Origin of the sequence: Sphingobacterium sp. UBA1498 (assembly GCF_002325125.1) — a bacterium.
GTDB lineage: Bacteria > Bacteroidota > Bacteroidia > Sphingobacteriales > Sphingobacteriaceae > Sphingobacterium.
The window spans coordinates 48,128-163,470 of the sequence record NZ_DCRG01000001.1; the positions used below are offsets into that span (position 1 = coordinate 48,128).

Sequence of the window (115,343 nt, forward strand, 5' to 3'; positions counted from 1 at the left end):
TTTTATTTTGGACGGTAGTGTCTATGAATCAAAAGTTGAAAGCTTTCTTAGTGGCTACCGAAAGGTAAGAGCGATTACGGAAAAAGAAATTAAACTAATTTCAGAGGCTGGGGCAGCTATTTTTGCTTTTTATCTCGGCGTTCAAGCACAAAGATTTGATTGGTCGAATATCTTTTTGACAGAAAACTACCTGAAAATGTTTGTTGGAAGAATAAAAACCTGGAAAGAATATTATGCATCAAAAAAAAAGGTAATTGTGGCTAACAATGGCAATACACTTTAATTCGATAATGATAGCCCTCTCCTATCAAAAGGCTCTTCCATGGTCATTCATACTTGATCTGTCAATGTAAAACATTTTTACTACTCAGATCATGCATAGTCAAATATTCGGTGACAGAAAACTTCTCGACCGCTAGTAATGCATTTTCGACATCTAGAAATAATTTTCATCCGTCGAGTAATCAGCAGCAAATTTAAGCAGATATGAAGTGAACTTCTCTTCCATAAGCATCGCGAAGTTTAAATAAATAGGCCTCACCTATCAAAGGATCAAAATGAATAGTATTATCGCCAAACGACGTTACACTTGTTACATTGCCACGAGTGCGATGGGTGTATATCCATAGGTTTTACTAATCCTGACTCTACACTTTTGGGTAGTAATTCTCCATCAATGACACTTTCTATCGCAGATTTATTTATCTTAATGGCTAAATTATATTATCAAGTGAAAAGATATTTAGTATTTGTTGCTCAACAAATGTTTGTGAGTGTGATTTTATAGAGTAATTAAGCCTAAAATTAATTAATAACATAAACAATAATCAGCATGAAGAGTAAATTATTACTATTCCCCTCTTTATTAGCAATCTTAATAAGTTGTTCGAAAAGGGTAAACGATCCTTTTATTCCTGAGGAGAAAAACCAGTTGGACAGTATTTATCAAGCTCCTAAAGATCCATTTTTGGGAATTCCGGAAAAGACGTCTGTGGTACATGTGCAAACCAGTATTGTTAACTACAACCAATGGCAAAACTTCTTCGTATCACCAGAAAAAATGACTATTGTGATGTGGCCAAGCCATGACAAAACATTAGTCATAAAAGATGTCGACAAGGCTATTCAAGGCATTGCCATTGATAAAGAGTCGAATACTGAAGTCAAAACAGATAATATCACAATCGCTTCCGGCATTACATTTCAAGATTATTACCCGGGCAAATATCTTATAGCGGTGATTATGAGCGACGAGAAAGGGCAGGGTAAAAAAGCCTACAGCAGTAAAGAAATTACAATAAAAGAATATGGAAAATATTATATGCACAAAATATTTTCATTTGATGCGAAAGAAAGAGAATTTGAAGAATGGTCACCAAAAATAATAGAGAAATGAGAATAAAACTGACGTTAATACTCTTCCTTAGCCTCTTATTAAATCGGGTAATAGGACAAGTGATTAGTGGTGAGGCAACCCCATGTCCAGAGACAAATTATACCTACTCTTTTAGTTGACCTTCCTTCGGCAATTATTTTTTATGGTCGATTACCGATGGCCAAATTATTAGCCAAAATTCAAATACCGTTGTTGTTAGATGGTATAACAAGGTGACCGAAAATGGAAAATGGAAACTTCGTGTTCAATACGAAACGATAAAATCTGATGGAACATCGGGAGGTTCCACTTATTTGGATAAAGATGTGAAGGTGAACATACCTTCGCGCTATGTTATATGGGGATAGAGAAATTCCAGGTAATTTTAGAGGGATTAAAACTTATACAGCGCAAATAGTTAATTCAAATTTTCCTGCCGCAACATTTGTATGGACTACAAATACGGGTATTCAGACGACAACGACTACTCCATCGTTTAATGTAAATATCACCGATGATCAATTGAAGTGGATTAGCGTTGCTGGGAAAAGTTCTACGTGTCCGCAATGGGGTGAAACCTTTAAATTTGATATAGTATATACCCCTGTATTTACAGGACCATCGTCTATTTGCTCTGAAGGAATCTACACAATTACTAGTCCTGGTACTATAACCCTTGAAAACGCATCAGGGATTGCGACGTTGACTGCTTTAGGAAATAATCAGTGGAAAGTGACAAGGATGGGTAATGCGGTAGGAACCGTGTATCTTAGATCGACTTCTTCTGGCAAAGTTTTTAATTATCCCATTCAGGTAAACTCAGAAATGAAAGGGACAATTAGTGGACCAGCTTTAATAAAACAGGGTTGGGCAGACAGAACATTTACATTTTCTCCTGAGCCTGGAACAAATTATACTAACATTAGTTGGGATGTGTATGCTGGAGCCATTGATATCACACAAGTTGATGAATTTACACTTAAAATTTCAGTGCCATCAAACTACCCGTTGCAAGACACTTATAATGGTGATGAAATTCCGATTGTTATCAAAGGATATGGTGAATGCGGTCTAATGCAAAAGAATTATAGTTTCAAAATTATTCCTCGACAACCATCTCCCATTCCACAATAAGAACAAAAGCCTAGACTAATAATCTAGGCTTTTACTATTAAATCAACCCGATAAACAACATGGTCGGTTAAATTTAGTACCTCACCTGGCGAAACATTAAATTCGATAATACCCTCCAATCCATCATCAAGTGTGATCGATAAGTCTCCAACATGAACTACCGAGCCCCTCAATATAGTTCCCTCATCAAGAACGTATAGATCTGAAGTGATCATATTAACGCGGTTCTTTTTCACTCACTAGCTAAACTCTTCCTTAGTCATCTGCTTGACACGGCTAGCCAAATCACGCGCTCCCTGCAGTTCGTCGAAAGCAATATCTGGAAATTCTTCCTTTAATGTCGATTCGTACAAATTCCAATTGCCTGTGCCGATATGTTTCCACGTGTCAAATCAAGGACTAACTGATCTAACTGTACTGGCTTCACCCGCCCCTACCTACCTCTGACACTAAATGGAAAAGGAGATGGCCGAACAACTCACGGTTTCTTTCCCCAGACTTTTAACAGAGTAACCAGCATCAATAGCGACGATACTACACCTGAAATAATGATCCATTTTATATTCACGTGGCCGTCAAAAAAGTAGAAGACAACATAGCATACTAAGAAGTAGACTATAAAAAATATTATTATATATGTAAGATTTTTCATTTACTGCTAATTCAATGGTGTAGTAGGTAGTAAGTCCCAAACCTTCGGAGCAATTACTCCATTGATTAATATTTGCTCTTCGAGAAGAAGAAGTTTAGAAACCACTTCATTAGGAATAATTCGAAAAGCGCTTTACCAACACTGTGTCGCTATAATCAATTAGAGATTTTGGTCATCTTTTTTTTATTATTATTTTTCAGGATTAATAATAAGCTCCACTTTCAGCCATTTTACTTTTCTAAATATACCTATAAAAAGATAATAAAACACTTGAAATATAATATTTTACAATTTATTTTTAACGCGATTCCTCTAAGTTATTAATCTCATTCCTATAAAAAACATGACTCGTTTTTTTGCTTTTCTCAATATGTAGCATAGCTCTTACAATGATCATTTGGAATTCGGTAAAAAAAACGTGTACGTCAGTTTCGAGAATATTGTTTTTATTCAATAATTCGAGAATAAGTACATGATGATAAAACAACTGCTATTTATTTTTCTATCCTCATTATTGTCTTAACCATAATTGGTCGCGTCCTTTCAGGAGTGCATTGGTTTACTGATGTTATGGGAGGTCTGTTACTTGGCTCTTCGCTGACGATGCTTTACTACAGTATTGTCCAACGTTTAAAGCTTTCAGAACAAATTCTTTAATTACACGCCGTACAAATTATCGTACAAACTATGCTAAAAAATTTGCTATCATCTATTCTGCTAATTTATTTACATCAGGGAGCAAATGCGCAACCGCGCGAAAGTGTTAAAACATCTACGGATGTACAGATGTTCACAGCACCAGCTGCCGGTTTCATTACTACCCTCGCACTAAAAGATTACAAGGTGAACAGAGGACTGATTTCACCGGGTCCAACCAGTATTGCAGTTACATATATTTTGAAATATACGATAAAAAAACAGCGACCTGATCATAGTGACACACACTCCTTTCCATCCAACCACACAGCAATATCATTCCAGGGAGCATCATTTATAGCTCAACGGTATGGGGGTAAATATAGTCTCCCCGCGTATTTGATTTCAGGGTATGTCGGATGGGGACGTATTTATAGCAAAAGAAATGATACCGCGGACGTAATCGCAGGGGCTGCAATCGGGATAGGCAGCGCACTCATCTGCACACGCCGCTTGTTAAAGTAGGCTAAACTGAATATTGCTCCCACATTAATGACAAATGGAAATATAGGGTTCTATTCCTCCATAAATTTTTAAAAATGTAAAACTTTTAGATATTCCGATGAAAGTACGCCAGTCAGACGTGCCGTCACGCTACTGTTCTAGAACGTTTACATTCAATCTTAATGATTTTTTCTAGATCTCAAAAACCTTACCTCTTAAAGCTACTCTATGCGTAGAAGGGCTATACCTCTTTGCGACACACTCATTCATCTTCTTTATAAACGTCTATTTTCTGGCAATTGTTGGCCTTCTATTTCTTTTAATGTTCTAATACAATTTTACTTCCATACTTTATGGAATAAATAATTCATTATATTGGCAGTATATATAACGAGTATTATATCAAACATATACTGGATAAAATTAATAGAATGTTAAGACAAAAACTAAGATTTCACAACCCTAAACAAATTTTTACACTAAATTAGATACAAAAGTTGCCTTGTCGAGGTGAACATGCGATATAATTAATATCGCTACAGCTTTACCAAATTGTCAATATTAGCTAGGAGAATTTATAGATATACATCCCACATTATGTTACGTAATCCATTAATAAAAGCGTTTAAAAAGCAAATTGAGAAAACCAAAAGAGATGGTATAGACCAGCAAATGCTAGAGCAGTATTTTGAGCTCATTAAACAAAGCATACAAGATGACATAAAAGATGGGTATCAAGAAACCATTGCAAGAAATCTGACGCTGGGCATCGGTTTTCACGCGGGAGATTACCCTAAACATTTGATACTGAATGGTAAAAAAGATGGTTGGAAATACATTACCCGCCATCTTTTATGGCAAGGGCATATTTTGCAAAAACTATTTCACTACAAAGAAGTTACTCCACGAACGGTCGGCTGTATAATGGGGTTGTCGCTTCTTTGGAATATGACAGATCTGACACAACTATCAAGAGAATACTTCCAGTTTTTATTTGAAGCAGAACAGGATAAATATAAACAAAAAGAAGTTCATCATCTGTTTATGGCGATACTATTCGATTTATATTCCCATAATGAAATTAATATGAGCTTGTATGCAGGTTTACCCAACGATATTGTTTACCGACGGTTTTTAGATAATTGGAATTCTCCAGATGAGAAAGTAGTAAGTGAATTGCTTTTGGAAATATGTGATCATCATGTATATAGTTCATTGGATCTCAAAGACAAATTCAGTGAGATACTTTCACTCAATTTTATACCGTATGAGATCAGGCTGATTGAAAAGATAAGAAAGAGAAGTGGATTAAGCGATATAAAAATTGACCATCCCCTTCTTCAAACTCCATTGGCGGAAATCCCAGAAAAAGCATATGAATGGGATCTTTCCAAAGATGAGGTTTTTCAATATCTACTACAGAGAGAGTAATCCATCATTACGCGATCGAGAAGACCGCCGTTTATCGAAAAGGTTTTCCATGATCGTCCACAACTGCCGCGTCTTCCGCTATCATTACTTCAACCTGGGTGATTACTACTTTTGGAAAAAGACTTCATAATATTTATTCATTTATCCGGAGTAATGGTAATTCGGCATTTTTTTATTTTTTTTTTAAAACCAAAGAGGATTCGATATTGTATTAATAGTACTTTTCAAAAATAGGTAGTAATTAGGAAGCCTTGAGATCCTCCCAGACTCAAGGTTTTTTTATTCATCATAGCCCAACTCATCAAGAATAATAGCAAGTTCAGCGGTTGTCAACCAGCTCTCTTTGTTACATCACATTACCCATTCGCCATTGCGAAAATCTACATCCATTATAAATATATTTAACTCTATTCTTGGCATAGTTTAAATCAATATTTACTGATTGCCGATAGGTAAGTCCAGACAATGAAGAATAGCTGTAACGGTATTCTGAACCAAAGATAAGTGACTCCATTCCCATTAAATGTAGCCTTTTGATAATCTATTTGTTTTATGGAAGCATAAATATTTGCAGGAAGTACCAATATCAGGAATACTATAAGTAACCAAGCAGTTAAAGTCCGATAATTTGGAAATAGAAGTCCAAAGGCAAAAATAATTTCTGCAGTTCCTGTTAGATAAACACTTTCTGTTTTGAACGGGATAAATCCAGGTATCATTAAAGCCATTCCCTTTGTAAACGCAAAATGCCCAATAGCAGAAAATATCAACATTGCAAACATAGCTATTCTGCCCGATAAAGCACATTGACAAGTACCATAAAGTAATTTCGTAACCAATAGGGAAACAGCAAACACACCAAGTAAAACAATTAACGGTTTCATTTTTTATAGGCAAAGTTCGTTTATTGCTTTAGAGAAATCAATGAACCCAAGTTAAGAAATTCGTCTGCGTATTCTACTTAATGCTTGTGGTGTAATACCAATGTAAGAAGCAATATATTTCAGTGGTATTTCTTTTATAAGCTCCGGTCGCTCGGTAAAGAGATTTAAGTATCTCCTTTCAGCGGTTTCATTCAACAGAGAAAGCTCTCTTTGCGACTTTTTCAAAAACAATTCTTCGCTGGCTTGTCGCCCAATTGCATTACCGATTTTTGTTTTCTTGTAAATTTCTTGCAGATCATCAAAGGTAAGTTGCCAAAGTGTTGTTTCTGTTAAGGTTTCTATATAGTAAGTTGAGGGATTTCGAGTTAAAAAGGAATTGTACCCGCTTACAAAATTGTTATTAAATGCAAACGAAAAAGTAAGGTCATTTTCTTCTTTTGGGATGTAGAAACGCACAATTCCTGTTTCAATGAACGACAGATTATTTTCTATTTGACCCGACTTTAAGAGGATATGTTTTTTAGGAAAATTCTGCCTTGTAAGTTTAGAATAAAAAACCTGCCAATCATGGTCTGTTAGCTCAAATCTCCTTTCAAAATATTTTCGGATTAGTTCCATTGAAGCTGTTAATCAATTACATTTTACAAATGTACATCACTACCGTCGAAAACGATTAGGAAAAACGCATAAAAAAGCGAGGAATTATGAATTCAAAAAATATTATATTAAATAAACTTAATTCGTTATAAGTTCATGCTCTTTCTTGATCGATCCATTCAGGTAGTTTCTTCAAAAATAGTTCTCGTTCATTTGTCGAATAGAGAAAATACAGCTCATCTTGAATTGGAAATTTGTAACATTTGAAATAGGGCTTTTTATGTTCTTTCCAATCGTCAATGTCTTCTTGCGAATAAATACAGCTTTCTTCCGTTTCTCCAATATACTTTAACAGTTCAGTTTTCTTTGGGTTGTCAGCTGTTTTTAAATATTGGTAGCATTCTTTAATTTCTGCCGAAACCAAATATTCGTCATCAAATCCAATTCCGCTGTCAAATCGATATTTTTAGCTTCAAAAGACAACCAGACGGTTTCAGGTGAATTTACCTTCTTTCCCATATTTTCGCCATTCCTTTTCCTCTGCAAAAAGATATTGCACGATTTCATAGTCCGTTTGTTTAAGATCATTGTAAATCGCAATATTGAGTCTTAATCGGTCAAAGTGTTTTGAACCTATGGCGTCTCTATCAAAGCGATAATTGTCCAAGAGCTTTGGGTTCTATCGAACTAACTCGAGTTCAGTTTTATAATTTTCTACTACTGTCAAGGTGTGTTGGTATTATTGTACATAACTCTCAAATATACGCATTCAACAAATTATAAAATAGATGCTTTGTAAATCTTTCGGGCATTGAAACTTTCTGCTTAATATTCAATGGGCAGAATTGCCGGACTTGAATGGTCGTCAGTTTTCGAAACTGAACAATTAACGGTACCCAAATCTCCAATTAGGAGAAGATCATTCACCCCGAGCGGCAGTTATGACACATTCTTTGTTCCAAAGGTCCAGGCGGCTTTCTTGAATTTTCAGCTCTCCATCAAATTACATATATTAGATTTGAAATAAAGGCTATTCATATTTAACCAAGATTTTATGGGCAACATATTTGACGAAGAAAAGTTATATCCTTATGAAGGGCCGATAAAAAAGCATTTCGAAGAACATTTTGACAGGGTTTTCATTGCATTCCTCCCCTTCTTCCAACTTGATAGAGCGGAAACTGATAAAAGTAATCTAAAAAAGGCTAAGTTACTATCGAACGAAGAAGCGTTGAAAAAAATTGATTTTTTAAAAAGCCTTCCCGAGGCTAATAGGGATATCTATAATTACGACAATGAACGATATCCTGATAACAAAGTTATTTTTACGGAGGGTAAAGCAATACCGTGGAAAAATATCGTGAATGGTTCAACCCTGACGTGCTATGCTGAACTTAATACGGCCCTAAGGACTTCTATAGGCGGCCTAAATCGAAATTTTACGAGGCCGGATCTTATGGAAAAGCTGAACAATTATACAGATCGCGAAACTATCTACCACCCAACCGAAGGTACGTTTGGTATACTTTCAAAGATGGCTATCCACAGCGCCTTCAAACTCCTAGAAAAAAACCAGATCATGATAACTGACGAATTTTATGAAAACACCTCAATTGTGGATCTTGATCGCTTAACTGAATATGAATTCTGTGATGAGATTGGCGGCAAAGATTATTATCTATACTCGGCTGATAAAGAAATTCTGTTTACCATTGAGTGGGATAGCTTCTTCTTTCTCATCGCAACGGATCATAAAAAAATGGATCAGCTTATCGCCAGCCATTTGTTTGAGGGTTTTCTCTGTAATGAAAATACAGATCATTATTGGGAATATAATGTTGAGATATAAAATAACCATTAAAAGAGTGCAATCAAAGTGTAGAAAATCATGATGGAATGCAGTGTATACAGATATTTGGAAAAAGTTGCTGACAGATCGGTCTTTCCATCTTCCGCCATCTGCATAATGCTGCTATCGCAAAAGACAAAATTTTCATACCCGCCATAATTTTTTCAAATTAGTTGATTACGTCAATTTTTCGACGGAGTGTAGAGTCAAAACTTAACCCTCGTCAATCTTTTTCAAGGTGTTTATTCTTAGCTTTGAAATTTAAAGTTTTAAAATATTAAACAATTGATAGAATGTTATACCGAAGATGCCTTTTGCGATCCCTAAATGAATAGAAATATTATGAAGATAAAAGTTTTTATTTTGCTGATAGGTTCTTTGATTTCGTCTAATAAATCTCCGGCGCAGGTTAGAACTGATAACCCTCTTCGATCCGAACTTGACCATGCTGTCGATCGGGCGGCACTGCAATATATGTCAGACACTACCGCAATCGGTCTTAACATTGGAATTATATTCAGAGGAAAAACACGCAGTTACCATTACGGAGAAAATGTTAAGGGTAGCGGTAAATTACCATCTGATGATTTGTATTATAATATCGGGTCAATCGCAAAGACGTTTACAGGCACTCTGCTTGCCCAAGCGGTTATAGACAAACGAATAGGTCTACATGATGACATCCGGAAATACCTTCCCAGTATCTATCCAAATCTTCAATATCAGGGACATCCCGTTACGGTGGTCCATTTGGCTAACCACACATCGGGTCTGCCGGGTATTATCCGAGATCTTTATCCTGAGGAAAAAAATAAACTGCGCGAATTAAGCTTTGCAGGACAGGCTGATTATTTATCACATTACAATGCAGATAGCTTGCTGAAAGATCTCCATAATGTCGTTCCAGATACCATACCTGGCACCAGGTATCGCTACAACACAAATGGAGTTATGCTTTTGCAATACATTTTAGAACGGGTGTACCATCGCAATTACGCAAAACTGACAACAGAATATTTGAAGACGCGGTTGAACCTTCAAGAAATTACTCCTATATTGAACAGAAAGCAGATGAAGCTAACTGCTCAAGGTTATACCAAAGACCGTAAGCCACAATCATATGTCAACTTAGAAGGTTATTACATAGGGCCAAGTATGAACGGTACAATGCGTGATTTGCTCGGCTATGTTAAAGCGCAGCTGGACGAGCGTGAGCCGGCAATTCGTTTTTCTCACCAACTGACCTGGACTGGTGCAAACGGTTTCGCTATTGGGCTAAACTGGATGTATAATACCGAAAACGGTATCCACTATTTTTACCATGACGGAAATACAAAATTGGGCTTCAACAGTTTATGTACTATTTATCCGGCGCAACAATTGGGAATATTTATTATCGCTAATGATGTGCATAGTCCGGAAAAAATCAGGCATATGGAAAATATTATTTTTGATGCTGTTAAACAATAGTGTTCTCTATATTTACAACATACTTCAAAATGAGCAGACCATACATAAATTTATTACTTTAGTATTGTATACTGTTGCTTTTTCTAAATGGTGGAAAAATGAAGCCATCTTTATTCATTGTAAAGTATTTATAAGAATGCTTTAAAATAATTATTACTTGTTTAAACTATGCGAAAGACGATATTATTGATTTCTATACTTTCTGGCTTTTGCATCATTGTGCTTGGGCAGAATAGGGCCTCGGGCATTATTTTTTTTAAGGGTAACTTTAAAGAAGCGCTCGCTGTAGCACAGCAAAAAAAACTGCCGGTATTTGTAGATGTGTATACAGACTGGTGTGCACCCTGCAGAAGAATGGAGCAGGAAGTCTTTTTACCGCCCGGAGGTGGCTGCATTCTACAACGAGCACTTTATTTGCTTTCGGCTGGATGCTGAAAAAGGTGAAGGACCTGCGCTGGCAAAAAAATATGGTGTTAGCGCATACCCGACCTGGCTGTACCTAGAAGCAGACGGTATGTTGCGCAGTAGGAAAACAGACTTTCTTACGGGGGCAGAGTTCATCAAATTAGGGAGTACTGTACTCGGCAATAATGCAACATATGCACAGCTTTCAGCATTGGAAACGCAATTCAGTAAAGGCGACCGTAGCGCAGACTTTCTGCGCTCTTACCTCGAATTGCGGACAGCCGCACAATTGGATAATGCAGCGGTTATGGATGCCTATCTTTATGCTCTTGGCCCTAATAAGGCAGGACCTGAGCTCATCAGGTTCCTCATCAAAAATGCCGGACGGACTTGGTCCGCAGCCATACCATATATTGCTCAGCATTTGGTCTCCTTAGATAATGCAGCTCAAAAGCAGCTGCCGGGCGAGTTTTTTGACGAACATTTGTATTTCGCCTGGGGGGATGCTGTAAAGGAGAAGGACACCGTTACGGCAGTGAGAGCGATGGCGGCAGCAGAAAAGGTATATCCTTTATTGGACGAGGCTAAACAACTGACCTGGAACCGTTCGGCTTTATACCATTGCAAAAATCTCCAGTTAAAAGCCGGTTTAAAAACAGCAGGCTACCGGCTTGCCAAGGTTCAAATGGCCATTGATACCGCTTATGCCCGGCAGCAGGATAAAATTCTTTTGGATCAGGTCATGGCGCCTTTCCGCTCACGCAAGCAAGACAGTACGAAAATCCCTGGGTTTGCTGAGGAAAAAAAGTTAGCCGCTACGCAGTACTCCGGTAAAACAGCCAGCATATTATATGAAACAGCTCTAGCATTTGCAGATGTGCTGCCTACAGATGATCCAGCATTGACGGATGCAAGGAAATGGGCGGAAAGAGCTGTATTATTGGTGCCTAATGAGCATACTAGAGCGCTTTTTCATCGATTAAGAGATAGGCGTTGATGAAATATTTTAACTAAACCTGTCACCATCAAACGACTGTATTGTTCTAGAACGGGGCGATGTAGGCTAGATGTTCAAGTTCTAACATAATTTAAACCATATTTGTTCCATGGCAAAGTTCGTTAACGTAATTTTTATAGCCTTTTTAAAAGAATCTTGTTCATATTCTTAAGATTGCGCTTTCTGCGCGGAGAATGAATATTTTTACAGAAACTAACATCCCTAAACTCTTCTCGAATTCATGGCTTTACTCCATTGCTTTCTATGACACCTAGTACAGGATTCAGAATCGCTATCAAAACTAAACACAACATGGCCACAATACATACATGCAAATGGTCCTTCAGAATTGGATACATCGACCATTTTATAGGAGGAAGGGAACAATGGTAGCCCATATCTGACGTCATCATCAGCATAGAATAAAACGCTTAATGTCCCATCAATCTCTAGAACCCCTTCCTTAACCTGACCCAAATGTTCAACATTTAAATTTCGGAGTTCTGAAAAGAACTCCATTCTCGAAAAATTGTCATCATTTTCATGTTTTATGTGAAATACTCCGTCCTTCACAATGGGTAAAACTTTACCCTCTAATAAATGAGTGATCACCTCAGACTTGTACGTGAGCCAAGTTATCAACTTGTAGACTGAAATTACACAGATAAAAACAACAACCGAATAGGAAATGGGCAAATCTTCCTGAAACATCGGATCTCCCGCGGCGGAGCCAAGACTGATAATAATCGCAACCTCAAAAACAGTTAGCTGTCGAACACCTCTCCTACCTGAAAGTCTCAGTATGATCAAAATCAGAAGAAACATTATTATCGTTCTCGCTGCAATTTCCACAAGGAATGAGCCTTCCACTCCGTCCGAGAATATTTTGTCTATATCAATCATTGCCTCTCAAATAACTAAATCTTAAAAACATTATCACATTTATTCCTTAAACATTCCTCGGATTGCAATAGTTCATCACTCGAGAAAAACAACATAAACAAGGATCTTTTATATGAGCGCAATGCTTACAAGATGTAAAAAAACATCGCCTTTAAACCTTCAGTTCCCATCTTTGAAGTAGATGAACACTTTTGATAGCTGAATACTCGTGCCGATAGACAACCTGACGAATATAATTTATTCCTTGGCTAACCATTAACGACTTCTCCTCCATTAGGGTGTAAAACTTGACCGCTCATAAAATGTGAATCTTCGCTCGCTAGAAATAGAAAGCTTGGTGCAATTTCATTTGGCATCGCTGCCCTTCTCATTGGCGAGTCGCTTCCAAATTCTGAGTTCTTTTTAGAGTCAAATGAGGATGCTATCAATGGAGTCCATACCGGACCTGGCGCAACAGCATTGACCCTAATTCCTTTATCAATAAGATTTGCTGACAAGCTTCGTGTAAAAGAAATTATTGCACCTTTTGTTGCAGAATAATCTATCAACTTTGGACTGCCTCGATACGCAGTCACAGAGGATGTGTTAATTATGCTTGCCCCCTTTTTAAGATAAGGTATGGCATATTTTGTGACCCAGAAATAGGAAAAGAAATTATTCTGAAAAGTCTTTTGCAACTGTTCAGTGGTAATGTTTTCAATTGATTCTGTTTCCCAATGAAGCCCCGCATTATTAACGATAATATCAACTTTCTTATGCATTTTTATCGTAAATTCAATTACTTTTTTACAGTGATTTTCTTTCCCCAAATCACCTTTAATTAGCGTACATTTTCTAGAGAAGGACTCAATCTCTTTCTTGGTTTCTTTTGCATCTTTTGTCTCATTAAGGTAGGCAATAACAATATCTGCTCCCTCCTTCGCAAATAACAAAGCTACAGCTTTGCCTATGCCGCTATCTCCCCCCGTAATTAACGCTACCTTATTTTTCAATTTTCCTTCTGCAGGATATGCTATCGGAGAAGTGTCAGGAACTGGAGTCATATTTCTTTCCAATCCGGGTCGCGTTTGCTTTTGTAACGGTCTAATCTTTTTACTTGCTGCTTTTTTCATACCATTTTTTTAATAATTACAAAGAATATCTGATTTCCAAAATTTGTAAGGGTCAGTGCAGATGTCAAGACCTTACAGTGTCAGTAACCTTAGGTAAAGAGTTTTTACCGACTCATCCAACAAATGAACAACCCCAAAGTCTGAAAGGTTTGGTAGGTATTTATCCTTCCATCCTGCTGCAGGAAAGGTTTCTTTTCTATATACAGGGCGGCATCCCTCCAGTGCAAACACATCGCACATTGGATGTGAGGATAAGACGCCTCCGATCGAAAGTGAAGAAATGTATATTTCCTCAGAGCTATTTTTCCTTCCACTAATCTTTTAAAAAAAATATTTTTTTGCCAAATGCATTTGTATAAGTCTTTCGGCCAATATTTTCTAGCTTATATTTTTAAATTTGCAAACATATGATATTGAATATCAAATAAAGACCTGCGTCAAAAAGTGACCTAGAGGTCCTGTTGGATCTTAGGATATATACAATGAATGCGCATTTAACTGCTCGCTCTTTACCAGTCTCAAACGAATGGCATTCACAAAAAAATAAACGAAATAAATTAGATCTAAAATCATACAAATTTTCATCAAAAAAATATAACCTATTTAATTATTTCATCTTGATCTTTGCTTTTCACATATTAGCATAATACCTGATGGACGAAAATATTTTGATAATTGGTGGTTACGGTACCGTTGGCGGAATGATAAGTATGCATTTGTCCAAATTATTTCCGAACAAAGTCATCGTTGCGGGAAGGAATTTTAGTAAGGCTGAAAGATTAGCCAAAGAATTAAAAGGTCGTGTTTCACCGCTAAAATTTGATGTTTTAAACGAAGAAAATAATACTGTTCCAGCGCATGTAAAGCTTGTCATAATGTGTGTAGACCAAAAGAATACGCTGTTCATAGAAAATTGTATAGCGAGAGGGATACATTACATGGATATCACCGCTGAAAATATTTTTTTTGAAAAAGTGCAAAATCTACATCAAAAGGCTCTTCTAAATAATGTGAAGGTTTTACTTAGTGTTGGACTAGCACCGGGTATCAGTAATTTGTTGGCACAAAATGCCATGAACAGCCTATCAAATTGTACAGCAGTTGATTTGTACATCTTATTAGGACTTGGCGAAAAGCATGGTGACGCTGCATACAAATGGACTTTTGAGAATATCCACAGCAACTATACATTATTAACTGGTTTAGTCAAAGCACGAATAAAAAGTTTTAGTAAACCCAAGAAAACAGATCTCTTAGGCAAACGTACATTTTATTCGTTCAATTTTTCGGATCAGCATATTTTATCCAAAACAACCAAAGTAAACCAAGTAATGACAAGACTTGCTTTTGATTCGCGATTCCTAACAAATATCATTGCTGGGCTAAGAATAGCTGGGATAACCAAAATTTTCAAAAATACCATTGTCCAAAATATCATGCTCACTGCTTTTAAAAACATATCGTTAGGTAGCAATATTTTTGCGGTGAAATCCATCGCGACAAACAATGATAGAAAAAACCATGAAAGTATTTTAATAGGTCACAACGAAAGCTCAATGACAGCTTATATGACGGTTATAAGTGTTAGTGAATTGTTAGATAATCCAATTAGAGGTGGTGTTTTTCATATACATGAATTAGTGTCTGACATACCACTTTTTTTAGATAAACTGAAAAAATATGATCCGTCAGTTACAATTAAACTTTAATGAATTTTAAGCTCTTCGATCCGACCGCCCCAAACGAGAATGTCCAGACTTTGACGTGGCGGCTATGGCGCCAACCTTGCACTCAACAGCTCTAATGCCTACAATATAGCAGTAGGTATTTCTCCTTTCAATCCACAAAGCGTAGCTGTACCAACTTGACGATTTCTGTTGGAAAGTATCACAGAATTAATGAAGGCCGGCGCTGATTTGGCAGTTGAAACAACGCTTTCGACTGGAAGCTATAAAAAGAAGAACTGATCATTCCGAACGACTTAGAAATCGCATTCGAAAAACACCATGGCTCGAAAGATTATTTTCTGAGCTTGAGCAAATCAACAAGAAAAATAATATTGGGCTGGATTATCCTTGTCGGAAAACCGGAAACCAGACAAAAGCGCATAGCGGAAGTTGTTAAAAGTGCTGCACTAAATCTCAAACCTAAACACTTACGATAGACATTCACATAATTCTTCTAAAATTTTAAAAGGCTACATTCCCGGAGGAGTGCGATAAGTCAAGATTTCGGTACCATTAGACTTTTTCACAATCTCCTTTGTATTTCTAAGTATTAGTGTATGACTCCCAAGTTTGCTATAGGATACAAAGTCTCCATCCGGAGTTTGCCTGCATATAACAAACATATGCCAGCCACCTTCTGCCGGAAGTGAAATAATCACTTTTTTTTCGGACTTCAGCTCATTTTCTATGGTTTGAAAAAGGCTGTCAATCGGAAAAGTTGCATTCCGGGGCAAAACAAAGTTTTGAGAAAAGGTAATACCGTATAATTCTCTATTGTTAAAATCACGAAAAGAACCATCGGCTTTGTTCTGCCATTCATTTTGTAAATTGTAAAAATCAAAATCAACCACTTTATGATATTTTAGTATCATTTCGACAGCAGATGGAATGCACGACATTTGAAAGAGTTGATTATGGTTATTTACGACCGTGTCAAAAAACTCAAAATCATCATCTTTTTGTGTTTGAGCCTTCGAATGAAAAACAATAGATGTGTTTATGCACACAGCTAAAATAGATAAGTTTCCCAACAGTTGCCGCCAAAAAAATCTAAATAAAATACCTATAAATTCATCGTTCTCTCAATCTTAGGGGTATAAATAGAACGATAGAACATCAATTATTTGTACCTTGAAAAGAAAGCGCTGTCGATAAAAGGTCCATTTTCATCATTCATCTTCTTTGTACGATACAAAAGAAACTTTCCGGAAGGCAGAATCTCTGCATAGGGGGATCTCAGATCTGTAGTACTTTGAAGCATAATCAATTTATTCCCTCTCGGCCATGCTTTATAGGCATCAATCATTGGTTCCCTACCCTGGTCGATGTCATACCAGTCGTTAATGGTAAAATACTCCTGTCCGCGTTCATGATGGATCGATAGATGCCTTTTATTTTTTTTGTCGAACCAATTGCCTTTGATACGTTGAATTCTTGTCTCATAATTGCTCTTGGTACGCTGAGCACTACAATTGCTGTGAGCGACAAAATACGCATAACAGAAAATTAAAACACATAACTTGATCTTTATCATAATCTTATTCATTTAATCACTATTAACCAATATATCCTGAAATACTGAAGCGATATCAGCCTTGCGTTCATAAAAATACAAAACAAAAAGGTCTGCTGAAAGTTCAATCCAAAGAGAATACTTAACTCGCGAGGGCTCCAAAGAATCCAATAATTGTGGTAAATCGGAATCTTAAAAAAAAGCGCGAGTAGCAGACATTAAACACGTATTGACAATACAACAATTACACATTAAATTTGGGGAAAGGATTATGAACCCGGTAATTTAAATCTAATTGTAGTAAAAAGTGTTTCCGAGTGAATGAGTTGTATATTACCACGGTGAGTATGCTTAGAATTTTTAATCACAACATTTCTTTACGAAAAAGCACTTATGATGCAATATAAAGACATTGCAAAAAAAATAATTGATCTGAAAAATGCAGACTTAGCATTAAGGGATAAGCTTATTAATGAGGGTAAACTAGGCGATGGATATAATGAAGAAATGAAGATCTTACACAATAAAAATGCTCAGATTTTAGACAAAATCATGAATACCATCGGTTATCCTACAGCAGAAAAAGTAGGAAAAGAAGCTAGCGACGCCACCTGGTTAATTATACAGCACTCAATTGAACAACCAGAATTCATGAAGAGAAGTGCCGAACTGTTGAAGACAGCTGTAAAAAATAATAAAGCCGATCCTATAAATTTAGCTTATCTAACAGACCGAATAGCTGTATTTCAAGATCAGCCACAACGTTACGGGACTCAGTTTGATTGGGACGAAAACGGAAATCTAAGTCCTCATACAGTAGATGATGCGATCAAAGTAAATAAACGACGAAAGTCAATCGGCCTAAACACGGTTGAAGAGCAAACTGAAGTGATAAGGATACAGGCACTGCGTGAAAAGCAGTCTCCACCTAAAGACTTAGAAAAGAGAAAACGAGAAATGGAAGAGTGGAAGAAAAGTGTGGGATGGACAAAATAAATAAAGGGATGCTATTAAAAACTTATTCAGATCTTAAAATTACACCACAAGATGAAAAAACTACATATATGGCTCGGAAAGTTTAAAACAGAGAAAGAATTTAAGAAATATCTGGATCAAAAAGATTACCTAGAAGCATGGTCTGCTTATGACAACGAACCTCCAACAGGTGACAAAGAGCACGATGCAGAACCTAATCCGCAGTTACGCTGTGATTTCTGCAAGGAAATTTATTTGGATACGTATGATGAAGATCTCATCATGATTAAATATTACGATAACCCTGTTAATGCCAAAATCGTTGCAGATGATATTTGCATAGACCAAAACGAACTAGAAGTACGATTAAGACAGCACGGTCTTATTGATTGGAATGCTATTATAACGCTAGAAGATAATAACCTAGATGTGAAAGATGCCTCTCGCTCTAAAAAGATACATTATATCGGGAACTTAACTCAGCTTTCCTATCAGACTGCATCAGACCAACAGGTACATTATTTATGGATTGGACATAATAAAATCAATAAAAAAAATATTATTCAACAAACGGGGCTGGATAAAAAAGATAGTATAAAACTGAATTATCACCATTCTTCAAAAAGCGGAAATCTTGACGAGATACTGATGCTAAAGATCGAGGATTATAATATTGCCGAAAAGATGATTCTCAAAGTTGATGAGCTGAAAATGATCACCACCAATTCCATACTTGAAATTGTAGTAAATGGCACAATCGACATAGACGGTAAAGAAGTTGCAGAAACGCTAGGTATGGCTTATATCGGAAAATTTGACAATGGGTAAATTAAAATAGATAACTAAGACAACTATAGAACTCGCTATATAAATATTTATACATCTGAAATTCGGCTAATTAAAAAACCTAATATACATCGCCGATTAAGCGAAAAGTCAAGTTGATACGGGCTTTCATTTTTTGCGTGGATTTTGCGACGCGATGTTCCCAAGTTTCCTGCAAATCGCCTTTCATCAGCAAAAGGGAACCATGATTTAACAACAAGGAATACTTTTTACTATGATCGTCAACCTTCCTAAAATCGAAAAAGCGTGCCTGTCCCAGACTTATCGATCCAATTATAGGCCTATCTCCCAGTTCGCTATCTCTATCACGGTGCCAGGCCACCGAATCACTGTTGTCGCGATATAAATTAAGCAATACAGAATTGAATCGATAATTGAATCGCTGTTCGATCTTTTCCTTCAACGCTTTCAAAGGTTCAAGCCATTGATTTACAGCGATCGTTTTTCCAGCGAGCTGGTAACTTGTATTTTTATCGCCATACCAAGCCGTTAACCTAGGGGTCAATAGCGTTCGATGGTACATTGTCTTCGATGTCTGCTGCCAACTGACCTCCTTGAGCAGTAGATCAAACAAATCGTCAGCTTCTTTTTGTGTAAGAAAATCCGCCTCAAAGTCTAAGAGCTCTTCCGGAAAATGATATCCTTCGTTTTCAAATAAGCTAAGCTGATCCATGTTCCAATTATTTAAAGGTATATCAATGGGTCCATTCTCTCCAACGGCCTTTCAGGGAAGAACAATTTATCCTGAATAAGGTGTGTCGATTATAATAGTGGCGGGCCAGGTGTATGTTTAATAAGTGTATATTTAAAAGGAGTTGCAATCAGCTTCTCACCGATTGCAACACATAGAAAACACTTAGATAGATATTTGATAAAACAGATGATCCCGTAGTAGCGCTGATCAGCTTGCGGATCAGCTTAAGGTTGCCCGCCCCCTCCAGCAGCTCCATAAATCTGTCCATTAGCGTAACTGGCATCTGATGCGGCAAGCTGAACATAGATCGATGCTAGTTCCGCAGGTTGTCCGGGTCTTCCCATGGGCGTGTCACCTCCAAAATTCACAAGCTTTTCTTGTGTCGCACCGCCACTTACTTGTAGCGGTGTCCAAATAGGTCCCGGAGCTACACCATTCACGCGAATACCCTTAGGTCCTAGCTGTTTCGCCAGAGATCGTATATAGTTTGTTGTAGCAGCTTTTGTCTGCGCGTAATCGTAAAGATCTTCCGATGGATCTGTCGCCTGTACTGAGGTTGTTCCTATAATAACTGAACCCGGCTTCAAATGCGGTAGAGCAGCTTTAATAAGCCAAAACGGGGCATAGATATTAGTCTTCATGGTCGCATCAAATTCTTCGGTCGTAATATCCAATATGGAAGGTTTTGTCTGCTGTCGCGCAGCGTTATTGACCAAAATATCTAAACCACCCAACTGCTGGGCCGCCTCCTCTATCAGACGCGTACAGAACTTTTCTTCCCGAAGGTCACCCGGAATTGCTACCGCCTTTCGCCCTGCAGCTTTGATCAATGCGACAACTTCTTTGGCATCAACCTCCTCATCCGGTAGATAATTAATAGCAACATCGGCTCCCTCGCGTGCATAGGCGATTGCGGCAGCTCGCCCGATTCCAGAATCGCCGCCGGTAATTAAGGCTTTTCGCCCATTCAACCTTCCACTTCCTTTATATGATTCTTCGCCATGGTCGGGTCTTGGATTCATTTTACTGCTCAATCCGGGCCAGGACTGGAGTTGCTTTTGAAAAGGCGGTTTAGGATATTTGTCGTTTGGATTCTGTAAATTAGCATTTCCACCTTGCTGAGCTTCAGCTGGCCGCCATCCTCCCACCAGTCCTAAAGCTAATACACTAGTTCCTATTGTTCCCAGAGCCTTACGTCTATCCATTTTTGTTGAATTTTCCATTTTCTCTATAAATTTTTAATGATCGACTCAGTGTCGTGTGAGCAAATTTTTTAAAAATTAACAGCGATCACAGTACTTTCGTTCGATCATAGCTGATGGATGCGTTAATTCACGCATAAATCGGTCACAAAAAGTAAAAACACGTTGGTCTATTGAAAAATGTAATCTACGTAGAGATGAAATTTCACGTATAAAGCAGCATTTATAGCGTAGTTAATCAATCAACAATTGTCGAATATCCGGTGTCCTACAAATAAAATATGTGTAACATGAACAGAAAAAAAATAACGCAAGATCAGCATCAAGGTATGCCTATCATTGCATTTGCGATCATCCCACAACAGGATCCTGATCAAGATCTTTTTAAAAATGAATCCGATGAAGATCCAGAAATCCCAGCAGAGGATGATCTCGGTATTCAAGAAGAAATTGATTTTGAGGATGAAAGTGAATTTGACGATGAAACCATTGCCGAAGAAGATGATCTAGATATCCAAGAAGAAATTGATTTTGAGGATGAAACCATCGCCGAAGAAGATGATCTGGATGTCCAAGAAGAAAGTGGTTTTGAGGATGAAAGTGAACTCGACGATGAAACTATCGCTGAAGATGAAGAGGCAAATGATGCAGAAGGTCTCCCCCTTCAACCGCCAACAGAGCCTTCAGATGTTTAGCAAGAAATCATTTAATAATCAACAATGTAAAATATTTAAGCAGACACGTATCCTCACTCCTCTTCCGACAGATTGATTTTCTCAAAACGTACTTGATATTCGCAAACACCAAAATGGATCATTCTAACCGTGAAACCGTTCCCAAAATTTGGGAACGGTTTCATTAAAAAAAAACCAGTCTAGCAAACCTTTCCGAATGCAACTATAATATCTTTGAGTATTGACTAACCGAATATAGTAGACCTACAAGCCTTATTTTATAATACACTAAGCATAAGATAACGGTAAATATTTTTCTATGTAGGCTGAAAAGTTCGTGATGCTCAAAAATGTTAAGAGACCAATTTTAAACCAATTAAGGTATGTTAGAATTACAAAGTTTGCTTAAATCTAAGACAGCTTATGCTATGCTCTTTTGTCTCCCCTTGTGGAGCTATGCACAGCAGGATGTCTCTTTAGAGAAAACTCTAGAGCAAGATTCTATCAGTAACATCAATCAATTAATCTATTTCAATACACCTAAGCAGTACTCCACAGCTTCGGTGTCCAAATTACCTGGCTATGCAATTGCCTCAACTCCAGTATTTGGTTACCTTACTGCAGCGGCGGGACAATTGGCCGGTCTAAAGGTTAGCCAAAACAATGGACAGCCATTAAATGAAGACATGAGCTATCAACTCAGGGGTCGCCCGCCGATCATCCTAATCGATGGTATTCCGCGTTCTGTCACCGAAATTGGCATGCAGGAGATCGAATCAATTTCGGTGTTGAAAGATGCTGTCTCCTTAGCAATGCTGGGCATCCGTGGCGCTGATGGTGCAATAGCAATCGTTACAAAAAAAGGGTACACCGATAGGACACAGATTAATTTCTCGGCTCAATATGGTATCCAAAAACCATTGCAGAATTTAATCGGAAAGCCATTGGATGCCTACCAGTATGCCCTATTGTACAATGAAGCATTAAAAAATGATGGGCTTTCGGTCACAAACAATGGTTTTAGTGAAACTGCCCTAACGAGCTTTAAAGATGGTAATAATCCATTGACCTATCCAAATGTGAATTGGGCTGAACAGGTCATTAAAAACAACGCTACTGTTGCTCGATACAATCTGAATACCCGCGGAGGAAACAAATATGTCAAGTATTTCGTCAATCTCGAACATCTCAGTCAAAACGGCCTACTGAAAACCAATGCCAACAACAATTATAGTACGAATACCAACGCGAAGGGATATTTTGTCCGTTCGAATGTGGATGTCAAGCTTTCCGATTTACTGGAGGCCGGAGTGTATATCCAAGGCCGTATATTGAATGCCAACAGCCCCGGTAATGATGGGACAGACAATATCTTTCAGTCAATTTTAAACACCCCTAATAGTGCATACCCGATATATAACTTGGATGGGACCTTTGGCGGCTCTTCCATATTTCAAAATAATATATTAGCGCAGACTAACGCTTCAGGATATGCGGTAGCTAATACGCGAACTATATTAACGGACTTCTACTTAAAACGCTCTTTGGATGATGTACTGAAAGGCTTGTGGTTAAAAGCCAGAGCTTCATTTTTTTCCAACCTCCGTGAAAATTACGTACGAAACAAATCATTCGCCGTATTTCAGTTAATGAACGACGATCTCGAAGCACCAATATATAAACAGTATGGTAATAATACGGAACAAAATAACAGCAATAACATAGCATTTCAAAATAGATCAAATTTTCAGGAGCTTTCAATAGGTTACTCCAATGAAACCGAAAAGCATGGGATCGACCTTATACTGTTAGCTAATCGGGACAATCTGGTCAATGGTTCAGACCTACCCTATACTGTACAGGGCATATCGGGGCATGCTGCTTACCACTATGACAATCGCTACCTAGCAGAGCTGTCTTTTGCTGTTAATGGTGCTAATCGTTACCCAAACGACGGAGGGTTCAAATACGGTACATTCCCCGCTATCGGCTTAGGTTGGAATATACACCGAGAAGAACTACTTAAAGACGTAAAATGGATAAACAAAATAAAGCTATTCGTATCATATGGTTTATTAGGTCGTGACAATGCGAGTTATTACACCTATATACAAAGTTATAATGGTACGCCAGAAACTTTTTTCGGATCAACAGCGGGCTCAGCAGGAACAATAGGCGAGTCTTATTTGGCCAACGCAAACCCGACCTGGGCCAAAGTGAATATGCTAAATCTCGGTATCGATGGTGCGCTCTTTAACGACCAATTCACTTTTCAACTCACTTACTACAAAAATAAATACCGCGATCTCAATATTACACGCAAAAGCAACAATTCGCTGTTGGGCATCAGTTATCCCAATGAAAATATCGGCAAACAGGATTACACCGGATACGAAACCGAAGTGGGATGGCGCAACCATACCTCTAAATTCTCCTATTATGCCTTACTGAACGCAAGCATCCAAAAATCGAAAATGGTCTACGAAGCCGAACCTGCGTTGGCCTATTCTTACATGTCTTCTTCAGGGCATCCTGTTGGACAGACCATAGGATATATCGCCGAAGGATTATACAGGAGTGCTGATGAATTACAATCATCACCAACAGTGGAGGGCTACACACCACAATTAGGAGATATTCGTTACCGAGACCGCAATGGTGACGGTCTGATCAATCAATATGATCAGGGTCCAATAGGTTCAGAAAAACCACAAATCTTGCTCGGAACCAATTTAGGCTTTAGCTTCGCCAACATCGATTTTTCCATCTTCTTTCAGGGTATGATAAATCGTGAAGTCTATCTTTCTGGCAATAGTTACCGGGAATTTAACAGCGGTACGGGTCAGGCTTACAGCACACAGCTCGATCGTTTTACCATAGACAACCCGAATGCCGGCTATCCAAGATTAAGCACCAGTTCAGGCCCACAAAGTGGTGCAATTAACAACAATGTATATTCAACCTTTTGGTTACGTAGTGGCAACTATCTACGCATTCGCACTGTCGAATTAGGCTATACATTACCCACAATCTTAACGCGACGAGTTAAGATCAAGTCGGCGCGGGTTTTTGCTAATGGTTTTAACCTATATACATTTAGCTCAAAAACATTCAACGGTGCCGATCCAGAAAATTTCCATGGTCTGTACCCTATACAAAAAATCATCAGTTTCGGTCTAAACATCCAACTATAATACAGGGAGATATGAAAAAAACAGTAATTTGTGTACTAGCCTGTGCCATGCTCGGGATAGCTTCTTGCAACAAATTTGAACACCAACCAGAAGAAAGGATTCTGCTCGGTGATGTGTTTGATCCCACTGATAAAGAGGGTGCACAGGCAAAAGCCTATCTATTCGGAATCTACTCCTTTCTTCCTAACGGATTCAACCGCATAACAGGCGATATGCTTGATGCCGCAACGGATGATGCTGTACCATCTTCCGAAACATCGGATATTCGGCTATTTACAAACGGTCAGTTAACCGCTGTAAATTATCCGGACAATAACTGGCAGAATAGCTATACGATTATTCGCCGAGCAAATGTATTCTTACAAAATATATCGGTAGTACCCATTCCCGAAAACATGATCCGACGCTATAAAGCCGAAGCGCGGTTTCTTAGGGCATTCGCATATTTTGAGTTGTTAAAGCGCTACGGTGGTATCCCAATAGTGGGCGATAACATATTCGAACTGTCCGATGACCTGAATATCCCTCGGAGCTCCTATGCTGAATGTGTAGATTTGATTGCCAGTGAGTGTGAGGCGATCAAAGGTGATCTGCCCGCAGCTTCTTCGGCCCTGCTCACTACAACGGAATATGGACGTGTGACAAATGAAGCTGCTTTAGCGCTAAAACTGAGGTTATATCTCTACGCAGCTAGCCCTCTTTTTAACGGCGGCGGCGTTAGTGTTAACCCACAAATCAAACTACTTAATGGTTATCCAGACAAAGACAACGGACGTTGGACGCGTGTGCTTTCGACCGCTGAAGAATTGATAGCCAAGGGCTACCATAAATTACCAGCTGGCACAGGTTCAATCGCTTATGCAAATATCTTTACAACCAAAGTAAATACGGATATTATCTTTGCCAAGCAATCGGCCAATTCAACTTCCTTAGAGGCAAATAATGCACCAGTGGGCTATGTTGCTCCTGCGGCCAGCAATGGTCGAACAAGCCCTACACAAAACTTTGTCAATGCCTTTCCTATGGATACCGGGTTACCCTATGTTGGTTTAAGTACTAATCTCAGCCAATACGAAAATCGCGATCCCCGATTAAAAGCGATCCTTTTTTACAATGGAGTCCGGTGGTTGAGCAGGCCGATTGAAACATTCGAAGGTGGCTTGGATAAACCCAATAAGCCTTTCTTAAGTCAAACCAAGACCGCTTACTACTTACGTAAATTCTTGGGTGATTTCACAAACGCTACGACCTATGCAAATCAAAGCCATAATTTCCCCTATTTCCGTTATGCTGAAGTCTTACTAAGCTACGCCGAAGCCCTTAACGAAGTCGGTCGTACCGAAGATGCAGTCAAACAGATCACCTTGATACGGGCACGCGCTGGTATTAAACCTGGTAACAATAGTCGCTATGGTATTTCGGAAGGGATCGCACAAACTGCAATGCGCGATCTTATAAAAAATGAAAGACGTATCGAACTGGCCTTCGAAGAACATCGCTTCTGGGATATCAGACGTTGGAAGGATGCTGGAGACATCAAAAATTCGCTCAAAGGTCTTGTACTCCATAAATCAGGGGCGTCTGTGACGGCAATCGAACAAATGCTTACCCCCTTTCATTTTGAAACCAAGTATTACCATATGCCTATACCTTATAGCGAAACGTCTAAAAATCGTGCATTGATTCAGAATGAAGGCTATTATTAATCAAAAAAGACAGATACTCTAAAATGAAAAACTTAATATATTATCTCATTGGCCTAACCACGATTACCTGCTCAACTGCTCTCAGCCAGGAAAGACAGTTGACAGGCACCGTTCGCGGAAGCAGTGGTCCCCTCAAAGATGTGACAATTACAGATAAAAATGCAACAAATCGCCAAACACGCACGGATGAAAACGGCCGCTTTAAATTAAATATCAGCAGTGAGACGATTGTAGTCAACCACCTTGGTTATTTACGCCAGGAGGTAGACGTGCAGGAAAAAAACACAATTAACATTCAATTAGTGCCGCGTGAGCAGGAAATCGATGAAGTCGTCGTGGTGGGGTATGGTAAAACTACAAAAAAAACGCTTACAGGCGCTGTAAGCTCCATTAGTGGTGATGAAATTCGGCAAAGCCCATCACCTAGCTTACAAAATACGTTGGCGGGCCGTTTAACAGGATTTACCAGTCAGCAGCGCTCAGGACAACCAGGAAACGATGGTGCCACGTTCTATGTTCGTGGAACAAGTTCTTATACCGGTAACAACCAACCGCTTATTATTGTTGATGACATCGAGTTCACTTATGCACAATTCCAAACCCTAAATGCAAATGAAGTCGAATCCATCAGTATCCTCAAAGATGCTGCAACAACCTCCATTTACGGTATCAAAGGTGCTAACGGAGTTGTCTTAGTAACAACAACACGAGGAAAGTCGGGCAAGCCTCAAATCAACTTTCAGACTGAATATGCACTGAGTCAATTAACCCGGACACCCAAATTTTTAGACGCCTACGAATCAGCCAAACTCCTGGTCGAGTCCCAGGTCAACACAAATAACTTGAATCCGAACGCAAATTTTAAACCGCAATTCTCAGATGAAGATCTAAAATTGTTCAAAGACGGAACTTCTCCCTATACACACCCCAATAACGACTGGACGGAAATCCTATTACGCAAATTTGCACCGCAATCGACAAATACACTGAATGTAACAGGTGGTACAGACCGCGCAAGATATTACGTATCTGTAGGGTATTTGAACCAAGGTGGACAACTAAAGGATTTCAGCGAAGACCTGAACAGTAAATTCTATTATAAACGATATAACTATCGCTCAAACATAGATTTAAAAGTGAATAATGACCTCGATGTGCGTTTTGATTTCTTCGGTAGCCTAGGTGAAACCAATCGCAACAATGCCAGTGCTAACGACAATATTTTTAGCGATCTCAGCCGTACGGCCGAGACCGCGCCTTATAACTATCCCCTATTCAATTCAGATGGTAGTCTAGGCTATAGCGTGTGGCAGAGAAATTCTGCCGGCAGAAATAACAACAATCTCATTGGTCGTTTGATGTACAACGGTTACTATCGTACCCACAATAATAATATGAATCTGGCAGCCTCCGCAAATCAGAAATTGAACTTCATTACACAGGGGCTGTCTTTCAAAGGAACAATAGCCTACCGCAACGACTACGCTTACAACCGTTCTTTACAACGTCCTACCGCCGGCGGTGGTTTCCCATCGTATATCTATGATCCGACAACAGATTCCTATTCGTTCGGGCGTCAGGATAATGTCTATCGTATCGCAACGCCAACCTTAAACTATGGCGCCGGAAGTACCAATTACGCAATCACCTTGCAGGCCATGCTGAATTACAGCCGTAGTTTTGCACACGCACACCATCTATCCGCACTGGTATTATACAACCAAAATAGTAAAAGCGCAACAGGTGCCAAAGATTATAATTTTATTCCGGAGAATTTCCGCGGCTATACAGCACGTATAGGATACGACTTCCAGAATAGATACCTATTTGAGATAAGCGGCGCTTACAATGGATCCGATCGATTTGCGCAAGAACGTCGATTTGGCTTCTTTCCTGCAGCCTCTATCGGATGGAACATCGCGGAAGAAAAATTTGTTAAACAAAAACTTCCCTTTATTGATATTTTCAAGCTGCGTGGCTCCTATGGTCTAACCGGCGTAGACAATACCGGTGGAGTATATGCCTATCTTCAAAACTACAGTATCGGCAGCGGTTCAGGATTATTTGGCGAAGCTAACAACAACAGCTATGTCACCGCGGCAGAGGGTGCCCTAGGAAATAACCAGGTAACCTGGGAGAAAGAAAAGAAAATGGATATCGGTCTTGATTTAGCTTTTTTAAATCGCAAGGTAACAGCAACCATTGACTATTTTGACAACAATCGCTTTGATATCCTCACCAGCAGAGGCGCTGTTTCAGCGGTATTCGGCCAAACGCTGCCTAACGTCAACTTAGGGAAAACCAATAATAAAGGTTGGGAAGTCGAATTAGGCTATACAGGCCAAATTCAGGACAATTGGCGATACACTGTAAAAGGCACCTATTCGTTGGCGAAAAACAAGGTGTTGTTTAGAGACGAACCAGTACCCTTATACCCTTATCAAAAACAAACCGGCCAAGCAATTGGAGCCAAGCTGAAATATAGTTGGACAGGCGAGTTTTACACAACCGAAGAAATTGCGGATCCTACTGTAGCCAAACCCGCAGGCGGCCGCCCAGGGGATTTAAAATACAAAGATTTGAATGGGGACGGGATTATAAACGCGAGTGACCAATCTTTTTTTGGCTATACAAACCTGCCTAATACAACCTATGGAATTACATTGGGTGCCGGTTACAAAAATTTTAATGTTACCGTGCTCTTTCAGGGAGCTGCCAATTTCGTCGCTAGCGCCGAAGGTGCTGTTATCCATCACAACGCCAGCAAAGCACTCCCGATACACCTGCAACATTGGACACCAGAATTAGGAAACGCGGCCAAATATCCGCAAGTATATACAAGTGGGCTGAGCCAAAGCCCAAGGGATTGGTATTCGGACTTCTGGGCTATACCAGGCGATTATATCCGACTTAAAACCGCTGAGATTAGTTATACACTAACTGCAAATGTACTTCAAAAACTTAAAATAAAACAATTACGCATCTATAGCAGCGGCTACAATCTATTCACATGGACAAAGCTAGACAAACTATACAATTTAGACCCCGAAGTGCTGGAATCATCTGCAGACCTACCATACCCCCCTACGCGTATTTTCAACTTCGGTTTAAATGTAACTTTTTAAAGCACAATCATGAAGATATTTATATTTCTAATTGCATTGACAAGCATCATATACTCTTGTCAAAACTCCAAATTCTTGGATGATAAAACTGTAGGCATTTCTGCTGAAGATGTCTTTACCGACAGCGTTCGGACACTCGGTTTTCTAAATCGAATTTATCAGGACATGGGCTATAGCTTTGATTCCTATCGTTTCTCGGCCGCTGGTGGCTCCGGCAACATGGAATTGGCTACGGATAATGCCGAGGGTAATAATAATGTCTCGGTCTGGGGAAATGCTTATGCGCAAGGTGTAATAGCCCCCAGCAATGTACTCACGGGCTTTGCTGCGAACAAAGATCTGTGGAATACCCCCTATACCAATATTCGTCGCGTAAATTTACTGTTGACAAAGCTTCCGAATGCGCCATTTACGCCCGCTACCCGAACAAGGATGGTTGCAGAAGCACGCTTCCTACGCGCCTTCTATTATTACAATATGGTTGCCGCCTTTGGCGGTATACCCCTTGTAGGTGATCGCGTATTCGAAATCAATGATCTTATTGACCTTCCACGTAACACGTTTGAAGAATCCATCAATTATATTGTACAAGAATTGGATGCCGCAGCAGCGACTCTCGCGTCCGTGGTCTACAGAGATATCGACTTTGGCCGGATTACCAATGGAGCCTGCCTGGCTTTAAAATCACGCGTACTGCTCTACGCAGCAAGCCCACTCTTCAACGGTGGACTAAGTAGCGAGGCAACGGCCGAACTTAGTGCCCTAGTAGGATACCCAAACTATGACAAAAACCGCTGGCAAAATGCCGCAACTGCTGCTGAAGCGGTAATTAGTAGTCACAAATATGCGCTCAATGTAGATAACGAGACTCGCCCCGGCAACGGTTTTTATCAAGTATTCCTCAAACGAATAAACAGTGAATATATCCTCGCCTACAATCGCACAACACAGAAAGAGCTGGAGGCCTATTACTTACCCCCCACCCGTTCAGGCAGCTCAGTGATGAAACCAACGCACAATCTAGTCGCTGCATTTCCCATGAGAGATGGTAAACCAACGAACGAAAGTACGCTCTACGATCCCAACAACCCTTATGCAAATCGGGATCCGCGATTCGACTATTCCATTATTTATAATGGATTATCCTATGTATCCAACACCGGTCCAAAGACTACAATCTATACGTATATGAGCAACGGCTCGAATCCTGCCAACCCCACAAATGATGCCTATACACCCAACAATTACTCCACGGGCTATTACAGCAGAAAAATGCTGGACGAAAATCTAGCCACCAATACGGCAGGTTCTACCGAACGCGGATGGCCCCTGATTCGCTATGCAGAAATTTTACTCAATTATGCTGAAGCGATCAACGAAGCTGGATTCCCGGAAAGAGCTTATGACAAGCTGAAAGAATTACGTGAAAGAGCAGGAATTTTTCCGGGTTCTGACCGCATGTATGGTTTGAAGGTAGGGATGAATGTCGAGCAGATGCGCATAGTCATTCAAAATGAAAGACGAATCGAACTGGCTTTTGAAGATCATCGCTTTAATGATATCCGGCGCTGGATGATCGCAGAAAATGTGCTCAAGGGCTTTAACAAAACAATAATTATCACACGCAATGGTAATACCTTTACCTACTTAGTGGGTTCAGCTTTACGACCGTTAAACTTTAGGAAAGCAATGTACCTCCTACCAATTCCATTGAGTGAAATTCAAAAAATGCCATTGATGAGACAAAATCCCGGTTATTAACAACTAGTTAGCCAATCTACAGCAGCAAAGGTGCAAATGTCATTACATGCACCTTTACTTCAATAAATCCCCGAAAGATGGATAGGGTCCCAACGCTAAAAATTAAAATTGTTCACTTTATCATAAACATATCTTATTTTTAAAGCTCATTATAAATCGAGACCAACGCTTATTGCTATGAAAAGTGATCAGATAACCATTGTTGATATTGCCAACGAACTAAATATTTCAAAATCCACCGTATCCCGCGCCCTTACCGGCCATGCCAATGTAAAGGCAGAAACGCGCCAAAAAATCTTGGAACTGGCTCAGAAATTAGATTATCAGCGCAATATGCAATCACTAAGCCTCATCACGAACAAGACCAACACGATCGGTATTGTCTTACCTGAATTCTCTACCTCTTTTTTTCCACAAGTTGTCGTTGGTGCGCAAGAAGAGGCTAGCAAACATGGCTATTCGGTACTGATATCGCAATGTAATGAAAGCTATGCGACCGAAGTTGCCAATGCTAAGGTCATGTTGGCCAATCGTGTAGATGGAGTAATGGTTTCATTGACAAAGGAAACACTGAATTATGATCACTGGAAAGTATTTATTCGCAAAAAAATTCCGATTGTGTTCTTCAATAGGGTTTGCAATGAAATTATGGTCCCCAAGGTCGTGGTCAATGATTACGATGCCGCATTCCATGCGGTGGAGCACCTCATCAGCCTGGGAAGGCGCAGAATAGCACATTTAGCAGGCCCCAGACAACTCAGTATTAGTCAAAAAAGGCTCAATGGATATTGTGATGCTTTGACCAAACATGGTATTCCGATCGATCAGGATTTAATTATTGACTCAGACCTCAGCTTAAATAAAATCAAGATGTTTGTTAAATTTCTTGTGGAACTAGAAAATCCCATAGATGGTATTTTCGCTGTGAATGATCCCACCGCAATAGAAGCTATGCAGATAATCAAAAAAATGAATAAACGTATTCCTGAAGATATTGCTGTGGTCGGATTCAGTGACAACTATGGTTCAAGCTTCGCCGAACCTAGCCTCACTACAGTTGCACAGCCTGTACGGGAAATAGGCAAGACAGCGATGGAACTCCTATTGGGATTGATCGGAAAAGATATTGAAGAATGGAAGCCAATCATCCGTACAATGGAAGCTAAGCTCATGGTACGTGATTCTACTGTACGATCCGGAGAGTGATTCCCAAAAACAGCAACGAACACGGGAGCGTTCCCAAATATAGGGAGCGTTCCCATGGAAATTTTACAGCAAAGTGTACCAGCTCCTACTCTCAGAATGGATAAATTTGGTCTTAACGAATGATAGCACTTAATTCCAGTTATATCCATGATTACTAGTAATACGCAAGAAAAAAGAAAGCTAAAACATATCCAATACGATAGCGATCTCGTCGTGACAGGTGGAGGGATGTCGGGTATCTGCACCGCCATTACTGCCGCGCGTCAAGGTTTAAACGTAATCTTGATACAAGATAGACCCGTCCTAGGCGGCAATGCCTCCAGCGAAGTTCGCCTTTGGATGTTAGGGGCCACCTCACATATGGGTAACAATAATCGCTGGTCCAGAGAAGGTGGCGTAATCGACGAAATTCTGGTTGAAAACACCTATCGAAATCCACAAGGAAACCCAATCATCTTAGATATGATCCTGATGGATAAAGTAAATCAGGAAAAAAACATTCGTCTCTTCCTAAATACAGCTGTATACCATGTCGAAAAATCTGCTGCAGACCAAATAGAGAGTGTAAGCGCTTTCTGTAGCCAGAATTCGACCCTGTACACCTTCCATTCGCCGTTATTTTGCGATGCTTCTGGAGATGGTATAGTCGGTTTTCTCGCAGGAGCTGCATTCCGTATGGGCGCTGAAAGTAGAGAGGAATTTGGTGAAGGTATGGCGCCGAGTAAGGAATATGGCGAGTTACTGGGCCATTCTTTATATTTCTATACCAAGGATACGGGGATGCCTGTTTCATTTATCCCTCCTACCTTCGCTCTTAAAGAGATCAGTCAAATCCCGCGATTTAAACAGTTTAAAGCGAACGAACATGGCTGTAAACTATGGTGGGTGGAGTATGGAGGACGTTTGGATACTGTACATGATACTGAAACCATCAAATGGGAACTATGGAAAATCATCTATGGAGTATGGAATTATATCAAAAACTCCGGAAATTTTCCCGAATCCGAAACACTTACCTTGGAATGGGTAGGAATGATACCTGGAAAACGTGAGAGTAGGCGCTTTGAAGGAGACTATATGATGATACAACAGGATCTCGTTGAACAGCGTCAGCATCCAGATGCGGTTGCATATGGCGGCTGGTCAATCGACTTGCATCCCGCCGACGGCGTCTATAGTGAACTGCCAGGCTGTAACCAATGGCATAGCAAGGGAATATTCGATATCCCCTATAGAAGCCTATATAGCAAAAATATTCGTAATCTATTTCTGACCGGACGTATAATCAGCGTAAGTCATGTGGCGTTTGGCGCTACGCGAGTTATGGCAACCTGTGCTTATGTCGGTCAAGCTGTAGGTATGGCAGCAGCGCTGTGCAAGGAACTCCAGCTGTCACCCCAGCAACTGACCTTAGACAATAATATGCATCAACTGCAACAACGTTTAATGGCAGAAGGTCAGCATATTCCGTCTTTGGCCTTACGCGAAAAGCATGATCTTGCACTCCAGGCGCAAATCAGTACTTCCAGTGAATTACCGTTTACTGGTTTTGGTGACGTCAGTCTATGGAAGCCGCTGACTATACCATCAGCGCAGCTGCTCCCCATGAAAAAAGGGAAACTTCCAGTTTTCCAACTAGCCCTGCAAGTACTTCAAGATACCGTCTTGGAGACATCGATACGGATATCGGAGAAAGCTGGAAATTTCACTCCAGACATTACGCTTGCGACACGCACGATTCCACTTACCAAGGGAACCACTTCAATCGACATTGATTTTGATACACCATTAGCTTCTGATGGATATGTCTTTCTGACTTTCCAATCTAACCCTTACATACAATTGGGCTATACAGATCAACGTGTAACAGGCGTAATGTCCGTATTTAACTCTTTTAACAAAGCAGTATCCAACAATGGAAAGCAAATACCAATTACTGGTGTTGGTGTAGACGAATTTGAATTCTGGTGCCCACAGCGCAGACCCGATGGACAAAACATAGCTGTAACTTTCAAACAGCAAATAGATACTTTTGCAAGTAATCAACTGAAAAATGGCGTGAATAGACCGGTAACGACTACAAATGCTTGGGTTGCACACCCTGAAGATAAGACACCTACCGTTGTGCTCGATTGGGATAATCCGCAGGAAATCGCTCGCATAGATCTGTGGTTTGACACGGACTTTGACCATGCCATGGAATCGGTATTAATGAGTCACCCAGAAAACATAATGCCTTTCTGTGTGCGCGCATATAACATCAAAGATTCCTCAGGTAAGATTATATATTCAACAGCTGATAACTTTAGGACATTAAACCGGATTACATTCCCCGAACCGATACGCACTGAACGCCTTAGTATACAAATGCTACACCCGTCAGATCATGTGCCGGCATCGCTATTTGATATTCGTTGCTTCGAAAAAAATAAATGATCTTTTAAAAGAACTATAGAATGATACAGTTAGACTATATCGTGATGGGCATTTTTAGCCTATTGATTTTTGCTATTGGACTCACTTTTACACGGGTAGGAAGTAAGACTGGACAAGCTTTTTTTGAAGCAGGTGGTGAAACACCCTGGTGGATCAATGGACTGTCTCTTTTCATAAGTTATTTTTCCGCAGGCACATTTGTAGTCTGGGGATCGATTGCTTACACACACGGACTAATCGCAAATGCCATCCAATTGACGATGGCTATTAGCGGTCTGCTTGTCACCCTTTTTATCGCTTCAAGATGGAAAAAAACAGGTGTGGCAACTGCCGCAGAATATATAGGAAAACGCTTTGGTCAGAAGGAAAAGCAGTTTTATACCTATATGACTTTGCTTTTAAGCTTATTCACTACCGCCGCAGTTCTTTATCCCGTAGGAAAAATGGTTCACGTAGCGGCTGATTTGCCGGTAAATCTGTGTATTGTGATCATTGGACTCATTATCATCTTGTATACCGCTGCGGGTGGGTTATGGGCCGTTTTGGTGACGGATGTGGTACAATTCGTTATATTATCAGCTGCAGTAGTCATCGTGATTCCAATTGCATTCAGTGAAATTGGTGGCTTTCAAACCTTGGTCCGCGAGGCGCCCAAAGATTTTTTCAAACCTTTTAATGAAGAATATACCGTTGGTTTTATGCTGGCTTTTATTGTATACCAGACATTCTATCTTGGCGGGAATTGGTCCTATGTACAACGCTATACCAGTGTAGGGTCGGCAAAAGAATCAAAAAAAGTATCGGGTATTTTTAGCATCCTATACTTTATCTGTCCACTGATTTGGATGCTTCCGCCGATGATCTATCGCATTATTAATCCTAATCTGGGCGGACTCGAGGTGGAAGATGCCTATATGATGCTTATCCAAAAGGTCATGCCTGCAGGACTTATCGGCTTGGTTTTGGCAGGGATGGTATCGGCCACGTCAAGTAAAGCGAACACCACAATAAATATGGCCGCGACAGTATTTGCCCAAGATATATATAAGAACCTAATCAAGCCCGAAGCTTCTGAAAAATCGGTTATTACCGTAGCAAGATTATTTACGTTGATCTTTGGCATAGGTACCATCCTAATTGCCATGTGGATACCATCTGCGGGAGGGATCGTCAATGTAGTACTGAGCACTGCATCCATCGCCGGCGGGGCCCTCTTCGCGCCCATTATATGGAGCTTATTCTCAAAAAGACAAACCGGATTTTCGGTCATATGTGCCACGATCATTTCCTTGTTTGTCAATCTATTTTTAAAAACAATTGCACCAGGCGTATTAGGATTGAAGCTAAATTTAACGATGGAAACTACATTCGGCATGGGAATTCCAATCCTTATATTAACTACTTTTGAGTTGTACTATCTTTCAACAGGTCAAGTGGCGCAACATGTCCTAGTCCCTATGACGGTCAAAACGAACAATTGCATTACCCAAAACTTCGATATAAGAAATGCTGACACCGAGCAGCAGAATCGATTTGGAATTAGGGTTATTGCCGCTTCTATGGCAGTAGTCGGGATCGGAATTATGATTCTTGGTGCATTAACTTCGCAGTTCTCGTACATGGTCATGACTGTAGGATTGGCTGTGTTGATCATTGCTGGATTTATAGCAAATCTTACACGGAATAAAAAGTTCAATACATGAAATATATCATCGCCCTTATATGCAGCTTATTCATTTGTCAACTAAGCTTTGCAGCGTTAACCATACCACATTTTTTTGCTGATAATATGGTATTGCAGCAATCAAGTCAAGTCAAGATCTGGGGGAAGAGCACCTCAAAAAAGAAAATACAGGTGACAACTTCCTGGGATGGCAAGAGTTATAAAACAGCTAAAGATCAAGATGGAAATTGGTCGCTATGGATAGAAACTCCAAAAGCAGGTGGGCCTTATAACATACAAATACAACAAGAAGAGAAAATTACATTGCACGATGTTTTGATCGGCGAGGTTTGGATATGCTCCGGTCAGTCCAATATGGACATGCCCATGAAGGGCTACTATGGCCAACCTATTCTACATGCGGCAGAATTGCTGTTAGCGTCACCCAATGACCAGATTCGTCTCTTTCGAGTAGAAAGAGCGCATGCCGAAACTGCAGCGTTTGATTTAAACGGAAATTGGTCTGTAGCAGATGCGGCGTCGGTAGCTAATTTTAGTGCGGTGGGCTACCAATTTGCAAAGTATCTACAGCAGCACCTTAATGTGCCCATAGGCATTATTCAAACCACTTGGGGTGGCTCACCAATTGAAGCATGGATGCGGCCATCGCTTGTAGAAAGATCTCTAAGACAACAAAAATTACCCAATAGAGCGATTGGAAAACAAGTCCACCAACAGCCGGGCAATCTTTATCATGCGATGATCTGTCCACTAATCGGATTTCGAATTGCAGGTGTAATTTGGTACCAAGGCGAACAAAACCGATATAATTATTATGATTATAACATTTTACAGACCAATATGATCCGTGATTGGAGAAAGAGTTGGGATATAGGAGAATGGCCTTTTTACTATGTAGAGATCGCTCCAATGCAATATGCCGGTGGACAGGGAGTTTTATTACCACGCCTTCGCGAAATACAACTCAAAACGCAAGACAGCTTGTCCAATGCGGGAATGGCTTCTACCATAGATGGAGGTGAAATGCATAATATCCATCCAGCCAATAAAACCATTGTTGCACAACGATTGGCAAGCTGGGCATTGGGTAGCCATTATCAAAAAAATGGAATCGTTTATCAAACGCCAACGTTGGATAAAATCGTCATCCTCCATGATACAGTACTTGTTTCATTTAAGCATTGTCCCTTAGGTATCACAAGCTATGGAAAATCATTAACCCAATTTGAACTCGCTGGCGCCGATCAAATCTTTCATCCGGCAATAGCCATACTGCAAAATAACCGTATTGCCGTAACTTCAACTGCCGTGAAAGCACCCGTCGCCGTGCGCTACGCTTTTCATGACTGGTGTTTCGGAGAACTTTATCGTACGGAAGGTATTCCTGTAGCGTCTTTTCGCTCGGATGATTGGCCGTAGACAACGCTACGACCAATTTTTCCTACCTACCTATTACCTACAATTATTTATTTTCCTGTAGCGCTACTTTTTTCTGCGAGTTTCAATAACTCATGACCAGCCAAAAGAAATGCGCCCACGCCGTAAATTTCCGTATCATCGTAGTTTACTTCGCCTGGAGCCTCACCTACTTGCTGTACATAGCCCAGTTTTCCATCGGGATGAACCGCATTAACAAGTGCATTCCAACCTTTCCATACGACAGTTTCATAATCTTTTGAAGGAATGACTTTATTGTTTATCCCCCACGCTATTGCATACGTAAATAGTGCTGTACCGCTGGTTTCTTTAGCTGGATAGCGTTCAGGATCCAAAAGGCTCGTCCGCCAATAACCGTCATGCTGTTGCAAAGAAGCAATGCGCTTTACCATGCTACGATAGAGATCTTCCCATCTCGCGCGGCTTTTGTAATCTTTTGGCATATCATTCAAGACACGAACCAGCCCAGCCAAAACCCAGCCATTTCCCCTAGACCAGAAGACGTCCTGACCATTGCTTTCCTTTTTATCAAAATAACTTTGATCTCTATAGAACAAACGCTCTTTGGGATTGTAAAGATAATTTGTCGTCTTCCACCATAAAGTGTCTACCAAATCAAGGTACTGTAGATTGCCCGTCACTTTATAAATTGACGAAAGTGCCGGTGGTCCCATAAATAAGGCATCGCACCAAGCCCATTCTCGCAGTGCAATATTATTTTTCCAAGCCAATGATTCGCTATGTGGACGACTTACCAATGTATCAGCCAACCTGACGAAATCTGCTATGTAATCGATATTTTTATCGCGAGTATACTTCCAGGTATACAACTGCCCAACACAATAATTGTCCGCATAATACCGATAGTTGTCCGCATACATTTTCCAAGCAAACTGCTCGCCTACCGACTCGAGATACTTGGCATAACGCGCACCGCCTGACTGCTTTGTCATCTCTATCAGGCCCGTAAATAAAGTTGCTGAAGTCCATTCACGGCCAGCATGACGGAGCCCATTATGTTCGATACTGTCCAACTGCCATGAGGCGACCCGATCCAAATACCGCCTAACAACAAACACTTTTTCTTCTTTTCGCACATCCATAGCGCGTGTGGGAACCTGAGATGCTGATAGCCCCGGATAAAGCCCTAAGATACCCAACGCAATAAAACGCCTTATTTTCATTAAATTATATTTTTTTAAAGATTGACCAACAGCAACATTCTATATAATCACCGACAGTAAAACGGATACTTTAGTTTCATACTTTATGGTGATTTCAGATCATGTGCAGGAATGTTTGAAATGTCCAAGCAAAATGACATAGATACGTTAGTTATCCTAAATTAGATAAAGGCTTTCAGGATTTTAGGCATAGGTTATGATTAAATTTTATGAAACCGTTCCCANNTGGGAACGGTTTCATAAAATTGTTTTTATACTTAGGCCTCATCTTTGGTATTCTTTACAAGGCCTATACCAGCGAAAAAGAAGATTAATCCCAATACACCAATTACGCCTAAAGTAGTATAGGCAGCACTTTTATTGATAAGTTCATATCCGGTATAAATTAAACCGACAATACCAAGAACAGTTAATACTGTCCCAAAAAAACGTTTTACGTTCATAATGATTAATTTAAAATTATAGATTACTGAAAATGAAACCGTTATTTGGAAAGTTTATCTACTATACTTTTTAGATTGATACCTTTTCCCAATACCGGTTTAAAAATATCTCCTTCACTTCGCATCCTCTCAATGGCGTTTAAAATATGAAAATCACTTATTTTTAAACCTTTTTTCACTTCCTCCCAGTGTAATGGCATCGACACAGTGGCTCCGGGTTTAGGACGAACGGAATAGGCTGCCGCAATTGTTGCGTGAGGCCTATTCTGCAGAAAATCAAGATACATTTTGCCCTTGCGATCTTTTATGGATCGCTCCAAGCTCGTGAATTTAGGAAGCTCATGATGAACCAGGGTAACGATAACCCGGGCGAACTCTTTGGATTGATCGTAAGTATATTTCCCGCCAAGCGGGATATAGATGTGAAGCCCCGTAGAACCGCTGGTTTTACAATAGCTCGATACCCCCATATCATCCAATATGTGCTTTGTGACCTGTGCAGCCTCAATAACCTGATCAAAAGAATTTTTATCCGGATCAAGGTCTATAATACAGAACGATGGATTGTCAGGCTTCTTCACAGTACTACTCCAGGGATTCATTTCTATACAGCCAAGATTCGCCATATAAAGTAGTGTAGCGTCATCCTTCCCAACAAGATAATGACGGTCTTTTTCATCAGCTTCACTGTGGTAAAGATAAGTTTCCGCCCAGTCTGGCGCCATATCGGTCACGTTCTTAAAGTAGAAACCATCTTCTTCAATTCCGTTGGGAAATCGATTCATACTTTGCGGCCGATCCTTTAAATAAGGTAATATAAATGGAGCTGCCTGATAGTAGTAATTGATGAGGTCTCTTTTTGTTATTCCCTCTTTCGGCCAAAAAACCTTATCCAGATTGGTAAACTTCAATTCATGTTTGTTTACCTTTCTGACCTGGGTTTTATCCGAGGGATTTAAGAGGCTCTTCCGCTGCCCCTTCACTCTTGACGAAACTATTTTATCTTCCATATGATCGACCATTTTTTCAGTAGGAGCCTCATCTTCAAGAATAACATTTTTAGCACGTTTGTCTTCTCGCATTCCGTTAAACGAGGGATGACGCATAATACCATCGCTGGTTAACTCCGTAAAACTCACCTCGCATACAAGTTCCGGTTTAAGCCATGTCACAGTAGCATGTGGCGGATTTGGTCTAAACCTCGAAGGCTTATTAACGTCGGGTTCTTCAGAGAAAGCCGCTTTAGAAACAATCAGCGGCTTAAATAGTTCCATCATCTCCTTTTGAAGTTTTACATTGAAACCAGTACCCACTTTTCCGGTATAAATCAATTTTTTACCTTCATAAATACCGACTAATAAACTACTGAACAATTTACTGGAATCATCATTCAAAGTGAAACCACCGATGACGACTTCCTGCCTTTTGTTCGCTTTAATTTTCAACCAGTCTTTGGAACGGTTGTGAACATGATATAAACTATCCTTCCGCTTTGCCATAATCCCTTCAAGCCCCAATTTCTTGGCCTCTTCCAGAAAATGAATTCCGGAAGTTTCAAAGTGTTCGCTGACTAGAATGCTGTTGCTCTCAGGAAGAACTTCTTTCAAAATTGATTTACGCTCAAGCAATGGCATGTCCTTCAAATCGTGGCCCTGATACCATAAGATATCAAAAACGTAATAAACGAGGTCACCATCCGCTTCGCTGCGCCAGTTTTGTAGCGCTCCAAAACTAGCTGTGCCATTTTTATCTAAAACGACCACTTCTCCATCCAAGATGGCGTCTAATTTAAGAGTCTTCAATTGCTCATAGATCGGATAGAATTTTTCATTAAAGCTTTTGTCATTACGGGATTTTAGTTCAACTTCACCCTTATTCATAAAAGCAACTGCCCTGTAGCCATCCCATTTAACTTCATATACCCATCCTTCATCATCGAACGGCTTATCCACAAGTGTAGCGAGCATAGGCTCTATATGAGAATAGAACTTCTTTGCGGGCGCATTTTTTACTAAGGTCTGAAGATTCCTCTTGCTTTTAGCGCTATGCTTTGGAACAGCTTCCAACTGATCGTTGATTAGTTTGGATGCCTTGTCTTTAGTCGAACGATTGTCTTTTACTGTGCTGTTTTTCTTAATGATATTTTCACCATATACTTTATCAGGTGACCTTTCCATTTGCTGAATAGTTTTACCCGATATCACCGATTTATCGTTTTCAGTAATATCCTTATTGCTAGCATATTGATCCTCCAGCTTCATTAAAAGCCAACCATTATCTCCCCTCCCATGAGCCTTAACAAGAGCAAACTCGCCGTTAAGCTTTTTACCGTTAAGCTTAAATTTAAGCTTGCCAGAATGAAGTTGATGTAAGAAATCTTTTTCTTGTTTGGAGATATCCTTGACGCTCCCATCAGCCGGTTCATAGTATCCCTCATCCCAAACGATAACCGTGCCTCCGCCATATTGTCCTTTAGGGATTGTACCTTCAAAACTTCGATAATCATAGGGATGATCCTCCACCATCACAGCGAGGCGTTTGACACTTGGATCCATTGATGGGCCCTTAGGAACTGCCCAACTTTTCAGAACACCGCCCATTTCAAGACGAAAGTCGTAATGTAGATGTGAAGCATCATGTTTTTGGATTACAAACCGAAGTTCCTTTCCGTTTGGCTTTCCTCCAAATGGTTCTGGGGTGTTCTCCTCGGAACGCTTTTCGCGATATTTAGACAGTCCCATAACTACTGTATTTAAGTATATTGAAAATAACGTTTATTTTCCGTGCCGTTTCTTCAAATAATCTTCAAGAACTTTTCTTTCATTCGATCCGGTCGCCCGTATCGCGCCAACAACAGCTTGACTGCTCACCCCCATCTTATTCTTAAAATATTGAATTTCGTATTGTTCTGATCCGCTTACTTTGCTTCTGTCGGATTTCCCTTTTTTAGATTTATTATCTGCCATGGTATTTTGTTTTAGTGTCTTTTCTTTTGGCGATTGAAAAATCCTAGATTTCAATTCGCGATACGTTCAATTTTGATATAACACAAACGTCGAAGTGAAAAGGTTTTTAAAGAATTGCGCTTAAGGAAAGCATACATGAAAGTATTGCTCGCTATTGCTGGCCTAATTGTATTTTCCGTACGACTAAAGCTAACTTGGAATGTTATATTAAATTTTAACAGAAGCAGCATTTAATTTGTAACTTGCTGTTGAAAAGATACTACGTTCTTTTATACACTACGTTTGCTAATAAAAAACGTGTATGTTGGATATTGCTTTTGCAACATGTTGTTTTGTATGGATTATCAGTATGAATTTACCTAAATATGCACTGGAATATACATCTTTAGCCCCGCCTCCAGCACTTGCTGCGGTAATCGAAAGTATTTGGATGTTGAAAAATCATTCGGATAAGATAGATGAAGGCATTATCATACCTGACGGAAAAATAGATTTATTTCTCTTGATGGAAGAAAACAATAATTTCCAGATCTTCATTTCCGGAGTCTGTGATAAACCCATTTTAAAACCGCCCTATCCGAAATCGACGATGTTTGCCATAAGTTTTTATCCGTTGGCCGCTGAGTATATTTTTAAGCAGTCTTTCGAAAAATTAAGAAACCAAAGGCTAGTACTGGCAAATGATTATTTGGGATTTGGCAAAAATGATCTTGCAGATTTTGGAAACTTTTACACCAAAGCCTGTAACATATTCGAAAAGCAACTCGAAAACAAGATAGATGTGAGGAAAAAAAAACTATTCGAACATATCTACCTATCAAAAGGCCAAATGACGGTGGAAGAACTGTCTAATAAGATTATTTGGAGCAACAGGCAGATGAACCGCTATTTCAACCACTGGTTTGGGATTCCATTAAAATCTTACATCAATATTATTCGTTTTTCAAACTCCCTAAAACAATTAAAAGTCGGCATATTTTATCCGGAACTCAATTATGTAGATCAATCCCATTTCATTAGACAGATAAAGAAATTCTCAGGGGTAAGACCAACTATACTACATAAAAATGAAAACGACCGATTTATCCAATTGAGTGTATTAAACGATCGCTAATTTTGTCTGTAAATCAACAAAAAAATGAGTATTAATCATATCAATCTTGTCGTAAAGAATGTCGATAAAGCCGTTAATTTATTGACAGATATTTTCAAATTCAATTTAATGGTCAACCGCAATAGTAAAATGGCGGTACTGAAGGATAACAATAATTTTGTACTTGTAATTTGGGGACAAGAATTGAACAAAGAGAAAGATGTACCACAATATCCTAAGAATTTCCATATTGGGTTTTATCAAGACAACGAAATTGCAGTCCAAAACATTTTCGAACTTTTAAAAAACAACGACGAATTAAAAATTGATGCAGCGCCAAAAAAAATCAGAAATACATTCGGATTTTATTGCTACTTTGAGAATCTAATGATTGAAATTAGCGTAAATCCTTTCAATTATGAACAGGCTGGCCATGAAGATGTATAATGACCGCTAAATTCTGATCCGTTGAACATATTTATTAATAAGATTTCGGCCGGGTTTATTAAAAATAAACTTCCTCATTGGAAGTAATTCACATCGGGATATATTTATATGCTGCATATAAAAAGTTTTGGCCGCAAAGAATCTCATTCTCTGCGGCCAAACTAGCAGCTAGCATAAAGCTAAATTAAGGAAGAAGAACTTGATCAATTACATGGACGACACCATTTGTTGCCAGCATGTTTACGCCAGTTATTGTGGCCTCACTGGTATTACTTTTACCTTTCAGCATTGCCTTTCCAGACAATTTCACCGTGATTTTTTCACCGTTTAGGGTACTTAGCATCTGTCCATCTGAAAGATCAGAAGAGAACGCCCTAGCTGAAAGAACATGATAGGTTAGAATCTTTGTCAGTACTGCGGGATCAGCTTGATTAATTGAAGCTATTGTGTTGAAACCCGCGTTGATAAAAGCTTGATTTGTAGGTGCGAAAACTGTATATGGTCCTGATCCGCTCAACAATTGAGCAACATTTGTCGTTCCTTGACTTGCTCTCAACACTGCAGCAACTAAGAAGGATAAATCACTATTAGCTGTCGCAAGTTCCACTATATTTTTTGTTGCGGGCATAAGTACATGAGAAATACCATGAATTACACCATTCGTAGCCATCATATCTGGCGCTGTTACTGCCCAGCCATTTACAAATACACCCTTACTATTTTTAGTAACGTAAACATTGCTTCCGTTTGCTGTCTTCACTTCTGCATTTGGACCAGCGGGTACGCTAGAAGCAACTACTTTAGCGGATAATGTATGATACAACAAAACGGATTTCAAGCTTTCCGCAGACATACTACTAATATCTGCCGAAGTCATCCCTGAGCTTTCGAAAGCAGCATTATTTGGAGCAAATACTGTAAATGGTCCCGTCGAAGAAAGCGTTTCACCCAGACCAGCCTTTGTCACGGCAGAGGCTAATATGGAATAATCCTTGTTCATGGATACCATCGCAGAGATTGTTCCTGTTGTTTCCATCTGCTTGTCATCATCTTTACTACATGATAGTGTAATCATCGAGAATACCATTAAGGCTGATGCCATACTCGATAGTCGTTTGATGTTCTTGTTGAATTTCATAATTATAATTTTTAATCTTTTGATTTACAAACAACCAAGAGAACAAAATAGTTTAATAATAAACCAAATTAATTGACATTTATCATAAAAAATCATTTTTAAGGCTTTAATATGATATTATTAGTATCAAAATAAACTAAAAAAAGCTTTTGTATGCGATATAGATTTTTAAACAAAACAGCATTGCCCTCAGCATTGTTATGCTTTAAGATCATGCAAATGTGTTATTTTTTCCACAGCGTGTTTCGGCTGTTTTGGAGAATAAACGAACGATAAGCTGGCAAAAACATTTGATATCATAAGAGTGCGATAAATTATACACCATAAACAATACATATATTATGTCATTATTTTCAAAAGATTTGAGCAAAGAGCCAGTATTTGACGGCGTGGGCTATGAGCCTTCTTTTTTTTCGAGAAAAGCAATGGTTACTACAAAAACCGACTATAGTAAGAAGAAATATGACGAGGGCAACAAAGATACGAGAAAAAAAATTCTTGTACTTTGTACGGAGGAACGCTATATGACCATGAAAAATGGCAAGAAATTTTCTACTGGCAATCATCCCGTTGAAACACTCGTTCCTATTCTTCATTTTGACCAAGCCGGATTTGACGTGGATTTCTATACGCCAACTGGTGGCACCGTGAAGTTTGAGATGTGGGCAATGCCTTATGAAGACGAGCATATTGGCAAAATTCTCGAAAAATACAATACACAGTTTTCAAACCCACACAGTCTCCAGGATTTTGTAGCGGACACCGCTAAATCGTATGTCGACTATGTGGCTGTCTTCATCCCGGGAGGACATGGCGCAATGCTCGGCCTTCCCGAAAATAACGATGTAAAAGAGCTGATTAAATGGGTAATAGCCGAAGATAAATTTATGCTGACAATATGCCATGGGCCCGCAGCCCTCTTATCTGCTGCACAAGGTGTTGATGAGGGTGATTTTCCATATAAAGGATATAAAATCAATTCATTTCCTGACGAAATGGATCTCATTCTGCCACAAAGTGGATACCAGCCCGGCGAAATGCCTTGGCTATATGGCGAGAAACTGAAAAAGCTGGGGATTGAAATTTTAAATAAAAAAATTAGCGGCGATTGCCACATTGACCGGAAGCTGATTACCGCCGACAGTCCGCTAGCAGCGGATAAATTCGGTAAAATATGTGTGGAAGAATTGCTTGCTGATGAAAAGTCTAAGGTAGAAAATTAATCAAACAATTTCATGCCTCGACCGACGACAGATCGGCCGAGGCTCACGCTAATGCGTCTTAGTTATCATTTAACTGCTATAATAATAGTTGTTTACGATATCGAATACAATAGGAAAACAGGTTTAGCAGCACAATAATTGCTACTACCATCGCCGCTGTATATAAGACGCTATTCATCCCCTTATTAGCCACTGCAATTGCAATTAAAGCCCAGGCAGCTACGAGTCCAAATGCGGGCATACGACATTGCCAAATCATCAGCAAATGAATTACTAGCGCAACTACAAACATGATAAGTGTCCATGCTGTTGCAGATATTCCGAATCCATCCCAACCTATCTTGGTAAGATATGCCGCAACGTCGGCAATCAAAGCGACAGAAATCCACCCAGCATAAAGATGAAAAGGCAACTTTAAAAAGGCAAGCTTTTTAAGGTTTGATTCAAAAGCAATAGTCCGAGTATTCTGAATGATCTGTAACAACGATACAAAGAGCAGGAGCATCAAAAAAATGGTCACAAAAGTGTAGTCGTACAACCAGGTAATAACCCATAGACAATTTGCCAAACAAGAGACCGAAAACCACCACCCCACTTTTGAGATCACTTCTTCCTTTTCTCTGGTCTGTTTTAAAAGTGGGCCAAAATAGACCACAAATCCAAACAAGCCCAGATATATCAAGCCCCAAATGGAGAAAGCATACCCGGCCGGTGTAAAAAGATTTTGATACTTGGCCGATATCGTTGCCATCGTTTCCCCGTTGAAAATACCAGTATTGGATAAATAATTGATAACTACAGTAACGACTAAAACAATTCCATTGACTATTTGGTAGATTTTTTTCATTGTATACGTTATAAAATATTTTAATAAAGGCCGATTTATTAGTTTATGCCCGATCGATAAGCGATTAAAGAGTAGCTATCATACCTTTTTATTACGATTAAATAACTCTTCTAAAATCTCATAGCGATAATCAAAAATTTGATCTAATTTCTTTTTAACAAATATACTGTGCGCAATCGTGCCTAATATTCCGAAGGGCAATTCATAAACAACAGTATCTTTCATCAACACGCCTTTTCCATTTGGAATAAATTCATGAAAATGATTCCAAAATCGATAAGGTCCTTTTAACTGAAAATCGGTAAAACTCTTATTCTTTTCCACCTGTGTTATTTTGGTCTTCCACTTCAACGGAATTCGAAAAATTGGAGATACTAAATAATCGATGACCATCCCCTTTACGATTTCTTCTCCATTAAATTCTGAAACAACCACAAAGCCCATGTCCTTTGGCGTTATTTGAGCAAGATTTTGTGGAGACGAAAAAAAACTCCAAGCGCGCGCTATATCGCAAGCTAATTGTTGTTCCCTATATAATATATACTTCATTTGAATATGAATTGCAAAAACCAATTTGATGCCCATCGCTAGCATGCTATTAAAATAACAATGCGAGGATTATTTAGTTTAAAAACATACTAAAGATACAAAAAAATAAAAAAAACAGTATTAAAATAGCAAACAAAGAATAAAATTAAACTATATGTAACTATAATAACACTATGGGATGTAGAGTTTCGATCGACTAAAAAGACTCGACGTCCTGAAAAAGTGCTTCAAGCGTATCGATCAGCTTGGCAACATGCAGACCATCACATACCGCATGATGTACCTGTATAGCCAATGGCATAAGGGTCTTATCTCCTTCAACCTTATATTTTCCAATCGTAAATGTCGGTGAAAAATAATTGCTAAAATCTGCAACATTAAGATTGAAACTATCAAAATGAATCCAGGGAAGAGCTGAAATATTAAAATGGTTTTTTGGCGGTTTTTCTGGGAAAAAGAGCTTGTTATCACTGTATTTTTCAGCAACATGCTCGTATTCCTGCAGAAAAGAGGTAAAATTTTCCTGATATCCTATTGACAATGCAGAAAAAGTTTCGGCTTCTTTATGCAGTATTGTGTAAATAGGGTCAACCCTGTCCCAACAAATTAATTCGCTACCTCTCATTGCCATTTTGAATTCAGCATGTTGGTTCACAGCCCTCGAAAGGAGGTAAATCATGACAGGATAGAACTTATAACCGCGCATTTTTACAAATTGGACCACCGCCGATATATCGAGCTTAACTGTAAGGCTAAAACCACATTTTACATCCCCACGGTAAATCTCGAAGTGCTCCCTTCGCTTCCAATTTGCTGTATCAATTGTTTGATATTTTGTATCCATTTTTATCAATTATCTAGCTAGTATTTATTTCCTCGTCGCTATAATGACTTAGACAGTCAATTTATCCGACAAAGAACGCCTTTAAAAATATTCTATTTTTTTGGTTGCAACTAATTACGACAAGTTTCCAAAAGATGAAAATTTCATTTTGATACGATTGACTCCAATTTCCTATATTGGAAGATGAATTCAAAAAGGTAAAATCGTTCCACGTATTTCTTCCAAATATAAAATATTTTTGCTGGTATCAATCAAAAACAATAGGATTGATACCAGTAAAATGTTACTTGAGTTCCAATTCCAACCGGTGTTTACCAGCCTTCAATGCAATAATATTACCATTGCTTACATTATTTGGAGGATAAAATGTCGCCTTCGCATTTGGAGGTATCTGAACATCATATACAATCTTATTACCACTTAATTTCCAATGAGATAAAATTTTACCATAGGGTGATTCGTAAGAAATGGATGATTCTTTCAATTCCTGAGGAAAAATAGGCTTCAACAGTATGTTTTTGAATCCAGGTTGTTCGGGATCAGGAAGAATCCCGCCGATAGATTTAAAAAACCAGCCACCAATTTCACCAAACATCATGTGGTTGTCCGAAATATCCCGAGTTGCTTTTAAATCCCAGTTCTCTAACAGTGTTGTCGCCCCATTGACAATCCACCATCCCCAAGACGGATAGGTATCTTGTACCGCAACTTTATACGCGGTAATCCCATACCCGTTATCTTTCAATGCATTCAAGAGGGCTTTTGCTCCCAATACCCCTACGTCCAAGTGAAAGTGAGCCTCTTCAACTTTCCTATTTAGATTGGCCGCAACCCTCGCTTTCATTTCGTCAGGGACAACTCCCCAATAGAGCGGTACACTCAATTCCGTCTGTGTTCCATTGTTATAAATTCCACTAGAAACATTCAAAAATCTCGCATTAATTGCCGCCTTGATTCTTTTGCTAAGTTGATCATATTTTTGATGGTCTGCCGTTTTTCCGAACAACTTTGCAGCTGCAGCCAAAATGGTCGCATCAGCATAGAAATAAACAGATGACGTCAGTTCCAAATTGGACTGAGCCTTAACTGGAACCCAATCTCCGCGTCCAAAAGTAGTAAGGCCTGAGGGGCTGATGCCGTCGACATAATCGACATAGCGTTTAATATTATCGTAGCATTCTTCCAATGCACGCGGATCACCATAAAACTGATAGATCTGCCAAGGGATAATGGCGATGGTGCTTGTCCAGTCAAGACCATTCGCAGTACCATACCCCCATCCACCCGTTGGAATAATATCTGGTAATACGCCATTCTCATGTTGCTCATCACGATGATCGGCCAGCCATTTTTCATAAACTGTAATACCGTCAAAATTATACAGGGCAGTTTCAATCGCCAGGTGACCATCCCCTGTCCAACCATTTTTTTCGCGTTGCGGGCAGTCCGTAGGATACCCCATCAAATTCGACAAATAGGCATTGTTGGTCGCTTTCCATAGTTTGTTAATCAATTCCGAGGATGTTTTAAGCTGTCCGATAGGTTCAACATCGCTGTGCATAAAATAGGCAGTCACAGCAGAATTATCCAAAGCTATCGCCGCGCTGCTGCTAACCTCGACATAACGAAAGCCTTTATAACCAAATTTAGCCATAAACTCATCATCGCGACCACTTAAGGTTAGTATATCCGTCTGAAATGGCTCGCTTTCCTTATCGCCAAGATAGTAAACATCGATATTGGACTGATCGAGTCGGCCATCAGACTGTAACCGTTCACCATGCTTAATACGCAGAACAGTACCCCTCGGCCCCTTTACCTGAATCCTTGTAATCCCCGCCATATTCTGCCCCATATCGAAAACATACGTACGGTGGTCAATCTTTGTGACTGATTTTGGTCTGAATACTTTTCCCAGTCGAATCGGAACCATTTGTTGAGAAACGATATAGGTAGATGGAGCAGTTCTATATTGAACGGCCTGCCAGGCTGAATCTTCAAATTTTGGCATATCCCACCCGGGCATGTCAATTCGAGCATCGTAATGCTCACCCGTGTAAATATTGTTATAGATAATTGGACCGGAAGCTGTTTTCCACTGCTTATCTGAAACGACCGTTTCCTGTGTGCCGTCTGTATACTCGATTTTAAGCTCCAAACAGAATGTTGGCCGATTTCGCCATGGGGCTTGATGAAAGTTCCATACCGCCAGCGGTTGATGATTATACCATCCATTTCCCAAAACGACGCCAATCGCGTTCGCACCTTGTTGAAGTTGTCCGGTAACATCCTCTACCACATACAGTGTTCGACGATCAAATCGCGTATACATGGGATCAAGACGGTGGTCTCCAATGCGCACGCCATTAATAGAAAGTTCATATAATCCGGCAGCAGCAACATAAGCACGAGCCGATTTTATTCGCTTCTTGGCAGTGAATTCAGTCCTAAAATACGGAGCGTTGCGCGCATTGATATCTTTATTGTCACTGATCCATTTTCCTGTCCAAAGATCCTTCCCCATCATTCCAGTCTCGAAAGATGCTATTGCTGAAACGCTGGAAATGCCGTCTCGGTCCCATACTTTAACTCGCCAAAAGTATTTTGTCCGCGGTTTTAACTCGGTACCATTATATTGCACCAACATCGCCGAACTTAGCTGCTTTCCACTGTCCCAATGCGCTTTTGCCCCGTGTAACAATGCAAGAGAATCTTGCCCTAAAAGAATCTGATAAGCTTGTTGTAAAGCGTCCCTTCGCTGGTCTTCAAGGCGCCAGCTTAGTCTCGGACGGGATGGGTCAATGCCTAGCGGATTGACCAGATGTTCGCATGTCAACTGTACAGCAGTGCAGTTATTCTTAGATTGTGCATATGCAGTACATGCCATACACAATAGTATTGTCAATAAAATCCTACGCATTAAAGGGTATAATTGTCGGTAACTGTTAAATTGTTTTAGCTGATTAAAAAACGAATATATTAAATATTTCCCAAATCGCGACCTGCACTTTCCTGATCTATCTGTGAGGCATTTAAATTAAAATTCTTGCAACTTTCACAAAAATAATACTATCTTCGTTTTAACTTTAGGGGTGTCTGCTTGTGCAGGCTGAGATTTTACCCTTAGAACCTGATCCGGATCATACTGGCGTAGGGAAAAGTGAGCTGTCTAACAGGTGCATTGCTGTACCTTCGTGTAGCCATTCCTAAAGTTTAACCAAAAAAATTAAGGAATGGAACTTACAATAAACCATCAAATTCGATTTTTCGACCCCGCCCCTCTTTCACTTGAGGAACTATTGGTCTTGGAATTATCTGGCAAAACCCAAGGTGTTGCCGCTGCCATCAACAACCATGTTATACCCAAGGAAGATTGGGCTACAACAACACTCAATCCTCACGATCAAATCATCTTAATAACCGCATCGCAAGGCGGATAATGATTTCAAAAAAATCACCCTAATCATTCACTTCAATTCAGAAAAATGACAGCTGAAACAATTACGCAATCCCCTTTTCCCAATTCAAAGAAAATTTTTGTACCTGGAACGCTATTTCCTATTCAAGTTGCTATGCGACAAATTTCTTTAAGTCCAACCAAATTGAGCAATGCGCAAGTAGAAATTAATCCCCCTATCACAATCTACGATACCTCTGGTCCATATACCGATGAGGATTTTCAGATCGATATCCGAAAAGGTCTCCCGCGGCTTCGCGAACAATGGATATTGAATCGCCAGGACGTGACCCAGCTAGCCAACATCACATCCCAATACGGACAAAAAAGGCTCTGTGACCCAACGCTTGATGCGCTCCGATTTGCCTATAGTCATAAACCGAAGGTGGCCACTTCTGGCGGAAATGTCACCCAATTACATTATGCAAAGAAAGGCATCATTACCCCCGAAATGGAGTACGTAGCTATCCGGGAAAATCAACGTATCGAGCAGCTAGTAGCCACCACACCTGGAATGGATCATCAGCATACAGGTGAAAACTTTGGTGCCAGAACACCTAAAAAAAAGATTACTCCCGAGTTTGTCCGCGAAGAAATCGCTGCCGGAAGAGCGATCATTCCCAATAATATCAATCACCCTGAAAGTGAACCGATGATCATTGGCCGTAATTTCCTGGTTAAGATCAATGCCAACATTGGCAATAGTGCTGTTAGCTCGAGTATCGAAGAGGAAGTTGAGAAAGCGGTTTGGGCCTGCCGTTGGGGGGCCGACACCATCATGGATCTCTCCACAGGTAAAAATATTCATGAAACCCGCGAGTGGATCATCCGCAATTCACCCGTTCCAATCGGCACCGTACCAATCTATCAAGCATTAGAAAAAGTAAAAGGGGTAGCCGAAGACCTTACTTGGGAGATATTTAAAGACACCTTGATCGAACAGGCAGAACAAGGTGTTTCATACTTTACTATACATGCAGGTGTACTGCTTCGCTATATTCATCTTACAGCTTCAAGGGTAACTGGTATCGTCTCAAGAGGTGGTTCCATCATGGCTAAATGGTGTCTTTTTCACCACAAAGAAAACTTTCTTTATACCCATTTTGAGGAAATCTGCTCGATTATGAAACAATATGACGTCGCTTTTTCGCTTGGCGATGGTCTTCGCCCTGGAGCTATTGCGGACGCCAACGATGCGGCTCAATTTGCTGAACTCGAAACATTGGGTGAACTTGCGAAGATCGCCTGGAAACACGATGTTCAGGTAATGATAGAGGGCCCCGGTCACGTCCCAATGCAACTGATCAAAGAAAATATGGACAAACAACTGGAATGTTGTAATGAAGCTCCATTTTATACCTTAGGCCCGCTTACCACTGATATTGCTCCGGGGTATGACCATATTACTTCGGCCATTGGAGCCGCGATGATCGGTTGGTACGGTTGTGCCATGCTTTGTTATGTCACCCCAAAAGAACACCTCGGACTACCAAATAAAAAAGATGTTAAAGATGGTGTCATCACGTACAAACTAGCCGCGCATGCTGCCGATTTGGCCAAAGGACACCCTGGAGCACAGTATCGTGACAATGCTTTAAGTAAAGCAAGATTTGAATTCAGATGGGAAGATCAATTCAATCTGTCCCTAGATCCGGATACCGCACGGGAATATCATGACGAAACCTTGCCTGCAGATGCAGCTAAAGTCGCTCATTTCTGTTCCATGTGCGGCCCCAAATTTTGCTCCATGAAAATTACGCAAGAAATACGGGATAGTGCAGCGCAGGGTATGCTTGAAAAATCCCAAGAATTTATCGCACAGGGTAAAGAAATCTATTCATGATCATTGCACTAACGCCAGAAGAGACCATAGATACCGAAAAAGCGGTTCTCCATACACTTTTTGAAAAGGGACTCGATTTCCTGCACTTACGCAAATATCATTTTACAGACTTACAAATGGCAAGATATGTAGAATCAATAGATCCTGCATATCTTGAAAAGTTGGTCCTCCATTCCCACCCTCACCTGTCGGCTGAACTTGGGATCGCACGCATTCATATAAATGAATGGAGTAGACAGCATAGCCCCTCCAGTCAGATGAACGCTCCAATTATTTGCTCAACATCTGTACATGATATCCTGGCATTCAACAAACTGGATGAATGCTGGGCTTATGCTCTTCTCAGTCCAATATTTCCAAGTATTTCAAAAAAAGGATACGGACGAGATAATGCCCAACTGAATCAACTTCCAAAACGCGTTAATTTTACGGTTCGTCTGATAGCACTTGGCGGTATAAACCAAGCTAACTGCCTCCTGCCATTGCAGGAAGGGGCAGATGGAATTGCTTTGTATGGCGCTTTATGGCAGCATCCAGACCCAATTCAAAATTTCATTGCATGTCAACAAAAACTATGGAAAAACTCCAATACATATCACAAGGACAAACATTAGATGCACAAAAAGATAATATTTTAAAAGCTCTTGATGCTGGTGTCAAATGGATACAAGTTAGGTGGAAAGGAGCTCGCCAAGAGCATCTTTACACATTGGCAGAAAAGATCAAAAACGTGTGTTCGCTATACGGCGCCACCTGTATCATCAATGATCATCCTGCGCTTGCAGCGGCTGTAGACGCAGACGGCGTACATCTCGGACTGGAGGACGGCAGTATCGCTGCGGCAAGGAAGCTATTGGGGCCAGGAAAAATAATTGGCGGTACTGCCAATAGCTTTACAGATGTAAATCAAAGAATAACGGAAAATTGTGACTATATCGGGCTTGGACCATTCCGATTTACGACAACAAAACAAAAACTAAGTCCCGTATTGGGGCTTGACGGATATGAAAATATCATTAGGCAGGTCAGACGAGAAGGGTTATCCCCTATCCCGATATTCGCCATAGGCGGTATAGCCCACCTCGACGACATTCAACAGCTATTACAAACTGGAGTTTATGGAGTTGCAATTTCCGCTCGTATAACCTATAATCCAGCAATCGTTTCATCAATCAACAAAATTTTAATATGAGCAATTTAACCATAGCCGATCGCGTATTTGAATCAAGGTTATTTTTGGGTACGGGCAAGTTCGGCAGTCTCACAGAAATGAGCCATGCCATTGAATCTTCGGCTTCCCAGTTGGTTACCGTGGCCCTCAAACGCATCGATCAGAACACCGTAGACGACAATATCCTGAATGCCCTCCATCTGAAAAATATTCATTTGCTTCCCAATACCTCGGGAGCACGTACTGCTAAAGAAGCGGTACTCGCAGCCCAACTTGCACGAGAGGCTTTGGAAACAAACTGGGTAAAGTTGGAAATTCATCCCGATCCTCGCTATCTATTACCTGATCCCATTGAAACCTTACGTGCAACTGAATCGTTGGCCAAATTGGGGTTCGTCGTCATGCCTTATATCCATGCAGATCCAGTACTTTGTAAAAGGCTGGAAAATGCAGGCACAGCAGCAGTTATGCCTCTAGGTGCTCCTATTGGCAGTAATAAAGGACTTCGTACTATGGACTTTCTTGAAATTATCATTGAACAAAGTAATGTACCCGTCGTTATAGATGCTGGCATCGGAGCGCCTTCCGATGCCGCCAAAGCTATGGAAATCGGAGCAGACGCTGTTTTAGTGAATACGGCAATTGCCATTTCCAATAACCCCGTACGCATGGCCGCAGCATTCAAAGAAGCGGTTACAGCTGGCCGAAGAGCCTATGAGGCCGGCTTAGGAAAGGTCGGAGCACATGCCGTCGCTTCGAGCCCGTTAACTTCATTTTTGTTAGACTAATCATTGCCTTATGACCGATTTTAAAATGCTTTTCAATCAATACTCCTGGGATGAAATCCAAATGCAAATTTACAGCACTACAGATCGGGATGTACAGCATGTGCTAAATAAGGATCATTTGACCCTATATGATTTTGGCACACTTACCGCTCCGGCAGCGGCTCCATATCTGGAACAAATGGCTCAAAAGACACAACAACTCACACAGCGCCGATTCGGCAAAACTATTCAGCTGTATGCTCCCCTTTACCTCAGCAATGAGTGCCAAAATATTTGTACCTATTGTGGTTTCAGCATGGACAACAAAATCAGACGAAAGACGCTTAGCGATACCGAGTTGTTACTGGAAGCGATGGCACTTAAAGCTATGGGAGTCAACCATATCCTCCTCGTTAGCGGAGAAGCTAACAAAACTGTTGAAATCAATTATTTCCTACATGCTATTCAACTTCTAAAGTCCCATTTTTCCCAGATATCCATTGAGGTACAACCGTTGGAACAATCCGAGTACGAGTTATTGCAGGCCGCTGGCGTATATGCCATCTTGGTTTATCAGGAGACATACCAACGGGAAGTTTATAGGCAATATCATCCCAAAGGAAAAAAGTCAAATTTTGATTATCGTTTGGATACACCTGATCGTATAGGCCGGGCAGGCATCCATAAAATCGGATTGGGTGTATTACTGGGGCTCGAAGACTGGCGGGTGGACAGTTTCTTTACCGCCGCACACATTGCTTATTTACAAAAACATTATTGGCAGACTCGTTATTCAATTTCCTTTCCACGCCTGCGTCCAGCTGCTGGCTCTTTGGAACCAAATTTTCATTTGGCCGACCGCGATCTACTGCAGCTGATCTGTGCATATCGCCTGTGGAATGAAAATTTGGAAATCTCTATTTCCACAAGGGAAAACGAAACTTTTAGAGATCATATTATACCCATTGGAGTAACGACGATGAGCGCTGCATCAAAAACAAATCCCGGGGGCTATGTTGTCGATCCACAAGCTTTAGAACAATTTGAAGTAAGCGATGAAAGGGATATGGAAACCATAAAAAGTCAAATCCGAAAAATGGGATACTCGCCGGTGATGAAGGACTGGGAAACCAATTTCGCTGGCATAGTACGTTAAATAAATGAAAAAAGACAATATTTTTGAGCGCTATAGCCGGCAGATTTTTATCGATGAAATTGGCGTCTCAGGACAAAGAAAAATCATGGATGCCAAGGTATTGATTGTTGGCGCAGGGGGACTCGGAAGTCCCGTCCTTCAATATTTAGCCGCTGCAGGTATAGGTAAACTTGGCCTGGCTGATTTTGACCATGTTGAAATCCACAATCTAAATAGACAGATCATACACTCCGAAAACAACATTCACAAAACTAAAACCGAAAGTGCCCAAGACTATATTCGACAGCATAATAGTACAATTGATTTTCATACGGTTCAGGTGAAGATAGAACCGAACAACGCGGCTGCAATTCTTGCTCCCTATCAAATAGTAGTAGATTGCTCGGATAACTTCTCGACACGTTACTTACTGAATCAAATTTGCTTGAAACTCGATAAACCCTTGGTATATGGGAGCATCCACGGCTTTGAAGGACAGCTGGCAGTTTTTAACTTTGAAGGCAGTAAACACCTTCTGGACATCTTTCCCACTCCCCCAAACCCCGATCAGGTTCCAAATTGCGATAAAAATGGAGTACTAGGCCCCCTGCCAGGGATCATAGGTAGCATGATGGCTATGCAGGTACTTAAGATCATAACCGGTTTACCTGTAGACAGCAACCAGTTAACCATTATCGATACCTTAAATTGGCGGTTTTCTAAACTCTCATTCTAAATGTCGTCTCAAATGGTATCCCATAAATGGTTTAGAAGGATTCACGAGCGCGCAAAATTTATTTAAAACCACAGTGCACAAACAAATTTTGCTAATTTTAGTTTATATATTAGCAAGCTTAAATGTCAACTATACAATCCGGAATGAAAAAAGTAATTTATCCATTACTATCACTAATACCTTTATTCTCCATGGCGCAAGAGACAAAACTCACTGCCGATGATCTCTTTGCTAAAGCGCGAAAGGTTGCTTTTGAATCAAAAGATTATCCACAAGCGATTCAATTATCCAAGCAGGCGCTACTTCAAGCACCGGACTACACGGATATCAACATTTTTTTAGCGCGCATTTATACCTGGTCAGATAAGATAGATTCGGCAAGGGCCATCTTTACGGAACTGGATAGAAAAAATACCACTGATGAAGATTTCTTTTTGGCGTACGCTTCGCTTGAGTATTGGAACGACCAGGCTGAAAGAGCAATTGCAATTACCGATAAAGGGCTACGCATACATCCGCAGTCTCAGGATTTACTATTGCTAAAAGGCAAAATAAGCTATGGCAACGATCAATACGAAACTGCCGAAAAGGCAATTCATAGTTTGTTGGAAATTAATCCAAAAAATACGGAGGCCAGAGCATTGACAAAAAATATTGAAGAGTATACCGCTAAAAATGCAATCGGTCTGACGTACAATTTTGTCTATTTTGACAAACAGTTTGATCACAATTGGCACATTGTTGGATTAAGTTATAAACGGGCAACAGCAATAGGATCTGTAATTTTCAGAACTAACTATGCGAATAAATTTGCAGAAAATGGCGTCCAATTTGAGATGGAGGCTTACCCACGGCTTTCAAAGATATTTTACCTTTATGTCGGAGCAGGCTATTCCAATAATGTGGGGATTTTTGCGAAATATAGAACTGGTGTGTCTCTCTATGCCAATCTTCCGAACAGCTTTGAGGGGGAAATCGGATATCGTCAGCTCTATTTTAGTGACAACATCTGGATGTACACAGCTTCAGTCGGAAAATATTACCAAAACTTGTGGTTCAATCTAAGGACTTACCTTACTCCAGGCGAAAAGAATATTTCCCAATCGTATACCGGAACAGTCCGCTATTATACAAAAGGAGCAAACGATTACTTCGGATTTAGCGCCGGAACGGGTTTGAGCCCTGAGGAAAACCGAAATAATCTATTGGACAACGCTTCCTATAAATTAAAAACATTTAAAGTAGGTGCTGAATATAATTTCTCTGTTAAGCAAAGTAATCTGTTTTCAATTTCGGGCACCTATTATAACCAAGAATTCCGTCCCAAAGAAAAAGGAAATCAACTAGACATCATCCTAGGCTATATTCGAAAATTCTAGCGGTTTCCTGTCCGTTTGAAATAGTTGGTATAGACGCTATCCGGAATGAGCCGCTTCTCTGTATAGAATAGCTTATTTTTGCGCTTAAATAATTCAAAGCGCCTTGTAACCTCCTCTTTCGCATTATCCGAGGCCACGTCTTCATTGAACACACCATCCAACTGATACAGTTGTCCATCAGAAAGATGATAATTACCCCTTACAAAATCAATCAACTGATTTTTGCTCTGCATCATACCGATGCCATCACCTTGTGCAGATGCCCCTTTGTCAAGGCCCGCACCTATCCAAGTAACTTGACCGGGAGTTTTAACTCCAAAGTTTTCTCGATAGTAGGCCAATATAGATGGCGCGACATCAAAATGGCTAACAAAATGATGAAAAGTCTTTGGCCCTTTTAAAAGTGGTGAATAAATCAACAAAGGAACATGATAACGATCGATTTTGCTTTGTAACGGTATCTCAGGCATTGCGTGGTCTCCAGTTATGACAAAAATCGTATTTGCAAAATCTGCTCTCTTTTTGTAAGATTCAAAAAATTGTTCCATCGCATCATCCAAATTCAACACTGAGACCAGCTGCGTACGGTTTTCTAAAGCCCACTTTTTCTGCTCGGCCGTAAGGTTCAATGTCACCATACGTTGATCAAATAATTGCTCATAATGGGCCGCATTATTAATCAAAAATGGATTATGTGTAGAGAGCGTCAAAAGCACATGGAAATAAGGTTGTTGCTGCACTTTCTGTACTTCAAGAAGCTTACTAAATACAGCTTGGTCTTCATATCCCCAACTTTCTCCCCCCTTTTCAGGCAATTTCTTATATGGAGGACCAAATGCTTCCTGATCGATGAGCATATCAATTTTATTATAATCCATGAACTTCTTCATGAAGTCAAAATTTGAATGACCGCCATAGAAAAAACCAGTATTAAATCCGTTGCTCTTTAGAATATTAAATAGATTGAAATTGTCTGGTAAGGTATCTTGCTCTAAAAAACCGTGCATAGCAAAAGGTAGTGAGCCTGTTATCGTAGGCAGAACAGAAAATGTCCGTCCTGAAGAACTCATGTTATTGTCCCAATACAGCGATTGCTGCTTCAGTTTACCGATAAATGGCGTAAAGTTACCGATATAGCCATTCTCAGCGCTATAGGCATGCCCTAGCCCCTCAATGACGAGAATAACTAAATTGGGCACTTTCGTCGTTTTCTGAAGGTGTGTTCCTAGAAAATCTTTGGTATCTTCTTTTTTCAAAAAAGGAAATTTAGTATCCAACACCTTTGTATCCTCCTCTTTATGGAACATTGCGAGCATACCCGGGTGTTCATCCACATAATTTGATAAATTGGAATTGAAGAAATAACGCCATTTACTCCGGCTTGCATTGGCTACGAATTCATCGTTATCGGAGCGACCCCCTAAAAGCGAAGCCGAACTAATGAAAAACGATATGATCCCCAAAGATAAGAGTGCAATACTAACATAGTTTTTTTTGAATGTCTTTTTATTGGCAATCCAAAGCGGAACCCAAGAAATTGCGATCAATAATAAAAGTAAAGCAATATTGGTAAAACTCAACATACCGCTAGCCTCCAAAATTTGCTTCATCTCTTCCGAACTGTAATAGAACATATCAGCCCCAAGCAAATTTCTCGATTCGCCAAAATACAGAAATAAGATGAACTGCATAACAACAATAAGCGAGAACGAAATGATCAAAAGAAGCCTCGCCCAAAATCTGCTTAAGAATTGTAGCAATAAATAGCCTATTCCCAAACACGCTAAGGCTTGAAAGATAAACAGGATGTTATCCAAAAATAGGTATTTGCCTGCGTGGACCTCCGAAAGCTGAGAAAATCGACGACCGTACCACCACCATTCTACACCAACGGATAACATATACAAGGCAAAGGCAACCAACATCACAGGTCCTAAGCTTTTTAACGACAGATTTAATCGGTGACCGAGGTATTTCCAAACCGACTCATTGGCATCTTTTTGTTGAAAGCCTTGTCGTGTCATTTCTCCCCAGCCATGCTGCTTGCGAAAGTAATCAACAACCCCCTGGACTCCAGCTTTAACGACAATAGGGTGAAAGTAAAATGGTTCTAGAATAGCGGTAGTTATTAACGTCGAAAGGTCCCGCTTCTTTGAATAGACCTGGTGGCTAACAAGATCAATCAGGATGGCATAGATGGAATACAAAATTCCCGAAGCAATTACCAGTGCAAAAAGTGCGAAGAAAAATGGCCAGTTGATGATTCCGAGTATAAAAAAGATTAGAAAAACAATGTAACCCGTAAATTCGACAATAGGCCCCAAAAATTCAAAGAAAAACCAATAAGGCATGCTAACCATACCGAACCGACCATACTTCGGATTGAACATGAGTTTACGATGCTTCCATAAGGTTTCCATCGTGCCGCGCATCCAACGATTGCGCTGCTTACGTAGTACCTCTTTAGATTCTGGCACCTCCGTCCAGCATAAGGGATCAGGAATATTAACGACCTCGTAAGCCTGCTTTTGCTCTTCCATATAGCGACGCATACGAACAACAAGCTCCATATCCTCCCCAACCGTATTTCGGTCATAGCCTCCGCAAGCCAACACAATCTCCCGGTTAAAAGCGCCAAATGCACCTGAAATCAGAATTAATCCCGAAGCTCTAGACCAAGCCATTCGCCCTAAAATGAAAGCACGGATATATTCTAAAGCTTGCGTGCGCCCCAACCAAGACTTTGGCAAATTAACATCCACAACAGACCCATCCACGACGTTACAGTTGTTGGCCAAACGGATAACGCCACCGCAAGCGATAACGCGTTTGTCAGTTTGTTCTAGAAATGGCTTCGCTAATTTTAAAATCGCATCCTGTTCTAAAATACAATCCACATCAATACAAACGATATAATCTCCAGAAGAGATATTCACCCCAACGTTAAGCGCGTCCGCCTTGCCGCCATTCGCTTTGTCTACAACAATCAGCTTCTTAAAAGCCGGGTTTTTACTTTTATAGATTCCCCGTATCTCCTTCGTCTCAATGTTTCCTTGAACAAAGAAAGACGTCGGTTCAAGTTCATAAGACGTGATCAATTTTGATATAGAATCATCCTTACTCCCATCATTTACGATAATAATTTCTAGATTATGGTAATACAACGACAATAAGGACCGCACATTCTCAACGATGGTCATGCCCTCGTTATAGGCTGGTGCAATCAGACTGAATGTAGGAGCATTGGGATTGGTGGCAATAATACTATAGTCCGTAAACGTATTATCATGTTTGTAACGAAACACAGCTCCATAAGCATATAATCCTATCCAAGTATAAATAAGAAATACCGCCCCGGAATAAAGCAAAAATAACCAAACTATAATTTCATATACGATATGGGAAAACTCTAACATTTTTTCTCTTGCAAAGCGTGTTTAATAATTCGTCTAAGTTCGTCGTAGGTATCTCCAGCTTGTGATACCTCCTGCAAATAGTGTTCTTCTCCAAGAACGACAAGTACTTCGGCGGCAGAAATTTTAATTGATACTTGGGGATGATTCCACAGTAGTTCTTTAAGAAAATGCTCGCTTTCTTTACTCTTGGCTATCTTCATCGCTTTCAGAATCTCATTCTGCACTGCGAGTGGCTGCAGATCGAAACTTTGTATAAATTGCTGAATTGTCCCACGATGCTCGATGGCTTGTAAAGTTCTTACAGCCTGTACACGAACCATCGTCGATGGGTGAGCCAACAGGTTATGAACCGCCGTATAGAGGGTCATCAATCTGAATTTTCGGATTAGACGTAAAGTGAATATGACAACCGAATCATTTGTGCTATTAATCCAATGATCAACTTGCAAATCAGATTGTTCCGGTATATCATGAATGGAATACAATAAGCGCAACTGTTGCCAATCTGATAACGGCTTATCGAAATGCTCCAAAAAGCCAAGGCCTTCGTATCCCTTAAAACTGACAATTGCATATTGGGCCTCCTGATAAACGGCAGTTCGGGGATCGTTTAACTTCGCCATGATTTCAGGTATTGCAGCTTCAACATTCATCGCTGCAAGCTCCTGAACACCGCCGGCTACCAAATAGCCGCTGCGATGCCTGAGTTTCCGCCAGGCTTCATCCTCGAGTTCAAAATCACGAAACAGCCTATTAATCGATTGTTTAGCACCACCAGAAAATTTTCTATCCGAATCAACCAGTACATCTAAAAAAAGTGCCCGAAATGAAGGCTCCTTTAAATGTTTCGCAAATTCCTTATCGCTATCACTACGGTCATCATTCCCTACGATTGTCTCCATAATCTTATACTCGATGATTTCTCTCCAAGATTGCTTATTATGAAGTATTCGATAACTATAGAAGCTGTAACCCAATACTGTAATAATCAACAACAGTACTAAGATCAACACGATAACTATCGCAAGAATAAGTTCATGTAGTGCGATATGGTGATACATATTGTTTATTTATTTTTTAGGCGTTTTATTCTGAGAATGAGCTCGTTTGGACTAAATGGCTTAACCATAAAATCTGATGCTCCTAAATCGAACGCATCGACCACAACCTCCTCCTGGCCCATACTCGACAATACAATGACTGGAATCTCCTTTCCAACACGCTTAATCGCCGAAAGGATTTCAATACCAGAAGCAAAAGGCATCATAATGTCCGTCACAATTAAATCCAAATCCAGTTCATTAATTTTCTCTATCGCTTCACGACCATTTCTGGTCAACACTACTTCGTGCCCTTCTTTTACCAACTTGTGTTCAACAGTACGTAATATCAATTCGTCGTCTTCAGCTATTAAAATCAACATAGCGTTATTTATTTAAAATTTTTGTAATGAGTTCCAAACCTATATCCATTTCTTGTTCAATTGCTCTGAAAGCGTTCGCAAGATCATTTTCAATGGTCGAACTTGTTTCCAATTCTTTTGTCATCTCGGCCAATTTGACAAGCCCTGCTGTTGAAGCAGTGCCCCGCAATTTGTGTAGCAGCTCCTTGACATGGACAAAATCATCTGCATGGATTGCCACCTGTAGCTGCTTTCTAGCCCCTGTTATCTCCCGTACGACCAAATCCAGAAAAAAAGCTAAAAATGCAGGATCATCACCGGCCTGTTCATCCAAGCGATGCATGTCTAAATGTTGATCGCCGTGTGCTAATTCGGAGGCGTCGTCAGCAATAGGAGTACCGGATATTGCTTTATCCAACGCTATGTACAAATCTTGTTGTCGAATAGGCTTAGCTAAAAAATCGGACATCCCCGCCGCTAGACAGCGTTCCCTTTCTCCCGAAATATTACCGGCTGTAACCCCAATTATAGGTGTTTCGGCGTAACCTTTAATCTGGCGAATCTGTTTGGTAGCTTCAATACCATCGACCTCAGGCATCTGAACATCCATTAAAATAAAATCAAATGTCTTCTTCCTACAGGCCTCAATGGCCTGAGCGCCATCAGACACTTCTGTCAGGCGTGCACCCGGCATTATACTGGCCATAATGCGCAAATTGAGCGCCATATTGACCGCATTATCATCTGCCAATAAGACCTGAATTTCCTTATGATAAAAATCTGAAGACACAGACAAATTTTCATTAGCTTTTGATTGGACGGCTTCTTGCCTATTTTGCTGGATCGCTCGGCGAAGTGTTGAATATAACTCTTCTGACTTAATGGGTTTAAGCAAACAGAAAGAATGCTCTTCCTGTCGGAATGCCGAAATCACCTCATGCTCTTCCGATGAGGTATGCAACACAATCAATGGAATGCCTTCCTCTTGCTTCAGAAAGAGTTCTTTGATTTTACCGATCGTTTCTAGGCCCGATAATATCGGCATATGATAGTCCATTAAAATAACATCGAACCTTTCACCTTTCATCAATAACTGTAAAGCTTCCATACCATTAGCCGCGAGTACAGAGTCGACGTTCTTATACGATAGCATATGTTGAAGAATGATCCGATTATTAGCGTTATCATCAACAACAAGGACACGATTTAAAGGCAGTTCTGTATCTATATCCTCCTGTTCTTCAAATCGGACCTCAATATCAAAGAAGAATGTGGACCCGACGCCCATTTTGCTCACCAAATTCAGTTTGCTTCCCATATATTTCAACAGGTTGTTAGAGATTGTCAAACCAAGTCCGGTGCCACCATAACGTTTACTTACGGAACTATCTTCTTGGGTGAAAGCATCAAATATACGTTGTTGCTTGTCGGGCGGAATTCCAATACCAGTATCTCTGACTTCAAAACGTAGCGCTAATTTATCCTCGCTATTATAGCGCTTACTGATCTTAAATTCGATCTCGCCTTTTTCTGTGAACTTCACAGCATTGCCCAACAGATTCACCAATACTTGCTTGATACGTGATTCATCAATCCAAACAAAAGCGGGTAGCCCCTGCTCAATATTCAGAAGCAGTTCGACATCCTTTCGCTGGGCTTGATAGAGAACAACATTAATAACCTGATTAGCTACATCATATATATTATATTTATCAACAAATAATTCAAGTTTTCCGGATTCAATTTTTGAAAAATCCAAAATGTCATTAATAATATTGAGCAAGCTATTCCCCGATTCATTGATATAGCCAAGATACTGCAACTGCGTATCATTTAATGGCGTTTTCAGCAATAAGTCCGAAAATCCGATCACCCCGTTTAAAGGTGTTCGAATTTCGTGGCTCATATTGGCCAGGAATTCGGACTTTGCTTTACTGGCTAGCACGGCTAGTTCTTTTGCTAATTTCAATTCATCATTTATTTTTACTGACTCCGTTATGTTCTGCGTAAAAATAATGATCCCGCCGATACTTCCATCAGCAAGATGCCATGGTCTAACTTCCCAATTGAAATGCTGCGCTTCGGCCAATCCACCAGCCTGAATAATCTCATCCCTATTCTTATAAGGTATGCCACCCAAAGCATCGCGGTATATTGTTTTTCTATTTTCCGGAATATGAGGAAAAAGATCGAAAAAGTTACTATTAGTCGGTAAACTGGCCCCATCATGAAAGTCTTCCAACCATTGATTACTAACCGAAATATAGTTAAAATCACGGTCAAACATAGCAACAGAAGCCGGAACGTAATCTACAAAGGCGCGTAACATCGATTCTTTGCGTTCTAATTCCAGAAATAGCGATTTACTATGATCGATATCCTGTATAATTCCATACACACGTTTGCATAAATCATTTTCAAATTCGGGAATACCCTTTACGCGTACCCAAATCGACTCGCCGCTTTGCTTTAGTAGACGTAATTCCGTATCATAAGGTGTCCTGGAAGCAATTGCCTCTTCAAATACTCGTCGCAATGTGCCCTGACTCTCCTGTTCATAAAATCCGATAGCATGCTCAAAATCCGGTGTAAAATCAAGAGGTACACCATGGATAAGCTTTGTAGAATCCGACCAATAGACCTTATTGTTAACCAGGTCTACCTCCCATCCACCAACTTGAGCGACAGCATTTGTCTGTTCTAAGATCTGCTTGGTATGCAAAAGATCATTTTCAAGCCGCAGCCGATCCGTCATATTTAACGCAGTGCTGACAACGTAAGACTTTCCATTTTCATCAGTTTCTAGCATGTTATGATAAAGCCAAGAGATATCTTCACCATCTTTTGTTTGCAAAACCATCATTCCTGAATCCTCTCGGTTGCTCGCAATACGTTGAAGATAATCTGCGACTAAAGCAACATGATGAGCCGGGACCAAGTTTTTTAGATTAAGTCCTTTGACCTCCTCTTTGGAATAACCTAATAACTCTCTTCCTTTTTCATTAACTGATAAAATATTGCCTTCCATATCATGCATGCTCATCAGGCCAATGGCATTTTCAAAAAAGCTACGGAATCTACGCTCAGAATTTTCCAGTTTCAGTTTTTCTTTCCGTTCCGCTGTCACATTTCTGCCAAAAGCCAAAATATCACGGTTGACTGCATCAAATTTAAAATTCCATTCAATCTCCACCATTTGGCCGTTCTCCATTCGAGTCGTACTACTGCTTTGGATACCGTATTTTGTTTCCGCTACCCGGTTCAAGTTGAATGCTAATTTTTCTTCAGTATCACCCAATAAAGTGAAAATAGATTTGCCTAAGCTGTCCGAGCGGGACAATCCTAAAACTTTACTAAATGCAGGATTAACATCTTTAACATTGTGCATATCATCCAAAACACAAATGATATTGTTGGTCAAATGAAAAATTTCAGCGAAATAACCCGCCTGTTTTTTTCGATGCTTTCCCAGTAATATCTTGGTCGCTGCCTTGCCTAATTCTGCCAGGGAGCTGACCTGTTTCTCTGAAAGCTGTTTGGGATGGAAATCAATCACGCAAATTGTCCCAAGCGCATCACCATCATCGTCCAAAAGCGGAACCCCCGCGTAAAAACGGATATTTCCCTCGCGAATCAAGGGATTGGAAGAAGAGCGAACATCGTTAAAAGTGTCTTCAATGATGAGCACTTCTTTACTCATGATCGTATACTGACAGACGGTATTCTTCCTGTCCACAGTGTCCAACGCTATCCCAACGCAACTCTGAATACGTTGCGTTTCTTGTTCCATCATGGCAATTAGAGCAGCAGGACAATCTGTAATCAAACAGGCTGCCTGCGCAAAAACATCTAATTCCGGGTCTTTCCCGAGCCCCATTAACTCATAGGATTTCAGTTTTTCTATCCTTCTTAACTCATTTTCAGGAAAAACATTATTTACCATTTATCTCCAGTATTTAGATCAGATTTATTATCACTGTGAAGTTAACAAAAACATTACTGAACGCCGCGTAAATAATAAGGAAATTGATCAAATAATGTTTTATTAAGAACAAACACTGCGAAGAATAGTTGTTGTATGGCAAAAATTCATCGCCTATATTCCTAATAAATAAGTTATTTTCCAACTTTAATTTACAGAGATACCGTTATTGATACACAATTGAGTTTATTAATCTAGTTCAATAAAACTTCCTTTGGGTTGGCGTAACTTTACATTAGTCAAGAAAACATAATACGTTAATATGGAAAATAAAATATTAGGATTGCATCACATTACTGCGATAGCCGATAATGCAAAACGAAATCTCGATTTTTATACGCAAGTACTGGGTGTCCGTCTTATAAAAAAGACCGTAAACTTTGATGATCCCGGCACCTACCACTTTTACTACGGCAATGAAATGGGAGAACCTGGGACTATCCTTACTTTTTTCCCTTGGGAAGGTATCGGAAAAGGAGCCCCAGGTGCAGGAATGGCTACCCACATAGGGTACTCGGTACCGAAAGGTAGTCTAGATTTTTGGAAAAATCGCTTAACACAATATCGCATCCAGTGGATAGAAGATGAGATTTTTGGAGAGAAATTAATATCATTTCGTGATCCTGACGGGTTGCAGCTTCAGTTTATTGAAACAACTGATCCAAGACTTCCTTGGACAACCACCGATATCCAAGCAGAAAATGCCTTAAAAGGCTTCCATAATGTAACACTCTCTTTAAGAAAGGCAGAACCAACCGTAAAAATACTGACCGATATTTTAGGCTATACGCTTAGCCAACAGATTGACAATCGTTATCGATTGACGACGTACAGTATAGCCACAGCCAACATGGTCGACATCATTGCAGATGAAAATCTGAACTACGGCAAAAATGCAGCCGGTACAAACCATCATATTGCATTTCGCGTGAAAAACGATAACGTCTTGATGGAGTACCGCGAAAAAATACTTTCGGCAGGATTAGATATCACGCCTAAAATAAATAGAGACTATTTTTTCTCGTTATACTTTCGTGAACCAGGAGGCGTACTTTTTGAAATCGCGACCGATAACCCCGGTTTTACAGTGGATGAACAGCTATCGAGTTTAGGTTCTGCCCTCAAATTACCAAAACAGTATGAAAGCCACCGATTACAAATTGAAAAAGCATTACCGAAAATAGACTAGATCAATAAATCACATTAATTTCACCTGCAAAAAAAAAGAGCTATGGAAAGAACTGAAATTATCCTGGACAAAAGTCAACGCGGCGAACTCCAGTTATTCTCTGATAATCATAAAGCCGGCTTAATGAGCATTGCGATCATCGACGGCAACCTTGTTGTTTACCACACCGAGGTAGATGATGTATATGAAGGCAGAGGATTTGCAAAAATACTTCTCGAAGAGCTCGTATCTTATGCCCGCGAAAATAACATGAAAATTGTTCCATTATGTCCTTATGTAAATGCACAATTTCATCGCCATCCCGAGCGCTATCAAGATATTTGGTTTAGAAGAACAACATAATTATCAAAAAAGAAAAAGCAACATGAGTCATCCAATAAACATCAAGAGAGCCGGTCACAATTTGGAACAGGCAAAAAAAGCCATCATCATGATCCATGGCCGGGGCGGAAGTGCCGAAGATATACTTAGCCTGTCATCGTACCTTCAGGTCGATAATTTTGCACTGCTGGCACCTCAAGCCGAAAACCACAGTTGGTATCCCTTTTCCTTTATAGCTCCTGTTCAACAGAACGAACCGTGGTTGAGTTCAGCAGTGGACTTAATCGACCATACCGTTCAACTCGCTTTAGCGCAGGGAATCCCTGCCAAAGACATTTATTTTTTCGGGTTCTCTCAAGGAGCCTGCTTAACGCTCGAATACCTTGCACGGCATGCGCAGCATTACGGAGGGGCAGTCGCAATTATCGGCGGCGTAATAGGTGAAGAAATTAACCACCAAAATTACAGCGGAGATTTTGCACAGACTCCAATTCTCCTCGGCACTAGCGATCCCGATTTCCACGTTCCATTAGAACGGGTCAAAACAACAGCATCCATTTTACAAAAAATGAATGCAAACGTACAGCTCGCTATATATTCAAACGGAGGTCATACCATCAATCGCGAGGAGATCGATCTTGCAAATGAATTTGTGCTCAAAGATGTACAGCAATAACCCATTGGTTGTTGATTATTTATTTTAATCAACAACCCGTCGCAATGCATTATACCTTTGGATATTTATATCCGTTATGATAAACCGATGCTAAGTACGCATTCGCCTTTTGATCCGTAAAATTCTGTTGTTCTTTATTCCAATAGAGCTTTTGACCTGTCCTGAATGCTATATTTCCTAGATGAGAAAAGATGGCGATATGGGCGCCAACTTCGATTGGTGCATGAAGTAATAGCGGATTACGTTGACGAATGGCGGCCACAAAATTTTCCATGTGCTTATCTAGTCCATCGTCTAAAGAAGGTTGCATAGCGACCGCTTCCATCCGCCCCTTTTCTGGAATCACCTCCCATCCAGACCGGTTTAAAACCAGCGTACCATTGTTACCAATAAATGCGACACCGTGGTTACGGTTATATGGACCAAGATCAATTCCTTTGGCATGCTCCCATTGAATATTAAAACCCTCAAACTCGTACACGGCCGTCATTGTATCCGGCGTTTGTCCAGCGTCATCCGGAAAAGCAAATTTGCCTCCTGAGGCCATAATAGACTTTGGATCGGAAACGTTCATGCCGAGTAAAGCATAGTCCAGCATATGGACCCCCCAATCGGTCATCAAGCCACCCGCATAGTCCCAAAACCATCGAAAATTAAAATGAAATCGATTCAGATTAAATGGCCTTTTTTGCGCGGGTCCAAGCCATTCCGTATAATGAACACCTGCCGGAACGGGTTCGTCAGGTACAACGGGAATGGCACTTTTCCACCCTTGGTAGGACCAAGCCTTTACTAATCTTATTTTGCCCAATTTTCCAGAATGAACAAAATCAATAGCGTCTTGAAAATGTTGCTGACTTCTTTGCCATTGGCCAACCTGAACAATAGCCTTATTTTTTTTCGCAGCCTGAACCATTAATTGACATTCAAGAATAGAGTTGCCAATGGGCTTCTCTACATACACATGCTTTCCTGCATTGACAGCATCTACCATTTGCAGGCAATGCCAATGGTCCGGCGTTGCAATGATCACTGCATCCACACGTGAGCTCTGGAGCATCTTTTTATAATCCACAAAAGTTTCGACGTGTATGTTTCTTTTCCGCAGCTCTTCCGCTCTCTTTTTAAGAATATTATCATCTACGTCACAAAGAGCCGTACACACAATCCCGTCATTCTTTAATAATGAATTCAAATCTGACCAGCCCATGCCATTTACACCAATCAGTCCAACTCGAATAGACTGATCTAATAAACTGGAACCTTGGACATTTAAGAAAAACGATGATGCAGCCAAAACAGTAGACGATTTAATAAAATCTTTTCTATTCATTAGATAATGGTTTAAAAATTGTTATTTGCGCATTGCCGAGGTGATCGATATGAATACATACGCCCCGATGAATACCTTATTGAGAAATGCTCCCTTTTTTATAAAAAGCAAATTGCTTCGATGAAATTACAAAAATGAATTTAGGTGCCTGCAATACGCATTGTAAAATATATATATACAAACCTAACGAAAGTTTACATAGACGATGAAAATTAGTCAACTGAACAACACATTTTGTAATTCATCAAAAAAAATGAGCGATTAATGGTTTTTTATACCTAACTTGCCGCACTTAATTAAAAATAATGAATACAGGTAAAATTAAATTTTTCAATGAAACTAAAGGTTTTGGTTTTATTACACCAGAGGATGGTAGTGCAGATGTTTTCGTACACGTTTCTGCGCTTAAAAACCAAGTATCTGAAGGCGACGTTGTTACTTATGATGTAGAAAGAACTCCAAAGGGGATCAGCGCTACAAATGTAAAATTGGCGTAATCCAAAAAATACACTTTCTTGTTAAATGGGGTAATTCACAATGACTTATCCCATTTCTTTTTCCTATTCTTCCTTTAAACTTTCATTAATCCTATCCTTTTTATTTGTAGACTTTTGGCATTCAAATAAAAAGCATAAAATGATTTGAAAAGGTTTTATTTAAGACAAATTCGAACATACTACGCATGGAATTTAAACAACTCAGTTTAATCGATCCGCTTTTAAAAGCAATAACAGAAACAGGCTATACACATCCCACAGCAATTCAACAAAAGGCGATTCCAATTGTACTGAAAGGAAACGATCTGATTGGGTGTGCACAAACGGGCACAGGGAAAACTGCCGCTTTTGCACTCCCCCTTTTACAACGCCTTGAAGAAACCAAGACATCAGGTAAATTCGTTCCAATTAGGGCACTGATTCTTACGCCAACACGTGAACTGGCTATTCAAATCGGAGATAATATCAATTTATACCGAAAATATCTAAAATTAAACTATTGCACTATTTTCGGCGGAGTAAGCCAAGAAAAACAGGTCAAAGAAATAAAAAAGGGCGTTGATATCCTGGTGGCTACCCCGGGGCGCTTACTGGATCTAATAAACCAAAAGATCGTTTTTCTAGATAAGATCGAAATGCTCATATTGGACGAAGCCGACAACATGCTGGACATGGGCTTTATACATGATATAAAAAAGATCCTAGCTAAGATTCCGTCAAAGAGACAAACACTATTTTTCTCGGCAACAATGCCTCCCAACATCCGTAAGTTTGCCCATGGAATATTGAATAAACCTTTGGAAGTTGACGTTACTCCGGTAAGCTCAACAGCCGAAAAAGTAAATCAATCGGTATTTTTCGTTGAAAAGAAGGAGAAAATCAAATTGCTAACAGTCCTATTAAAAAAACTTAAACAGGAACGTACGATCGTATTCTCCAGAACAAAACACGGAGCCGACAAAATTGTTAAGCTACTTGCGAAAAATGGTTTGAGAGCAGCAGCCATTCACGGAAATAAATCTCAAAATGCCAGACAAAAGGCACTGGGTGAATTTAAAGACAATCATCTAAAAATATTAATTGCCACCGATATTGCTGCAAGAGGAATCGATATCGAACAACTTCCCCTCGTTATCAATTATGATCTCCCGAACGTACCTGAAACCTATGTTCATCGCATCGGAAGAACAGGAAGGGCCGGACTCGAAGGAAAAGCAATCTCTTTCTGTGATGTGGAAGAAAGACCTTATCTGGCTGATATTGAAAAACTGATCGGATTAAAGATCAAAATAGAAAAAACAAGTAAATAAGCATTCATAGCCTTAAACAAAAAGCCCTTAGATCAAATGGATTAAGGGCTTTTTGTTTAACACTACTTTTTTTAGGGTCTACGATCAGCCATCAACAACGTTAATGATGGAGCATATTCTCATATTTATTACAAAAATTAATAGTTTCATTACAATTTAATCATTTTAGACCATTAATTTAACATTATTATGCGTATATTAATACTATCGTAATTAGCCGATCAAATGATTGTCTATACTATTTTGGTTAAACACGCCTGATTTTTTATCGGGCCTAATATGGAACACTATGGAAAAGCTCATTTTCGAAACTAATGCTCAACATCCCAGTCTTGTAGACAAAATCAAAGACGCTATTGAAAAATTGAATGGCATCCACGAATGGAAAATAGACTTGGATTCTATTTATAATCTATTAACCATAGAAGGTATCCGACTCAACCCTACGGAAATCGAATCAGAACTAGCCCTTCACGGAGTCGAGGCAAACCGCTTATATGAAGAGTAGAATCAATCTATGTTGTAACGAATAGAACAATCCTCTTGGAAGCTATGAATGATCAACAATAAAATAAATGAATGGAGCTTCTTCCAGATAAGTACAATAATCTGATCTGGAAGAAGAATTAAGTTCTTCTGATTATCATGGCAGATGCGCCACCGCCACCATTACAGATTGCCGCAAGCCCCAATGAGCCTCCCTCTTGTCTTAAAATACTATTTAATGTAACCACGATTCTTGCTCCCGAACAACCTAATGGATGGCCTAAAGAGACAGCTCCTCCATACACGTTGACTTTGTCCATTGGCAAACCCAAAATTTGTGCATTTACCAACGCCACAACAGAAAAAGCTTCATTAAATTCAAAGTAATCAATATCTTGGAGTGTCAATCCAGCTTTTTTCAGCACTTTCTCGGTAGCAACGCTTGGAGTCGTTGTAAACCATTCTGGAGCCTGTTCCGCATCAGCACAAGCGACAATTTCTGCAATTGGATGAAGTCCAAGTTCTTCCATTTTTTCGCCAGACACCAAAAGGACAGCCGCCGCTCCGTCACTGATGGTCGATGCATTTGCTGCAGTTACCGTCCCCTCCTTTTTGAAGGCTGGTTTAAGTTCGGGTATTTTGTCAAAATTGACCTGGGAAAATTCTTCGTCCTCCGAAACTACGGTGTCCCCTTTACGACCTTGTATTGTTACAGATTGAACCTCCTTTAAAAACTTATCTTTCTGCCAGGCATCGAGACTGCGTTTATAAGAGCGGATGGCATAGCTATCCTGCTCTTCACGACTTATGTGATATTTTTCGGCACATAGCTCGGCGAAGCACCCCATAGCTTCATTTGAATAGGCGTCACTCAAGCCGTCACGCTGTAAACCATCACTCAGACGCTGCGTACCAAACTTAGCACCCCAACGCATGGAATTAGCATAATAAGGCACTCTACTCATACTCTCCATCCCACCCGCAATTATAATATCGGCGTCGCCTAAAAAAATAGCCTGCGCAGCGACGGCTATTGCTTTCATACCGCTCGCACAGACCTTATTAATGGTTGTTGCAACCGTATGATCCGAAAGACCAGCAAACTTGGCCACCTGCCTCGCCGGCGCTTGCCCCAAGTCTGCTTGCAAAACTGAACCCATAATGATTTCCTCAACCAAATCGCTAGCAACACCTGCTTCTTTAACAACAGAACGAACAGCGTGAGCTGCAAGCTCTGGTGCCGATAGGGTCGATAATGCACCACCAAAACTTCCAATTGGCGTACGTTTCGCAGCAACGATAAATACTCTTTTTGACATCTTATAAAAGTTTATAATTGTTTTGCTAAAATCAGATGGCTTTCCTGATGATAACCCGGCCACCTTCCTGATGTTTAAAGATAAAAAATTTAACAGATACAGCACAACAACGCCGTTTTATTTTTACACATTAAAACAGAATAAATAGCAAAAAAACATTTGAAAAACTTCCCTACTTAAACAATTGAACGAAAAATAAAGAATAAATATTTGTAAAAAGCCAAAGCTTTTAATTAAATTAGTATAGGTAATATCCCGAAAGAGCAGATACGTAAACGCGCTCGTATTTCAAAAATAACCAATAAGGAAAATAAACGATTATGCAGACAGTCAGGTTCACAGCCGAACATCATATTTTTCGCGATACACTTCGCGCATTTATTCAAAAAGAAATTACACCTTACATCGACGACTGGGAAAATAGAGGTGAAATAGATCGGAATATTTGGAAAAAAATGGGTGATATGGGACTTATGGGACTAAATATGCCAGAAGCTTACGGCGGAGTAGACCTGGATTTCTATTATTCCTTGATCCTTTGTGAAGAATTATCATCTTGCTTTTCTGGAGGATTTACTATTTCCGCACTTGTTATTCAGTTTATGTCCGCTCCTTACTTACTCAAATATGGTTCAGAGGATCTAAAAGCACGTTATCTTCAGCCCGTTATTGCAGGTGATATGGTCAGTGCTGTGGCTATAACGGAACCCGGAGCCGGTTCTGATGTAAAGCAAATCAAGACAACAGCCGTACGCGATGGAGATTTTTATATTGTCAACGGGTCTAAAACTTTTATCACTAATGGGTATTATGGTGATTTCTTTATTACAGCTGTCAAGACATCTCCTGAACAGGGTACAAAGGGTATCAGCTTGCTACTTATGGATCGAAATGCAACTGGCGTTTCGTCAAGCAAAATCAAAAAACTAGGCTGGCATGCCTCTGATACAGCTGAATTAGGATTTAACAACGTTCGGGTCCCTATTTCGCACCTCATTGGTAAAGAAGGAGAAGGATTCCGCTACTTAATGGATGGGCTCCAATTGGAACGACTAACTGCAGCTATCCATAGTCTTGCTACCGCGGAATCTGCATTTCAGTATACACTTGACTATGTAGCACAACGTGAAGCCTTCGGCAAGAAAATTCAGGAATTTCAAACCATCCGGCATCGCCTCGCGCAGATGAAAGCGAATATAGCTACGACGAAGGCTTTTATTTACTATTGTTGCGACCTACAAAATCAGCAGGAATATGCCGTGAAGGAATGCTCCATCGCTAAACTACAAGCGAGTGAGCTTGCGCTGAACGTTGTAAATCAATGTCTCCAATTATTTGGTGGCTATGGATTTACAGAAGATTATAAAATCGCCCGGTTATATCGCGATGTGCGTGTAGGAACTATTATTGGCGGCACATCAGAAATCATGCTCGAAATCATCTCCAAAATGACGATAGATCATGTAACCTATCCATCCAAAAGTTCCAATCAATAATCGAAGTAACGCAACACCTATTGCCAAGTATTATGCAGGAAAACGAATCTTATAGGACACATCCCCTCTTTTGGGTAGAACAGGACGATCATCATATCATTACAATAAGCCCCATCTCAACGGCAATAGCCGAGCCGCTGGATATTGTGGGTTATCTCACGCAATTTGTTGACCTGGTCACGCTTGTTCTCGAAACGAAAGAAATCAAAGGCGTTGTGTATACTTGCCCTATTCAAGATGAAAAAATCGAATATATTCAGTTATTTGAGCAATTTTCACTGAGCCGTGCAACTTCTTCAAACTTATACACGCTTCTATCAAAGGTATTGCGTTGGAAAACGTTTAATATACCTATTGTTTCCATTTTTACTGGTAATTGTTCAGGCATAGCACTAGCAAGTATGTTGTGGTCTAGCTATCGAATTGCACCAACACAAATAGAATTAGGCTTCCCCGAAGCTCAATACGGGCTGTTTACAGCTTTTGGTACAACCGTCTACTTACCACCATTGATCGGTGCCAACGATGCGCTCCGCTTGCTGACACAAGGCAAACTTTGGAATAGTGAGGAAGCCCACAACCTGGGATTGGTAGACGAATTAGCGTATCACTCCGATGACTGCCTATATTTAGCCAAAACCTCGATCCGCCATACACCTCAATGTTTTGATAAACAAGAGAGTCGGCATACCGACAAAATAACAGCCGATGCAGTCTTCAATATTCAAAAAAAGGCACGCGGTTTATATCCCGGCATAAATGCTGTTATTGAGTTATTAACAGCAAACTCTTCATCCAGCCCTCTTGAAATCGCCGAGAAGGAAGCACAGTTATACCTGGAAACCTTCAGCCTTCCCGAGACATTGAGTATGGTCCGCACACTGCATTACGGCGTAAAATCAGCAAAATCATCCACGAAGATCACACATGGTAACGACTACAACCTAAAAAAAATCGGCATATTGGGCGCCGGTATGATGGGATCTGGTATAGCTTATGAAGCTGCGCGAGCGGGAATTGAGGTCGTTTTAAAAGATGTTACACTCAACCAAGCTGAACAGGGCAAAGCCTATTCCAATCGGATATGCAAAAAACTATTCTCTTTCGGTGGCATCACCTCCTCACAACAACACCAATTACTTGCTCGTATCAAACCCACCGATCAAATGGCAGATCTTGACGGATCTGATTGCGTTATTGAAGCGGTATTTGAAGATTTCCACCTTAAAGCACAAGTAACACGACAAAGCTTACCTTATTTACACCAAGATGGGTTCTTCGCCACAAATACCACATCATTGCCCATTACCGAGCTTGCAAAAGCATCCAACAATCCCGAAAATTTTATAGGTATGCATTTTTTTTCTCCGGTAGATCGCATGCCCCTTGTCGAAATCATTTGCGGTAAACAAACCGCACAAAAAACTTTAGAGAAAGCACTTATTACAGCTTCACGCCTAAATAAAGTTCCGATAGTCGTACATGATGGTCCTGGCTTCTTCACTTCGCGCGTATTCTTCAACTATTTACTCGAAGGTATTACCATGGTCCTGGAGGGTATCTCACCGGAGCTGATCGAACAAGAAGCGGCGGCAGCAGGATTTGCAGTGGGGCCCTTGGCAGTATTGGACGAAATTTCCCTGGAACTGATGTTACATGTTTACGATCAATTACCTCGGCTGCATGCCAGCCAGAAGCGCGCATATAACTACCTGAAATCGCTAGTCGACCAGGGAAGAAAAGGAAAAAAATGGGGAGCAGGATTCTACGATTACGCAAGTGAAAACAAAACGATTTGGAAGAATCCCAAAATTTCATCTTTAAAGGAAAATGTAAAGCCTACGACAATTCATAAACGTTTGTTGCATGTCATGGCATTAGATAGTTATCGATGCCTCGAAGAAGGCATACTCGATCAGCCCATCGACGGTGACATCGGCGCTATTTTAGGCGTAGGTTATGCCTCTTATACCGGTGGAGTATTTAGCCACATCGACCGCACAACGCTTCCGGTTTTCGTGGCCGAATGTCAGGTATTTCAGTCCCTTGGCGATCAATGGGACATCCCCGAATCTTTAAAAAAACTGGCGAACAAGAATTTCAGATTTTATCATGGCTTCGAGTCAAACTGGCCCTGTATCAGCTAACTTGAATTTGAGACTGCTGCTGCATGCTCCGATGCGAATCTAATAGCTGATTATAAAAATACGAAGAGGTACAGTATACCTATTACAATCTTAAAACAGCGTAGTGATTTAGTGATGTAGCGAGGTAATAAAAAAAGTAGGGCGACATTGAATGCCGCCCTACTTCGCTACCATTGGCGGACAAACAAATCCATGAGATGCGAAACATCCTGCTCAAGGAATGTATCGTAGTCCAAAGTTGCAGCAAGAATGGTTTGCTGTTGCTTTTCCGAAAATACACGAGCAAGATTTGTTTTGTATTTTTCAATTAACTTAGGAATACCTTCTGCCCTACGCCTGGGATGACCTATCGGATATTCAACCACTAATTCAGGCAATATTGTACCGTCAATCAATTCAATTGTCAAACCGTTTGATATTGCACGTTTTTGAGGATCGTGATAGTCAGCAGTGAACTGCGCATCTTCAACACAGGAAATTTTATCGCGAAGCGTATCGATTCTCGGATCAGAAGCAATATGATTTTCATAGTCGTCAGCTGTCAACCGGCCAAATATCAACGGAATCGCCACCATGTATTGAATACAGTGATCCCGATCTGCAGGATTGTGTAAAGGCCCCTTTTTATCAATAATACGAATAGCGGCTTCATGTGTGCGGATGGTTACACGAGCGATATCCGCACTGCTCTTTCCAAATTCTTTCAGTTGCTGATAAAGTTGCATAGCAGCTTCAGCTGCAGTCTGCGCATGGAATTCGGCCGGAAAAGAGATTTTAAAAAGAATATTTTCCATTACATAAGATCCATATTCCCGTTGAAATTTAAATGGATTCCCTCGAAAAGATACATCATAAAATCCCCATGTTGGCGCAGTCAAAACAGAGGGGTAGCCCATTTCTCCAGTTTTTGCGATCAACGCGAGCCGAACAGCACGCGAAGTAGCATCTCCGGCAGCCCAGGATTTTCGGCTACCTGTATTTGGTGCGTGTCGATACGTGCGTAATGCTTGCCCGTCAACAAAAGCCAACGAAACCGCATTGAGAAGTTCTTCTCTTGTTAGACCGAGAAGCTTACCTACAACAGCTGTTGAAGCCACCTTCACCAAAATAACATGGTCTATCCCCACCTTATTAAAAGAGTTTTCAAGTGCTAAAACACCTTGTATCTCATGGGCCATGATCATTGCTTCCAGCACCGCTTTAGTCTTTAACGGCTTTTGACCGTTAGCTATATTGATTCGACTCAACCAATCTGCCACTGCTAAAATACCACCCAAATTATCTGATGGATGTCCCCACTCCGCAGCGAGCCAGGTATCATTAAAATCTAGCCATCGAATAATCGTGCCGATATTGAACGCCGCCTGTATCGGATCCAATTGAAAATTTGTACCTGGTACCCGTGCGCCGTTTGGCACAATGGTACCGGCAACAACAGGCCCTAAGAGTTTGGTACAGGCGGGATATGTTAGTGCTTCCAAGCCGCAACCAACTGTGTCGAGAAAACAATAGAAAGCCGTATTCCAAGCGACTTTCCCTCCAATTTGATCGTGTAGAACATAGTCCACAATGTCCACTAAAACCTGATCTGGCTGTGGTCTTTCATTTGATATTGCTGAGCCCATTCGTGTATGTTGTATAAGACTGTCGTTTTATTTATTGATTAAAATCCGCTCTTACGCCTAATTTTCCTAATAGCTATATGCTAACAAAGAGGTTTGGCTTCTTGCCCCCAGTCCTATTTACCGTTCAGAAATAGGCACAAAAGCTCTATTGTCGGGACCAGTGTAATGTGCACTTGGCCGGATAATTTTTCCATCCTGACGCTGTTCGAAAACATGCGCAGACCATCCGGTAATACGTGAGAGGACAAATAAAGGAGTAAACATTTCTGTCGGAATGCCCATGATATGATAGGACACTGCCGAGTACCAATCTAGATTAGGGAACATTTTCTTTTCTTCCCACATGACTTTTTCCAATCGCTCTGCGATCAGATAGAGTGTCATGTTTCCAGCTTCCTCCGAAAGCTCCCTTGCCACTTGTTTTATCACTTCATTTCTTGGGTCAGAGATGGTATATACAGGATGACCAAACCCAATAATAACTTCCTTATTAGCCAATCGTCTCCGGATATCCACTTCCGCCTCATCAGCATTTGCATAACGGCTCTGTATTTCAAAAGCGACCTCATTGGCCCCGCCATGCTTAGGTCCGCGTAACGCACCTATCGCACCAGCTATACAGGAATACATATCAGAACCTGTCCCAGCAATGACCCGCGCTGTAAATGTAGATGCATTAAACTCATGTTCTGCATATAAATTGAGTGAAATTTGCATAGCTCTTACCCAAGAAGCGGCGGGTACCTTTCCATGTAGCAGATGCAGAAAATGGCCACCTAAAGTTGCATCAGCTGTCTCAACCTCAATTTCACGGCCATGCTGACTGAAATGGTACCAGTACAACAGCGCTGAAGCCATTGACGCCATCAGGCGAGTTGCAATATCCCGAGCCCCAGCAATGGGATGGCTTTCTTTTTCGGGTGAAACACTTCCAAAAAAAGATACATAAGTTCGCAAGACGTCCATGGCATGAGCAGTGGATGGCAATTGCTTCAGTACGTGCTGAACAGTAATCGGCAACCCACGCTGACTTAAGATCTGACTTTGATAACTGCTTAATTGCGCCTGAGTTGGTAAGCTCCCATAAACAAGCAGGTAGGCCACCTCCTCAAAACTGGCTTGATGCGCCAACTCCAAGATATCATATCCCCTATAATGCAAATCATTACCACTTTTTCCGACAGTACTCAAAGCGGTATTACCTGCCGGTACACCAGAGAGTGCTACACTTTTTTTAGGCTTAAAACCCGTACCGTTTGTCTCTTCCATCTGATAAAATTATTTATTAAACAATTGATCCAATCGATTTTCATAGGCATAATAATCGATACTTTTGTATAACTCTTCTCTCGTCTGCATGTGCTCGATCATATTAGCCTGTCCGCCATCTCGCCGAATGTGGCGATAAACCTCCGTAGCCGCTTTGTTAGCCGCACGGAAAGCAGAAAGTGGATAAAGAACAATAGAAACGTCCGCCTGACGCAGTTCATCCAGATTAAACAACGGTGTCTGTCCAAATTCGGTGATATTCGCCAAAATAGGGAGGCCAGTCGCGGCACTAAATTGGACGTATTGGTCCAAATGGTGTACTGCTTCAGCAAAGATAAAGTCTGCTCCAGCCTCTTTATATGCGACAGCTCGTTCCAGAGCCAATTCAATACCTTCCGAAGCGAGTGCATCTGTACGTGCACCAATGACAAAATGTTCATCCGTTCGCGCGTCCACTGCCGCTTTTAGGCGGTCGACCATTTCAGAGGAAGAGACCAGTTCTTTACCCGGCCGGTGTCCACAACGTTTAGCACCCACCTGATCCTCCATATGTATTGCTGCTGCACCCACCTTAATTAACGACTTTATCGTTCGGGCAACATTAAAGGCCGACGGACCAAAGCCGGTATCAATATCCACCATCAAAGGGAGATGACATACATTTGTAATGCGATCTACATCAATCAAAACATCGTGAAGTGTGGTAATGCCAAGGTCTGGAACTCCTAATGAACCGGCAGCAACACCACCGCCAGAAAGATAAATTGCCTTAAAACCGGCCTGATCAGCCAAAAGAGCATGATTAGCATTAATGGCTCCAACAATTTGCAATGGTTTTTCGTTCTTAATCGCTTCCCTAAAGAGGAAACCTGGGGATTTTATCATAATATAGAATTTGAAATTCCAAGCCCTGCAATTACCTTTAGATACAGGCAACAGCGACTAATTTAGTTTGCGTAGTCTAAACACTCTTCTTTAAAGCGTTCTTCCTAAAGATACCAATTAACACACCAATAAAACAAATTAATTTCTAAACGCAAGGTTATTTACAGAAGAAAATACGGCTATAAACAAAAAACACTTCACCTAATTCAAGAAGCCCTGAACATCAGGTTCAAGGCTTCTATTTAAATCCGAATGAACACATGGATCATTGCTTTGTTTATAAATGCACAAAAAAAACTATTTTTCGATAAAATTAGGACCATGAAAAACCCGCTTTGCCTGCCCCCTCTTCACTTCGATTTGATTTTTCCATTTTTGCTCATTGGCCACATTTAACTCCTCACGGCCCAATTCCCTCAAACGCTCCGCTAATCGCAGCAGTGCAATCTCTTTATTCTGCAACTGCGACCTCGTATCCATCACCTGTACACTGATACCGCTAGGAACATGCGTTGCTCTGACTGCTGAACTGAACTTATTAACATGTTGGCCTCCTGCTCCGCTGCTACGCATTGCCTGAAAATAGACATCTTTCAAATGCAGTACATCTTCCTTTGCTACCGGAGAATAGGGTTTTACTTCCACAAACCAATTTTTGCGTTTATGCAAAGGACGAAAGGGACTTTTACAGACCCAACAGACTGTACCAATCCATTTATCCAACAATTGATCCAGATCATTTCCCCTCAGCCGGAAGGTCGAAGAACAGGGAAGTCCATCAATTTCTTCTGTTTCTAATTCTTCGGCTATTGCCCCAACTTTGCTCGCTTCAAGAGTGATGCGGCTAGCGACTAGCCTAACCGCCAAATTACATTCCTTAGGACTTCGTCCTGAGGTAACTTGCAAGTACTTTTCCTCCATCATATTATTTATCCATACGAACGATCTTCGGACTGAATGTACCGAGAACACTAACCAGTTCTTGCTGTAAGTTCATGACCCGATCAATATCTTTGTAAGCTCGCGGTGATTCATCCAATGCCCCACCAATTAAATGCACCCCATGGGTTTCCAGATCTTTCATCATGGCGCTTTTTGTCAGACTGTTTTTACAGGCTGACCTCGACATAACACGCCCAGCTCCATGTGAAGCAGACTGTAAACTTAGTGGGTTTCCCTTCCCCTCCACAATAAATCCTGGCGCTGTCATAGAACCAGGGATTATCCCCAGCACACGATCACCAGCAGGCGTTGCGCCCTTCCGGTGAACGATACATTCTTCACCATTCACAAGTTCCTTCCAGGCGAAATTGTGATGGTTTTCGATCGTTACGATGGGATTACTCCCAAGTGCTTTCGCCAGACGTCGATGAATATCTGCATGACAGGCCTGTGCATATTCTCCCGCCAAATTCATTGCCATCCAATATTCCTGTCCCTCTTGGCTTGCTAAATCCAGCCAGGCCAAATGCTGCACGTGGCGCGGTAAGGGACATTGCTGTGCCGCAAGAGCTGTATAATGTTTAGCGATATGCGCGCCCAGTCCCCGAGAGCCACTATGGGATAAGATTCCCAGATATTGCCCTGGACTTATTCCCCATTCATCCCTCACGGTATGAAGTTCAACTACACCGAATTCGACAAAATGATTACCGCTGCCGGAAGTCCCAAACTGTCTGTACGCTTTACCTAACAGCTCTTTGAGCATCGGAATGTCCTGAAATTCAGCTCTGCTGAAAATAGCGTGATCATGTTTATCACGATGTGTTTCATTTAAACCAAATTTGGTATTTTCCTTCAATATATTTCTAAGTTGAAATTCTCTCCCTTTGAAATAACTACCCGGCAAATCGAATAGCGACAGACTCATCCGACAACCGATATCGACACCTACGCCATATGGTATTACGCATTTTCTACAGCCAGCACACCTCCAATAGGAAGCCCGTAACCCGTATGTGCATCCGGTAGCAATGCACCTTGTCTTGAAATTGGTAATCTCAAAGCATCATACAATTGCCTTTTGGCCTGCTGATCAATTTCATTCTCTCCAAATATGCTAAATGGAGCAGGATGTGAATGCAGTTCCTGCATGCGCAGCTCAACGGGCTTAACCAACCCTTCAGATACTTTGCCCCATATTTTATGCCCCATAAACCGCTCTGGAGCTTCTAACAGCTCCGTAAGTTCAAGAAGAATCGTTGTTTTTTCTTCTTTCTTACGATACCTTGTGATCAGCCCTAAAGCTGTATTAATTACATTATTTTTAGGAAATCCTATTTTAACTAGATCTTTCCCTGATAATTTACTTCCCATTTTTATTAAAAAAATAAACAGTTAACGGTCAATCTGTTCTTGCGAATCAAATTGACAGCATGTTGAAAAAATTCGGGAACATATTTTGGATATAAAACGTTTAATTCTGCGAATCATCCTCCAGCGGCGCGCGCAACATCGCTTCTATCCCTGTGATGTGTACGCACAAAGACACAAAGCGATCATCGCCTATTGCGGTTAGCTCGTTTAATTGAACATCAAATCCGGAAAATAAAAAAAGCCCGAATGAACTTCGGCTTCTTGATTTGTATAAATTGGTTTTCCAAAAGAATTAAGCTACTTGACAATTCATCCTAGCGGATTGAATCTATCAGGATACGCTTATATTTCGAACAATATCTTACATCTTACAAAAAGCACGAAGAATGCTTTCGGCAAATCCATTTGCCTTAAAAGCTTGCTGTGTTATCTTTCTAGCGACCAACATATCTCTTCGTATTTAAAGTGTTAAAATTATAATAATATTGAGCGCAAATATAAGTATATTTAGATAATAAAAAACCAGAAGCTATTTTAATCTACGTTGAATGGAAGAGGATCTTTTAATACAAATTTAAAATCCACTGTATTCCCGCCCCTCATCACACGAAAACGCATCTCCTTACCCTCTTCCGATTTAAAAAGATTATGAATCGACTCCAAAGAAAATGAAGATGCGGACCGACCATTGATCCTTATGACTTTATCATCAGGCAGTAGTCCTGCGATTGCCGCAGGTGACCCCTCACGCACCGTTGCAATCTTATACATATTTCGGAGCACAAAGCGATATTGCACACTATTTCCCATTCTCACCTCTGTACCACCATCTTTTTGAAGGACCACTGGTATTTCTTCTCTTTCGTATTGAATACCATCATGTATAATTTCTAGACCACTCATATTCAAATAATAAAAACGATCAAAATCCTTATTCTTACGGAGATAGATTACTTTATTTGGATAGTCTAAGATGACTTTAAATCGACGCAACAATTCGTTGCCAAGAGAGCCTATCCTTTCACTTACAAATGTCGCATGTTGTAACGAGCTCAACTCAGGATAGGCGACAAGCGGATAATTCATTGTGAACGGACCGAGCTCGAGCGACCGTATTCGATTTCTTTTCCCGTAAATCTCGCCATTAAAGCCTTGCCCAATATAGTCATCGATAAAAGGAGGTTTAATATCGAAATTATTTAACTTCGAAGGTATAAGCATCAAAGCATCGCTATTTCCCATATCAATCAATACTCGGCCATCGATCACGGCATCATCCTGTCTGAAAGCAACTGCAATATAGGGGCGGCTATTTACAATATCCAACGGTAAACATTGCATTTTCTCCAGCCCCTTGGGCCGATTTGTCTTAGGAAATAACGTGATGCGATGTTTTTGGAAATCAATTTCTATCATGTGGTTTTCAAAAAAACGACTTCCCATAATGCCATTTACCTCTACTCCTATGCGAGTAGAGATATCAATATGAGCATTTTGTAGAATGTATATTGGCTGGTCCAAATCTTCATATACACCAGCTATATTTATATGGTTATTAATCGACAAATAACCATCCAGTCCCTCTTCACGACCTAAACCCTGAAATTTGTTGACAAAAACGGCGGTATCGATTGATTTTAATGTCTCGCCAAATATCATAGTTTCCTTTACGCCTGTATCCAAGAGGAAGTTCATCGTATAACCATTCACCAAAACTGGAATGATGACCAAGTTATGTACAAAGAGGAAAGAAAATTTAGCCTGCTTTTTTCCATTCAATACAAAGCCTACTTGCCCCTGAGTGAGGAGAAAGCAGAACAATCCCAGCGATAGAAAAAATACCTTCATTCAAGTTTACATTTGGTATTTCCAATTTAAACAACAAAATTCATATAAAAAAAGGTTTTTAAAAGGCGAAAACTGCCTGAGCAATTTTCAATCTTTTATCGCCAGTTTTTTACCCGAGAAAACGACATGTTGTTGTACCGTATTGCATCTGCCTTTAAATCCTTCCGGACCGGATCCTATCGTATACCTATGTTAATATAAATGCTGGAAACGGAGACAAACCGAGTCTGAAAAAAGTAAAACCAAACCGTTATTGACCATGCTAGAATTGGCATAGTTGCAATTAACTAAGATAACTAATAAAACTAGGATATCCTAATACCAACTTGTACCAAAAAACAATATTTACTTTATATATGGACAGTAATTAGTCACTGCTTATTCAATTCTCACTGAGTCATCACTGAACGAGCACTGAACAAACACTGAACAAGTAGTGACGTAACGGTTAAATTGGTTGCTATTTGATCGCCATCAGGTGTAGCTAAAAAATTAAGAGAAAAAAAGGCAGGGAACTTCGCTTATGTAACAAAAAAGGATCATCTCGGCGTGATCATCGGATGTGATGATTCATTGAAAAAATCCCATAAAACAAAAAAGCCTCTTTACTAAAGTAAAGAGGCTCTGCGTACCCGGAGCCGGAGTCGAACCGGCACGGTTTCCCACTGGTGTTTGAGACCAGCGCGTCTACCAATTCCGCCATCCGGGCATATCCGTTTGGGATGATGCAAAAGTAGGTTTTTTCGTGAAAAAGAGAAAACTTTTTGAATAAATTTACCGTATAAATGAATATAAAGCTGAAATTCAGCCAAATAATTTTCTATCAGTTACTCAGATAACTTGCTCTGACGGTAATATTCGCCGTTTTTTTCCGTGAGGTTGTATTAAACACCCCCCCAGAGGAATATTCTTCGTTATCATTTTGACCAGTTATCTGAAAAATTCCAAGATCGGCCTTTACAAGGTTGCCCAATTCGGCATTCGACTCGGTTGCAATATTATTGGCACGCTGATGTGCATTTTTTGAGGCTTGCGAAATAAGTTCCAATTTCAGATCTTCCAGCTTAGAATAATAATAATTAGGGGTACTTGAACTGAGCTCAATTCCTTTGGAAATTAACGTGGATATCTCTCTTGAGGCATTATCCACCTTGTTCAAATCTTTCGATTCCACACTCACCGTCTGAGACAAAGTATATCCAGAAAAAGTATTGTAACCATTGCCCTTCCCATCGGTATGGTATTCAAAGTCCTTCGCAATGTTGACAGCTTCAAAACGGATCTCGCCGGCTTTCACCCCTTGTTGAACTAAAAATTCCCGAACCAAATCACGATCTGTTGCCAATTGAGCAGAGGCTGCACTCAACTCGAAGTTTTTTCTGCTGAAAGTAGCGCTCCATTTGACCAAATCGGACTCAAAATCCTTTTTGGCATTCCCATTTACGGTGATCGTCTGCATGGATTTGAACTTATATCGGTATGCGGCTCCCACGATCCAGGCAGTGACTACGATTACAAGCCCCAAGATAACTGAAGCAATAATAGAGGATGAAGATTTCATAACCAGTTTTTTATGTTTACGTAACAATGAATATACCAAAAAATCAACGGTTTTTTATTTTTTATAGATAAATTGCGACAAAAAGTATTAAAATATGAATAAGAAAAATATCTGTATTCCATTTTGTTTTCTAGCAGCGTTTGCTGCCCATGCTCAAAAGAAACCGTTGGATCATACAGTATATGATGGTTGGCAAAATATCTCCTCGCCATACATCAGTAAATCAGGTAAATTTATCCTATTTCAAGTCATCCCCCAAGAAGGAGACGGTCAACTTTTTTTAAAAACAAAAGATAGCAAAGAAATCGCTCAAATTCCTAGAGGCTATAATGCGAAGTTAACGGATAATGAAAATAATTTAGTAAGCTTGATCAAAGCCCCGTTTGCAGCCACCCGGGAGGCTAAGATCAAAAAGAAAAAAGCTGAAGATCTTCCCAAAGACTCACTCGGCATTTACAATTTAACAACCTTTGCCCTCGTTAAATTTCCGCAGGTAAAGTCCTATAAAATTTCCGAGCAGAACAATAATTTCGTTTCTTTCCTTTTTGATAAAGAAGTAAGTGAGCAAGCCGCACCAAATGCTGGTTCAAAAAATAAGAACAGTGATAAAAAGAAAAAGACGATTGCAACTCTTGCTTTATACGATTTAAATACTGGAGATTCCGTCCAATTTTCGGCTGTAGATCAGTATGAATGGAACAAAACAGGGTCGAAAATCGTTTTCTCCAAAAAAACAGATACAAAAGACAGCTTATCAAAAGAGTCTGGTGTATACCTTTACGAATTAGCAACCAAAAAGCTCAAAAAGATATCAAATGGAAAAGGCAATTACAAAAATTTCAAGTTTGATGATGCAGGCGATCAGCTCGCTTACTTAGGGGACCTCTCAAATGAAAAAGCATTACTAAAAAATTATAAGCTATATTATTATACAAATGCGATAGATACAGCCCAATATCTTGCAACACAAACCAGCAACGGCATACCTAAAAACTGGGCCGTTAGCGGAGATGGTGAAATCCGTTTTAGTAAAAATGGAGAGAAGTTGTTTTTTGGAATAGCACCAATACCTCGTGTCAAAGATACCACCCTAGTGGATTTCGAGCATGCAAAAGTGGATGTTTGGCATTGGCAAGACGACTACTTACAACCTATGCAGCTGGTAAATCTGAAGAAAGAACTCGCAAGAAACTTCTTGGCGGTCACTTACCCCAAATATAATCGCACGATTATTCCGCTGACAGACAATACGTTTAATTCAACTTCACTTACCCCAGATGCAAACGGGGAATATATCTTGGCGCGAACTGATTTCGGCAAACGAATTGAAAGCCAATGGGAAGGTAGTACACGGGATGACATTTACCTGGTCTCGACGAAAACAGGGAATAAAGAATTAATTCTTTCAAACTTTTCAGGAAATGCGATTTTAAGTCCCGATGCAAAATATATTGTGTTTTTTGATCAGGACAAGCGGACTTGGAACTCCTACCACATCAGTTCAAAGAAAAAGATCGTGCTGAATGACGGCATACCCGCATCGTTCTCCGATGAAGAAAATGATATGCCTACCACTCCACAGGGCTATGGTATGGCTGCCTGGACGCCAGACTATAAGGGGATATACGTCAATTCAAGATATGACATCTGGTATTTTAACTTAGACGGCTCAAGTAAATCTATTTTAACCAATGGTTATGGTGCGGCGTCACAGACAACATTCCGTTACTTGCCTTTTAGACGAGAAGAAGACCGCAACCAAGCCACAACACTTGACTATAAAAAGGGCGGCTATCTGACATCCTTCAACAACAAGACTAAAGAATCGGGTTTTTACCAGTTCAAAGGACAACGCAATGACCCAAAAAGCCTCCTGATTGCGCCTAAATCTTTCAAGAACATTAGTGCCTCCGCAGATCAAAAAACCATCCTTTACAGTAAGGAGGATTATATAATGTCTCCCAACCTCTATACAAATACCGCAAAATTCAACGATGAATTACAGTTATCCAATATAAACCAGCAACAGGCTAATTATAATTGGGGTACAGCAGAATTGGTTCACTGGACCACGCCTGAAGGCAATCAAGCGGAAGGTATTCTGTATAAACCGGAAAATTTTGATCCGGCAAAAAAATATCCGATCATCGCTTATTTTTACGAAAAGCTCTCCAATGGTCTATACACCTATCAGGCTCCTGCACCTACCCCTTCGCGTTTAAACATCCCTTATTTCGTTAGTAACGAATATTTGGTCTTCGCACCAAACATCAGTTACAAAGCCGGGCACCCTGGCAAATCGGCGGAAGAATACATTAATTCGGGCATGAAATACCTGGCTCAAAACAGCTGGGTCGATAGTACGAAAATGGGAATCCAAGGACAAAGCTGGGGCGGCTATCAAGTGGCACATCTGATTACACGGACGAATATGTATGCGGCAGCCTGGACTGGGGCTCCTGTCGTCAATATGACCTCGGCCTATGGCGGAATACGCTGGCAAAGCGGCATGTCACGTCAATTTCAATACGAACATACACAAAGTCGTATCGGTAAAACGCTATGGGAAGCACCAGAACTCTATATTGAAAATTCACCATTATTCCATTTAGATCAAGTAAATACTCCCGTTGTTATCATGGCAAATGACAATGATGGTGCTGTGCCATGGTATCAAGGGATTGAAATGTTTACCGCATTGCGCCGATTGAAAAAACCTGTATGGATGTTGAATTACAATGGTGACGAGCACAATCTGATGCTGCCACAAAACAGAAAAGATATACAAATTCGAGAGCAGCAGTTCTTCGACCATTTTCTAAAAGGAGCCCCTGCACCCAATTGGATGAAGAAAGGGATTCCAGCCACGGAAAAAGGAATAGACTGGGGACTTGAATTCTAGCACAAAACAATAAAAAGGTGTGATTTTTAAAAATCACACCTTTTTTAATAGCTAAAAACTCTATTTCCCAAATTATTTTTAAAAAAAACATCAAAAAAATTTCAATTTTTAACAAAAACACGATATTTTTGAAAAACAAAATCAACAAAACTGTAATTTAACTACAAAATACAAATGTCGAACCTAAGATTCAAAGCAGTAGAAGCAGCTGGCTCACGCCAAATCGCTTCATTTGAAAAAGTTGAAACTAAAAAAGCAACTGACATCTACGGAAAGAATGTTTTTTCCGTAAACAAAATGAAAGACTACCTTCCTAAAAATTCATATAAGGAGTTAGTTGCATCCATTGAGGAGGGCCAAATTATTTCAAGAGATTTAGCTGAGCATATCTCACAAGCGATGAAAACTTGGGCACTTAATCACGGTGTTTCACATTACACACACTGGTTTCAACCCCTAACTGGTTCGACTGCTGAAAAACACGATGCATTCTTTGAACCTGATGAAAACGGTGAAGCAATTGAAAAATTTACAGCTGACGCATTAGTTCAACAAGAACCAGATGCATCGTCATTTCCGAATGGTGGTATCCGCAACACGTTTGAAGCTAGAGGTTATACTGCTTGGGATCCATCTTCTCCAGCTTTCATCTATGAAACAGGAGCTGGTAAAACACTCTGTATTCCTACGGTTTTTGTTTCTTATACAGGAGAATCATTAGACTATAAAGCACCTTTGTTAAAAGCTATCAATGCCGTTGATAAAGCAGCAACTGATGTCGCTCAATATTTTGATAAATCTGTTACCAAAGTCAATGCCTCTTTAGGTATTGAACAAGAATATTTTTTGGTCGACCTTTCTTTATATAATGCTCGTCCAGACCTTCAATTAACTGGCCGTACGTTATTTGGACACATGTCTGCTAAAGGGCAGCAATTGGAAGATCATTATTTCGGTGCCATTCCAGAACGCGTATTGGCTTACATGGTGGATTTGGAAAATGAAGCTTTAAAATTAGGTATTCCATTAAAAACTCGTCACAACGAGGTTGCTCCGTCGCAATTTGAGTGTGCGCCAATGTATGAAGAGATCAACTTGGCAATCGACCACAACCAATTGTTAATGAACCTCATGGAGCAAGTAGCTTTACGACATAACTTTAAAGTATTGTTACATGAAAAACCATACTCTGGTGTTAATGGATCGGGTAAACACAACAACTGGTCTCTCATCACAAATACAGGTATAAACTTATTGTCTCCGGGTAAAACTCCAAAGAATAATTTGATGTTTTTGACTTTCTTTGTCAACACCATCAAAGCCGTTTATGAATATGCTGATTTAATGCGCGCTTCTATTGCGAGCGCAAGCAACGACCACCGTTTGGGTGCAAACGAAGCTCCTCCAGCAATTATTTCAATTTTCTTAGGTTCTCAATTGGATGAACTTCTTGAAGAAGTTGAATCGGCCCGCGTCGCTAAAAAAGTGAAAGCAGAGGCGAATTTATGGCATGGAATTCCTAAAGTTCCTGAATTAAAATTAGACAATACAGACCGTAATCGTACATCGCCATTTGCTTTCACCGGTAACAAATTTGAATTTCGCGCGGTCGGTTCTTCGGCAAACTCCGCTTTACCAATGACGGTATTGAATGCAATCGTTGCTGCACAGTTGATCGAGTTCAAAACAGAAGTTGATAAACAAATCAAAAAAGGCACTAAAAAAGATCTCGCGATCTTAAACGTAGTCCGCAAATACATCAAAGATTCAAAAGCGATCCGTTTTGAAGGTAATGGATATAGTGAGGACTGGGAAAAAGAAGCCGAAGCTCGCGGTCTTTCGAACATCAAATCTACACCTAGAGCGCTTGACGTATATGTTAAAGAGGAATCTTTGGCATTGTTTGAGTCGCTCGGTATCTACACAAAACGTGAATCAGAAGCTCGTCATGAGATTTTACTGGAAAACTTCTACAAAAAATTACAGATTGAAGCTCGTGTGATCGAAGAAATGGTTAACAACCAAATCGCTCCTGCGTGTTTCATTTATCAAAATGAATTGATTGAAAACGTCAAAGGATTAAAAGACCTTGGTCTTGCTGCTGCGTCGTTCAGTTCTCAATTGAATTTTGTAGAACGTATATCATCACATGTTAATACCATCTTGGAACAAGCTGAAGCGATGCGCCAAGAACGTAAAAAAGCAAATCAAATCGAAGACGTTCGTGAAAGATCAATCGCGTATGATGAATTGGTTAAACCTTACTTTGATGTCATTCGTTATCATGTCAACAAATTGGAGAAAATTGTTGATGATAAAAAATGGCCTCTACCGAAATTAAGAGAAATCTTATTTTTAAGCTAAGATAACTTCCCTAAAACAAAAAGAGCCNNGGCTCTTTTTGTTTTAGGGAAACGTTCGCTATATCTTGCTCCTTATCTCCCCTTACAACAGTAGCTCCTATTTTTTTAATCGATTATCTTCATCATTGTTACCAGCCTTCTTATTGACTGACTTAATATTCATATTACCAAAACGATAAGAGACTGACAATCGGATAACCCGACTATCATATCCATTTCGTATACGATAGTATCCATTTTCCTGATAACTCGACAATCTGCGCTGACCTCTTGTATTCAACACATCATTTACAGCCAACTTCACATTCAATTTTTTGTCAAGAAATGTTTTTCCAGCACCTAGATCGATACCATAGTAAGACTGAAAACTAAATACCCCATAAACTGCTGGCGAAAAATAATTGGCTGTCAGCTCCAGATTTGTTGTTTTCCCAATTCGAATATCATGATTGGAACTTACCTGGAAAGATAACTTTTCCAATTGGCGTTGCGCTCCGGAGTGTTCATCCAAACTAAACTTATTGTAAAAAGCGCTGGAATTGTTAGAAATACTCCACCATTTGAAAAGCTTAATGGGTATATTGACATTCATATTGTAATAATCAAAATAAGCCAGGTTTCGGTCTGTCTGTGCAATAGCTTTGGTCTCCGAATTGCTTTCTATGACCTGAGTGATGGCATCGTTAGTCCTTTTGTAGCCCAAACTCAATAAATAGCGTTCTTTAAAGGTATAATTTACTTCATACGAATTGGTATATTGTGGATTTAAATAAGGGTTGCCATACTGATACGTGTATTGATCCAAATAATACACAAATGGATTCAATGCCCCATAATCAGGGCGGTCAATACGTCTGCTATAACTCGCACCAAGCTTATGATCATCATTTATCTGTTGCTGTACAAATATTGACGGGAAAAAATCAGTATAGGAACGTTCTGTTTGTTGCTCAAGCGTCACCGAGTTTCCCAGGGAGCTCGTATTTTCAACACGCAGTCCAGTTTGTACCGAAAATTTTCCGAACGATTTATTTAGGCTGAAATAAGCTGCAGCTATATTTTCATTATACAAAAACTGATTACTTTGACCATTATTTTGCACGAACTCGCCTTGCTGATCCTGATCTTCGTACAACAAATTATTATCTGTTTTTACACGGCTATATTTTAAGCCCGCCTCAAGTTTCGTCGTTTTATTAAAGGGATGCACAAAATCGGTTTTAAAAACTAATATGTTTGTCTTAGAAAGCATATCATTGCGGAAAATATTCGGTGATTTAAATTCCTCCCAATTTGCGTCCAGAAAACGGTTTCCAACGGTGCTATTGTCATTATTTTTCGAATATGAATAATCTCCATTAATGGTCAATTCAGTCCCTAAAGTATCAAATGTCTTTTTGTAGTTAAGATTATAAGTGAAGTAATGGTATTTAAAATCTGACAAATTGCTTCCTAATACAATCGAATCAAGCTTACCTTTTTGAGAGGCGATCAGATTACTTCCCGCGCGTGTTGAATGGCCATTACTTACGTTACCGTTAACCACAAATCCAATGACCTCCTCTTTTCCTAGGTTAAAATCTCCCGCAAATTTGAAATTGTGGCCTCGATAACGGAATTTCGAATAAGAATCCGAATTAAAAAAAGTCGTCCCGGTTTTGGTATCTACAGCTCTATCGATATCTAAATCATTAAATCCTAAGGCAGTTGCGTAGTTATAAGAAGAAAATAAGTTCACCCAATTGTTACGATGGTTTATTAGAAAGCCACCATCCGCCTTTGTATATTTACCTTGCCCTAAATTGAGGTTTAAACTAACATTACTTCCAAATTGCGTATTCTTCTTTGTCTTAATATTAATAATTCCTGCATTCCCTGCGGCATCGTATTTTGCGGGTGGATTGGTGAGTACCTCGATCGACGCTATTGCATTGGAAGCCGTATTTTCCAATAATCGCGATACTTCATCCGCAGAAAGATAAGTAGGCTTACCATCAATCATGATAATCACATTACTTTTTCCACGCAGATTGATCTTTTTGTTATCTAAAGTTACTCCTGGAACCTTTTGCAGGAGCTCCAATGCGTTATTCCCTGTTGCCAAAATACTGTTTTCGACATTGAGTACAACTTTATCGAGATGACTTTCAATCAATGGCTTCTTACCGATCACCTGCGCCTCACTCAACACTTTACTTTCCACCTGTAAACGAATCGTATCCAGCATCTTGAGATCTCCCGTAATTACGACCATTTCAGCAGAATGATAAACAGCATACCCTACCGTGGACACACGTAGGCTATACTTGCCCTCGGGGATCGCAGACAACACAATTTCTCCATTTTCGTTGGATAAAGTTCCCTTTAATAAGATATCATTGGGCTTCCGAAATAGTGAAATATTTGCAGCCACAATAGGCTGGTTGTCTTGTCCAACAACGACTGTATGTAATCTTACCCCGTCAGACTGTGCTGAAACGGGTCCGGCAATAGAAAACAGGACTAAAAAAAGTGAAAATAAGAGCAATTTAATTTTTTGTGGTTTCATAATGTAGTTTCTTTAGGCTATCGATTAGATAGTCAACTTCATAATAATGACAACAAACCTCGTATATTCATTACACATTGACTAGTAGAAATAGATAGATCGTCCGATTCACTCGGTAGACAGCCAAATAACATCGGTAAACCATATCCTTCACTGATCGATGCTAAAGCCGGGAAAATCATCCCAGCTAATCTTGAATCTCCAAGAAGCACAGCGCAAGAAAAGCACATCGAATCAAAATAAAAATTCAAAAAATAAACAAAATTCAAAACAAATAAAATGTATAATACAAATATTAAGCATAATATTTGTATTTTTACGGCGAAAATTAGTAAACTGATTGATGAGCATTGAATCATTAAAGAAAAGATTCTACCTTTTTTATATCCATATTATCCGATTCATCCAGGGAGAACATACTGGCGATGCTTTGCGCAATGTATCTATCAGCATTTTGCCGAGTTTGGCGATCTATCTGTTGGGTGCACCAGCAAACGCAGCCATCGGTATTGGGGTGGGATCATTATTGACTACATTAACCGATCCTCCAGGTAATCGGAAAGATAAATTTTCTTCCGCTCTTGTTTGTATTCCCACTTTCTTTATTGCTTCGCTTCTTACAGCCTTTCTTTTTCCTTATCATTGGCCGCTGGTTATTTTATTGAGTTTCGCAGGCTTTATCTGCACTTTTTACGGGGTTTTAGGCCCCCGTTATGCCGCAATTGGGAACATGACATTGATTCTGATGAGCTTTGTCATCGGCATGGCCCCTCAACATCCGCTTTCAGTGAGCTTACAAATTACTGCAGGCGCCAGCATCTATTATTTCTTTAGTCTATTGCAGGCTTACATACAACCCTATCGCTCTTTAAAACACGCCATGGCCAATGGGTTTCGCGGTTTATCTCAATTTCTATTGATACGTTCTGAATCTTACGATCCGGATATTCCGCTGGACTTGACTTACAGCCGCGTCGGAAAAATTTATGGTCAGATCAGTGAACAACAGGAGCAAATCAGATCCCTCTTATTCAGGGAAGAAAAAATCATAAGCCAACGCTGGCACAAAAGCAACTATTGGCTTAGTCAGGTCTATGGATTAATTGATTTACACGAATTAATTATTGCATTGGATCATGACTATGATGCCATTCGAAAAAATTTGCTGGATACCGGTAGCCTTCCCATAATTCGTCGTAGCATAACATTACTGGCCTTGGAAATCGATAGTTTTTCGCAGCCTAATAAAAGGTTTCGCTATGCAGAGCAGCGCTACGATAACCACAGTAAAATCAATGCGCTGTTGTTGGATCTAAAGGAGATTCAAGAACAACAGACTGCCCCAGCAGATGGTATTCTCGCTTCCATCATCCGTAATATTGAAGCTATTATTGAAGTTCTCAAACGGATTCAAGTTGCTTTTTATCAAAATCAAGAAATCAAAAACAAAATTGACACCAATGAGTATCAGCAATTTATCAATCGTCCTTTGCGTAATTTAAGTGATATCAAGAGCAGACTCAATCTCCATAATCCAATTTTCCGTTTTGCACTCCGGATGGCCGTTCTCTTCGGAACAGGCGCATTGATCGGCATTTCTTTCTTGGATTTTAAATATACTTATTGGATCTTACTCACTATTGCCATCGTTGCGAGACCTGCATTTTCAATGACCAAAACACGCAATATAGAACGCATACTAGGTACACTTTCGGGAATTGCCGTCGGAATACTCTGTTTGGTCTCCATTGACTTTCTGCCCGTTCTTCTTCAAATTGCCGCTATTGGATTATTTGGATTCTTCCTATTCAACCGATCAAATTATATGGTCAGTGTGATCTTTATTACGCTAGGCATAGTCATCGCATTAAACTTATTTGAAGGAAATATTAATATCATTTTAGGCAGTAGAATAATTTTTACTTTAGTTGGTGCGCTGCTGGCAATAGCGGGCTATTTTTTGATACCCGTACGCCAAAGCACGAGCATGGTCCACTTGGCAAAAGAGGTCGCATTATATAACCACCATTATTTTCAAATTATCAACAAACGCCTATCTGATGATCTGCAAAGTTCGTTCGACATTCGACTGGCTCGGAAAAAAGCACAGACTGCCATGGCTCTCTTTTCCGATGCGATCAATCAAATGAAGAAGGAACCTGAACACAAGTGGGTAGACTGGTCCCATATCCATCATTTTCAAGCACTCTCCTATCGCATCAATTCGCATTTGGTTGGTCTCTCCATATCGTTAGGTAGAAAAGCGAATCACGACATACAACAGGGTATCCACTGCAGAATTGATGCTTTAAAACCCCTTTTAACCGACTTAGATCAGCTGGCAGAAAATATCAACTTAAGAAAACCATAAAGGCAAGCTATGTATTTATGTATCAATATTGAATAACAAATATGCGATTACAGCTCCCGAAGTAACGCTCTTTTAAGTAAAAAAAACGTATTTCTTTTGCTTTAATAAAAAAGAAGTTTATATTTGTGTCGTCTTCGAAAGAAGATTTCTAATCAACACCTTCCTTAATCAGTAGGTCTTGATTTATAAAGAAGTGGCGAGAGACTGGCTCAATGACCCACTGGCAACCTTCAATTTGCTTGAAAAGGTGCCAATTCCTGTCCAAAATAATATCGTTTTGGAGCATATAAATGATATAAGACAATGCTTATTAAATTACTGAAATCCATTAAAAATTCAGGTTCAATACAACTGAACCTTGCGAACAGCAAAAGTGTACTACATCGTAAAAAAGTATCGATGCGAATGCGTATGCATACACACTTCCCTGCTTGTTAAAAATCATTTCCTTTTTCTTGGATAACGATTTGACAGACCTTCCAAGTAGGTGTGTATGCTTCTCTTTTACCTTTACAAATTCTTTTTTGAAACCTTAAAATCTGATCTATTATGTCTTCTAACAAAAATTTGAAATTCGAAACACTACAGGTTCATGCTGGCCAAGTCGCTGATCCTACCACAGGATCCAGAGCAGTTCCTATATATCAAACAACATCTTTTGTCTTTGAAAATGCAGAACATGGGGCCAATCTATTCGCATTAAAACAGTTTGGAAACATTTATACCCGGATCATGAATCCAACTACGGATGTATTTGAACAACGGATTGCAGCTTTAGAAGGTGGTGTTTCCGCAGTCGCAGTTGCATCTGGTCAGGCAGCGCAGTTTATTGCATTAAATAATATTCTTGAAAGCGGTGACAATTTCGTTGCAGGGTCCAACTTATATGGAGGTACATTCAATCAATTCAAAGTTGCATTTAAACGGCTAGGTATTGAAGCTCGTTTTGCCACCGATGCTGAAGCTGATAAAATAGAAGCGCTCATTGACGATAAAACTAAGGCAATCTATGTCGAGACAATAGGGAACCCAAGCTTCAATATTCCTGATTTTGAAAAAATTGCCGCTGTAGCCAAAAAATACGATTTGCCATTAATTGTTGACAACACATTTGGAGCTGGGGGTTATTTATTTAAACCTTTAGAGTATGGCGCAAATGTGGTCGTTGAATCGGCAACGAAATGGATTGGTGGGCATGGAACAAGCATTGGCGGCGTCATCGTTGATGGAGGTAACTATAACTGGGGAAATGGGAAGTACCCACAATTTTCTGAACCATCTGAGGGCTATCACGGATTGGTCTTTTCAGATATTTTTGGTGAAAATGGCCCATTTGGCAATATACAATTTGCAATTCGCGCGCGTGTAGAGGGATTGAGAGATTTTGGACCAGCACTCTCTCCTTTCAATTCATTCTTGTTGTTACAAGGCCTTGAAACATTGTCTTTACGTGTACAACGGCATGTCGACAACACGTTGGAAATCGCTAGATGGCTTGAGGCCCACCCTCAGGTAGAAAAGGTAAATTATCCAGGATTAAAAAGCTCTCCAAGTTTCGCTAATGCGCAAAAATATCTTAAAAATGGGTACGGCGCAGTGCTTTCTTTCCAGCTAAAGGGCGATGCAGCACAGAAAGCCAATGACTTTATCGACAGTTTAGAATTAATCAGTCATTTAGCTAATGTAGGCGATACTAAATCGCTGATTATTCATCCAGCCGCAACGACCCACCAACAATTGAGTGACGAAGATCAAGCGCATGCGGGTGTGTTCAAAGGACTATTGCGCCTGTCAGTGGGAATAGAACATATTGATGACATCAAAGCAGATTTACAGCAAGCTTTTGATAAAATCAACTAATTAGACTTTAGTCGGCTATAAAATTTAAATGTAAAATGAGTAAGCATATTTATCTGCACCCGAAGCCTTTTGTATTTGAAAATGGACGAGAGCTTACTGATTTACAAATCAGTTATGAGACGTTTGGCAAACTTAATCCAGATCGCAGCAATGTGATCTGGGTATGTCATGCCCTAACGGCCAATGCGAACGTCTTGGATTGGTGGCCGGGCCTTTTTGGAACCGATGACTTATTTGACCCGAGCGACTATTATATCATCTGCGCCAACGTCATTGGGTCGGCCTATAGCAGTAGCAACCCATTGTCTATTAACCCATCCACTGGGCACCCCTATTATCTATCATTTCCGGAGTTTACGGTAAAAGATTTGGCCTGTGCACACCAATTTCTTACTGACCATCTGGAAATCAAGCGTATTAACGTTCTGATCGGGGGCTCATTAGGGGGGCAGCAGGCATTGGAATGGGCGGCGTCCAACACAATCGCAATCGATCATTTAATCGTCGTTGGCACAAATGCTGTTCATTCACCATGGGGTATTGCATTCAATGAGAGCCAACGCCTTGCCATTACAACCGACCGCACCTTTTATGCCAACCATCCTGATGGCGGTGCTAAGGGACTAAAGGTGGCACGTTCAATGGCATTGCTGTCGTACCGTAATTATACAACCTATAGTAATACGCAGAGCGAAAATGATAATAATAAGCTAGGCGACTACAAAGCGTCATCTTATCAAAACTATCAGGGGGAAAAATTAGTAAACCGCTACAATGCTTACAGCTATTATTTCCTGACTAAAGCAATGGATAGCCACAATTTGGGGCGCGGTAGATTGTCTATTGAATCTGCATTAGCAAGCATTAGCTGTCCAACATTGGTATTAAGTGTCAATACAGATTTATTGTTTCCTCCACAAGAGCAACAATTCATAGCACAGCATATTCCCAATGCTCGTTATGAAGAGATTGAATCAACCTATGGTCATGACGGCTTTTTAATCGAAACAACAAAACTAACGGAAACTATTAGCCACTTTCTGAGAGCGGAGAAAGCATGTGTTCCTGAATTAGTATAAGAGATTGAACAATATAATAAGAGAATATAAGAAGAGATATGAGCAATAAATTAACAATAGGGATGTTTGGATTTGGTGTTGTAGGCCAAGGTCTTTATGATATTATCAAAACCAAAAATCTTAATCTGGAAATCAAGAAGTTCGTCATTAAAAACGGTAATAAAAAACGCTCGCTACCAGCGGAGCTGTTTTCTACTGACGCGGAGGCAATTTTAGGTGATCCAGAAATTAATACTGTTGTCGAACTGATTGATGATGCCGAAGCAGCTTACCAACTAACTGTTCGCGCACTGAAATCGGGAAAAAATGTGGTTTCAGCCAATAAAAAAATGATTGCGAGCCATTTGGAGGAACTGGTCGATATCCAGCATGAATATGGCACAAGCTTATTGTATGAAGGTGCTGTTTGCGGAAGTATTCCCATTATCCGGAATTTAGAAGAGTATTATGATAATGAACTACTCCACTCTGTTAGTGGCATTTTTAATGGATCTTCCAACTATATTCTATCTAAAGTTTTCAATGAAAACCAGCACTATGCAGATGCTTTGAAGAAAGCACAGGAACTCGGATTTGCAGAAACAGATCCAACCTTGGATGTAGGTGGATTTGACCCCAAATTTAAAGTATGTATTGTTGCTTCACACGCGTATGGGATCTATGTCAAACCAGACGATGTCTTTAATATTGGTATAGACAAACTCGGGCAACAAGATATTCGTTTTGCAAAAGAGAAAAATTTCAAGATCAAATTGATACCGACTGCAAAAGAGATTGACGGCGACAAGGTTGTACTTTATGTATTACCACGTCTGATAGGTAAAGACAGCATGCTCTATAATGTGGAAAATGAAAACAACGGTGTATTGGTTAAAGCGGCATTTGCAGACGAACAGTTTTTCTACGGTAAAGGGGCGGGTGGTCATCCAACTGGTTCTGCAGTATTGTCAGATATTGCAGCCCTTCGTTATGGATACCGTTATGAATATAAAAAACACTTAGAATCCAGCACATTAAGTTATAGCCAAGATTATTTAATCAAAGTCTATTTGAGATATGCTGACGATGCACTGATTGAAAAGTTAAACTTCAGTGAAATCACAGAACGATATTACGCATCAGATTTCAAATATGTAATCGGTCATATTAATCTTCAACAAATTGCAGCTCATAAGGCAGATTTGGATCAAGATGGGAATTTTATTGCCGAAATCGCGTAGGCAATCAACAAACCAACCTACCTGAAAATAGCCCCGAATGGGGCTATTTTTTTATTGTTTAAATTTAGTTACCTTTCAACTTGAGCTCTAAAATCCCACCTTCCATCAGACGTTCAAAAGGAAGTTGCCAACCTTTCCACGGGCGATTATTCCACCGAACCTGATCCACAATATAATTATTGGGCTGCTCTTTAGTCACCTGAATTATAAATTTATTTTTTCGCAATTTCTCCGGTAATTGTATCGTTACCCGATCGAACAGAGGTGCGCCAATCTGAAACGCTGGCTGTTCGGTGGTTAAGCTCCGTACATCAAATAGCCCTATACTGGATAAGACATACCAAGCTCCGAGCTGGCCTTGGTCTTCATCCTGTCCATAGCCATAGCCGTGTAGGGCATCCGTACCATAAAATTCATTGCAAATTTCCCGAACCCATTTCTGACTTAGGTCAGGTCTACCAGAAAAATAGAACAGCCAAGAGATATGCAGGTTCGGTTGATTACCATGATTATAGAGACTTTCAATTCCAGCAAAAGCATCAATATGGGTGCCACCTCCAAAAACGTTCTTCTGTGACACCGTAAAGATACTATCTAATCGTCGGTTGAATAAATCCTTTCCTACCAACTTAACCAATTCTTGTGGAACATGGGGAACGTAAAACGTATATTGCCAAGCATTTCCTTCCTGAAATCCACGCCATGATGCATAAGGATTAAAGTTTGATATAAATTTCCCTACACTATCCTTTGGGCGCATAAACTTCGTTGTGGCATCGTAAAGCGTACGCCACCCGTCAGATAATTCCTGAAATTTAACATAATCTTTTTGGTGCCCCAATGATTTTGCAAATTGTGAAGCGGCTCCGGCTGAAAAAGCATATTCCAATGTGTGGGAGGCGCCAAACGGAGAGCCGCTAGTCATTAATTCCGGACTCACACTATTGTCTTCAATATAGGGCGAATAGCCTTTACGGACAAAGACTCCGACATCTAACTTACCTGCTCCTGGCAGACGGTCCTTCGCTTCCAATTCATTTTTGCGCACCGCAGTATAAGCAAGATTCACATCATAGTCACGAATACCCACATTATAGGCCGCTGCAATTGCCAAACCCGTAAAATTAGTTCCTACACCCGAAACGTATTTACTGTTGGCAATACCGTCTCCTAACCAACCTGCATCGCGATAGACCAACAATTGACTCTGAATCCAGTCGTTGTAATAGTCTGGATACGCAATAGACCACAACTGTGTCAAATTCCAAAATGCGCCCCAGATAGCATCGGTATTATAATGATGATGAATCGGTTGCCCTTGCTTATTTAGGGCAATCTGCCCCACCGAGCCGTCATTTTTGGGATATGCACCATTTACATCGCTTGCAAGCCCACGGCCAAGTAAAGCATGATACAATCCGGTATAAAATTTAATGCGGTCGTCTGCTTTTCCCCCTTCCACCAAAATTCTTCCCAGTTCACTATTCCAGGTTTGCAAGGCATTATTCTTTGCAGCATCAAACGACATATCCTTCGCCTCTTTAAGCAAATTCAGTTGTGCGTTTTCTACAGAAGTATAAGATAAACCCGTCTTGATGTATATTGATTCGCCTGCTTCAGTGCCAAACTTCAGATATACTCCAGCTCCTTTTCCTTTTATGCGCGTATGTTGGTCAAAAGTTATAGAATCTCTAAATGTCCCAAAAGACTTCGGTTGTTTATTGATCTCCGCAAAGAAAAACATTTTGACCGTAGCCCCCTGCTGATATTTTTGTACGTATACAGGATTGGTGACTACATAGCCCCACACGAGTTGTTTGTCGCAATTGACCTCAGCATCCACGACTGGCCCACTTTCCCCCATCACATGGCCAATATCGAAAATAAGGTTGGCTTCTTCCGTTTTTGGAAAAGTATAGCGGTGAAAACCGACACGCTTCGTTGCCGTAAGCTCAGCAATTATATTATAATCTTTTAGCTTGACACGGTAATAGCCAGAAGTGGCAAATTCATCCTTCTTGTCAAAATCGGAACGATAACCGCTTTGTGGACGATCAAGTTGACCGGGCATTGTCTTCAATTTTCCAACGGATGGTGCAAATACCACTCCGCCTACCTGAAATTCGTGAAAATTAGCAAAGCCTTCTATTGAAGTATGCCTATCGTCATAACCCACGGCCTCCCAGCCCGACTTGTTCCCATAGCTTCCATTTGTGCTCGGAGCGAGCTTAGCCATTCCAAAAGGTACGGCTGCTGGTGTATAAAAGAAATATCGACTATGGACGGATCCAATATTAGGTTTTACAAAAACGGTCAAATCTGTTTTCTGCTGTGCGAAAACAGCCGCCGTACTCACAAATAAACTACAAAAATAATAAATGATACGCTTTACCATTGTTCTCAATTAGGTTCTACAGCAAACTTACAAAAAAATACAGTATGTATAAACATGAGTTAGATTTTCTTACCTAATTTAACGACTTAACAGATTACATCGCAACGCCTAAATTTGTAAAATTTTAAATACTAATCAAATAAAACACTGTTAAAGTCTATATACTGACATTTTTCCATAACTTTGATTGTACATACATATTAAAATATAACCAGTAAATAAATTCAAAAAAAATACACATCGAACGGCTGATCTTCGATCACAAGCCTGAAATAAATACAAATTAACGTTGAAATAAATACCAATGATTGACAGGTACACTTGTCAATCCTAATTAATTACAATACAACCACAATGAAAAAAAACACCACATTTTTTAGTCTAATACTTCTGTTACTCGGAACCCAACTATCAGCACAACAAACAAAACCCGACCGTATCGCGCAACTTAAGTTAGCAAAAAGCATTCTAGCGGATCAAAACCTAAAATATGTGGACGGCCTTGCCCGAGAGGTCATCAAAGAAGGTTTCAATGCGGGAAGTGGCTACTCACAAATTTGGGCCAGAGATCTCAATACATTCATCGAAACCGCATTGGAAGAGCGGTCCCAAACGGACATTAAAGGGGCTATTTTAGTATTTTTTAAGATGCAACAGCCTAATGGCGAAATGGTAGACGGCTATGTACTAAAGAAAGACTTTACCTGGTATGATGATACACCCTATTATTCAAAAAACGCTCCTGATCATGTGGGTTTTAAAAACACGGTAGAAACCGACCAGGAAACGTCACTCATCCAATTGTTGGGTAAATACATAATAAAATCAAAGGATTACAGTATCTTGGAGGAGTCTATCGGTGGAATTTCTGTAAAAGACCGTATCCAACTTATGTTGGATTATCTGAAAAAGGAACGGTTCAACCAAAAGTATCAGCTACTTTGGGGTGCGATGACAGCAGATTGGGGAGATGTACAGCCCAACGACAGCTTTGGTTGTGATTGGAATGACCAACTTTCCAATGAGGCAATCGATATTTATGACAACGCGATGTTTATTATTGCATTGCAGACCTTAATTGAAATCCAGCCCAACTCTCCCAAGGTGGCGGAATGGAAAGGATTAAAAAAGAGTCTCGAAACGAACAGTAGACGTTATTTATGGGATAAGAAAAAACAAAAATTCATTCCGCACATATACCCTAAGACATCACCTATTCCTAAAGCATTTGATGAAAATACGATCCATTATCATGGCGGCACCGCCATCGCTATAGAAGCGGAGCTACTGACACCTTCAGAAATAAAAACAGTCAACAAACAAATGCTTGAAAACGTGCGGTTATCTGGCATGCCGAGTATTGGATTGACCTTATACCCAACCTATCCAGTTGGATTTTTCATCGGCGGAATGGCTCAGCCTTACCAATACCAAAATGGTGGTGATTGGACCTGGTTTGGCGGACGGATGATCCAGCAACTCGTTTTAAATGGCTTTTATCAGGAAGCCTATACCGAACTCCAACCGATGATCGATCGGGTTGTGAAAAACAAAGGATTTTACGAATGGTATGGTCAAAATAACGTACCCAGTGGATCAGGAAAATTCAAAGGTTCAGCAGGCGTGCTGAGTAAAGCAATAACTCTCCTAGAAAGCTGGGCTGAAACTACCCTGGAAAAGAATCATTAAAAGAATAAATAAATTAGCTATTCACTCATCCAATTGATCCATTCAAAAAGGATGAGTGAATTTCCTAATAATCTCTTCTGCTTTCGACAGTATAGGTAAAACTTTCCGCGCGGTAGAACCCCAAATTATATTCAATAGGCTTCCCAGATTGGTCAAATACAAAGCGCTTGCGGGACAGAATAGGATCACCGATATTAATCTCCAATTTATCAGCTATAAATTTATTCGCGGCCATCGCATCCAGCTCTTCCTGAGAAAGATCTGCAATGACATGATAATCTGCTTCTAAGATCTCATATAAAGGTCTCTTAAAATCTTCATCGCCGTTTAAACCTATACGCGGATGGAAGTAAGATATAAAATAAACAAATGGGTCATCTTTCTTTCCTCTCAGACGTTCTAGTTTTAATAGCTTTTGGCCCTCATCTACATTAAAAAACTTCGAGACTGCTTTGTCCGGAACAACCCAGCTGACGTGAAGCTCAAAATTCTTTACCTCAATTCCTCGGTTTTTCATCTCTTGTGAGAAACTCAGCCAATTCTTGGATTTGGAACTAAATTTGGAACTAGCCACCTTCGTGCCTATTCCCTTCTTTCTAATGAGCAACTCCTCGTAGACTAGTTTATTGATCGCCAAACGCAAAGTAGAACGGGAAATTGCCAATCTTTTTGCTAATTCAATTTCGTTGGGCAATAACTTACCCTCTATATATTCAGGCTGCTTGATTAATTCGCGTAACAGATTCTCTGCTTGTATATGCAGCGGAACAGGGCTTTTATGATCTATTTTTAAATTCATCAGTTGGATTGCTTGTACTAAAATAAGATTTTTTGAATAATTAAAAAAATAGATATATGTTTGTATGTATATACATATTAATATAAACAGCAGATGTCAAAGAGATTTATCATCATTTTATGTATCGTTTCACTTGGAGGACTCCTTTTCGGTTTCGATATGGCTGTAATTGCAGGTGCATTGCCATTAGTAAAGCAATTTTTCGGACTATCTCCCGCTCAAGAGGGCGTTTTTGTCAGTTCAGCCTTGCTAGGCTGTATTTTTGGTGTATTTTTCACAGGACCATTAACAGATAAATACGGCCGAAAACCAGCGTTTGTTACTGCTGCCCTGCTCTTTTTATGCTCAGCAATTGGCTGTGGATTCAGTCCTTCTTATAGCATATTAATTGCAAGTAGAATCATTGGGGGCTTGGGTGTTGGAATAGCATCAATTGTTGTCCCCTTGTATCTCGCGGAAATATCGCCAAGTAAATTTAGAGGAAGATCAGTCACCTGTTACCAACTCGCTATTACATTCGGTATCCTTTTTGCGTATATCAGCAATTATTTGATTCTCGAATATAGCTCTGCACAGCAAAATGAACTCTGGCGAACTATGTTTTTAGTTGGTGCAGTACCGGCTTTATTGTTATGCATCGGAGTTTACTTTATTCCTGAAAGTCCACGTTGGCTATCTAAAAATGGGCGGAACACGGAAGTTGCAGCAATCAGTGACGCATTAGGACTATCGGATATACAAGAGTTCGGCAACGTTTCCTCGAAGGGAAATCTACGTGATCTGTTCTCTCCTATTTATCGCAAGGCCTTCCTATTGGGCTTATTCCTTCCTTTATTTTCACAGCTGAGTGGCATAAACGCAATTGTCTACTATGGTCCGAGCATATTGCTTGAATCTGGTATTTCATTAAATAATTCCTATCATGCTCAATTATTCTTTGGAGCCGCCAATATGTTATTTACTTTCTTTGCCATCTGGAAGGTTGACAATTGGGGTAGACGTCCCTTATATCTTTTGGGAACGGTAGGGGCTACCCTGAGTTTGCTGGTTACTGGATATCTTTTTAATCAAGGTCAAGTCAATAATATCGCATTGATTATCGCTATACTTTCGTTCTTATTTTTCTTTGCTTTTTCCATTGGCCCACTAAAATTTGTCGTCGCAGCCGAAATCTTCCCTAATGCCATCCGGGCTCGTGCCATGGGTATCAGTATTATGGTGATGTGGATTTCCGATGCGACCGTGGGGCAACTAACGCCTATTCTTCTCGCTTCCTGGGGCGCCTGCTATACGTTCTGGTTGTTTGCACTTTTCTGTGCCATCGCATTCCTTGTCGTACTTGTATTCCTTCCGGAAACAAAGGGCAAACCTTTGGAGGAGATTGAAAAATTCTGGATTGATAAACACTACAAAAAATCGACAAACAAGTAAGCAAAAGCTATTTGCTCTAGCATTATTCATTGGCAATAAAAATTTACATCAAAATGTATTCCAATACGCAAACCAAAACTTTTCAGTACGAAATCACACCGACGTTTCCGGTTCAAGGAACATTATCAAATTCCTACCCGAATCTTGTTGCACATCTCATTACACATAATATACATAGCATTGATGGTTTTGTAGGTGTTGACTGGGATACAATTATCCCCAACCTGAAGCAAGAACTTGAAAAACAGGGCCTAGCCCCACGATTTATTGCCATGGATTCAGCTTTAAAAGCCGAATCAGCGATCCAGGAGCTTGTCGGACCATACCTCGGTGGCGACGATCCATTATTTGGAAAAAAAGCCAGGATTCAACTCATTGAATGCTTTGACACCCAAAAGCTTGCGGACCTTCAAAACATACGAGCAAACTCCGAATCAAGACAAGCTGAGTATACCATCTTTTATGGCCCTGGAGCATCGTTAGTCGATACGTCTAGTCAGCTGATGTTTATTGATCTGCCCAAAAACGTGCTAATTCAACGTATGCGTGCGGGAGAAGCTTTAAATTTAGGTTGTTCAACACAGACCAATCAAAAGGAAACCTACAAGCGTTACTATTTTGTCGACTGGGAAATATTGAATAGACATAAAAGGTCCATCCTTTCCCGTGTCGAAATTCTTGCCGATCAACAATCGTCCCATAGCTTACCATGGATCACACGGAAAGATCTACGCGATACGTTGCGAGCCATGTCCCAAAATTACTTCCGCGTACGACCAACTTTTGAACCCGGCGTATGGGGTGGACAGTGGATGAAAGAGCACCTTTCAGGCATAGATCAGCATGTCAAAAACTATGCGTGGTCCTTCGAAATGATTGTCCCTGAGAATGGCATTTTGCTCGAAGCAGATGGACATACACTCGAAATTTCATTTGATCAATTGATGTTTCAAGAAAGTGCCAACGTACTGGGGCATGCACAGCAACGTTTCGATGTTGAATTCCCAATACGCTTCAATTTTCTGGATACCTTTAATGGCGGCAACCTATCCATTCAATGTCACCCTAGTCCAGCCTATGCAAAAACAGAATTTGGAGAAAACTTTACACAGGACGAATCATACTATATCGTTGATAGAAAAGAGGACGCACAAGTGTATCTGGGCTTTCAGCAATCCATTGATGCAGACAAATTTCGCTCAGCTTTAGAAGAGAGCTTCCATACTGGAACAGCCATAGATATCGAGCAATACGTTCAAAAATTCGAATCCAAGAAACACCAATTGTATTTGATACCACACGGTACCGTACATTCTTCCGGCGTGAATAATCTCGTACTCGAAATCAGTGCAACACCTTACAATTATACCTTTAAAATGTACGACTGGTTGCGTCCGGATTTAGATGGGAAACCACGCCCATTAAATATTGATAGAGCATTCGCCAACCTCAATTTTAGCCGAAAAGGTGATGTCGTAAAAAACACACTACTCGCTCAGCCCACTGAAGTAGCCCTTGATGCGCAAGCAACAAGAATACATTTGCCAACGCATGAAGATCATTTCTACGATGTTTTTAGATACGAATTCGATGAGGATGTTGCAATTGAAACACAAGGACAGTGTCACATCATGATGCTTGTGGAGGGGGAGGCAATTGAGCTGAAGACAGCAAATGGCATGAAGAAAGTCTTTCATTATGCAGAGACTTTTGCTGTTCCTGCTGCTGCTGGATCCTATACATTGCGTAATTTAGGAAACGATAAGGCAAAGGTTATCCAATCTTTTGTCAAAGAATCCAAATGTTAATCAAACCATTTACTATAAACTAACAGCACAATGGGAACTATATTTTTTGCATTATCTTCGTCTCTCCTATTACTGTCCTGCCAAAATGCTGGCGGTAAAGTTTCGACAAACAATTTACAGGACAGCATCCAAAAAGACAGCAGTTTCAATCTTGTAAAAGATATGGCTACGAACGTCATTAAAAGTGGATTCAATGCGGGGGATGGATACAGTGAGGTGTGGATTAGAGATTACAATACATTTATCACCTTAGCAACAAAAGTACATCCCCATGAACAGATCAAAGATCAATTAGCTTTGTTTTTTAAGCTACAAGGTCCTGATGGTAATATTGCCGATGGTTTTGTCAAAAAATCCAGCTTAAAAAATGGCGTATCGGACTATTATACCATCACTAGTCCCTTAGCTCCTGATTATGCAGCACACAAAAATACAGTTGAAACGGACCAGGAGTCTTCTTTAATCCAAGCGGTACATAAATATATCGCTGCAACGAAAGATAAGGCTTTTCTCGATGGAAAAATTGGAAATTCGACTGTAAAGGATTGCATGGAGCATGCTTTACAATTTTTATTGGGCAAACGTTATAATGCTACTTATGGTTTACTTTGGGGAGCAACTACGGTCGATTGGGGTGACGTTCAACCTGAACACGATTGGGGTGTCCACCTCGATGAAAATTCGCATATTGCTTTGGACATCTACGACAATGCAATGTTTTTGATCGCGCTTGACAATTACATGGATCTTTTCCCTGAGAAAAAAGAAAAGTGGGGAAAAATCAGAGCGTCTATAGCAAGTAATACCATGAAACACCTTTGGGATGAAAAGAACCAAAAGTTTATTCCCCATATTTATATCAAAGGCTCTCCTTTTGCGGCTGATTTTGATGAAAATCAAATCTATTATCATGGTGGAACAGCAATTGCTATTGAGGCTAATTTGCTCAGCAAAGAGCAAATAAAAGTTTCATTGGATAAAATGATTAAAAATGTAAAGGACGCTGGTGCAGCAACAATTGGACTTACTGTGTACCCGACTTATCCGGCAGGCTCGTTTAAGAACAAAGGCATGTATCCTTACGGTTATCAAAATGGTGGGGACTCGACCTGGTTTGGTGGTCGTATGATTCAGCAGCTCGTTAAAAATGGCTTTCAACAGGAAGCTTATACGCAAATACAGCCGATGCTTGCCCGTGTTATCAAAAATAAAGGTTTTTATGAATGGTACACAAAGGATAACAAACCAGAGGGTTCAGGAACTTTTAGAGGTGAAGCAGGTGTTCTTTACGATGCCATCGAATTATTGGAAAATATAGAAGCAAAAAGATAAACGTTTCAACAAATATGCGCCCTTTTCTTCTAAACACTTTTGAATGCAAGTTTATCTTCTATCTATAATCACTTCGCATTCGCTGTAAAGGCAATTACGTTGGAAAAATAGAATTATTTTAGCCGTTGGACAATAGTAAACCTAAAAATGTCTGCACGATACTCAATCGCATTGCTCATCAATTTCAATAGCATTAAGAGCGAAAAAAAAGCGTTTCAAAAATTATTTGAAACGCTTTTCAGTATGCTAAAGCGACTGCCTAGGTAAGTTCGATCAAAAACTCTTCTTTTGGAAGTCTAAACTTTTTCAATTTCAACAACCAGTCTTCCCCTTCCATACGATATCCCAAAGGGAGCATGGTCGCGCTCTTCAACCCAAGTTTGTCCAATCCTAGCAATTGATCTAACTCCACATTTGAAAAACCTTCCATTGGTGTTGCATCAATACCTAGTTCTGCTGCTTGCGCAATTGCCAACCCAAAAGCAATATAGGCTTGTTTTGCCGCATGCGCAGCCTGCTGCTCTTCGGTAAAAGTCGCCAATTGTGCTTTTAAGTTATTCTTATATTCATCTGTTGTATCAAGTGGTAAACCACGTGATGCATTCATTTGGTCAAAAGTGCTGTCAATTCGCTCGTCAGTATATTTATCCCATCCTGCAAATACCAGCAAATGCGAACTATCAGCAACAATCTGTTGCCCCCAGGCTATGGGTACTATTTTTTCTTTTAATTCCTGATTTTTAATCACGATTACACGAAACTGCTGAAGACCCGAGGAACTGGGTGCCATTCGTGCAGCTTCCAAAATCTTGTCTACATCTTGTTGAGCGACCTTTTTCGAAGGATCGTATTTTTTTGTGGCATAGCGCCACTCCAGATTATCTAACAAAGCCATTTTTTCCAATTTAAATGATCTATAGCAACTCATTAAAGTTATGTAAAGATACATAAAAAATCAAATGTCTAAACATTAAATTTCAGGGATCAAACTGTTGACATTCTTAAATATGCTTTACCATCCGTCCTCCGTAACCTTAGTTGTTAAAATGTCGTATATTTGCTTTGAATAGGAATTAAATCGCTGTTTTAATCGAATTCAATTAAGAATTTTATATCGGTTTATATTCCAATAGAACCACATGTTCTGGGAACAGATCTTACATGTTCACAATAAATATTAGCGATGTCCATAACGAATGAAACCGAATTAACAGGCATGCAAAAAGCTAGCAATGCTGTTGCAAAGACGTTAAAATCCATGATAGAATATGCTCAAGTGGGAATGTCTACGAAAGAGCTTGACGAATATGGAGCCGAAATATTACAAAGCATGGGTGCAAATTCTGCTCCAGCACTTACGTATGGATTTCCTGGCTATACCTGTATTAGTGTAAACAACGAATTTTGTCACGGAATACCGCATGCAGAAAGGATACTGCAAGAGGGTGATTTGATCAATATTGATGTATCTGCAGAGCTCGATGGCTATTGGGCTGATAATGGATGTTCCTTTGTTATCGGAAAAGATATACATCAACATGAAAAATTGGTAAAAGCGTCCAAAGAAATTCTTCTAAAAGCAATCAATAACATCCGTGGCGGCGTAAAAATAGCAGACATTGGGCATCTTATTGAAACTGAAGCTAAAAAAAGGGGGTATAAAGTTATCAAAAATCTTGGTGGACATGGTGTAGGAAAAAGTCTGCACGAAGAGCCTGATGAATTGCTGAATTATAAAAATCGCTTCGACCAACGCAGGTTTCGTAAAAACACTGTGGTTGCTATTGAAACCTTTATCTCAACAGCATCAACTTACGCCACTGAACTCAGTGACGGCTGGACTATGGTTGGCGATAAGGGCGGTTTCATGGCTCAGCATGAACACACGATTCTGATTACTGATGGCTCCCCTATTATATTAACTGCAGAAAATGCAATTTTTTAGTTTTCAATAGCTAGATATTCTTCAACCATTTTGAATAATTTATTGAAAGCGACTAAAATGGGGCATTTTTTTTAACCAAGAATTTAGCCTATGAAAAAGTGTATAAACACTCCACGTAACCTGAGCGATGGTAAAAAAGATTAGGGGCCTCTCGTAAGAGAAAACCCCCAAATAATATATTTTTTATGGCTAAATTTATTAATAGCAAGTTCAATAATATCCTTGTAAGTGCTACTGTAGTAAAGATAGATTTTACTTTTCAAGAAAAAAGTGATGAAAATCACTTTTAATAAAAATTTTATTCCCATTGTAAACAATCAACCTTTTGCTTAGTGGAGCGGCAAAGAATATATAGCCAGTAATGCCCTGCGAAATCTGTCGAAAAGTGGCAATGATAATAACATGGAATGAATTTCTAAAGGGATAAATGTTTTACATAATTTGGTTCAAAAATTCAGCAACAAAAGCTAACTTCGCTACATATACTCATCGCATACAAATGAAAATCTGAAATTGGAGCTATCATGACATTGAAAGAACTACAACACAGTAAAATATATGGTGCAAATAATGGTGGAACGCCATTAATTGTGCTGCACGGTCTATTCGGAATGGCAGATAACTGGGGATCCTTTGGCCGTAGTTTCGGCAAGAAAAGACAGGTACATTTACTCGATCTACGTAACCATGGTCGTAGCTTTCACAGTGACGAAATGTCAATAGAAGTGATGGTAGACGACCTTCTTACTTATATAGGCTCCATCGGAGCAGATAAAATAGTACTTCTGGGGCACTCTTTGGGTGGAAAAGTGGCCATGCAATTTGCTATCGACCATCCAGAAAAAATTGAAAAACTGATTATCGCTGATATAGCTCCCAAAGCTTATCCTCCACATCATGAAGATATCTTCGATGCATTGTCTGCTGTAGCTATCACGACGTTAGAAACTAGAAAGGATGTACAAGATAAGATTGAGCACTATTTAAGCGACCCCGGTGTTATCCAATTTTTATTAAAAAATGTATATATCAGAGCAGATCGAAAATTAGATTGGCGCTTTAACTTGGATGTTTTAAAAAATAAATATACTGAATTTATAACAGTAGGGGTAAAATCAGGGATATATAGCGGCCCCACTTTATTTTTAGCGGGCGAGAAATCAAGATATATA

At 40.1% G+C, this 115,343-nt stretch carries 91 protein-coding genes, 1 tRNA gene and 2 riboswitches (1 of these 94 cut by a window edge); of the genes, 54 read left to right on the forward strand and 38 right to left on the reverse strand.

Going from position 1 to position 115,343, the window contains the following annotated elements; genetic code table 11:
- The 3 genes from B3139_RS00205 to B3139_RS00215 form a co-directional block, all read left to right on the forward strand.
- Positions 1-283 (forward strand): hypothetical protein (locus B3139_RS00205; RefSeq protein WP_293879062.1); only part of this gene is annotated, 283 nt, incomplete at its 5' end.
- A gap of 549 nt (positions 284-832) precedes the next feature.
- A complete protein-coding gene (locus B3139_RS00210) occupies positions 833-1,396 on the forward strand; it encodes a hypothetical protein (protein ID WP_293879063.1) in 564 nt (187 codons plus the stop codon).
- Between the two features lie 330 nt (positions 1,397-1,726).
- Positions 1,727-2,509 carry a hypothetical protein gene (locus tag B3139_RS00215; protein WP_293879065.1) on the forward strand — a complete coding sequence of 261 codons (783 nt, stop codon included), beginning with the start codon at positions 1,727-1,729 and terminating at the stop codon, positions 2,507-2,509.
- A 23-nt stretch (positions 2,510-2,532) separates the two neighbouring features.
- On the opposite strand, the gene B3139_RS00220 is transcribed toward B3139_RS00215, so the two are convergent.
- Positions 2,533-2,724: a hypothetical protein gene (locus B3139_RS00220; RefSeq protein ID WP_293879067.1), complete on the reverse strand. Its 192-nt coding sequence runs from the start codon at positions 2,722-2,724 to the stop codon at positions 2,533-2,535.
- Positions 2,725-3,653: 929 nt separating this feature from the next.
- Here B3139_RS00220 and B3139_RS21480 point away from each other — a divergent pair.
- The 3 genes from B3139_RS21480 to B3139_RS00230 all read left to right on the forward strand — a co-directional run bounded on the left by B3139_RS21480 (position 3,654) and on the right by B3139_RS00230 (position 5,732).
- Entirely contained in the window at positions 3,654-3,818 is a 165-nt protein-coding gene (locus B3139_RS21480) for a phosphatase PAP2 family protein (RefSeq protein ID WP_414711818.1), read from the forward strand.
- Between the two features lie 30 nt (positions 3,819-3,848).
- Positions 3,849-4,322 carry a phosphatase PAP2 family protein gene (locus B3139_RS00225; protein ID WP_293879068.1) on the forward strand — a complete coding sequence of 158 codons (474 nt, stop codon included), beginning with the start codon at positions 3,849-3,851 and terminating at the stop codon, positions 4,320-4,322.
- Positions 4,323-4,898: 576 nt separating this feature from the next.
- Positions 4,899-5,732 carry a hypothetical protein gene (locus B3139_RS00230; RefSeq protein ID WP_293879070.1) on the forward strand — a complete coding sequence of 278 codons (834 nt, stop codon included), beginning with the start codon at positions 4,899-4,901 and terminating at the stop codon, positions 5,730-5,732.
- A 428-nt stretch (positions 5,733-6,160) separates the two neighbouring features.
- Here B3139_RS00230 and B3139_RS00235 read toward each other — a convergent pair whose 3' ends face one another.
- The 3 genes from B3139_RS00235 to B3139_RS00245 all read right to left on the reverse strand — a co-directional run bounded on the left by B3139_RS00235 (position 6,161) and on the right by B3139_RS00245 (position 7,732).
- The gene (locus B3139_RS00235) at positions 6,161-6,616 is read right to left on the reverse strand and encodes a DoxX family protein (protein ID WP_293879072.1); all 456 of its coding nucleotides are present in this window, start codon (positions 6,614-6,616) and stop codon (positions 6,161-6,163) included.
- 51 nt (positions 6,617-6,667) lie between these two features.
- The gene (locus B3139_RS00240; RefSeq protein WP_293879074.1) at positions 6,668-7,234 is read right to left on the reverse strand and encodes a Crp/Fnr family transcriptional regulator; all 567 of its coding nucleotides are present in this window, start codon (positions 7,232-7,234) and stop codon (positions 6,668-6,670) included.
- Between the two features lie 363 nt (positions 7,235-7,597).
- Positions 7,598-7,732 (reverse strand): hypothetical protein, encoded by a 135-nt coding sequence (locus tag B3139_RS00245; RefSeq protein ID WP_293879076.1) that lies wholly within the window; start codon positions 7,730-7,732, stop codon positions 7,598-7,600.
- A 535-nt stretch (positions 7,733-8,267) separates the two neighbouring features.
- Here B3139_RS00245 and B3139_RS00250 point away from each other — a divergent pair.
- From B3139_RS00250 to B3139_RS00260, 4 genes are all read left to right on the forward strand, one after another.
- Positions 8,268-9,062 (forward strand): DUF2711 family protein, encoded by a 795-nt coding sequence (locus B3139_RS00250; RefSeq protein WP_293879078.1) that lies wholly within the window; start codon positions 8,268-8,270, stop codon positions 9,060-9,062.
- A 342-nt stretch (positions 9,063-9,404) separates the two neighbouring features.
- The gene (locus B3139_RS00255) at positions 9,405-10,532 is read left to right on the forward strand and encodes a serine hydrolase domain-containing protein (protein WP_293879080.1); all 1,128 of its coding nucleotides are present in this window, start codon (positions 9,405-9,407) and stop codon (positions 10,530-10,532) included.
- Positions 10,533-10,700: 168 nt separating this feature from the next.
- Positions 10,701-10,967, forward strand: a complete 267-nt coding sequence (locus tag B3139_RS21485; RefSeq protein WP_414711817.1) for a thioredoxin family protein — start codon at positions 10,701-10,703, stop codon at positions 10,965-10,967.
- Complete coding sequence (locus tag B3139_RS00260; RefSeq protein WP_293879082.1) at positions 10,852-11,934, forward strand: hypothetical protein; 1,083 nt, start codon at positions 10,852-10,854, stop codon at positions 11,932-11,934. Before B3139_RS21485 ends, B3139_RS00260 begins: the two co-directional genes overlap by 116 nt.
- A 222-nt stretch (positions 11,935-12,156) precedes the next feature.
- Here the strand turns inward: B3139_RS00260 and B3139_RS00265 are convergent, their stop codons facing one another.
- Positions 12,157-12,837, reverse strand: coding sequence for a DUF421 domain-containing protein (locus B3139_RS00265; RefSeq protein WP_293879084.1), 681 nt, complete (start codon positions 12,835-12,837; stop codon positions 12,157-12,159).
- 248 nt (positions 12,838-13,085) lie between these two features.
- On the reverse strand, positions 13,086-13,949 hold the full coding sequence (locus B3139_RS00270) for an SDR family oxidoreductase (protein ID WP_293879086.1): 864 nt from the start codon (positions 13,947-13,949) through the stop codon (positions 13,086-13,088).
- Positions 13,950-14,602: 653 nt separating this feature from the next.
- On the opposite strand from B3139_RS00270, the gene B3139_RS00275 reads away from it, so the two are divergent.
- Positions 14,603-15,658: a saccharopine dehydrogenase family protein gene (locus B3139_RS00275; RefSeq protein WP_293879088.1), complete on the forward strand. Its 1,056-nt coding sequence runs from the start codon at positions 14,603-14,605 to the stop codon at positions 15,656-15,658.
- 260 nt (positions 15,659-15,918) lie between these two features.
- Positions 15,919-16,113, forward strand: a complete 195-nt coding sequence (locus B3139_RS00280; protein WP_293879435.1) for a YdeI/OmpD-associated family protein — start codon at positions 15,919-15,921, stop codon at positions 16,111-16,113.
- 33 nt (positions 16,114-16,146) lie between these two features.
- Here the strand turns inward: B3139_RS00280 and B3139_RS00285 are convergent, their stop codons facing one another.
- Together B3139_RS00285 and B3139_RS00290 are read right to left on the reverse strand one after the other, a co-directional pair.
- Entirely contained in the window at positions 16,147-16,707 is a 561-nt protein-coding gene (locus B3139_RS00285; RefSeq protein WP_293879090.1) for a hypothetical protein, read from the reverse strand.
- A gap of 89 nt (positions 16,708-16,796) precedes the next feature.
- A complete protein-coding gene (locus tag B3139_RS00290; protein ID WP_293879092.1) occupies positions 16,797-17,210 on the reverse strand; it encodes a hypothetical protein in 414 nt (137 codons plus the stop codon).
- 372 nt (positions 17,211-17,582) lie between these two features.
- Between B3139_RS00290 and B3139_RS00295 the strand changes: the two genes are divergently transcribed.
- Both B3139_RS00295 and B3139_RS00300 read left to right on the forward strand, forming a co-directional pair.
- On the forward strand, positions 17,583-18,185 hold the full coding sequence (locus B3139_RS00295; protein WP_293879093.1) for a DUF6624 domain-containing protein: 603 nt from the start codon (positions 17,583-17,585) through the stop codon (positions 18,183-18,185).
- Between the two features lie 51 nt (positions 18,186-18,236).
- Complete coding sequence (locus tag B3139_RS00300; protein ID WP_293879095.1) at positions 18,237-18,992, forward strand: immunity 22 family protein; 756 nt, start codon at positions 18,237-18,239, stop codon at positions 18,990-18,992.
- 79 nt (positions 18,993-19,071) lie between these two features.
- Here the strand turns inward: B3139_RS00300 and B3139_RS00305 are convergent, their stop codons facing one another.
- Both B3139_RS00305 and B3139_RS00310 read right to left on the reverse strand, forming a co-directional pair.
- Complete coding sequence (locus tag B3139_RS00305) at positions 19,072-19,683, reverse strand: alpha-ketoglutarate-dependent dioxygenase AlkB family protein (protein ID WP_293879097.1); 612 nt, start codon at positions 19,681-19,683, stop codon at positions 19,072-19,074.
- 245 nt (positions 19,684-19,928) lie between these two features.
- Entirely contained in the window at positions 19,929-20,927 is a 999-nt protein-coding gene (locus tag B3139_RS00310; RefSeq protein WP_293879099.1) for an SDR family oxidoreductase, read from the reverse strand.
- Positions 20,928-21,187: 260 nt separating this feature from the next.
- Between B3139_RS00310 and B3139_RS00315 the strand changes: the two genes are divergently transcribed.
- From B3139_RS00315 to B3139_RS00355, 9 genes are all read left to right on the forward strand, one after another.
- Complete coding sequence (locus B3139_RS00315) at positions 21,188-21,601, forward strand: hypothetical protein (RefSeq protein ID WP_293879101.1); 414 nt, start codon at positions 21,188-21,190, stop codon at positions 21,599-21,601.
- A gap of 362 nt (positions 21,602-21,963) precedes the next feature.
- Positions 21,964-24,774, forward strand: a complete 2,811-nt coding sequence (locus B3139_RS00320) for a SusC/RagA family TonB-linked outer membrane protein (protein WP_293879103.1) — start codon at positions 21,964-21,966, stop codon at positions 24,772-24,774.
- Positions 24,775-24,785: 11 nt separating this feature from the next.
- Positions 24,786-26,480: a RagB/SusD family nutrient uptake outer membrane protein gene (locus B3139_RS00325; RefSeq protein WP_293879105.1), complete on the forward strand. Its 1,695-nt coding sequence runs from the start codon at positions 24,786-24,788 to the stop codon at positions 26,478-26,480.
- Between the two features lie 23 nt (positions 26,481-26,503).
- Positions 26,504-29,605: a SusC/RagA family TonB-linked outer membrane protein gene (locus tag B3139_RS00330; protein ID WP_293879107.1), complete on the forward strand. Its 3,102-nt coding sequence runs from the start codon at positions 26,504-26,506 to the stop codon at positions 29,603-29,605.
- Between the two features lie 9 nt (positions 29,606-29,614).
- Positions 29,615-31,366, forward strand: coding sequence for a RagB/SusD family nutrient uptake outer membrane protein (locus tag B3139_RS00335; RefSeq protein ID WP_293879109.1), 1,752 nt, complete (start codon positions 29,615-29,617; stop codon positions 31,364-31,366).
- Positions 31,367-31,543: 177 nt separating this feature from the next.
- Positions 31,544-32,572, forward strand: coding sequence for a LacI family DNA-binding transcriptional regulator (locus B3139_RS00340; RefSeq protein WP_293879111.1), 1,029 nt, complete (start codon positions 31,544-31,546; stop codon positions 32,570-32,572).
- A gap of 147 nt (positions 32,573-32,719) precedes the next feature.
- Entirely contained in the window at positions 32,720-35,008 is a 2,289-nt protein-coding gene (locus B3139_RS00345) for an FAD-dependent oxidoreductase (RefSeq protein WP_293879113.1), read from the forward strand.
- A gap of 20 nt (positions 35,009-35,028) precedes the next feature.
- A complete protein-coding gene (locus tag B3139_RS00350; protein WP_293879115.1) occupies positions 35,029-36,711 on the forward strand; it encodes a sodium:solute symporter family protein in 1,683 nt (560 codons plus the stop codon).
- A complete protein-coding gene (locus tag B3139_RS00355; RefSeq protein ID WP_293879117.1) occupies positions 36,708-38,111 on the forward strand; it encodes a sialate O-acetylesterase in 1,404 nt (467 codons plus the stop codon). Before B3139_RS00350 ends, B3139_RS00355 begins: the two co-directional genes overlap by 4 nt.
- Before the next feature lie 47 nt (positions 38,112-38,158).
- Here B3139_RS00355 and B3139_RS00360 read toward each other — a convergent pair whose 3' ends face one another.
- The 4 genes from B3139_RS00360 to B3139_RS00375 form a co-directional block, all read right to left on the reverse strand.
- Positions 38,159-39,313 carry a glycoside hydrolase family 88/105 protein gene (locus B3139_RS00360; RefSeq protein ID WP_293879119.1) on the reverse strand — a complete coding sequence of 385 codons (1,155 nt, stop codon included), beginning with the start codon at positions 39,311-39,313 and terminating at the stop codon, positions 38,159-38,161.
- A gap of 257 nt (positions 39,314-39,570) precedes the next feature.
- Complete coding sequence (locus B3139_RS00365; RefSeq protein ID WP_209574231.1) at positions 39,571-39,756, reverse strand: hypothetical protein; 186 nt, start codon at positions 39,754-39,756, stop codon at positions 39,571-39,573.
- Between the two features lie 41 nt (positions 39,757-39,797).
- Positions 39,798-42,497 carry a DNA ligase D gene (gene ligD / locus B3139_RS00370; RefSeq protein ID WP_293879122.1) on the reverse strand — a complete coding sequence of 900 codons (2,700 nt, stop codon included), beginning with the start codon at positions 42,495-42,497 and terminating at the stop codon, positions 39,798-39,800.
- Positions 42,498-42,530: 33 nt separating this feature from the next.
- Positions 42,531-42,722, reverse strand: a complete 192-nt coding sequence (locus B3139_RS00375; protein WP_293879124.1) for a DUF3606 domain-containing protein — start codon at positions 42,720-42,722, stop codon at positions 42,531-42,533.
- A 349-nt stretch (positions 42,723-43,071) separates the two neighbouring features.
- Between B3139_RS00375 and B3139_RS00380 the strand changes: the two genes are divergently transcribed.
- Both B3139_RS00380 and B3139_RS00385 read left to right on the forward strand, forming a co-directional pair.
- Positions 43,072-43,836, forward strand: a complete 765-nt coding sequence (locus tag B3139_RS00380; protein WP_293879126.1) for a DUF6597 domain-containing transcriptional factor — start codon at positions 43,072-43,074, stop codon at positions 43,834-43,836.
- Between the two features lie 24 nt (positions 43,837-43,860).
- On the forward strand, positions 43,861-44,262 hold the full coding sequence (locus tag B3139_RS00385) for a VOC family protein (protein ID WP_293879128.1): 402 nt from the start codon (positions 43,861-43,863) through the stop codon (positions 44,260-44,262).
- Between the two features lie 184 nt (positions 44,263-44,446).
- On the opposite strand, the gene B3139_RS00390 is transcribed toward B3139_RS00385, so the two are convergent.
- Positions 44,447-45,400, reverse strand: a complete 954-nt coding sequence (locus tag B3139_RS00390; protein ID WP_293879130.1) for a fasciclin domain-containing protein — start codon at positions 45,398-45,400, stop codon at positions 44,447-44,449.
- Between the two features lie 341 nt (positions 45,401-45,741).
- Between B3139_RS00390 and B3139_RS00395 the strand changes: the two genes are divergently transcribed.
- On the forward strand, positions 45,742-46,623 hold the full coding sequence (locus B3139_RS00395; protein WP_209574252.1) for a DJ-1/PfpI family protein: 882 nt from the start codon (positions 45,742-45,744) through the stop codon (positions 46,621-46,623).
- A 76-nt stretch (positions 46,624-46,699) separates the two neighbouring features.
- Here B3139_RS00395 and B3139_RS00400 read toward each other — a convergent pair whose 3' ends face one another.
- The 4 genes from B3139_RS00400 to B3139_RS00415 form a co-directional block, all read right to left on the reverse strand.
- Positions 46,700-47,470, reverse strand: a complete 771-nt coding sequence (locus B3139_RS00400; protein WP_293879133.1) for a hypothetical protein — start codon at positions 47,468-47,470, stop codon at positions 46,700-46,702.
- Positions 47,471-47,548: 78 nt separating this feature from the next.
- Positions 47,549-48,019 (reverse strand): SRPBCC family protein, encoded by a 471-nt coding sequence (locus B3139_RS00405; protein ID WP_293879135.1) that lies wholly within the window; start codon positions 48,017-48,019, stop codon positions 47,549-47,551.
- A 196-nt stretch (positions 48,020-48,215) separates the two neighbouring features.
- A complete protein-coding gene (gene catA, locus B3139_RS00410; protein WP_293879137.1) occupies positions 48,216-48,863 on the reverse strand; it encodes a type A chloramphenicol O-acetyltransferase in 648 nt (215 codons plus the stop codon).
- A 283-nt stretch (positions 48,864-49,146) separates the two neighbouring features.
- On the reverse strand, positions 49,147-51,750 hold the full coding sequence (locus B3139_RS00415) for an alpha-L-rhamnosidase (RefSeq protein ID WP_293879139.1): 2,604 nt from the start codon (positions 51,748-51,750) through the stop codon (positions 49,147-49,149).
- Positions 51,751-51,941: 191 nt separating this feature from the next.
- Positions 51,942-52,037: riboswitch (TPP riboswitch) on the forward strand.
- A gap of 59 nt (positions 52,038-52,096) precedes the next feature.
- Here B3139_RS00415 and thiS point away from each other — a divergent pair.
- The 8 genes from thiS to B3139_RS00455 all read left to right on the forward strand — a co-directional run bounded on the left by thiS (position 52,097) and on the right by B3139_RS00455 (position 59,351).
- Positions 52,097-52,303 (forward strand): sulfur carrier protein ThiS, encoded by a 207-nt coding sequence (gene thiS, locus B3139_RS00420; RefSeq protein ID WP_293879141.1) that lies wholly within the window; start codon positions 52,097-52,099, stop codon positions 52,301-52,303.
- 45 nt (positions 52,304-52,348) lie between these two features.
- Positions 52,349-54,163, forward strand: a complete 1,815-nt coding sequence (gene thiC, locus B3139_RS00425) for a phosphomethylpyrimidine synthase ThiC (protein ID WP_293879143.1) — start codon at positions 52,349-52,351, stop codon at positions 54,161-54,163.
- Positions 54,160-54,777 (forward strand): thiamine phosphate synthase, encoded by a 618-nt coding sequence (locus tag B3139_RS00430; protein ID WP_293879145.1) that lies wholly within the window; start codon positions 54,160-54,162, stop codon positions 54,775-54,777. The genes thiC and B3139_RS00430 overlap by 4 nt, the downstream gene beginning before the upstream one ends.
- Entirely contained in the window at positions 54,723-55,355 is a 633-nt protein-coding gene (gene thiE / locus B3139_RS00435; protein ID WP_293879147.1) for a thiamine phosphate synthase, read from the forward strand. The genes B3139_RS00430 and thiE overlap by 55 nt, the downstream gene beginning before the upstream one ends.
- A complete protein-coding gene (locus B3139_RS00440; protein ID WP_293879149.1) occupies positions 55,352-56,122 on the forward strand; it encodes a thiazole synthase in 771 nt (256 codons plus the stop codon). Before thiE ends, B3139_RS00440 begins: the two co-directional genes overlap by 4 nt.
- A gap of 10 nt (positions 56,123-56,132) precedes the next feature.
- A complete protein-coding gene (thiH, locus tag B3139_RS00445; protein WP_293879151.1) occupies positions 56,133-57,257 on the forward strand; it encodes a 2-iminoacetate synthase ThiH in 1,125 nt (374 codons plus the stop codon).
- A gap of 4 nt (positions 57,258-57,261) precedes the next feature.
- Complete coding sequence (locus B3139_RS00450; protein WP_293879153.1) at positions 57,262-57,972, forward strand: HesA/MoeB/ThiF family protein; 711 nt, start codon at positions 57,262-57,264, stop codon at positions 57,970-57,972.
- A 143-nt stretch (positions 57,973-58,115) separates the two neighbouring features.
- Positions 58,116-59,351, forward strand: coding sequence for a YaiO family outer membrane beta-barrel protein (locus tag B3139_RS00455; RefSeq protein WP_293879155.1), 1,236 nt, complete (start codon positions 58,116-58,118; stop codon positions 59,349-59,351).
- Here the strand turns inward: B3139_RS00455 and B3139_RS00460 are convergent.
- From B3139_RS00460 to B3139_RS00475, 4 genes are read right to left on the reverse strand one after another with little or no spacing between them, the layout of a single operon-like run.
- Positions 59,348-62,767: a sulfatase-like hydrolase/transferase gene (locus B3139_RS00460; protein ID WP_293879157.1), complete on the reverse strand. Its 3,420-nt coding sequence runs from the start codon at positions 62,765-62,767 to the stop codon at positions 59,348-59,350. The genes B3139_RS00455 and B3139_RS00460 overlap by 4 nt on opposite strands.
- Complete coding sequence (locus B3139_RS00465) at positions 62,761-63,828, reverse strand: HEAT repeat domain-containing protein (protein ID WP_293879159.1); 1,068 nt, start codon at positions 63,826-63,828, stop codon at positions 62,761-62,763. The genes B3139_RS00460 and B3139_RS00465 overlap by 7 nt, the downstream gene beginning before the upstream one ends.
- A gap of 5 nt (positions 63,829-63,833) precedes the next feature.
- Positions 63,834-64,190: a response regulator transcription factor gene (locus B3139_RS00470; protein WP_209574302.1), complete on the reverse strand. Its 357-nt coding sequence runs from the start codon at positions 64,188-64,190 to the stop codon at positions 63,834-63,836.
- Between the two features lie 4 nt (positions 64,191-64,194).
- Positions 64,195-68,112 carry a response regulator gene (locus tag B3139_RS00475; protein WP_293879162.1) on the reverse strand — a complete coding sequence of 1,306 codons (3,918 nt, stop codon included), beginning with the start codon at positions 68,110-68,112 and terminating at the stop codon, positions 64,195-64,197.
- 301 nt (positions 68,113-68,413) lie between these two features.
- On the opposite strand from B3139_RS00475, the gene B3139_RS00480 reads away from it, so the two are divergent.
- The 3 genes from B3139_RS00480 to B3139_RS00490 are packed head-to-tail and all read left to right on the forward strand — an operon-like array spanning position 68,414 to position 70,337.
- Positions 68,414-69,340: a ring-cleaving dioxygenase gene (locus B3139_RS00480; RefSeq protein WP_293879164.1), complete on the forward strand. Its 927-nt coding sequence runs from the start codon at positions 68,414-68,416 to the stop codon at positions 69,338-69,340.
- A 42-nt stretch (positions 69,341-69,382) separates the two neighbouring features.
- Positions 69,383-69,682: a GNAT family N-acetyltransferase gene (locus B3139_RS00485; RefSeq protein ID WP_293879166.1), complete on the forward strand. Its 300-nt coding sequence runs from the start codon at positions 69,383-69,385 to the stop codon at positions 69,680-69,682.
- Between the two features lie 22 nt (positions 69,683-69,704).
- A complete protein-coding gene (locus B3139_RS00490) occupies positions 69,705-70,337 on the forward strand; it encodes an alpha/beta hydrolase (protein WP_293879168.1) in 633 nt (210 codons plus the stop codon).
- Positions 70,338-70,386: 49 nt separating this feature from the next.
- Here B3139_RS00490 and B3139_RS00495 read toward each other — a convergent pair whose 3' ends face one another.
- Entirely contained in the window at positions 70,387-71,670 is a 1,284-nt protein-coding gene (locus B3139_RS00495) for a Gfo/Idh/MocA family protein (protein WP_293879170.1), read from the reverse strand.
- A gap of 305 nt (positions 71,671-71,975) precedes the next feature.
- Between B3139_RS00495 and B3139_RS00500 the strand changes: the two genes are divergently transcribed.
- From B3139_RS00500 to B3139_RS00510, 3 genes are all read left to right on the forward strand, one after another.
- Complete coding sequence (locus tag B3139_RS00500; RefSeq protein WP_046672944.1) at positions 71,976-72,167, forward strand: cold-shock protein; 192 nt, start codon at positions 71,976-71,978, stop codon at positions 72,165-72,167.
- Positions 72,168-72,352: 185 nt separating this feature from the next.
- Positions 72,353-73,477 carry a DEAD/DEAH box helicase gene (locus B3139_RS00505; RefSeq protein ID WP_293879186.1) on the forward strand — a complete coding sequence of 375 codons (1,125 nt, stop codon included), beginning with the start codon at positions 72,353-72,355 and terminating at the stop codon, positions 73,475-73,477.
- Positions 73,478-73,766: 289 nt separating this feature from the next.
- The gene (locus tag B3139_RS00510; protein ID WP_209574336.1) at positions 73,767-73,985 is read left to right on the forward strand and encodes a hypothetical protein; all 219 of its coding nucleotides are present in this window, start codon (positions 73,767-73,769) and stop codon (positions 73,983-73,985) included.
- Positions 73,986-74,103: 118 nt separating this feature from the next.
- On the opposite strand, the gene B3139_RS00515 is transcribed toward B3139_RS00510, so the two are convergent.
- Positions 74,104-75,282: a thiolase family protein gene (locus B3139_RS00515; RefSeq protein ID WP_293879189.1), complete on the reverse strand. Its 1,179-nt coding sequence runs from the start codon at positions 75,280-75,282 to the stop codon at positions 74,104-74,106.
- 320 nt (positions 75,283-75,602) lie between these two features.
- Between B3139_RS00515 and B3139_RS00520 the strand changes: the two genes are divergently transcribed.
- Together B3139_RS00520 and B3139_RS00525 are read left to right on the forward strand one after the other, a co-directional pair.
- A complete protein-coding gene (locus B3139_RS00520) occupies positions 75,603-76,778 on the forward strand; it encodes an acyl-CoA dehydrogenase family protein (protein ID WP_293879191.1) in 1,176 nt (391 codons plus the stop codon).
- Between the two features lie 32 nt (positions 76,779-76,810).
- Entirely contained in the window at positions 76,811-78,925 is a 2,115-nt protein-coding gene (locus tag B3139_RS00525; protein ID WP_293879193.1) for a 3-hydroxyacyl-CoA dehydrogenase NAD-binding domain-containing protein, read from the forward strand.
- A 167-nt stretch (positions 78,926-79,092) separates the two neighbouring features.
- Here B3139_RS00525 and B3139_RS00530 read toward each other — a convergent pair whose 3' ends face one another.
- The 9 genes from B3139_RS00530 to B3139_RS00570 form a co-directional block, all read right to left on the reverse strand.
- On the reverse strand, positions 79,093-80,550 hold the full coding sequence (locus tag B3139_RS00530) for a bifunctional 2-methylcitrate dehydratase/aconitate hydratase (RefSeq protein ID WP_293879195.1): 1,458 nt from the start codon (positions 80,548-80,550) through the stop codon (positions 79,093-79,095).
- 117 nt (positions 80,551-80,667) lie between these two features.
- Positions 80,668-81,819, reverse strand: coding sequence for a bifunctional 2-methylcitrate synthase/citrate synthase (gene prpC / locus B3139_RS00535; RefSeq protein ID WP_209574347.1), 1,152 nt, complete (start codon positions 81,817-81,819; stop codon positions 80,668-80,670).
- Positions 81,820-81,828: 9 nt separating this feature from the next.
- Positions 81,829-82,704, reverse strand: a complete 876-nt coding sequence (gene prpB / locus B3139_RS00540; protein WP_209574349.1) for a methylisocitrate lyase — start codon at positions 82,702-82,704, stop codon at positions 81,829-81,831.
- A 297-nt stretch (positions 82,705-83,001) separates the two neighbouring features.
- Complete coding sequence (gene prfH, locus B3139_RS00545; protein WP_293879198.1) at positions 83,002-83,628, reverse strand: peptide chain release factor H; 627 nt, start codon at positions 83,626-83,628, stop codon at positions 83,002-83,004.
- A 1-nt stretch (position 83,629) separates the two neighbouring features.
- Positions 83,630-84,574: an RtcB family protein gene (locus B3139_RS00550; RefSeq protein WP_293879200.1), complete on the reverse strand. Its 945-nt coding sequence runs from the start codon at positions 84,572-84,574 to the stop codon at positions 83,630-83,632.
- 35 nt (positions 84,575-84,609) lie between these two features.
- The gene (locus B3139_RS00555; RefSeq protein ID WP_293879202.1) at positions 84,610-85,020 is read right to left on the reverse strand and encodes an RtcB family protein; all 411 of its coding nucleotides are present in this window, start codon (positions 85,018-85,020) and stop codon (positions 84,610-84,612) included.
- Between the two features lie 534 nt (positions 85,021-85,554).
- A complete protein-coding gene (locus B3139_RS00560) occupies positions 85,555-86,868 on the reverse strand; it encodes a PDZ domain-containing protein (RefSeq protein WP_293879204.1) in 1,314 nt (437 codons plus the stop codon).
- A 629-nt stretch (positions 86,869-87,497) separates the two neighbouring features.
- Positions 87,498-87,577, reverse strand: a tRNA-Leu gene (locus tag B3139_RS00565).
- Between the two features lie 114 nt (positions 87,578-87,691).
- Positions 87,692-88,429, reverse strand: a complete 738-nt coding sequence (locus tag B3139_RS00570; RefSeq protein WP_209574356.1) for an SIMPL domain-containing protein — start codon at positions 88,427-88,429, stop codon at positions 87,692-87,694.
- Between the two features lie 94 nt (positions 88,430-88,523).
- Between B3139_RS00570 and B3139_RS00575 the strand changes: the two genes are divergently transcribed.
- Both B3139_RS00575 and B3139_RS00580 read left to right on the forward strand, forming a co-directional pair.
- Complete coding sequence (locus tag B3139_RS00575; protein WP_293879207.1) at positions 88,524-91,331, forward strand: S9 family peptidase; 2,808 nt, start codon at positions 88,524-88,526, stop codon at positions 91,329-91,331.
- A 174-nt stretch (positions 91,332-91,505) separates the two neighbouring features.
- A complete protein-coding gene (locus B3139_RS00580; protein ID WP_293879208.1) occupies positions 91,506-93,695 on the forward strand; it encodes a glutamine synthetase III in 2,190 nt (729 codons plus the stop codon).
- A 96-nt stretch (positions 93,696-93,791) separates the two neighbouring features.
- Here B3139_RS00580 and B3139_RS00585 read toward each other — a convergent pair whose 3' ends face one another.
- Positions 93,792-96,242 (reverse strand): TonB-dependent receptor, encoded by a 2,451-nt coding sequence (locus tag B3139_RS00585; protein ID WP_293879210.1) that lies wholly within the window; start codon positions 96,240-96,242, stop codon positions 93,792-93,794.
- A gap of 343 nt (positions 96,243-96,585) precedes the next feature.
- Here B3139_RS00585 and B3139_RS00590 point away from each other — a divergent pair, with 343 nt between their 5' ends.
- The 4 genes from B3139_RS00590 to B3139_RS00605 all read left to right on the forward strand — a co-directional run bounded on the left by B3139_RS00590 (position 96,586) and on the right by B3139_RS00605 (position 102,772).
- Complete coding sequence (locus B3139_RS00590; RefSeq protein ID WP_293879212.1) at positions 96,586-98,613, forward strand: FUSC family protein; 2,028 nt, start codon at positions 96,586-96,588, stop codon at positions 98,611-98,613.
- Between the two features lie 180 nt (positions 98,614-98,793).
- Positions 98,794-98,906, forward strand: a riboswitch (SAM riboswitch).
- A 256-nt stretch (positions 98,907-99,162) separates the two neighbouring features.
- Positions 99,163-100,473: an O-acetylhomoserine aminocarboxypropyltransferase/cysteine synthase family protein gene (locus tag B3139_RS00595; RefSeq protein ID WP_293879214.1), complete on the forward strand. Its 1,311-nt coding sequence runs from the start codon at positions 99,163-99,165 to the stop codon at positions 100,471-100,473.
- Positions 100,474-100,508: 35 nt separating this feature from the next.
- Positions 100,509-101,552: a homoserine O-acetyltransferase family protein gene (locus B3139_RS00600; protein ID WP_293879216.1), complete on the forward strand. Its 1,044-nt coding sequence runs from the start codon at positions 100,509-100,511 to the stop codon at positions 101,550-101,552.
- Between the two features lie 38 nt (positions 101,553-101,590).
- A complete protein-coding gene (locus tag B3139_RS00605; protein ID WP_209574370.1) occupies positions 101,591-102,772 on the forward strand; it encodes a homoserine dehydrogenase in 1,182 nt (393 codons plus the stop codon).
- Between the two features lie 64 nt (positions 102,773-102,836).
- Here B3139_RS00605 and B3139_RS00610 read toward each other — a convergent pair whose 3' ends face one another.
- Positions 102,837-105,167, reverse strand: coding sequence for a GH92 family glycosyl hydrolase (locus B3139_RS00610; RefSeq protein ID WP_293879218.1), 2,331 nt, complete (start codon positions 105,165-105,167; stop codon positions 102,837-102,839).
- A gap of 354 nt (positions 105,168-105,521) precedes the next feature.
- Between B3139_RS00610 and B3139_RS00615 the strand changes: the two genes are divergently transcribed.
- Positions 105,522-106,856 carry a hypothetical protein gene (locus B3139_RS00615; protein ID WP_293879220.1) on the forward strand — a complete coding sequence of 445 codons (1,335 nt, stop codon included), beginning with the start codon at positions 105,522-105,524 and terminating at the stop codon, positions 106,854-106,856.
- 64 nt (positions 106,857-106,920) lie between these two features.
- Here B3139_RS00615 and B3139_RS00620 read toward each other — a convergent pair whose 3' ends face one another.
- Positions 106,921-107,655, reverse strand: coding sequence for a GntR family transcriptional regulator (locus B3139_RS00620; RefSeq protein ID WP_293879222.1), 735 nt, complete (start codon positions 107,653-107,655; stop codon positions 106,921-106,923).
- A 93-nt stretch (positions 107,656-107,748) separates the two neighbouring features.
- Here B3139_RS00620 and B3139_RS00625 point away from each other — a divergent pair, with 93 nt between their 5' ends.
- Genes B3139_RS00625 through B3139_RS00635 form a run of 3 tightly spaced genes read left to right on the forward strand, consistent with a single transcriptional unit; the run spans position 107,749 to position 112,226 of the window.
- Positions 107,749-109,086 carry a sugar porter family MFS transporter gene (locus tag B3139_RS00625; RefSeq protein WP_293879224.1) on the forward strand — a complete coding sequence of 446 codons (1,338 nt, stop codon included), beginning with the start codon at positions 107,749-107,751 and terminating at the stop codon, positions 109,084-109,086.
- Between the two features lie 53 nt (positions 109,087-109,139).
- Complete coding sequence (locus B3139_RS00630) at positions 109,140-110,894, forward strand: class I mannose-6-phosphate isomerase (protein ID WP_293879226.1); 1,755 nt, start codon at positions 109,140-109,142, stop codon at positions 110,892-110,894.
- Between the two features lie 30 nt (positions 110,895-110,924).
- Positions 110,925-112,226, forward strand: coding sequence for a hypothetical protein (locus B3139_RS00635; RefSeq protein ID WP_293879228.1), 1,302 nt, complete (start codon positions 110,925-110,927; stop codon positions 112,224-112,226).
- A gap of 259 nt (positions 112,227-112,485) precedes the next feature.
- On the opposite strand, the gene B3139_RS00640 is transcribed toward B3139_RS00635, so the two are convergent.
- A complete protein-coding gene (locus B3139_RS00640; protein ID WP_293879230.1) occupies positions 112,486-113,121 on the reverse strand; it encodes a nitroreductase family protein in 636 nt (211 codons plus the stop codon).
- Positions 113,122-113,409: 288 nt separating this feature from the next.
- Here B3139_RS00640 and map point away from each other — a divergent pair, with 288 nt between their 5' ends.
- The gene (gene map, locus B3139_RS00645) at positions 113,410-114,171 is read left to right on the forward strand and encodes a type I methionyl aminopeptidase (RefSeq protein ID WP_293879232.1); all 762 of its coding nucleotides are present in this window, start codon (positions 113,410-113,412) and stop codon (positions 114,169-114,171) included.
- 524 nt (positions 114,172-114,695) lie between these two features.
- Positions 114,696-115,343 carry the 5' portion of an alpha/beta fold hydrolase gene (locus B3139_RS00650; protein ID WP_293879234.1) on the forward strand. 135 nt of this gene lie beyond the right edge of the window, so only the first 648 of its 783 coding nucleotides appear in the window; the start codon lies at positions 114,696-114,698; the stop codon falls past the right edge of the window.

Excerpts from the sequence above, each read along its gene's own strand:
- B3139_RS00210 (WP_293879063.1), top strand. The coding sequence starts at position 833 with ATGAAGAGTAAATTATTACTATTCCCCTCTTTATTAGCAATCTTAATA.
- B3139_RS00215 (WP_293879065.1), top strand. The coding sequence starts at position 1,727 with ATGTTATATGGGGATAGAGAAATTCCAGGTAATTTTAGAGGGATTAAA.
- B3139_RS00220 (WP_293879067.1), bottom strand. The coding sequence starts at position 2,724 with ATGATCACTTCAGATCTATACGTTCTTGATGAGGGAACTATATTGAGG.
- B3139_RS00225 (WP_293879068.1), top strand. The coding sequence starts at position 3,849 with ATGCTAAAAAATTTGCTATCATCTATTCTGCTAATTTATTTACATCAG.
- B3139_RS00230 (WP_293879070.1), top strand. The coding sequence starts at position 4,899 with ATGTTACGTAATCCATTAATAAAAGCGTTTAAAAAGCAAATTGAGAAA.
- B3139_RS00235 (WP_293879072.1), bottom strand. The coding sequence starts at position 6,616 with ATGAAACCGTTAATTGTTTTACTTGGTGTGTTTGCTGTTTCCCTATTG.
- B3139_RS00240 (WP_293879074.1), bottom strand. The coding sequence starts at position 7,234 with ATGGAACTAATCCGAAAATATTTTGAAAGGAGATTTGAGCTAACAGAC.
- B3139_RS00245 (WP_293879076.1), bottom strand. The coding sequence starts at position 7,732 with ATGGGAAAGAAGGTAAATTCACCTGAAACCGTCTGGTTGTCTTTTGAA.
- B3139_RS00250 (WP_293879078.1), top strand. The coding sequence starts at position 8,268 with ATGGGCAACATATTTGACGAAGAAAAGTTATATCCTTATGAAGGGCCG.
- B3139_RS00255 (WP_293879080.1), top strand. The coding sequence starts at position 9,405 with ATGAAGATAAAAGTTTTTATTTTGCTGATAGGTTCTTTGATTTCGTCT.
- B3139_RS21485 (WP_414711817.1), top strand. The coding sequence starts at position 10,701 with ATGCGAAAGACGATATTATTGATTTCTATACTTTCTGGCTTTTGCATC.
- B3139_RS00260 (WP_293879082.1), top strand. The coding sequence starts at position 10,852 with ATGTGTATACAGACTGGTGTGCACCCTGCAGAAGAATGGAGCAGGAAG.
- B3139_RS00265 (WP_293879084.1), bottom strand. The coding sequence starts at position 12,837 with ATGATTGATATAGACAAAATATTCTCGGACGGAGTGGAAGGCTCATTC.
- B3139_RS00270 (WP_293879086.1), bottom strand. The coding sequence starts at position 13,949 with ATGAAAAAAGCAGCAAGTAAAAAGATTAGACCGTTACAAAAGCAAACG.
- B3139_RS00275 (WP_293879088.1), top strand. The coding sequence starts at position 14,603 with ATGGACGAAAATATTTTGATAATTGGTGGTTACGGTACCGTTGGCGGA.
- B3139_RS00290 (WP_293879092.1), bottom strand. The coding sequence starts at position 17,210 with ATGATAAAGATCAAGTTATGTGTTTTAATTTTCTGTTATGCGTATTTT.
- B3139_RS00295 (WP_293879093.1), top strand. The coding sequence starts at position 17,583 with ATGATGCAATATAAAGACATTGCAAAAAAAATAATTGATCTGAAAAAT.
- B3139_RS00300 (WP_293879095.1), top strand. The coding sequence starts at position 18,237 with ATGAAAAAACTACATATATGGCTCGGAAAGTTTAAAACAGAGAAAGAA.
- B3139_RS00305 (WP_293879097.1), bottom strand. The coding sequence starts at position 19,683 with ATGGATCAGCTTAGCTTATTTGAAAACGAAGGATATCATTTTCCGGAA.
- B3139_RS00310 (WP_293879099.1), bottom strand. The coding sequence starts at position 20,927 with ATGGAAAATTCAACAAAAATGGATAGACGTAAGGCTCTGGGAACAATA.
- B3139_RS00315 (WP_293879101.1), top strand. The coding sequence starts at position 21,188 with ATGTGTAACATGAACAGAAAAAAAATAACGCAAGATCAGCATCAAGGT.
- B3139_RS00320 (WP_293879103.1), top strand. The coding sequence starts at position 21,964 with ATGTTAGAATTACAAAGTTTGCTTAAATCTAAGACAGCTTATGCTATG.
- B3139_RS00325 (WP_293879105.1), top strand. The coding sequence starts at position 24,786 with ATGAAAAAAACAGTAATTTGTGTACTAGCCTGTGCCATGCTCGGGATA.
- B3139_RS00330 (WP_293879107.1), top strand. The coding sequence starts at position 26,504 with ATGAAAAACTTAATATATTATCTCATTGGCCTAACCACGATTACCTGC.
- B3139_RS00335 (WP_293879109.1), top strand. The coding sequence starts at position 29,615 with ATGAAGATATTTATATTTCTAATTGCATTGACAAGCATCATATACTCT.
- B3139_RS00340 (WP_293879111.1), top strand. The coding sequence starts at position 31,544 with ATGAAAAGTGATCAGATAACCATTGTTGATATTGCCAACGAACTAAAT.
- B3139_RS00345 (WP_293879113.1), top strand. The coding sequence starts at position 32,720 with ATGATTACTAGTAATACGCAAGAAAAAAGAAAGCTAAAACATATCCAA.
- B3139_RS00350 (WP_293879115.1), top strand. The coding sequence starts at position 35,029 with ATGATACAGTTAGACTATATCGTGATGGGCATTTTTAGCCTATTGATT.
- B3139_RS00355 (WP_293879117.1), top strand. The coding sequence starts at position 36,708 with ATGAAATATATCATCGCCCTTATATGCAGCTTATTCATTTGTCAACTA.
- B3139_RS00360 (WP_293879119.1), bottom strand. The coding sequence starts at position 39,313 with ATGAAAATAAGGCGTTTTATTGCGTTGGGTATCTTAGGGCTTTATCCG.
- B3139_RS00365 (WP_209574231.1), bottom strand. The coding sequence starts at position 39,756 with ATGAACGTAAAACGTTTTTTTGGGACAGTATTAACTGTTCTTGGTATT.
- ligD (WP_293879122.1), bottom strand. The coding sequence starts at position 42,497 with ATGGGACTGTCTAAATATCGCGAAAAGCGTTCCGAGGAGAACACCCCA.
- B3139_RS00375 (WP_293879124.1), bottom strand. The coding sequence starts at position 42,722 with ATGGCAGATAATAAATCTAAAAAAGGGAAATCCGACAGAAGCAAAGTA.
- B3139_RS00380 (WP_293879126.1), top strand. The coding sequence starts at position 43,072 with ATGAATTTACCTAAATATGCACTGGAATATACATCTTTAGCCCCGCCT.
- B3139_RS00385 (WP_293879128.1), top strand. The coding sequence starts at position 43,861 with ATGAGTATTAATCATATCAATCTTGTCGTAAAGAATGTCGATAAAGCC.
- B3139_RS00390 (WP_293879130.1), bottom strand. The coding sequence starts at position 45,400 with ATGAAATTCAACAAGAACATCAAACGACTATCGAGTATGGCATCAGCC.
- B3139_RS00395 (WP_209574252.1), top strand. The coding sequence starts at position 45,742 with ATGTCATTATTTTCAAAAGATTTGAGCAAAGAGCCAGTATTTGACGGC.
- B3139_RS00400 (WP_293879133.1), bottom strand. The coding sequence starts at position 47,470 with ATGAAAAAAATCTACCAAATAGTCAATGGAATTGTTTTAGTCGTTACT.
- B3139_RS00405 (WP_293879135.1), bottom strand. The coding sequence starts at position 48,019 with ATGAAGTATATATTATATAGGGAACAACAATTAGCTTGCGATATAGCG.
- catA (WP_293879137.1), bottom strand. The coding sequence starts at position 48,863 with ATGGATACAAAATATCAAACAATTGATACAGCAAATTGGAAGCGAAGG.
- B3139_RS00415 (WP_293879139.1), bottom strand. The coding sequence starts at position 51,750 with ATGGCATGTACTGCATATGCACAATCTAAGAATAACTGCACTGCTGTA.
- thiS (WP_293879141.1), top strand. The coding sequence starts at position 52,097 with ATGGAACTTACAATAAACCATCAAATTCGATTTTTCGACCCCGCCCCT.
- thiC (WP_293879143.1), top strand. The coding sequence starts at position 52,349 with ATGACAGCTGAAACAATTACGCAATCCCCTTTTCCCAATTCAAAGAAA.
- B3139_RS00430 (WP_293879145.1), top strand. The coding sequence starts at position 54,160 with ATGATCATTGCACTAACGCCAGAAGAGACCATAGATACCGAAAAAGCG.
- thiE (WP_293879147.1), top strand. The coding sequence starts at position 54,723 with ATGTCAACAAAAACTATGGAAAAACTCCAATACATATCACAAGGACAA.
- B3139_RS00440 (WP_293879149.1), top strand. The coding sequence starts at position 55,352 with ATGAGCAATTTAACCATAGCCGATCGCGTATTTGAATCAAGGTTATTT.
- thiH (WP_293879151.1), top strand. The coding sequence starts at position 56,133 with ATGACCGATTTTAAAATGCTTTTCAATCAATACTCCTGGGATGAAATC.
- B3139_RS00450 (WP_293879153.1), top strand. The coding sequence starts at position 57,262 with ATGAAAAAAGACAATATTTTTGAGCGCTATAGCCGGCAGATTTTTATC.
- B3139_RS00455 (WP_293879155.1), top strand. The coding sequence starts at position 58,116 with ATGAAAAAAGTAATTTATCCATTACTATCACTAATACCTTTATTCTCC.
- B3139_RS00460 (WP_293879157.1), bottom strand. The coding sequence starts at position 62,767 with ATGTTAGAGTTTTCCCATATCGTATATGAAATTATAGTTTGGTTATTT.
- B3139_RS00465 (WP_293879159.1), bottom strand. The coding sequence starts at position 63,828 with ATGTATCACCATATCGCACTACATGAACTTATTCTTGCGATAGTTATC.
- B3139_RS00470 (WP_209574302.1), bottom strand. The coding sequence starts at position 64,190 with ATGTTGATTTTAATAGCTGAAGACGACGAATTGATATTACGTACTGTT.
- B3139_RS00475 (WP_293879162.1), bottom strand. The coding sequence starts at position 68,112 with ATGGTAAATAATGTTTTTCCTGAAAATGAGTTAAGAAGGATAGAAAAA.
- B3139_RS00480 (WP_293879164.1), top strand. The coding sequence starts at position 68,414 with ATGGAAAATAAAATATTAGGATTGCATCACATTACTGCGATAGCCGAT.
- B3139_RS00485 (WP_293879166.1), top strand. The coding sequence starts at position 69,383 with ATGGAAAGAACTGAAATTATCCTGGACAAAAGTCAACGCGGCGAACTC.
- B3139_RS00490 (WP_293879168.1), top strand. The coding sequence starts at position 69,705 with ATGAGTCATCCAATAAACATCAAGAGAGCCGGTCACAATTTGGAACAG.
- B3139_RS00495 (WP_293879170.1), bottom strand. The coding sequence starts at position 71,670 with ATGAATAGAAAAGATTTTATTAAATCGTCTACTGTTTTGGCTGCATCA.
- B3139_RS00500 (WP_046672944.1), top strand. The coding sequence starts at position 71,976 with ATGAATACAGGTAAAATTAAATTTTTCAATGAAACTAAAGGTTTTGGT.
- B3139_RS00505 (WP_293879186.1), top strand. The coding sequence starts at position 72,353 with ATGGAATTTAAACAACTCAGTTTAATCGATCCGCTTTTAAAAGCAATA.
- B3139_RS00510 (WP_209574336.1), top strand. The coding sequence starts at position 73,767 with ATGGAAAAGCTCATTTTCGAAACTAATGCTCAACATCCCAGTCTTGTA.
- B3139_RS00515 (WP_293879189.1), bottom strand. The coding sequence starts at position 75,282 with ATGTCAAAAAGAGTATTTATCGTTGCTGCGAAACGTACGCCAATTGGA.
- B3139_RS00520 (WP_293879191.1), top strand. The coding sequence starts at position 75,603 with ATGCAGACAGTCAGGTTCACAGCCGAACATCATATTTTTCGCGATACA.
- B3139_RS00525 (WP_293879193.1), top strand. The coding sequence starts at position 76,811 with ATGCAGGAAAACGAATCTTATAGGACACATCCCCTCTTTTGGGTAGAA.
- B3139_RS00530 (WP_293879195.1), bottom strand. The coding sequence starts at position 80,550 with ATGGGCTCAGCAATATCAAATGAAAGACCACAGCCAGATCAGGTTTTA.
- prpC (WP_209574347.1), bottom strand. The coding sequence starts at position 81,819 with ATGGAAGAGACAAACGGTACGGGTTTTAAGCCTAAAAAAAGTGTAGCA.
- prpB (WP_209574349.1), bottom strand. The coding sequence starts at position 82,704 with ATGATAAAATCCCCAGGTTTCCTCTTTAGGGAAGCGATTAAGAACGAA.
- prfH (WP_293879198.1), bottom strand. The coding sequence starts at position 83,628 with ATGATGGAGGAAAAGTACTTGCAAGTTACCTCAGGACGAAGTCCTAAG.
- B3139_RS00550 (WP_293879200.1), bottom strand. The coding sequence starts at position 84,574 with ATGAGTCTGTCGCTATTCGATTTGCCGGGTAGTTATTTCAAAGGGAGA.
- B3139_RS00555 (WP_293879202.1), bottom strand. The coding sequence starts at position 85,020 with ATGGGAAGTAAATTATCAGGGAAAGATCTAGTTAAAATAGGATTTCCT.
- B3139_RS00560 (WP_293879204.1), bottom strand. The coding sequence starts at position 86,868 with ATGAAGGTATTTTTTCTATCGCTGGGATTGTTCTGCTTTCTCCTCACT.
- B3139_RS00570 (WP_209574356.1), bottom strand. The coding sequence starts at position 88,429 with ATGAAATCTTCATCCTCTATTATTGCTTCAGTTATCTTGGGGCTTGTA.
- B3139_RS00575 (WP_293879207.1), top strand. The coding sequence starts at position 88,524 with ATGAATAAGAAAAATATCTGTATTCCATTTTGTTTTCTAGCAGCGTTT.
- B3139_RS00580 (WP_293879208.1), top strand. The coding sequence starts at position 91,506 with ATGTCGAACCTAAGATTCAAAGCAGTAGAAGCAGCTGGCTCACGCCAA.
- B3139_RS00585 (WP_293879210.1), bottom strand. The coding sequence starts at position 96,242 with ATGAAACCACAAAAAATTAAATTGCTCTTATTTTCACTTTTTTTAGTC.
- B3139_RS00590 (WP_293879212.1), top strand. The coding sequence starts at position 96,586 with ATGAGCATTGAATCATTAAAGAAAAGATTCTACCTTTTTTATATCCAT.
- B3139_RS00595 (WP_293879214.1), top strand. The coding sequence starts at position 99,163 with ATGTCTTCTAACAAAAATTTGAAATTCGAAACACTACAGGTTCATGCT.
- B3139_RS00600 (WP_293879216.1), top strand. The coding sequence starts at position 100,509 with ATGAGTAAGCATATTTATCTGCACCCGAAGCCTTTTGTATTTGAAAAT.
- B3139_RS00605 (WP_209574370.1), top strand. The coding sequence starts at position 101,591 with ATGAGCAATAAATTAACAATAGGGATGTTTGGATTTGGTGTTGTAGGC.
- B3139_RS00610 (WP_293879218.1), bottom strand. The coding sequence starts at position 105,167 with ATGGTAAAGCGTATCATTTATTATTTTTGTAGTTTATTTGTGAGTACG.
- B3139_RS00615 (WP_293879220.1), top strand. The coding sequence starts at position 105,522 with ATGAAAAAAAACACCACATTTTTTAGTCTAATACTTCTGTTACTCGGA.
- B3139_RS00620 (WP_293879222.1), bottom strand. The coding sequence starts at position 107,655 with ATGAATTTAAAAATAGATCATAAAAGCCCTGTTCCGCTGCATATACAA.
- B3139_RS00625 (WP_293879224.1), top strand. The coding sequence starts at position 107,749 with ATGTCAAAGAGATTTATCATCATTTTATGTATCGTTTCACTTGGAGGA.
- B3139_RS00630 (WP_293879226.1), top strand. The coding sequence starts at position 109,140 with ATGTATTCCAATACGCAAACCAAAACTTTTCAGTACGAAATCACACCG.
- B3139_RS00635 (WP_293879228.1), top strand. The coding sequence starts at position 110,925 with ATGGGAACTATATTTTTTGCATTATCTTCGTCTCTCCTATTACTGTCC.
- B3139_RS00640 (WP_293879230.1), bottom strand. The coding sequence starts at position 113,121 with ATGGCTTTGTTAGATAATCTGGAGTGGCGCTATGCCACAAAAAAATAC.
- map (WP_293879232.1), top strand. The coding sequence starts at position 113,410 with ATGTCCATAACGAATGAAACCGAATTAACAGGCATGCAAAAAGCTAGC.